The sequence below is a fragment of the Flavobacterium pedocola genome (genome assembly GCF_053764385.1).
This window is the reverse complement of sequence record NZ_JBSNCR010000001.1, coordinates 230686-346028: the sequence shown is the minus strand read 5'-3', so window position 1 is coordinate 346028 and position 115343 is coordinate 230686. Positions and strand designations below refer to the sequence as shown.

The following is a 115343-nucleotide window of genomic DNA, read 5'->3' as shown; positions in this document are numbered from 1 at the left end:
AAGAATTTTATCATTTTATGGAGCATGACTTTTTAAAACCGCAATAGGTCTCCACTTCTGTAGGAGACAATTTAGAACTCAGGTTATCATTTCATTTTAAACATGCACTCAAAAATGTAAATTCTGCGCAATGAAGTACATTAATTCTTACATTTGAAATCATCATCAACGGCAAAAGTTCTATGGATGGTTTGGATATAAACGATTTCCCAAGAACAGATAAACAATAAAAAATGGAAAACTACATTAATTTGATAATCGAAGTTTCATACGACAATTTACCGGTTGACGACAATTGGAAATCATTCAAAATAACAGCTAAAGCCATCTCAAAATTTCTTGAAATAGAAGCTTTCTATACCGATCAGGACAACCAAGTTTATTCTTTCGACCCAAAATATCCTTCTACGGAAAACAACAATGAGGATTTAACCTTTCTTTTTATGAATTTAAGAAAAGCTGTTTATGACAAAAACACTGATCGAGGTACATGGTACACTGCTGAATTTGAAGTAAATCCCGACGGTGAATTTTCAGTACATTTCGAATATGACCGCAAACCGGAATTTAGCTATGAACCAAGTGACGACAAATACATTGATGATCTTAATCGTTTTCCCAGGGAAAATCAGTATGTTCCGGATTGGTTTAAAGAAATTAAAAATAAAGTATCCTAAAAGTATAACTTCTTGAATTTCAAAGTAATAAAATCAAATGAAAACCATAACATCACAGACCAATATCAATCTTGCCAGAGCCATTGCTACTACCATAGGTTTAAACCCGAATATTTATACCTATTACGATGATAATCAATCAAACAGTATCGATATTTTAGAATGCACGGATCCGCTGGATAATGAAAACCGTTTTTTCTGCACTATCGGCCTTTCGGATTTACCCGTGAGGATTTATGAGGAAGCACAAGATTTTGGTGCTGAAATTTTCATCGTAGCCAAAGCAGAAAACGAATTTGCTTCCAGACTTCTTTCCACTTCCTCCTTTTTCATAGGAAAAGACCATTGGGAAGCAAGGCCCGGCGCAGTCTTTAATGATTTAATCGGCTTATATGACAAGACTCTGGAAATGAAACATCTTTATTTCACAGAACCTTTCCTCTGGCAAGACAAACTGGAGCAAATATCAGCAAAAATTGAAGAAAAAAATGTTTTGTTCTTACTGGCCGTTCCCATTTCGGAAAAGGAATTGTCCTATAAAGAAGAAAACGGAGATGAGGCTTTGGAAACGTTACTTTTCCGCACTAATAAAATAGATTTGCTTGATTTTAACAGAAATTCAGTTCTTTAAACTGAAATCTTTAATCAAACAAATATAGCTTCCCAACCATTTAACTGTTATTCATGAATAAATACAGACAAATAAGTGACTTTATTTGCGGAAGATTAATCTTAATCGATTATGATATTTCATTTGATACCATAATGAATGATTTCTTTAGAGAATCTGAAAAAGAACACCTTATACATTTCAAAGAAGAAGTACAAAAATTGCTTTTGGATATTGAATCTAATGCTGCGATTCCGTTTGAAGAAATGGTAGACCGATCGAATTTCAACTTCAATATAGACGGGTTAAAAGAATTATGTGAAGACATTTTAGCCGAATACAGTAAATATAATTTATAAAATTGTTGCAATATAACAGTACATTAATTCTTACATTTGAAACCATCATTAACTTCAAAAAAACATGTTCGAAAATTTTTTTCAGGTATATCCTGATTTTACAATAGTTGAAAAACCATCCGAAAACCTTATAAATGAATATGCCACCATGTTACCGAAAGAGATTATTCATTTTTGGAAAGACTATGGTTTTGGGACATTTATGAATGGCTATTTGCGAATCATTAACCCGGATGATTATATAGCAACTCTATTTGATACCTACGATTATGCCGATCGTGAAATCCCTATTGCGGTAACGGCTTTTGGCGATATACTGTGCTGGCAAGGTGAAGCTATCAATTTCATCAATTATCGTTTTAACTATTCTGAAATAATCGCAGCAGGAGAATTTGACTGGTTTCTGAATATGGATTTAACAGAAGAATCATTTCTTGCTGAAGATCTCAAAGGAGAATTATATGAAAAAGCGAAAAATATTTTAGGCGAATTAGCCTTCGATGAATGTTACGGCTTCGTTCCCCTACTTGCATTAGGAGGCCCTGAAAAAGCAGAAAACCTGCAGAAAGTAAATACAATGGTACATCTGGATCTGATTACACAATTGGTAGGAACCGTTGAATAAATTCTATAAATTATGAAAGTTGAAGAAATTTATCATGCAATAGGACAATCTATTGTAGATTCAATCGACGACAATTGGGATTATGCTGTTCTTAATATAAAATACACCGGTAAGTCTGGAGGATTTTTTTTAAATTATTATGCAGATGATAAAGAACAAAATTCTGAATATACAGCTGGAGATTACAACATTTACAAAGCCGTAAAAGAACTCCACCAAATAACCACAGAAGGAGGCCACAACAGATGGAACCGAATTGAATTCAAACTCACCGCGGATGGAGACATGGATTTAGAATTTATTTGGGACCAGGAATTGTTTGATGAATTAGAACGATTGTCAAAAGAATAAAAAAACACATCTAAAATCCTGACAATTAGACTAATTTTGTACTAATAATCGAGTAAAAACATGACTATTTACATCAAAAACATGGTCTGCCCTCGCTGCATCATGGCAGTGGAAACGATTTTGAAAACATTACAAATCGATTATAAAAACGTTTCTTTAGGTGAAATCGAGCTGAAGGACCAACTTAATACTTCTGCAATGATGAAATTATCCAATCAGTTGCAGGACATTGGTTTTGAAATCATTGATGATAAAAAACATCAGATCATTGAACGCATCAAAAATTATATAGTACAGTTCATTCATCACGACAAAGAAGTGCTGAAAGTAAATTTATCCGATTTCCTTGCGAAAGAACTGGGTTACGAATACAATTATTTAAGCAACTTATTCTCCGAAGTGGAAGGCACGACTATTGAGAAATACGTAATCCTTCAAAAGGTGGAAAAAGTAAAAGAACTCATCGTTTACGATGAACTTTCCTTAAAAGAAATTGCACACCAACTGGGATACAGCAGTGTAGCCTATTTAAGTAATCAATTTAAAAAAATCACCGGATTGACACCATCCCATTTTAAAACGATTGGCCAACAGAAAAGGGTTCCGCTCGATCATCTGTAAATTTTACAACACCGGGTAAGAATACTGTAATACTTACCATTGTTATCTGACGGAACTTTGTATCATCAAATAACAATAGTCATGGAAACAAATAACAAAACAATAGCCATTCCACTGGAAGGCGTTCACAGCGAACATTGTGCTTTGATTGTTGATGATACTTTAGATAAAACCAAAGGGATTCTCAGTCATAAAGTAGAACTAAACAACCATCAGGCGAAAATAGAAGTCGATGCGAAGCAATTCAAACTGACCGAACTTACCCAAAATATCCGCGATTTAGGATACGATGTAACAACCATCAAAAAAACATTTCCAATAACCGGAATGACCTGTGCTTCCTGTGCCATAAGCGTGGAAAGCATTTTATCCTTTGAAGACGGAGTCGTTTCATCAGCCGTAAATTATGCCAATTCGACCGCAACTGTAGAATATATTCCCGGAATTGCGAAACTTGAAAACTTCAAAAAAGCGATTCAGAGCATTGGCTACGATTTAATTATTGAAAACTCTGAAAATCAAGAGGAAGAATTAACCGAACGTCAATCACAACATTTTTCGGCACTAAAAAGAAAAACGATTGCTTCTGCCCTTTTCACCTTACCTGTTTTTGTAATCGGTATGTTTTTTATGAATATGCCATATGCGAATTGGATTATGTGGATATTCGCTACTCCGGTCTTGTTTTGGTTTGGAAGAAACTTCTTTATCAATGCCTGGAAACAAACCAAACACCGCACCGCCAACATGGACACTTTGGTCGCGCTTAGTACGGGAATTGCTTATCTGTTCAGCGTATTTAATACGATCAATCCAGAATTCTGGCACAACCGCGGACTGCATGCCCACGTATATTTTGAAGCTGCTACCGTTGTGATCACCTTTATTCTGCTTGGAAAAGTTTTGGAAGAACGTGCCAAAGGCAATACTGCGTCCGCCATCAAAAAACTTATCGGATTACAACCCAAAACCGTAACCCGTTTAACGGAAAACAATCAACAGGAAGAAATCAAAATCAGTGACGTTTTAATTGGAGATTTACTACTGGCAAAACCCGGTGAAAAAATCGCCGTAGACGGAAGTGTAACAAGCGGAACTTCTTTTGTAGACGAAAGCATGATTTCCGGAGAACCGATTCCGATGGCTAAAAACCAGAATGACAAGGTATTTGCCGGAACCCTTAACCAAAAAGGAAGTTTTCAGTACAAGGCCGAAAAAATAGGAAGCGATACTTTATTGTCGCAAATTATCACAATGGTTCAAAATGCGCAAGGTAGTAAAGCACCGGTTCAAAAACTGGTCGATAAAATTGCCGGAATCTTTGTGCCGATTGTTATTGTAATTTCCATACTGGCGTTAATGGCCTGGATTGCTTTTGGAGGCGAAAATGGTTTCACTCAAGGGCTTTTAGCAATGGTAACCGTATTGGTAATCGCTTGTCCGTGTGCTTTGGGATTAGCAACTCCAACAGCAATTATGGTTGGCGTCGGTAAAGGTGCCGAAAAAGGAATCCTCATTAAAGACGCCGAAAGTTTGGAATTAGCCAAAAAAATAGACGCTGTAATTTTCGATAAAACCGGAACACTTACCGAAGGAAAACCTTCAGTTGTAGCAACTTTATGGAAAGCAGAAAACCATCATTTGCACAGCATTTTACTTTCAATCGAAGAAAAATCGGAGCATCCGTTGGCGGAAGCCGTTACAAAACAGTATTCCGGAATGCACACTAAAGAAGTAACTGAATTTGAAAGCATTACAGGATTCGGAGTAAAAGCAAAAGTTGACAATCAAACCTATTTCGTCGGAAACAAACGCCTACTTGAAGAAAACAACATTGAAATCGAGGTTTTCTTTTCTGAGTTCATTGCCCGTCAAGCGGAATTGGGACACACTTTAATCTACTTTTCAGATGAACAAAAAATACTTGCCGTTTTAGCCATTGCCGATAAAATCAAGGAAACCTCCATCGAAGCCATTAAACAACTGAAAGCACTTGCTATTGAAGTAATAATGCTAACCGGTGACAACGAATCCACCGCAGCTGCTGTAGCCAAAACCGTCGGCCTAACGGAATACAAAGCAGCTGTTTTACCGGAAGACAAACTCACTTACGTAAAAGTTTTACAAACTGAAGGAAAAACTGTGGCAATGGTTGGCGATGGTATTAACGACAGTGCCGCTTTAGCCCAAGCTGATGTAAGTATCGCCATGGGAAAAGGTTCGGATATAGCGATGGATGTAGCACACATGACCATTATTTCGTCGGATTTACTGAAAGTTTCGCAGGCCATTTCGCTGTCGAAACAAACCGTAAAAACCATCAAACAAAACCTGTTCTGGGCGTTCATCTATAACTTAATAGGGATTCCAATTGCAGCAGGTCTACTTTACCCGATTAACGGATTTCTGTTAAACCCGATGATAGCAGGTGCTGCGATGGCTTTAAGTTCCGTAAGTGTGGTGAGCAATAGCTTATGGCTGAAATACCGAACTTCAAAACTGTAAATCTTACAAAGGACCGATAAAATAGTATAACATAAATAACCGATTACCAACCGAACTTTGTATCAGTAATAATCATTAATTTGTTAAAAATGAAAACGAAACAATTCAAAACCAATATTAACTGCTCCGGCTGTTTAGCAAAAGTAACACCTGTTTTAAATCCGCTTTTAGGTGAGCATCAATGGGAAGTAAATACCAATCATAAAGATAAAATCTTGACCGTTACCCTCGAAAATCTGGATGAAAAATCGCTGGTGGAACAAGTGAAAAGCGCCGGTTTCAAAATCGAATCATTAACTCAAAACTAAATAACATGAAAACATTATTTGCAATTGTACTAAGCTGCTTAGGCTTAATGACCGCTCAGGCACAAAGTAAAGAATGGAACGAAGTACTTAAAAATTATCTTTCCATGGAAGATGCTTTAGTTGCTTCTAATCCAGGTGATGCCAAAAATGCAATGGACAAAATGCACAAAGACGTTCTAAAGTTGCAATCCGAAGCAAAGGGCAAAAACTATGAGAAAGAAGCAAAGTTTTTAGCAGCCTATCTGGAAGCCTACAACAAAGCTAATTCATTGGACGAAATCCGGACCGGGTTTGAGAAAATCTCCAAATCGATGATTGCTTTGGCAGAACAGAAAGTCTTTGATACCGATGCACTTTACGTTGTGTATTGCCCGATGAAAAAGACAAACTGGCTCGACGATGCCAATACCGTTAAAAACCCTCATTACGGAAAAGCCATGCTAACCTGTGGCAGCGTAAAGAAAACCATTAACTAAACACCCGACCATGAAAAAGCTATTCCTGATACTGTTACTCCTGAGCTTATCATTTGCTGCTGATGCACAGCATGTGAAACGCTACGATTTACACATCAAAGACACTATTGTAAATTTTACCGGAAAGACAAAACCGGGAATAGCTATCAATGGCCAAATCCCTGCTCCTACACTGGAATTTACCGAAGGCGATATAGCCGAAATCCACGTGTACAACCACATGCACCATGAAACATCTCTGCATTGGCACGGGCTGATTCTTCCAAATGAAATGGATGGTGTTCCCTACCTGACAACGGCTCCTATCAAACCACACAGTGAAGCTGTTTATCGTTTTCCGATTGTGCAAAACGGAACCTATTGGTACCATTCCCACACGATGTTGCAGGAACAGGTTGGGATGTACGGCGCATTCATCATTCATAAAAAAGAACCTTCCAAAATCAAGGAAAAAGTTGTTTTGTTAAGTGATTGGAGTGACGAAGACCCAGATCAGATTGAACGTTCGTTACATCAGGCCACGGATTGGTATGCGATTAAAAAAGGGGCAACCCAAAACTATTATCAGGCTATTAAAGAAAAGCAATTCGGAACTAAATTAGAAAACGAATGGAAACGCATGATGGCAATGGACGTAAGCGATGTGTATTACGAGAAATTCCTCATCAACGGTAAACCTTCTGAAACATTGAACGATGTAAAACCTGGTGAAAAAATCCGTTTGCGTGTGATTAACGGAAGTGCCTCGACATATTTCTGGTTACAATTCTCCGGCGGAAAAATGAGCGTGGTGGCCAGTGACGGAAGCGACGTAAAACCCGTTGAAGCTGATAAAATAATTGTTGGTGTTTCCGAATCGTATGACATTGTGGTTATGGTTCCCGAAAACGGCAGCTATGAGTTTTTAGCCACTTCTGAAGACCGCACAGGTTCCACATCTTTATGGCTCGGAAACGGCGATAAAAAACCGATGCAGCCCATGGAACGCCTCAACTATTTTGAAGGCATGAAGATGATGAACGACATGATGACCGTGGGTGGGAAAATGAACGATATGGGCATGAACATGAGCCTGCAACAAATGGATATGAATACCGTGATGTATCCGGAAGTAACCGGAAGTAAACCTGAAAAAGCTCCAGAAAAAGAACATCAGCATCATGAAATGAACCATCAGCCTGAAGGAGAAAAAGTTACGCTGAATTACAACATGCTTGAAGCGGTAACCAAAACAACATTACCTGATAAACCGTTCCGTGAACTGACTTTCGAATTAACCGGAAACATGAACCGTTACGTTTGGACAATGGACAACAAAACGATTTCTGAAACCGATAAAATCCTGATCAAAAAAGGCGAAAATATCCGTATCATCCTGAAAAACAATTCCATGATGCGCCATCCGATGCACCTTCACGGGCATTTCTTCCGAATCGTAAATCAATATGGCGAGTATTCTCCGCTGAAAAACGTAATGGACATCATGCCGATGGAAACCAATGTCATCGAGTTCAATGCTTCTGAAAATTATGGCGACTGGTATTTTCACTGTCACATTTTATATCACATGATGTCTGGTATGGGGAAAATCTTCAGCTATGAAAATTCTCCTGTTAATCCGGAATTGGGTGATCCGAAAAAAGCTTTGAAAAAAGTATATGCCGATGACCGCCGATTTTTCTTAGGTGCAGAAATCGGTTTAGAAAGCAACAGCAGTGACGGGGAAATCCGATACAGCAACACGAGATGGATGTTACAGGGCGAATGGCATGCAGGATTCCGAAAAGAATACGGTTATGAAAGTTCGTTGCAGTTTGGTCGTTTTTTGGGAACTAATCAATTTTGGTATCCTTATGTGGGCGCTGATTTCCGTTACCGTCCGGGTGATGAAACCGAAACAAATCTTTTCAATCAAACCAACACCAAAAACAAACGAACTGCTGCCATTGCCGGTTTACAATACACCTTACCTTGGTTTATTGTAGCAGATGCCCGTATTGATCACGAAGGAAAAGTTCGTTTTGAAATCGCAAGAGAAGACATTCCGCTAACCGAACGCCTGAGATTAAGAGCCAAATGGAATACTGATAAAGAATGGACCGTTGGCGCGAAATACATCTTAACCAAATACTGGTCACTTTCCTCCCACTATGACAGTGATATGGATTGGGGAGCCGGATTGACGTTTGGGTATTAAACTGTTAGAGAATTTCTATCTGTAAAATTTAAATAGCGCTCCAATTCTGGATTCTCAACATCTTTATATGTAAAACGGTTCACAGAAAATCTATGAACCGTTTATAAATCTGGAAAACACGGGAAATCTTTAAAATAGAAAACCCCAATATTGAAAATAAACCACTATCAGAATAAAAGAAAATAGAATTGCTGCATAACTACTTTTGTTTGGGATTTGTCTTGTTTTAAGAACAAAATAAATCATTGATATAAGAGTGAAAACAATAAACAACCACTGAACAATAAACAAATAATTTAAATGATTTGGCAAGCCAAAGGCAAGTATGTAAAAATTATTCTGGGCAACACTATTTACAGCCAGAACAAGTCCTACGACAGCAAATAGTCCTAATAAAGAAGTTATTAAAATTAATAAAGTGAAAAATTTGCCCTGAACAGGATTGCTCTTGTATTTAAAAAGCGCATAACTGTAATAAAAGAGTAATTAACAAAATCAGAAGTGCAATAGATAATGATGAAAAAAATAATGGACTAAATTCACTCAGGCTATTTGCAAAATTCGATATGCCTCCATTTGTTTTGGCATCAGTGATAAAGTTTACTTTATTCTTCGATACTATTTCTTTAAAATCCGGTTTTTGGTTGGGATTAGATATAAATTCGGCAATAATATCCATTCCAGCTTTTGTAAAACTTGGAACATGACCGGAAACAGGAGCATTTAAATAGTAACTGTTTTTAAATATTTTGGAGACAACAAGTCCATTAGCCGCAGGTGTTATAGGGTCAAATTCTCCAGAGAACACTAATACCGGAATATTCAATTTTGACAGATTTGATAAACCATCCTTAATTTTATTCTGATTGCTATTTAAATTCCATTTGTCACACACTTTGAAGTCAGATTTAAAAAAGGACAACCCTCCTTTTAACCTACTGTATTTTAATGCATTTTCATTGAATTTTGCTTCTGAATTAAACGGAACAGCTTCGTTACAACTCATACAATAATACAAGCCGTAATCCAACCCTAATGCTCCTGAGAAGGCTTTCACAAATGAACTCAGCGTGTTCTTATTCCCTTTATTAAATTCCGTAATCAATAAAGGCAATACCTGAATCAGCTTTCTGTTATAAAGCGCCTGCTGAATCGCTATTTTAAAATCTTCCGCATTATACGTAAACGAACCATTTGGAATAATTTTCTTGTCTACCTCAACCGTTATCGGATTTTTGGATAGTTTATCAATAGTTTCATAATAAACATTTTCTAAATTCGGAAACTGCTTATTACAATTCGGATCATTTTCACACGCCTCAAAGACTTTTTCAAGGCTGTTCATATAGTTTCGTTTCTTTTTTATTTCTATCCGTTTACAAAAGCAAGCTTTTGACACTGCCGGAAATAAAAAAACCGAAACTTTCGTTTCGGTTTTTCTTTGCGGAGAAAGAGGGATTTGTATCGCTCTTTGTATGCCTTGATATATAAGGATTATATATTTTTTTCCTATTTTAGGGTCTCGCTTTTGCCCCTCATTTCTGAGACGCAAATTTTGAAATCTTACAGAACAAATATAATGAATTAAAAATTGATAGCAAAATAAGATTAAAAATTACATGTTTAATAATTGAACATGACTTTTTACATCCTTCATTTTACTTATAGTTTTTCAACCCATTTATTAATTTCAGCAAGTAGCTCATTAAAGTCAGGTTGGCCTTTATAATACAATTTTGCCGTTTTTTTATAGCGTTTTATAAAGCGCTCCCTAAGTTCTTGGTTACTAAGTAAAAAAGCTTCATTGTCAGCAATGGATATTTCATAGTCTTTGGGTGGAAAACGATTTGCTTTGTGTATTTGATATTCTTCAGTACCAATGAATGCCTTAACAGTATCATCTTTCAACAGACTATAGACATCATAGTACTGACGCATCAAATTTTGCCTTTCTACTTTGTCTTCCTGTTCCTGTCTAAATTTGGTTGCAATAGTCTGTAATTTTTCAACAAAAGTGTAACCAATGTGATAACAAACAATATCTACAGCCCGATTATCAATTATATCTACACCTTGTTGAACAGCTTTTTCATACGCCCAAGAAGAAATGGTTAGTGGATTGTTCGGCGTTACTGTGTCAAATCCAATCTCCAATAATATACCTTCCTTAACTCCATCAACGGCATCAGTCTTACTGTCATAATGTAATCTTATACCACCACTACGATATTGTCTTTGGTCATCAAATACCTCATCTCTTTTTACTGCTATGATTCCGCTTATTTTTATATCGTTTGCCAAACCATCATAAAAGTCTTTTCTCTTTTGGATATTCCGAGGCTTATTATTGTTTGGATTTTCATTGATTTCCATTTCAGCTGGTGGTTTGATGTGGATATCGATGTCTTCGGAAAAACGATGTATAATTCCATACCCTTTAGAAAGAGACGTTCCACCTTTGAGTTCAAATTGAAATCCTTGTTGTTTTAGCCCATAGAGTACATGCATAATCCAATAGTCTTTTTCGACAAGACCAGGTTCAATATTTAATTCTGCTCCCACAATACGCAAAAGGTCACGGAAGTTTTTATGGTTGTGCAAATAGTCAGACATATTGCGCCATTATAACAGGTTCCAATAGTTTTTTTGCTTTTATGCTACCATATTCCTGAAGTGATTTTTTTAGCTTACGTGCATCCATTGTTTTTGCTTTGGAACGCACTTTTGACACGACTTCTTTTGGGTCTTCAGCCAATTGTTCAAGGTTATTTAACAAATCCACCAATAAAAACTCAGGTGTTACTTTGCTAGGAAAATGAGGTTTTACCCTGAATGAAAAAGTTATACCTCCAAGATTAAAATCACCATGGCGTTTATGATTATAAACTGTTTTACCATTGTATAGTTGAGTAGTTCCTACGCCCAATGTATTATATGCATTTAAAGAAGTTACTAGAAAACGTTTGTCTTTGAGAAAAGAACGCACCAACACTTCTTCTTCGGGAGGTGTCTCTCCAAAGACAGTTACTTCGGGATAATAGTATAAGCCTTGTGACAGTTTTTGTAAAGTGCCTTCCTGTACCAACTCATCTAAATGACGATCAACAGATTTTGACCACTTAGACAAATCAGCCCTACGGTATACTTTTCCTCGTTTTAAATGCTTTTTTAGTTCTTGTAACTTATTCATGAGTACAAAGTTAGCAAATAATATTTAATTGCATATATTTTTATTGAAAATTCATGCAATATTGTTTTGTAAAGCTCTATTATAAAGCTGAAATATCTCAATGTTAAAGACACAATGTGTTATTAATCCAAAAAAAATGGTAAAAAAACAATCAAGAGTAAATTATTGAGAAAAACGCCCTCGTTATTTTAATGTGGGTAAATTTTGCCCTCGTTTATTTCTTCAAAATAAAACTTAGATTTTTAATTACATAATTATTATTTCACACACAAAATTTTGCTTAATTTTCTCATCAGATAAAGTATTAGGAACTCCTATACAAAGTAAACTTCGTGGTCTTGAAATGGCAACATAAATCAAACGCTGTTTTTCAGTCGGCATTGCTTCTTTTAAAACAAAGTCATTCAGAGAGATATTCTGTCCTTTACTATCACTACTAAGTATTAGAAAAACAGAGTCAAAAGTCATACCTTTTACTTGATGAATAGTAGTAACTGGAAAATTATTATCAGTAGTTGCTTTTTTAAAATGAGTACTTACTGAATTGTCCAAAGTTACTTTGTCGAAAGTAGGAGTATTTCTTTTCCTTATTTTAAAATCAGGTTCACTATCTAACTCTAATTCTGTTTTTAAATATTGCTGTGTTTGTATTGTCCATTCTTTGATAGATAAATCAAATAGTGGTAACCCCCTTATTAGATTAAATATTATGGAATTTGTATTTTTATCATTTTTTAATTCTTGCTCTTTTTCTTTCAAATCAGAGAATGAAATATTTGGGCATAAAAGTTCAATTAGTATTCGTCTTACTTTTCTAACTGCTTCTTTAATTTCATTTGATTGCAGGTGTATTCTGGACTCAATTAATAGATATGGCAAAGAGGTATTCCAAGGTGAAAAACTTTTCTGTTTACCTAGTAATGAGTTTTTTAATGAATTCCCTCTAACAAGAACATTGTTAGATTCAAGCTTATTATTTTGACAAAGCTCTTCATACTTACCAATTGCATCAGCATAATTAGTACTGTCATATTTTATGATGTGTAATGGTAAATCGCTTTCGGAGTTAATTACTGGTATTATCGCTTTATCAGTAGGGCGTCTTAAAACACTAAAAATGTCAATTATTTTTTTTGTTGAGCGTCTATTTTCTGTAAGATAAATTCCTTTCCAGTTTGCACTATCATCAAATTTTTGAAGAAACAATTCAGGACTTGCATCCCTCCACTGGTATAAACACTGATAAGGGTCTCCAACTAAATCAATATTCTTTAATCCTTCTTTGTATAGCATTTCCAAAATTGAATGTTGAATTTCAGAGGTATCTTGTGCCTCATCAATTATTAAGTATGGAAATTTTGATGCAAGATATTTTGCTACCCGTGGGTATTTTTTTAAAATATGATAGGCAAAAAAAGCAGAATCACTTGTTTTAAGCAATCCCATTCCTATTTGCATTGTTTTGATTGCAGTTGCATATTTTACAAATTCAGGATCATCGCTTTTGTCATGACCATCCCATGAGTAACCATTGTTTATTGTATAATCTATCCTACTAGGTGCAAATGCAAATAAGTAGTTTTTGTATGTTTTCATCAATTGCCAATTAGATTGAAAAATATTATCTAAATAACTTGTATCATCAATTATTCTATAACGCTTTTCAATATTTTTTAACTTGTGAGCAAATGGCAAAGTAATAAACGTATTTACAAAACTATCTATTGTTGAAATTAAATGAGGATAAGGTAAAGAAAATCCATTTATTTCTCTAAATTTTTCAGCAATTTCATTTTTGGCAACATTAGTAAATGAAAGACATATAATCCCACTATTTTTCGAAAATTGAATATCCCAATTTTGAATTAAAGAATGGATTTTGTGAGCAACAGTGGTTGTTTTTCCACTTCCAGGACAAGCATTAAGAATTACTTTCCCAAAGGATTGTACATATACAACTTGTTCTTCAGATAACGTTATACTCATTTCGTTTTATAATTGATTAAATGAGTAATAGCTTTTTGGATGTATTCAGGAACAATAAAATTTGTTTTTGCTTTTTCAATATTCGTTAATAAGTAAACAGAAAAATTTTGTGCAAACTCTGCTTTACTTGGCAAAGCTTTCCAAATAAGAATCTGTAATTGGTTCAACTCAGTTTCACTTATATCACTTCCTGAAAAAGATTCTAAATGTTCTTTAATTTTTTTAAACTTCTTTACAATGGATTTATCTTGTGATATATATTCCCAAAGTACATTTTCGGTTATTTGTTTTTTTGATTTTAAAATATTTGCTTGAACTATGGCAAATTCAAATGTTTTGTATGAAAAATTTAAACTTATTTTATCCGGGACATTTTTTATTACTTCAGAAATATTCTTAATTCTTGTTGTTTGAACTGCCGATTTTATATTTTCAGAAAGTTCTTGAGCCTTTGTTAAATTGTCTTTAATATTTATAAAACTATATTCAGTATTTTTCGATGCCGTAAACCTATCATCATCAGTTAAAATAGCCAATGGAATTGGCAAGGTTTTAAAACTATCTGTCGAATTGAATAAATATATAAAAGGATAAAAAGATGTGCCATCAGCATTAAGTAACTCGATTTTATAATCTTCCAAACTCTGATCGAGAATTTGTGCAAATACGGGTATTAAAAGTTCCTCCGATATACCCTCAACAAACAAAACACCTTTGGAAAAGAATAATTGTGATTTTGTAACATCAATATATCTCTCCAATTGCTCCTTTCTATATAATGCATCATCAGTATAGCTATCTTCGTCTTCATCTTCAATTTTAACCTGTTCTCTATCTTCAAAACATTTATTCAGATTTATAGCTTCAGAATCTTTAGATAGATGAATCAAATTATCAAGAGGTACTTTAGATGTAAGAGTTGGCGAATGCGTTGTAATAAAAAGTTGCGAGTTCCCCTCATTATTTGTTTGCTTTAAAAAATAATATAAATTCAATTGTAATTGAGGATGTAGGTGTGCTTCAGGTTCTTCAATCAATAAAGTATAATGAGAAGTTTTATCATCTTGTAATTGTTGATTTATATCACCTAAAACTGTTGCTATGTATATGAGATTATTAAACCCTAAACTGTTTTGCTTTAGACTAAATCCATTTCCTGATAAAGTGGCTGTATCATGTGGTAGATATGGCTTAATAATATTTACAATATGTTCAGCTTTAGCTTCTTCAATTCGTAACCCAATTTGATTTTCAACTGATTGTTTATAAATCTTGGTAAGGTTAGTATTGATTGATTGCCTTGAATCAGTAACCTCTTTTAGCTTTAATAAATTATCATTTGCTGTCTTTATCAATGTTTCATAACTCTCTTGGCTATTATTATTTTCTACTTGTCTGTTAATCAAATTACCTAAAATACTACTACGATTAGTCATTAAATCTCTCGTACTATCACGCAATGCTCCTAAATAATAATGTATGAAAAATTGAAATGTTATACTGTCAGCTTTTTGTCCTTCAACTTCACCTGTAAAATAACTGAATATCACTTTTTGGTTTTCTCTCTTGTAGGAAATTGTAATTCGAGCATAATCTTCTTCTTCAGTTTCTCCTAAAACAACATATTCATAGAATGCCCCTTTTTGGTCTGTTGTCAAATCTCTGAATTCGTATGAAATGGTAATAACTGATTCTCCTATATGGAAATCATCCGTTGTAACGTATAATTCTCTTTGTTGGTTGCCTAAATTATAAAGCAATCGTATTGCATCAATTAATGCCGTTTTACAGCTTCCATTTTCCCCTATAATTACATTGATGTCTTTTTGAAAACTTACATTAAGTTTTTTAATGCCTTTATAGTTTTCTATATAAATTGAAGCTAAATACATTTTCTATTATTATTTGATGTTGTTCTTACATTAATGTGACAAGGTAGGAAAAATTATACTAAATAAAAATTAGCGAGTTAATTGGATTGGTTTTTAGGAACTTCCTAAGCACAAATCAAATTCATTTTATCTATAGCCTTAATTCTCAAATTTTGCCCTTGAAAATTATCTTTATTATCTCTTAATCTTTGAATATAATCTTCAAATTCTAAAATTAGTTTATTATGAAATTGCTTCCTATCTATTATTAGTCCTTCATCAATATTAGTTGGATTCGCTAATACAACAAAATTTGTTTGATTAATTTTAATTCGAGATTTATGTTTTGTTTGTGCTTGGTGTAAAAGTCCGCAACGAAAGTGCTGGTAGAAAATTTTACACTTTTTAAGGGTTGAAAAGTCAGTATTAAAATGTTTGCTATTAATTAAAAAATCTTTAAACGATTTCCATTGCTCTCCTCTATAATTTATCTCTGTATTTTCAATTCCTAAATAGAATTGCATCAATGTCTCAATTAACAAACAATCGATTGACAATGTTAGAAATCCACTGAATTCGTCATTCTTTATTAAATTTATATGATTAAAAAATCGACTTTTAAATCTATCTTCAATTATTGAAATTCCAATTGACCAGTCTTTATTTACATCGTCAGTTAGATTTAAGTTTATCCAGTCAATATTTTTATATTTCTTTGAAATTGCAAATGGCATAATATTTTTGTTAATGGTTAATTCAATAAACTGACTCTAAACTGTTCTGCTATGGTAATTTTCCTTTTGTTCTTAAATTACTTAAGTTCGTTTTTGAGAATGTATATGTTCCAGTATAGAATAAATCATAAATTATATTTATACAATAACGTTTTTCTAATGATAACTTAATTCGGGTAGTTTGCTTATTTGGTTTACCTGAAATCATTAAGGAAGGAGCAATATGCTTTGGTTTGTGATTTATTGCATTATTTATCATAATATCCTTTTCTAATTCATTTACCACTCCCATAAAATTAAAAAGTAATTCAGGAAAAGGATTAAATTGTTTTACTTCACAAAAACTCATAACATCAGTATTATTAACAAATGAAAATCTCTTATTTGAATCATAATAAGTTGTAGAAGTTTTAACTTTTCCCGCCTTTATAATACTTATATCTGGTGTGGTAAATAATTCTTTATCGTGTGAAGATTGAACAGCAAGATTATGTTGAATTTCAAAATTATACTCTTTTTTCTCAAACTTGATTGTTGCTAGAAAATGTGAAAAATTTGATTGTATTCCTGATGTTGAACACTTATATCTGTATTGCTTACTTTGGAGATTCTGAACTTTAACATCATAACCGTGAAGTTGGTAAAATCGAACAATATAATTGAAACAACTCATCTCAAAATAATCGCTTATACGTTTCGATTGATTTACAACTGTAACCTTAAATTTATTAGCAAAATCAGCTATTTCTTTTTCTAATAGTGCTTTGTCCTTAAAAGGGGATTTCGTCTTCGTTATCGTTTCCTTTTTTTCTTTTTTTGACATTATTTTGTACAGATTTTAAATCAATTAATTTTCTCAAAAACTCACGAGTTTCGTAATACTCCATCACAATTGGTGGAATTGAATATTCTTCTAATAGTTTGTTATAACTCATTACGACAGCCAGAATCTTATTCTTTTCTTCATTCGTTAAATCATAGCTCCCAATTTTTATAATTTCAGCATCACTACTCTTTGTAACTGTTCCATAAAATTTAACTGCTCCATCAAGATTTGCAATTACTCTTTTGTGAAAAATAGAAAGAGCGAGTAAAAGTTCTACGGTCTTATTATCTACTTTTAAAGAACTATAAGTTTTATAATTCTCAATTAAGAAATTAGCTTCCTTAAATCGACTTTGAAATTCATTATATATTTGATTTGTCAACTCAAATGGCAGATGATAAGTTAATATATTTATTATGGGAGTTTCTTTAGCCATCTAATATTAAATTATTTAATAGTTACCTATAAATTGAAATTGTCATTAAATAAAGATTGTCCAATATCTGATTTCCAAAATGCTACTGGGTCTTTTAGAATTTCCTGTTCAATTTTCTTTTGCTGCTCTTCGTTGGGCATAGACATCTCATCAACAGTTCTAATTCTATTACCTAAGAATGATAAGATTGGAAAGTATTCTAGCCTTTGAGGAATAATAAATTTGCCTCCTTTTGGATTAATTTCAACATCATTTAAATCATCTTCGCCTCCAAAGTTTTTCAAAACTGCCCAAAACACAAATCGATTAAATTTTCCATAAAGTAAAAGACAAGTCTGTGGTTCATTATCTACAATCGTAGCATCTAATATTCTAGTTAAATAAAAGTCCACACCTTTTAGTCCTGAATTATTGCTTTTTACTCTATCTGTAAAAAGCAAACAAAATTGATTATGGGTTATTGGAGTATTACCTGATTTCAAATATTCTTTCCATTCTTTTTCTGCCTGAAGAATAATGTCGTAATACCATTTATCTTTTAAATTTTTGTCGGTTTTTAATTCTAAAACTAAAACCCTCCATAAAAATGAAACAGCAAAATAATAGAGATTTTCGTTATATTCAAGATTAAATTTTCCACCTAAATATGGAACAAAAATGTTTTCAGCAAACCATTTTTCTCTTAATGAAAATTCTTGTTCAGCTCTTTCTCCTAATAGATGTAATTTTATTCCGTCTTGTTTTCTAGCATTAGGTTCTACAAACTTTCTCAAATATTTTGAACCTGTTTTTTTTGTGTAGTTAATTACAAATTTAGGATAGATATGACTTTCCAGTAATTTGGTTTCATTGTCATATAATGCGCAAGTTTCTTTCATTTTTACTTTTTAAATTTGTTATATATTTCATTGAAATTTATCCCTATACCTGCAATATTTGGCTTCAATTCGAGATTATCCATCTCAAAAATTTTATCCCAAAAGTTTTCTTTTTCACCTAAATTCTGTGTACGCTCTTTTCTTAAACTTCGTTTTATTTTGTTAAGCTGTGATTTATATTCAGGCGTATAGTTTGGCTTTTTTAAAAAATTTTCTTCAAAATTCTTCATTTTATCTATAAAAGTTAATGGATTATCCTCCGCAAACTTCTTAACCATTTCAAAATGCAACCACATTGATAAATTATGTAGCCTTGATTGATACCCCGTTAGTTTTATATCTCCATCTTCAATAACTAAACTACCATTTTCTATTTCTAAATCATTTTCGTCTTTTTTATCTATATCATTTATTAAATAGAAGATGTCTTTGTATAAAGTTTCTATGAAATAATCATTCCTCTTCCTTAAAGGTACAAGCACCTTTTCTATATATTCATCAATAGATTTTTTCTCAGTATTACGAATTTCCTCAATCAGTTTTATATAATCATTCCTTTTTAACATATTCAGCATTTTAATTAGTTGATGATGTTTTCATTTGAGTAGTCAATTAATAATTTTATTTAAGATGAATATCGCCAGCATCATATTTTTTAAGCCAATTTTCTATTTCTACTATTAAATCATTGCACATTTCATTAAATGTTTCAAAGTTTTTAAAACATTTCTCTCTTGGATTACAGATTAGGCCAAGATCTGAATATCTCCTTACTGATGTATCGAACTCATCTAAATTTATGTAAATAACTTTTTTATAGAATTGAGGATTTGCTCTAGTAGGTAGCCAAATTTTAAAAGGTTCTATTTTTTTGCTAATACTTTTTGGTAAAAAAGGATTGTTGTCTAACCCAATTAATGGATTGTGTTCAAACCATTCTTGAGTAAATAAGATATTCTCTTCAAAAAATAATCCTTTAAAACTATCCATTTTATTTAAGTCCTTAAAATCAAAAAATTTTACTCTCCATCCTGTACTAAAATAATCTTCTTCTTTTTCAATTCCTTTAGCATGAATAGAAATTGTCCAGTTTTGCAATATATTAATCAAATCAGATACACTTTCAAATTGTTTTTCTAATACTCTATTTTTAAACGAAAAACGGTTAAAAATTTTAAAGGCAATTAGTAAAGTTAATAGACTTATTAAAAGATTTACAAAATCAACTATATACTCCCAATTTATCTTCAACCAGGATAAAAATTCTTCAAAAATTGATTGCATAGTGTTCTTATATTTGTTAAAAAAATGTATAATCCGCTAAGATAATAAAAACTTTAACAATGAAATACTCACCTGTTTTTTTGAAAACACTACAAAAAATAATCAATAAAAAAGCCCTGCTACATCTCTGCAACACGGCTTTCCCAATCAACCCAAATCAAAAACTATTTCTTTGCTTTTGCTTTCACAACCTTACCTCCTTTGACATAACGATAACCCTTTTTAAGAGTTCCATCTTTTTTAACGCCTTCACGCTGAATTACACCACTGCAAAGCTTTTTAGCTGAGATTCTTTTTTTGCCTTTTGATTTTACTTTTTTTGCTACCATGATTTCTGATTTTAGTTATTTGACTTTAAATGATAATTTCTTTTTTTTAGGTTCACTTACTACTTTCTTGTAGTACATCGAGTATTTTAAAGTGAGGTCATTACCTCTGTTTTTCTCCAATGTTGCAAACCTTTGTTTAGGGTCAGGATTTGATGAACAATGAATTACTGAAGTTGGATTATGCGCCATTTTGTTACCGCCATACATAGCACCATTCTCTTTTACTTGGGAGATAAAACACCAAATAATTTTTGGGTATTTGGTACGTAGGTAATTCAATTGGTCGGCTGTTATTTTCAAATCTGTAACTGAATCGGCAATAATTACTTTAACCACTTTACAAAATCCTTGTAGTTCTTCAAAAGGATTTTCCAAATAACCTTTTATAGCTATGTACTTTCTCCCAGCTTCAGTAGTATTTCTGTTGATGCTATCTACAGTGTCCTTGCTTTCAATCCCGCCTTGCTCATAATCGATGTAAGCTACTGGCGTTTGTTGCTCTCCAAAGGCATTAGCAATCTGCATGGCCAACTGTGATTTTGAACTGTGCTTGTTACCCTTTATCAGGATTAGAGCTTTGTGAGGTTGTTGTTTTTGTAAAAACTTACCAATTTCGCCACCTAGAACAAATATATCTTTAGCTTCCTGCGGAGCTGAATTAGCAGAAATAAAACCAAGTTTTTCAAGTTCATTAAGGCTTTTATCCTGATTGGAAACAACTGACTTTTCTCTTCTTTTTGCAACTGTAGGTACAATTCTTTTTCTGTTTGATTCAGTATTTTTTCTAACCACAGCCGAGGCTGAAAGTCCGGCTTTTTTAGCTTTGGTAACTTTCGGCTTTACTTTTTTCTTTCCTGGTCTTTTCGATGCTACTTTTTTAACCTCTTCTTTCACTATTTCGGATTCTTCACTTTCTGTATTTCTGCCTAATATGTAATTGACTGCTTTTTGAGATTGTGCTGAAGCTTTCAAGAAAAAGCGGTTGTCATTTTCTAATTCGCTCACCAAAACAGTATTCCAATTTTTAAGATACTTAGCCGAGTTTTCTTTGGTCTGAAATAATATTCCAGATTCAGAACACATGAAAACTGCTCCGAGTTCTGCAATGAGTTCCTCAAAGGCATAAGGCTTACTCCCAAAAGTTCCGGTCATATCTCTGTTCAATCTTTTTTTTGCTCCTGTAGAATGGGTCAACTCATGGAAATAAGTGCAGTAATAGGAAGCTTCCTTTTTAAAAGCCTTAATATTTGGCATATTGAGTTTATCGGTAGATGGCTGATAATAAGCTCTATCTCCAACAAAAGTGTAAGTAGGCGGGTCCTTATAACCATCTATAAGGTTTTGAGCCTGCTCAATAGGATTCACATTTTTATTGCCTGTTGCTTCAGGAAATTTCAATCCTGTACAATCATCTGCTCTGAAGACATTGTAATATTTAATTACTGGAATCTTGGTAAGTTGCTCTCTTAAATCTTCTTTAGTCAATCCATTCGCTTTTACAAACTCGGTAAACTTTTCCCTGTCCGTAGTTTTGAACTGCAAAACACCATTATCAAAGCTGAAAATCATGGTGTAATAAATCACACGCCTTGCTTTACTGTCTTTCTTTAAACTTGCACCAGATTCCTTTATTTGATTAAATGTCAAGTAATAAGGTTGAATGAATTTAATAGGCACTAAATAACCTTTACCTTCTTTATCAAACTTTATGTCAAAATTGAGTAGGAAGTTTGCACCAGTATATTCTTTCTTGCTAACATAATTTTTAGCAGCACCATCAGAACCTGAACCTACCCAATCTTTTTGCCAAGGCAAATGCCCAACTTTATCAATGGTATTTATAATCAAGTCTGTGATATAACTGTAAATGTCATCAGGAGAGACACCGTTTAGTCCACCTTCAGAATCTTCTTCGGAAATATATTCTAATGTTGGAAGTATGATTCTTTGTTCTGCTCCACTAAGTCCAGTAGGTTCTATTAATTGCGTTAGTTCAATAGTAAAAAGTGCATCATTATTTTGCTGTAAAACTTTACTAATCCGACTTGCAATAATCGAATGCCTCTGCTTTCTGGCTCTTGTTAAAAGAGATTTCAAAACGGAACGTTTTACAGTTTTACCGTTAAGATTATTGAATGATGATATTAAATCCATACTTACTTTATTATTGAATATTCTTTGCCTAAAACACCCAAAATCGTTTCGGTATGAATATCATTTACGCTTCTTATCTGTGAGAGACTTTGCCAATTGGAAATATTTTCCAGTATTGGAATTTCTACAATCAGATCCTTTAGTACATGTTTACCTTTGGCAGGAATGGATAAAAAGGATTTATTTACTGTAATAGTAGCAATTCGCTTGGCTGTTTTATCTTTGAGGATAATTCGCTTAACTGTTGCAACAACTCCATCAGGACTAAAATTATCTCCTGTAGGATTGTAGATGGTAACATCTAAATTAAAGCGCATTCGTTTGAAATTAATATCGAAGTTTCTAATCCCAGTAGGTAGTGCTTTTAATTTTTTCATTGTTTCTTTCCATTTATTCAGTTTACTGGTGTACCATAATGCTCCAATGCCTAATAATACCCCAGTGATTACGATATGTTTTGCTCTTACGCCCATACGGTAGTTTTTTTTCTGATTAGAGATACTATCTTAAACCCGATGTAGAGTAATGCCAAAAGACCAAATCCCATTAAAAATTTTTCCAGTTTTGAGAGTGGTTTTTTCACCACAACTGGAATCTTTTTAACCTGGATAATTGTCTTTATCTTTTCTTTCTTAACTGCCGTATTTTCGTTTTGAGTTTGGGCAATTCGCACATAAAACTCCAACTGTTTTTTAAGCTTGTCATAAATAAGTTTATAGCTGTTATCACCTGAATTTTTAGCAGTATTCAGCTTTGATAAGATTTCATCCACCTTAGCATTAACCAAACTATCAAAAATGGTATTTCCTGTTTGGCTCTGTATAACTGGAGTAATTAGGTTATCATCGACTGCTTGATTGATAACCGTATTTCTAATACTGTCCCGTTTCTGAATCTCGTTCTTAAGGAAAGTGTTTTCTTCTTTGATTTTTTTTGTAGAAGAGCAGCTTATTAGCAGAATGCAAAAAATGAGAATTAGTAATTGAATTGACTTTTTCATGATTTAGGTTTGTTAAGATGAATTTTAATTATGAAAAGAATTAACTGACTGGTTTCTATTAGCTGAAATAAATCGACTTCATAATACAAACTGGCGGCTAAAATGATTCTATTCAGAATTTGTCTTTTCATTATTCTTGTTGTTCAAACAGCTGGAACATCTTTTCTGGTATTCTTGTAATTGTTCTTTAAGGTTTTTAATTTCAATAGTATTTTCATCAATAATCCGCTGCATTTCTTCAAACTTCTTATCCGTTACAACTGACATTTTGGTATAAATTGAATCGATAGCTTCGAGTGCTGAAGCTTCCGTTTTCTTTAGCTCTGAATTTCTTGACTTCCAAGCGATATAAATCGAAATCAGGGTTGTTGAACCCAAGAAATAGTTTAGTATGGTTTCTATTGGTAACATATTTTATCCTTTATTTAGTTTTAGAACCAAAATCGAGCACCCTAGTAAAAGGGTTGTAGTAGCTATAAACAGGTTTACTCTTCGATTTGACCGGTCTCGGACTCGCTTTTTTTTTTAATATCCCAAGTGTATCAATGCCTGTATAATAATTAAGCTGTTTGACCCGCTCAGAAAAATTGGTAAGACCACCGTTAATTTTCTTAGTAATTGATGTGATATTGTTTGTATCTGCAATTGGATTAAGTTTGAATCTCACGCTCCAAAACCAACCTGCAATATCAATTGCAATGTCAGGACGTGAAGCCAAATCAGGATTGGTAATTACATCAACTCCTGAATAATCTTTATAGGCTTGATAGTTTGCTCTGCCTGTTAATTGAATTAACCCACGTCCTCTAAATCGCCAACCGTCACCAACTTGTGTATTACCTAAATTTACTTTTCCCCATTTTCCACCATAAACAATATTGGCAATGGCTTCCTGATTGGCTTTTCGTTTGGCGGTTCTTCCATAAAGGTTAGCTTGAGCAACTGAAATCTGATTCGTACCAAAAGTTTCAATAAGTCCAGCGGGAGTGTAATTCAAATTCTCTGATAGCTTTATAAATCCCCCAGTTTCCTCGTGAAGCTGTGCTAAGAAATGCGCAACACGCTTTGGAGTATTAATCGCATACTTTTTAAAAGCCTTCAAAAAAGGCGTACTATTTGATAATAAAAATTCCATTACAATTGTACTTTTTTGGGTTCGACATTGGTTTTTTTATTTGATTTTGATTCTATTTTAGGTTTAGATTCATCACTCATTGAAGCGATAATGATTGCGCCCAATACGCCTAAACCAATCCATACTCCTGTACTTTTATTCATTATCTCCAGTCTTTAAGTCTGATTTGTTTTACTCCTTTTTGAGTGAAAAGAGCATTCTCTGTATTTCTTCCAAAATCGCCGTCCACCTTAACTTTTAATAAAGTTTGTAGTGTTCTTACTTCCATACCTTTGCTGCCTTTTTTAAGAAGTATAGTCTTATCAATTCCTGATGTCTCAGTTACAGCTTGAATCGTTGGTAAAATCTTTCCTACTGGCTTTATGACGCTGTGGTCAGCAATCCAGTAGATGTCATTTAAAAAAGTACCATCCCTTTGAGCTACATAGCGATATGTTCCATCAGGTCTTTTGCCAACCCAAATAATTTTACCGATTTTATCGCCTTTTTTGAAAGTGGCTTTTCGAATTCCCTCACTGGTATAATTCCCGTCAGCCATTTTTCGTGCATCATAAGTCTTTGTTCCATTAAAGCCTGATGCCATCACTTCCTGACCTATGCTGTATCTAAAGGTATCAGCACTTCTTACTGGTGTCTCTGAAATCGTTTTAACAGGAACAATTGGAGCCGTTGCCAATGTTGGAGTTCGTATAGGCTTTGGTGTCGTAACAGGTAAAGTTTCATTGCTTAAATCCGCTTCAATTTCTTGATTGATTTCATTATCATTCTTATTTTTTTGAACGAAATAATAAATGCCACCACCAATAGCAAGAGCGATTCCGCCACCAATCCATATTTTATCTTCTGTGGTCATTCTTATAAGTATTTTGGATAATTTGATTTCAATAATTTATAATCGCTGTCACTTAATTCCTCTTTAAGCCAAACCTTCAAAGGATGTTTTACAGGAGTTTGCCATAATGCGAAATAGGTGTTTCCCGTAAGAGTGTTGTAATATTTGCTTCCAAATGCTTTAATAACCCATGAAAACTGTGCTTGACTTACTCCTGTGAGCGTTGTAAAAATGGTTTTGCGTTTCTCAGTATTAGTAAAATTGGCTTGTTTCATAGCATCGTAAAGCACGGTGGCTATTTCTTTAGCATTGAAGCTATTTTCTACAGTTCCTTGATTCAAATAAGCATTTCCGTTTTTATCTTTATTTGCTTGAGCTATGGCAAAAAGCAATATTCCCAATCCCGCTACACTAATCGAGATAGGCAGTAATTTTGAACTGTCCATGATTAAAAAAAGTTGGGAATTAAAAAGCGTAATTCCATTAGTTCATTTTGGCTGAACTGATCACTAAACCATTCTATCAGAGTCATTTTTTTGGATAAAGGATTAATTCCTTTTCTTAGTCCGAAAGCATTATGGATTCTCACAAATCCATTAGGATTAACGCCCATAAGATTTTGTTTTACCGATTTAAAACCATTTCCAACACCATACATTGCACTGTAAATCGCTTCAGCTTTATTTTTTGCCATACCTGTTGAAATATTGCTTGGTCTCTCTCTTTTGTTTTCTTTCAAAGGTGAAAAACCATTAAAAATTTTCTTGTAAGCAAAGTAACCCACACCTAAAAAAAGTCCCATTTTCATGACCCCTTTGACTATCGAGACCGTAGCATTAACTCCTGCACTTGTATTTTCAAGAGTTGTTGCAATTGCTTTTTGTCCCTGTGTAGAGGAAGCTACTGCGGTAAGTACTGCGGGATTATGTAAGCCTTGTCTTTTCATATTCATTTCTTGGCTGTAGTATTGCTCCCAATTTCATTTTTACTCCGAGGATTTCATTTTTAGCATTCTAAAGAGTTGTCCCAGTAGTTGGTTCATCTTACTCTCCTTGTTTCATCTTTACTTTCTTAAATTGGAGCAATGTCTACACCTGTGTTTTATCATTGTTTCGCCCGTTCCATAAATGGAGCATACAAAACGGGCTACTCCAACTTTCTACATTATGAACTCTTTGATTGTTTGCCAGCTTTGAGCATCGGTAACCATTGCAATGGCTTTTTTGGATTTCTTCAACTCCACCAATTTTTCTAAAACATCATTATCCAAATCCGATAATTCCTGTACTAGCTTAGTCTTCTTTTGCAATTTGAAAGGATTAGTCTCCTTTGTTTTTATACTTATTGTACTCATACTAACATTTGATGTTTTTGTAATAACCCGAATAATTCTTGTGAAAAGAGATTGTTTTCGGACTTTTCATTGATTTTTTGATAAATAACTGATAACAATGTTATGGTGTCATCGTCAAGTGTCCTGGTAACATCCAAGAAAGCCTTTTTAGTATCTGAATAATTTTCATCTTCCAAATCATCAGGTGAAGCCATTGCTAAACCGCCACTTTCAACCGGAACATTAAACCCTAATCCTTTTAAAATAATAGGAGCTTGTTTAACTACACCTAAAAGCATGTTGTTCAAACTATCGTTACTCTCTTTGGTATATTTTCTTTGTAATTTTTCCTCTGTGAGTTCTTCGTTTTTAGCTTTAAGTTCCCGATTATATTTTTCAGATTCTTCCAACTTTTTAGCCAGTTCATCCCGATCACGAGCTTGTAATTTCAAGTCGAAGATGTCAGCAATTCCCAAACCCATAAGACCAGTGCTTTTTTTCTTTTTCTTCTTCTTTTTGGAAACAGGCATTGGCTCTTCTTCTGTATCTCTCGATTTAGATTGAATCTCTCCAAAAGTTACATCGAAAGGGTCGCCTTCAATTTTGAAAGCATTTACTCCGTTTTTACGCTTTTCCTGAATGGTGAGTTTAGTAAACCCATCACTATAGAGTTTTTCAAAAAATTCTTCGCTTGTTCCATAATCATTTTTTATCTGCTCATGGGTTATGTTGCGGAAAATTGGCTTTGAAGTAGTCCTGTCGTAAACCGTTACAGCGCAAAATTTATCGCTTGCCAGTTTATCCATCAAATCATCTAATTGCTCCATTTTAAATTAGTTTTTTGTAGATAAGTAAAATCCTGTTTCGTTCTTTCACATCAATGATTCTCTTAACCAATATTGGGTTGAAAGTTGATTCACTTGTCACATAATTGACCTCTAACTTTACCTTAGAAAAAGTGCCATCGGGAGGAATTAAAATCTGCTTCTGTGTTGGGTAAATAGTAACACCATTGATAATTGCAATTGTAGTTCCTGTATTTACAACCGAAAGGCAGGTAACTCCCTCTAAAACGGGAATTTGTTCTTCCCTAAACTCTCTTGTTATAAAAGCAGATTCTACAAACATGCTATACTTTATTAATGTTATTGTTGTATAAAAACACTACATGAAATTTTAATGGAACATCACTTTTTAATGGTTCGTCCAAAGCGAAAATGAGTGAGTAATCTTTATTCCCTGTATCGAAATTCAAAGGCTTAAAACTCTTTTCGTATTCTCCTCCATTTGATTGTCGCCAGTTATCAATATGAACTGAAGGGATAATTGCAATACTGTTATCATCTTTCATCTCAATGGATGTCATTGCGCTGATACTTTTTTCGACTCCATTAGTGTATACTGCTACACCTGTGGTAAAACCAATTGGAAGTTTAAAATTCTCTGAAGTATTACTTTCTCCTGGTTTTATGATTGCCTTTACTACATGTTGAATTTGTCGCATATTTCTTTAAGATTTAAAAAGCCTTAGCTATTAGACTTCGGCTTTTATTTGTTCTCTTATTTTTTAGCCTCAGTTACTCTAAATTCCAATCGCAAAAACATGTGAATTCCTTCCTTTATCGGAACGGTAACACCTTTCGGAAATTCCAACTCCAATTTGAATTCTTCTTTAGCTCTCAAAAGCGGGGTGGTGGCAATGGGACGATAATCTTCAGTCTTGAAGTTTTGAACGTCAGTAAGAGGTAAATCGATGAGCATATCATTGGTTTGAATCAACCTTAAATCTGCATTTTGCAATTCAGCAGGTAGTGTATCTCTACTTTGCCAATCTGCGTTTTCAATTTTATCACCTTTGGTGGTAAACTGCACTCGAATAGCATCAATAACCACATCACGCCCTGAGTTGAGTAGGTTTCCATCAAAATTGGTAACCCCTACAATTTTCTTGGTGTTAGCATCAACGAGTTCATTGATACCACTCATTCCATCAACTTTTACGTTAAGGTAAAAAGTCTTATCAACCAATTTTGTGGCTTGTGGTCTTGCAACTTGAGTGTTTTGACGTTGTCTCGCTCCTAAAACTTTAATTGCTCTTTGTAATTGTGGATTTCTATTTTCCATTTTTTTATAAATTAAATTTTACTTTTTGTTTTGGGTTACAGTATGTAGTTTCCGTTTTCGTCGATGTATGCGCCTAATCCGTCATCTTCATAAGCTCCTAAACCGTCATCTTCATAACCGCTTAAGCCATCTTCAACATAGTTTCCATTTACATCGATATAACCTCCTAGACCATCTTCATGGTAGTTTCCAGCTTCATCAAAATATCCGTTTAAGCCTTCTTCATAACCGCCCAATCCATCACCACCATCAAAAGCATTTAAACCATTTTCTACATAGTTACCATTGATATCGATGTAACCGCCTAAACCGTCTTCGTGATAATTACCGTAAGCATCGATATAGCCACTTAGGCCATTAACTGCTCCTGAAAGACCTGCTGTTTTTTGCATAAATCTTCCGATTGTTGTTTCAGGATTTAGCTTAGAAGCAATTTTCTCAGATGAAAAGATATTCTTTACTAATTCCAGACCGTGAGCAATGGAAACACCTATTGCCGAACCTCTTAAAAGTGAACTTTTGGTATCACTTCCGTTTACTTTTACCGCTAAAAATCCAGCACCAATAGCAACCGCTCCATTAACAACACCTTTTACCGTGTTAGAGGATGTCTCGGTCATAGTGCCTGTAAGACCTCTTGAAAGAGCACCTACAACAACGGCAGAACTGATTGTTATTAATTCTTGTTTCATTTCTATGTTTATTAATTACTTTTTGAACTTGTTGCTAAAAGAATTGCACCTACTGCGCCAACACCTATGACAATTGGAATGGTATAGTTAGGTTTATCGCTTGTAGTTACTCCGTTTTCAATTTGCGCAGTTTCCCTTTGTGCTTGGGCTTCTTCTTTTAAATTTTGCACAGGAATATCCTTGACTTTGGAAATAGTTTCAAGCTGCACATCATTTGGAACTGCCTCACCAGTCTCTGTTGTGCTGGTAGTTAAGGATTCCGCCGGAACTCCTTTTACTTCTGCAATAGTTTCCAATTGTGCAGGTGTAGGAGTCGCATTTGGCATTACTTCAACTGGTTCAGAAGTTTCAACTTGTTGTAGTTCGTTGTAAACAGGCTGTGATTGATTACCTGCAAAAGCATTTTTTATAGTTGGTTTCACAACATTGTTTATCGCAAATTTGCCTACTTTGCTTTTGCCTAATTTTGTAGCTAATTTTATTGCTTTACTGCTTTTAACCTTGGTAAGTATTTTACCTACTTTGCTGTCAAGCAATTTGCTTGCTATACCTCCTCCAGGAATAATACTCATAGCCATAGAGGCAATTGGAACTAACTTTTTACCAACTTTCACAGCATTCTTAATCGATACGTTTTTCAATCGCACGTTCTTTTTAAGCATTTTGCCAATTTTGAGCCCTCGATTCAAGCCTGCATTTAATCCTGTTTGTTCTTCTAATATTATCATAATCAAATTATTTAAAATGGAAATCTTCTACGGGATTGAGTTGTCTTTTTTACGACACCCTTTAACCCTCTTTTACTGCCATAAATACTATTACTTTTGACATAGATATTATAAGCACCGCCTTCACTTGTTGATTTATGAGCAATTGCATCATTACCCAATGATTTTAGCATATTCTTTGCTTGTTCAGCACTTCTAGCAAAATCATATAACTCATATGCTTTTCTGCAAGGTTTCTGGGTTACATACCAACCTTTCTTTCTAGGAGCAGGACAATTCAATCCTATATGTGGTAATTTCTGATCCATAAAAACATCTTTTTTATCCGTATAACTTGGTTCTTTGTTACTCTGTATTGTTCCATCAATAATTGTATGACCTTTATCTAACTTTCCGCTAATCTGATTGAAAGGCACAACCACATAGACATGGGTGTACTGCTTTGGATTGAACTTAGGTTGCTTAATTTGCCTGATATAGTGTTTGATTCCTAAATTCATTAAGATCGAACTAGCGAAAATCGAATAGCTTTTACAATCAATTCCATCTCTGCGATTGAACCAACTATTGGCAGGACTTCTTAAATTCTGTGTTACCCCATCAGCCTGATACTGGATGTCGTAATACAGGAAGTAATGAATCTTATCACATGTCTCCTGAATCGTTTTTCCTTTTAGGATTTGTGATAATTTGGCAACCTGCTTGTAGAAAGTTTCTACCCAAACTTTCATCATCGAAACCGAATAAAACGTATCTCCCTTTTTGAGTTTTACCTTTTGCCCTTTAGGTTTTTCAATTAAGTGGTTGAACTCATCACCACTTTTTATCCTTCGCTTTAGAATTAAGTTGATTTCATCTTTGGTCATTTTCATTTGCTAACTTTCATAGGCAAATGTTTGAAATAAAAAAACCTCGCCTTGAAGTATGGTGAGGTATCGTGAAGTATTGCAAAGGTTTTTCAGGTATTCAAAAGTATTATCAGGTATCATTGCAATTCTATTGCAATGTTATAGTAACCCAATTGCTTTTAAACAAGTGAATAATTTAGAAAAGGAGTGAATAATTTGAATGAAATTATTATATTTGTCTCAGGTGTTTTTGGTATGCCTGCTCGTTCGTGCAAAGATTTTATCAACCAATAACTAGATAATATAAACCTTCAGGGCTTATTATCCGATAATAGTATACGAACGCAAACCTCAGGATAATAATCTTTGAAATAAAAGGATTTATATTATGAACACTATTGATTACTTCAAACTTCAAGCAAAAAATCTACACAAAGATTTTAAAACAAAAAGTCCTGTTTTGGACAAAACCACTACTGCTTTTCTATACGAATACACACCAAAGTATTTTGATATAGAAATGATTATTGCGGACTTTGGCATTGACGAAGACAATTTCAGTCTTATGAATGCTCAGCATGTCATTGCAAAAATTGCAAACTTTGATAAATGGGCCGATCTATTAAAAGTATCATCAGCAGAATTAGAGCTTGCAATGTTATTATTTGAGCATCAGAATAGAGTTGATTTGATTGGATGGCAATTTTATATCGCAGATGCGCAATCTATGAATGAAACTGAACTGGATGCAGAGATACAAGTGGATATATTTAAACAGATGGTTATCGAAGAAAACATTTTTGATGATGTGGAAATAGAAAGCTATTTATTGAGGCATAAATATTAATCATCAAGATAATACCCTTTTGGCAGTCCATAAGTCTCTACAAACTCCATAAACTCCAAATGAGGTATTATTTTGGTATCTTTAGAAATGTTTTTTTCTTTAAGGATTTCATTGATTTGGTTCCTAATTTTGGCTTCACTGAACTGATTGCAATACATTGCAATCAGTTCAGCTTTAGTTGCCGAATGCGGAAGCGGTTTTTTATTTTTTTTACTCATTTGTATCCTCGTTTCTGTTAAGTATTCTTTCTCAAATCATTTATTCGGAATAAGATCCTAAATACCTTATCCTCCAAATACTTTAGGATTCGGTTTTTGCCTTTGAAGATAAAATCAAAAAATTGCAATGGGGCTGTTATAATGATTGCTAAGCATATCACTAATGCCAATACATTCAGGCAAACTATTTTAAAGCGGTTTTTTACTTTCATAATTTTTGATTTAAATATTGACAAGTCTTTCGTGAATTATATCAGAGATAGTTTGCATTACAATTCCTTGTTCTTGAGTTCGTTCTTTTCTTTCCCACTGACAGCAATAAAGTAGAATGACTGATTGTGTTGGAGTTAAGCTAATATTTGAATCTACTTTTTTGCTTTCAATTTTTGTTCTAAAAATGTAGAACATACTTTGTAAGGTGTCTATAACAATTATATCATTGCAATACTTTTCATAATCCTTGCAATGATGAATATTATCAACTTTACTTCGGATGAATTTTAGCAATTCGGATTGTATGATTTCAATATCCGCTATTTTGATTTTCTTTAAGGTTATTTTCATATTGGTTTTTCTAGTTAGCGTTTGTCTGCTGTATTTTTATCGAAAGCAATGAGGTTCAGCATTCCTCTTAATCTTGATCTAATTCGGTTACCATATGCTGTTTCAATTTCTGAAGCAGAAAGATTTGTTGTTAAATGAGTTTGCACTTTTCTTGCAATGAAAAGATCATATCTCGAAAGAATGATTTCAGCCATTACATTGCATTCATTACCATAGTATTTCAAATTTTGTTCAACCCCCAAATCGTCAAAGCAGTAATTTTTATACTCGGTTTGGGAATAACTTCCACGACTGTATCGGTGTATTATTTCATAGCCTTCTTTGATGAATTCAAAACTTATGTCTCTGCAAGTTTTCAAATAAAATCTGTTGTTTTGTTTGGCAACATATTTCATCAAAGTCATCAAAGTTGTTTTACCACAACCTACAGGCCCTGATAATAAAATTCCTTTCGTTAAATCGATACCAAACTCATTTGTTTTTGTTTCATCCTTCAGAAAATAGGCTATAAGCTTAGTGATGTTAAGGATGTCCTGCTGAGCAAAATGAAACTTTTCTCCATAGTCTTGTTTGCCTCTCTGTTCCAACCAAGCTAGAATTTCTGGATAGTTGTATTGTAAATTCATAGTTGATTCTCTTACAATGGTTCTGCATAGTCTTTGTCTTCTTGGATGTGTAAATTATTGGCTTTTGACTGTTCTTTAATTTGCGGTGAATTGATTGAAAATTTAGAAGTCGTGAGCATCCAGTTTCTAGCTGCTGCATTCCAGTCCTTCATTTTGGTTTTTCCACCAATTAACCAACCGTTACTCGTGTAATAATTAAAAAATCGCTCTGCTTCAAGCTCAGGATAATCTTGATACTTGAAATAATCCTTCACCAAATCTAAACTTGGACTTTCTTTTTTTTTCGCGGAACTTTTTTTTTCTTTCTCGTCAGCTTCTAAATAATCTTCTTCAATTGAACTTTCTAAATTGCTTTCAATAGATATGTTTTTATTGTTTTTAAATGTTTGTTTATTATTATATATATGGGGTTCAATAACATGTTCAGTTACCTGACCATTAACTTGTTCAATTATTGGTTTTGTATTGTCAATTATTGAACTACTTCTTCGTTTATTCCCATCAGAAAGATTATACATTATTACCTCTGTACCGTGGTACGGATTATAGGATGGTAAATACTCTATGAATCCGAGTAATTGCAATTCTTTAATACACTTATGATAGGTTGCTTTTGAGGCAATCCTACTGGCTTTCATCATTTCTTCCCTAGAAATCGTAATCGGATTTTTAAACCGATTTACATTCCAACTTTGAAACAATGCCAAATACAAACTGATGTGAGTAGGGTAAATGATTTCTTCATTGCCGATGCAATTGAAAAAACCTGTCAGATGTTTAATGTAATTCATTCAATAGGATTACATTACTTGAAAAGAGTTGAACCTCTTTTTTGAGTATTACCATTCAAGACTTTTTCAATATCTGAATAGTTATAATACATGATTCCGCCAATTTTGGTAAAAGTGAGCGTTCCGTTAATACGGAGATTTTGTAAAGTTCCGGGGGAAATATTAAGCAATTTTCTGACTTCGTTGGATTTTAGCCATTGCTTAATTTGTTGAGATTGAGGTTGAATGAATTGCTTTAAATCATTCAATAATAGACTTCTAAATTCATTTAAGTCTTCACGGGTAATTACTTCAATTGCCATAACATAAGTTTTAGATTGTTATGACACAAAATTGATTTATTTGAAGTGTTTTATTTCACAACGGAGATTATGCTGTGAACGATTTTTAACTAAACTATATCATCTGCATTGTCCATTCTTTTTAGAAGAGTTTCGTTTAAAGATGTAATGAATTTTGTTCTTTCACTCTTTCTTGCTCTTATTTCAAGGAATGCACGACGATATTGTCCTAAGTCAATTTCAAAAATGTGTTCGAAATATTCGGCGATATCTTTTAAATCGACAGCTCCATTATTGAAAACACCTTCCGAGTGCAATGCATACAATAATTCAGTTAGTGCCACTTTTGATCCTGTCCACATCAATTTGATATTCGGTTTACGTTGTGATTTCTCACTATTATCTTTATTTTCAATCACAATCAACTGGTTTTCTAAATATAATTGAATTAGGTCATTTGCTAAGATTCTTGCTACTTTAAAATCATGTGAAGTTGAAAATGTAGTGTCTGCTTCGAAGTAATAGCTATCCAAAGCTAGTTTTATGTCAAATTTACCTCTTTGGAAGTACTTATAATCCAAATATGTACTTCCTGAGCGGTAATATTGATAAAATTCCAATTCATTATCAAAAAAAGCTTTTAGCTTTAAAAGCTCATTATGATAGTATTTTTTTAATATTCTATTCCCTCCATTAGGTTTTTTCATTTCAATTTTATAAACCATGTTATAAAAGATTAACTTAGAGGTGAATTGAGGCTTTATTTCTTTAAAGAAAATAATTTCCTCTGAATCAGTCTTGAAAGTACTTTTAGATATGATTTTTTTTATTGCTTCTATTGACTTTAATATAATGTCAATTGCATTTTCACATTTCTTTATTTGACTATCAATTTCTATTTCAATAAAGTTTAACTGCTCATTTAACTTAGTTAATTGTAGGATTGTTTTACTATTCAATTTGTATAATGTAAAAAATTAATTTAGGGATTAATAAATCATATGCTTAAAAAGGTATTATGAATTTATTGATAATACTAATTCTAAATATTGAGATATTGATTTTAATGCGTTTAAATGTAAAATATTAAGCTTTATTTAATAGTTATATAAAACTCAAATGCAGTGAAAAGAACTACAATAATTGTCAATATTACAATCCAATTTTCTTTTATTATTTTAATTATTCTATACATAATATTCAAGTTTAATTGTAATCCATAAGTTAAATACAAAATGTGTCTACATGTTTATCTTCATCTCACATCTTTCTGGATTTACTGTTGTGTTTGACGCTTTTCATCTGTTTAATTTTCAACAAATATTTGTTGATTTAAAAAATGAAGTATGGCTTTTTACCATACTTCATTTTTATTAAATTATTGATTAGTTTACTTGACCCAATTGTTAGGCTTTAAATAATAATTTAGGTAAATATCAATCAATTGTTCGCCTCCATATTTGGGATATTTTTTAATGATAGCAGCCTTAAATTCTTCTTTGTTTTTTGACTTCAAGATTGTTTCTTTTACGAAAGCTAAATAATTTAGGTTCTCTTTTAAAAGCTCAATTCCCCCTTCTTTTCCGTGTCCCGATAAAACTATTTTATAGTTTTTTTCCTTTATAATTTTTCGTAAGCCAGTCTCCCAACCTTTAGTATCGCCTTCTATGAATAAATGAATTTTGTTGTAAACTATATCTTGGGCGATATACAAACCAATTTCAGGTAGTTTGATTACAAGCGAAACAGCCGATTCATTATTTAAAGACTTTTCAAAAATAAATTTTACATTTCCGATTGTTTCCTCTCCCGGTTGTTGAATGACAGAAGGTTTATTCAATTTAGTAGCAATCATAGATCCAAATTGAGCTTGTCTTTGCTCCAAAACTCCTTGTCCAGTCTGCTCAATGGAGGCTTTTGTTTCAGCCAAAGCATATACTTTTACGTTTGGAAAAGCATTACCAAAACCTATAAAGTGGTCAGGATGGTCGTGACTTATGTAAAACCTTGTTACAGGTTTGCCTAATGAATCAGTAAATTTTTTCAATTCAAGTGCGTAGGGTGCAAAGAATTGTCCGTCAACGATTATGAGTTCTTTTTTTAGTTCTATAATATGACTCGTATTAGCAAACATAGCTGTCGGACTCATATAAGTGTGAACTTTCACATCTTTATTTTGGGTAACAGTCCACGAATTTCCAGTAGGAATATTTTGTGCATTTATTGCTGAAAAAGTACTCATGATAAATATGAATACAAAAGATTTAATAGATTTCATGTTTTTTATTTTTTAGGTGATGAATAAATTTGATTTAAGAATGTCTTTACAGAAGTTGGTTTGCGGCCCAAAATTTGTTCTAAGTCTGAGTCAACGATTTCCAATTCTCCGTTTGCTTGAGCAACTGCAAAGCTAGAGAAAAAGCCAATAAAGTCTTCAGGCATACCATGTTCCGATAAGGTGTGTGCATACTCATCTGCCGTTGGAGAAATGTAGCTGATGGTTTTACCAGTAGTTTCAGAAAGATGTTGAGCAACTTCTTGATACGAAAATGCTTCGTGGTTGGTAAAGCGGTAGGTTTTTCCAATATGATTAGAACCTGTAAGGATATTTGCAGTAGCCTCTGCCATTTCAGAACGTAAAACAGCTCCGACTTTACCATTACCAGCAGGAAAATAAATTACCCCTGTTTCTAACACTTTTTCACCAAGAAAAGCAGGAACAAAGTCCATATAGAGTGTATTCTTGAGAATCGTATAATTTATACCACTTTCTTTCAACAATGCTTCGGTTTGAAGATGTGATTGAGTAACTAGCCAGAGCGGTGAAGATTCCGTTTCGTTTTTCACTTGAAAACTGGTGTAAACAATGTGTTGTACTCCAGCTTCTTTGGCTGCTGTTACTACGTTCTGATGTTGTGTGCCACGCTTGAATATATCACTTCCAGATACGAGGAGTAGTTTTTCTACACCTTTAAAAGCATTTACAAGTGAATCATAATTGTCATAATCGCCAATTCGTAATACAACCTCTTTGTTTTTTAAATCATCTGCTTTTTCTTCGTCTCTTACCAATGCAACAATATTGGTTGAAGAAATTCTTTTTTTTAAAAGAAAGTCAATTGTTGACTTTCCAAAATGTCCTGTTGCCCCTGTTACTAAAATCATTTTTTTTTGTTTTTTAAAATTTAATAATTACATTTGTTACACAAAGTAACAAATAATAGTTTTAAAAAGTAACTTGTTACCTTTAGGTAACATATTAAATAGTAGTAACAAAATGGTAACTAAAGCAAATAAAAAAGGAGAAATTAAATGTCCGGTAACTGGTATGCTCCAACTAATCGGTGGTAAGTGGAAACCAGTTATCTTGTATTGTCTGAAGTCAGATAAAAGGCGCTTTGGAGAAATCTCTGCTCGTATTCCAAACATTTCTAGAAAAGTATTAACTGAACAATTAAAGGAACTTGAAGAAGATGGTTTATTAACAAGGAAGCAGTATAATGAAATTCCTCCACGAGTAGAATATGAATTAACTGAGCTTGGAAAAAGTCTTGATCCTGTGCTTACTGAAATGGAAAAATGGGGTATGGAAAATATTATAGATAAACAGTAAATCTTTATACTTTCAAATCCTAAATCATATACTATTTCAGAAATGGTTTTATTTTTGCCCAAGGTTTGGCAGAAACTTTTCATATTTTCTGCCAATCATTATTACGAAGACCCCAGCGAGACACAAAATTCTACTCTACATTGTAAGCTATTTAGTTCGTTTGCATCTTTTCGGCACAATCCCAGTGTTCCGCAATTTTCCCGTTTTCAATCCTAAAAAGGTCAAACCAGGTGGTCGTGTATTTTTTGGATTTGTCCACAGGGTCCGATATTTCTCTTGCAAAACTTATCATTACAAGGTCTCCCTCTGCAATGATTGCAACAACAGATGATTTAATTGAGTCAGCTATTGGTTGCGGTTTTGAGAATTTCGAAAAGAAATCAACAAGTGCTTTTCGTCCAGTTGCAGCATTTGGATTGTGTTGCATATAATTTTCGGCGAAGTATTTATTTGCAAGTTCAAGATGTCCACCTTCTATGAATTCCCTCCACATATCATAAACGAGTTTCTTATTGCGAGCGAGTGTTTCATTCTCACTTTCAAGTAGTTTACTTTGTGATGCAAGTGGCTTCACTGGAAGTTGGGCAAAGGTTTCAGTTGATGACAACAAAAATATAACCGCTGATATGGCTAAGAAGAAATATTTCATGCCTATTTAATTTTGTTAGTTAGTTTAAAAATTGATTTTTAAAGTCTGTTGGTAACATACCTGTTTCTTTTTTAAAAAGTCGGGAGAAGTAAGACATATTTTCAAATCCTAAATCGTAGGCTATTTCAGAAATAGTTTTATCTTTTTTTCTCAATCTATTCTTCGCTTCACCTATAAGAGCAATATGAATAAGTTCAATAGCAGTTTTACCTGTTTCTAATTTCAGTAAATCTGTAAGATATCTTGAGGAAATATTCAGCCCGTTTGCTAAATCTCCAACAGAAGGCAATCCCTTGTCATCAAGTGAACCATCCTTAATATACTTCTGTAAGATTTTATTAAACTCAGTTACCGTTTTCCCGGAAAGTTGCTTCCGGTTTATGAATTGTCTTTTATAAAACCGTTCAGCAAATTTGAGCATAGAATTGATGGCTGCAAGAATAATCTCTTTGCTGAATTCATCTTCATTGTTATTGTATTCCTGTTCTATTGTGTAAAAGATATTCCAGATAATTTTTTCCTCCTTTGGTGCAAGGTGAAGTGCTTCATTTGTTTCGTATTCAAAAAAAGAATAACGCTGAATCTCTTCATACAATGCATGTCCGGTCAAAAAATCTTCATGAAAAACTAAAATATATCCATCCTCTTCAAATTCTAAATTCCTCATTTCGATGACCTGGTGTGGCTTAGTAAATATCATAGAACCCGTCTCATGATCAAATTTGGTTCGTCCATACAACACATAACCAGCTTTTACTTTTTTTAATCCAATCATGTAAAAATCGCTGGTATATGCTTCATTATTTATTTTAATCTGCCGATTAATACGCAACAGACCCAACATAGGATGTTCCGGTAGTGGCAGATTGTTGGCAACTGCCATTTCACTTATTGATTTAAAATGTTTCATCTTAATACTCATAAAGTTAACGAATTAACGAAGAAAAAAGTTAATAAGCCTATCTGTATTTTCAGTAAAGGGAGCATGAAGAAGATCCATGCCATTCCAGGTTCCCTGTTCATAAATTCCTTTGGCATGACTGAGTGTTCGGAAACCCTCTATGCCATGATATGCACCCATACCGCTTTCGCCAACGCCACCAAAAGAAAGATCATCTTGTGCGATATGAGAAAATGTTCCATTAATCGTTACATTGCCAGAGGTAGTTCTGTTTAGAACTTTTCTTTTTTCGTTATCATCCTTAGTGAAAAAATAAAGTGCTAATGGTCTTGGCCTTGCATTTACAAAATTAATAGCATCAACAATAGTTTGATACCCAAAGACGGGTAATATAGGACCAAAAATTTCTTCTTTTGCAATACGCATTTCATCTGTTACACCCAACACTATAGTTGGAGCCATTGTATGAGGACGTTTTGACGCATCACCAGGACGAACCCCCACTTCGATTATCTTGGCTCCATGGCTTTGAGCATCATCAATTAGGCTCTTTAAGATTGCATACTGCTGGTCGTTCACAATTGAAGTATAGCCGTCTCCGGTTGGTCCTTCTGGATAAGCTAATTTTACATGGTGATCATATGCTTTGATAAAAGCATCCACTTCACTTTCATGGACCAATGCATAATCAGGTGCAATACATGTTTGGCCTGCACTTAAAAGTTTTCCATATACAATACGAGAGGCCGCTTTTTCGAGCGAATAACCTTTAGAAATAATGACAGGCGATTTACCACCCAATTCGAGGGTAACAGGTACGAGGTTTTCGCTTGCCGCTTTCATGACAGATCGCCCTACGGATGTACTGCCGGTAAAAATAAGATGATCAAAAGGTAATTTGCTGAATGCAGCGCCGTCACCATTTACAAGGGTTACCTGTTCTTTTGGAAAAATTTCACTGAACATCGCATCAATTACAGCATTGGTAGCAGGTGTAAACTTTGATGGTTTAAGCATCACCCGGTTGCCGGCTGCAATGGCAGTTACAACAGGCATTAACGATAAATTGACTGGGTAATTCCATGGTGCTATAACACCAACTACACCAAGCGGTTGGTATTCCACTCTTGCGCTACCAAATCGCATGTGCAATGCAACTTTTCGCTTACTCGGAGTCATAAACTTCTTTAGATTGCTGCTTAGGTATTTGATACCTTCTATAACGGCTACAATTTCTACGATTGCAGTTTCATGGCGAGAACGATGACCAAAATCAGTATTTATTGCATCTTCAATTTCTTTTCTCCTAGCAATCATTGCGGATTTAAATTTTTTCAAATCGGCTCGTCTTTGTTCTAGTGTGGGCGGGCCGTCATGTAAAAAGGCACTTCGCTGATTGGTAAGAATGGTATAAAGTTCGTCTGATGTTGGTGCTAAAATATTTGTTGTCATAATCTTTCAATATTATAGTGTGAAGAAAAAATGTGTTTACGATTGCAGTTGGTTGGCATTTCCCGCCGGATTCACTAATCTGTATGCTATTTTAGGAAACAGACGATTGGACAGATAAACCAATTTGGCGATGCCGACACGTATAGTAAAACGGTTGTTTTTTATGCCGGAAATCAATGCTTTTACCAATTTTTCCGGAGAAATTCCTTTTGTCTCAACATGTTCTGTCATACTTGTTGCCACCACAGGTGGTACTAGCTCAAACACTTTAACTTTACTGCCAAGGATTTTTAAATGATCTCTCAATGACACTGTATAAAAACGCATGGCAGCTTTGCTGGCAGAGTAGGTTGGACCAAGATTTAATGGTACATAACTTAAGAGCGAAGAGGTATTTATAATGGCGCCTTCTTTCCTTGATTTCAACATATCAATGAACAGGTTGTTCAGGCGGATCACACCAAGGTAGTTGATGTCCATTTCATTCTTAGCAAATTCAAAATGTTTATCATTGGATATTCCCAGGTTCTGCGGTCCGCTCATAACACCAGCATTATTGTAAAGTATATCAATTCCCCCAAGCTCCTTAATCTTATTAAAAAGTAACTGTGCATCATCTGCGTTGGCTACATCACTTTTTATAGCAGTTAATGCAGGATATAATTTTTGGGCTTCGTCCAATTTCTGCTGGTTCCTTCCGGTGATGATCACTTTTGCACCATTAGCTAAAAATTGTTTTGCAGCTTCCAGACCGATACCTCCAGTACCGCCTGTAATAAGTATTGTTTTTCCTTTTAATTCCATGATTTTATTTTTTGAATATTATAAGTTGTTTGATAATGCTTCATTTAAGTTTTGCTTTACGCTTCATCTTTAATTGCATATTGACAAAACAAAGTTAGCATGACCTGATGCCAACATTTTAATCCAAAAGGAGGAACGTCTGACACAAAATGACGTGTATTTATCTGATTTCTCCCCATCAATTCTTTTACATATATGGGGCTTTTTATGTTTTTGACATCTACATAAGCTACTTTATTTGATTATCAATCTCTACTTCAATAAAGTTTAACTGTTCATTTAACTTAGTTAATTGTAGGATTACTTTATCATTCAATTTGTATATGAAAAAGAAAACATATTAATAAATGATATGAATTTAGTGATAATACCAAATTTTAAATATTGAGATATTGATTTTAAAGCGATTAAGTGCAAAATCTCAAGTATTTCACAGCTTTATTTAATAGTTACATAAAACTGAAATGCAGTGAAAATAACTACAATAATTGTCAATATTACAATCCAATTTTCCTTTATAATTTTAATTATTCTATACATGACATTCAAGTTTAATGGTAATCAATAAGTTGTATACAAAATGTGTCTACATGTTTATCTTCATTTCACTTATCACTAGATTTGATGTAGCGGAAGCAATAATTCCTTTAGAACTAAACATATTTGCTTTTACATTGATTACAGATTTCCCTTTTTTAATAACATTTGTTTTCACTATTACAGTATCTCCTTCTTTCACTGCACTAAAAAATTCAACATTTAGGTTAATGGTTGGAAAGAAATTATCTGTGCCTAAAATCATAAAATTTACACCGATACAATCGTCAAACATTCCGCAAATAACACCACCGTGAAGCGTTCCTGCCGGATTAGTCATCTCTTTTCTTACCTCAAATTGAAATTCAACTGAATTTTCATCAACAGAAATCACCGTACCATTTAGCCATTTGGCGAATGGGGACGGGCTTCCTGAAAATGGTTTTCCAATGAAACTTTGAAGTAGCCGAAGTCTTTTATTTTCCATCTTATTTTGATTTATTGATTTAAAAATTCTTATACTGTTTTTTCAAAATCTTCGTGATTTTGAAATATTGAACCACTTGCTATTACTTAGACCAATTGACTTGATTTTTCTACTATGATTTCACTTCTTGTTATTCGATTATCTATTTCTAAATTTCCAAAAAGTTAATTGTTCATTTAGTATAGAAAATAGTTGATTGACTTTTTTTATTCATTACTAAACATTCTATCTACTAATTTTTGAATTATTGGACCAATAATTAAAATAACTGGTATCACCATCAAATAAGCTAGAAGCCATGATTTAAACCATATTTTTAAAAAAATGTCTGAGAAACCAATGTTTAGAGCAATAAGTGCGAAAGAAATAATACCAGTTGTGAAAATGCCCATTAAGAGAGCAAAAGCTATTTTCTGTTTCATTTAATTGTATTTTTTAATGAATTATATATTTGTGAAATTGATGTTGCTATCTTGCTAAAAAGTAGTAAAAAAATATTTTCAACTTTTTTAAATTCTTTTATTTTGCGGTTTTTACACTTTTATGTATTGCATTTTCAAACATAGAATAGGCATAATTATTAAGGAATAAAATCATCCCTGCCATTTTTCCAACAAGGTTGCGGAATTTTGGATTCTTTGTATTAATGATTTTTATAATTGCATTCACTATTATAGATGGATCATTTCCTTCTGCCAAACTATTTTTGATGTATTTATTTACTTGTTCCTTATACTGTTCATATTCTGCAATATTTCCACTTGCCGAAATCATATTAGAACCAATATTTGTTTTCGCCCACATAGGCTGAACCATACTTACTTTTACATTGAATTGACTTACCTCAAAACGCAATGATTTAAAGTATCCCTCCAAGGCGTGTTTTGATGCAGCGTAAACAGAATTATTAGGTAAACCAATCAATCCCATAATTGAGCTAACGGTAATAATTTGTCCACTTTTTTGTTTTCTAAAATGTGGCAATAAAGCGTTTGTTACATTTATTGTTCCCCAAAAATTTGTATCAAATTGTTTCTTTGCAATTTCTGTTGGTGTTTCTTCCGCAATTCCATTAAGCATATAACCTGCACAGTTTACTAAAACATCTAATGTGCTGGAAGTTTCAAAAAGCTTTTTGGTGAATTGGTTGATAGAAGTTTCATTTTCAATATCCAAAGTCAGCATTTTAAAAGGAGTTTGTATTTTTTCAGGGTTTCGACTTGTACCAATTACATTATATCCTTGTTCATGTAATTTGTTTGCCAACATCAAGCCAAAGCCTGATGATGCCCCTGTTATTAAAATTGTTTTTTTCATTATAAAGTTTTTTTACGATTATTCTTTTTCTAAACTGGGCGGAATCAATTTATACATTACTGGTGTTACAATTCTTGCCAAAATTGTTGAACTTATCAACCCACCAATTAATACAATCGCCAAGGGAGATATTTGAGGATTGGGATTTACTGCCAGCGGAATCAAACCACAGATGGCTGTCACTGATGTTAAAACTACTGGAAGAAAACGAGTTTCACCAGCAATAGCAATAGCTTCGTCAATAGATTTACCTTCTTGTCTTAACTGATTAGTAAAATCAACCAAAAGAAGGGAGTTTTTGACTTGAATTCCCGACAATCCAATGAAGCCGATAATAGAAACCAATGACATTGGATTTCCTGATGCAATTAAGAATACTACACCTCCAAGAACACCTAACGGAATGATGGACATTACAATGATGATTCCTTTAAATGTTTTGAATTGTAGTAATAAAACAGCGATGAATAAAAACGTACTCAATATAATTACAGCAAGAAAATTACCTCCTAATGAATCACCTTCCGATTCTTTTTCTCCAGATAGTTTGTAATAATATCCTTTTGGCATTTCAAGTTTATCCAGTTTTGGTATAATGGATACCAACAAATCATTGGCTAAATACCCCTCTTTTGTCATCGCACTGACTTTCGAAAAGCGTGATTTATTAAAGTGATTTATGGCTGTAGGCGCTGTTTCAAAAGATATTGTTGCAATTTGATTTAGAGCAATTGGTGTTCCCTGAACATTGTTTACATATAAATTTTTTAGTGCATCAAGATTTGAAAATTTATCCCTTGGTAACGTAATGGTCACGTTTCTAGCATCACCACGGTCATCTATATAATCTCCTACTGTTAAACCCGCAACAGCCAGACGAATTACTTTGTCAATTTCACTCGTTAGTACTCCTAATGTTCTTGCTTTTTCTTTATTTATTTTTACTTTAACATCCGTTTTATAGGTGTTTAACTCGTTGTTGATGTAAACGGTTCCTTTCTCATTTCGTAAAATAGTTTCTACTTGAGAAGACAGCTTGCGTAACACTTTCTGGTCTTCGCCAAATAATCGTACTACGATGTTGGCTTCCAATGGTGGTCCTTGTTCAAAGTCTTTTACTTCAACTTTAGCATAAGGCATTGTTGTAAATTTTTCGCGCAATTCAAGTATCAGTTTAGTTTTTTCTGAAGGTTTTGCTTCTTCTTCCAATTGCACGAAAATTTGAGCAAAATCAGATTTTCTGTCCTGAGGGTGTACGTTGTAGTAAATTTGAGGATTTCCGTGTCCAATGTTTGAGGTGAAATACACAATTTCTTTATGTTTTTTTAACTCGTCTTCTACAATTTTTGTTACCCTGTCACTTTCCGAAATACTGGCTTGAAGCGGCATTTTTATATTAATAAGAAACATTGGTTTTTCCGAAGTTGGGAATAACTTAAATCCGGCTACCGAAAACAGACCAAAAGCGATTACACTTAAAAATATTGAAATGGCTATCGTAGTTCTTGGAAATTTCAATGCTTTTGGCATAATATCTCTATATGCTCTGGTAAGAAATTTTTGCAAATACTGAAGGAAAATATTCCCTTCACCGTGTTCGTGTGTTTTTAAAAATCGGCTTCCCAAAAACGGAACCAATGTTAAAGCCACAAGCATAGAAGCCAATACACTGGTGATTACCGCCATAGGTAAACTTCTGATAAATTCACCTGCCATATCTGGTAGAAAAGCTAATGGTAAAAAAGCTATAACCAAAGTGGCTGTAGTACCGACAACAGCAATACCAATTTGCTTTGTACCTTTTAAAACGGCATCCATTTTAGAATGTCCTTCACGAAGCCAGCGTTCAATATTTTCTACTACGACAATACTGTCATCTACTAGTAATCCTAAGGCAACGACCAATCCCACAATACTTAGTTGGTTTAAAGAATAGCCTAAAGCATTCATTGCAATTAAACCCAAAGCCAATGATAAAGGAATAGAAATCATTACAATAAGTGAGGCTCTTCCGCCCAAAGGAACCAAAGTAATTACAACCAAAAGAATGGCCAAAGCAAAATCAAAACCTAAATGGCCTAAACGACTTGACACCATATCGGCTTGGTCAAAGTTTTTTATTAGTTTGATGTTAGCAGGTAAGTCTTTAGAAAACGCATCTACTATCGGTAAATATTCTTTCTGAACATTACTAATGTTTACATTGTCTTTCATTCCCGCAGTAACTAAAACGCAACGGTGTCCATTAATTCTTGTAATATGATTTACTACTTCTGATTTATAATTTACATCAGCTACATCTTTTAGATAGATGATTTTTCCATTAGCATTATAAACAACCGTATTGGCTACATCATCGGCATTTTTGAATTTACCGCTGGTTTTTACATTGAATACTTTAGAATCCAAATCAATACTTCCGCCGGGAATATCAGCAGCTTCACTTTGTAAACTACCCATTACTACATTTAATGGAATTCTTAATTGTGCCAATTTTTCTAAATTCAAATCCACTCGGATTTCCTGCTCTGGAATACCGCTGTATTTTACATCTTTAAGATTGGTTATTTTTTCAATTTTTGCTTTTAGTCTATCCGCTTCATCACGTAATTTCTTGTCAGATGCGTTTTCGGAAACCAAAGCTACCTGAAGAATTTTTACATCTGAAGACGAAATTTTTTCCGTTTTGATTTGATAAATATCTTTTGGTAATTCACTGCTTTTAAGAGCGTTCATTTCGGTAGAGATTTCCTGATATTTATTATCAACATCAACTCCGTATTTGAACTTTACCTGAAAAGCGGCTACACCATCTTCTACAGTTGTTAGTATTTTTTCGATGTTTTCTAAGCCGTAAATCTTATTCTCAATAGGTTTTACAACTTGTTCCTCCATATCCTTCGGACTTGTGCCGGGATAAATAACCGTAATCAAATATTGTGGTGGATGCGTTGATGGATCTTCTGCACGTGGCATCGTGAATAATGTAAGAACACCTACTACAGCGACTAACAGCGCTAGAATCAGTGTGAACTGATAATTCTTAACTGAAAAATTTGTTATCTTCATGACGTTGTTATTTAATTATTTTGATAGTAGATTGTTCGTTTAAATAAGCGCTGTTAGAAATAACTATTTGATCCGTTTTTTGAAGACCATCTTTTATGAATACTCTGTTATTTTCAAATTTATTTATCGTAACAGGTTGTCTTTTTACCTTGTTGTTTTCAACGATAAATACAAAGGCTTTGTTTCCGTCAGCTTCTATAAGTGAATTGTAAGGAATTACGATAAAATCTTGTGCTTTCTCAGTTTGTATATCTGCTTTCCCAAACATACCTACGGCTGGTTTGATATTTCCCATTTTGAGTTTCAATTCTATCTGAAAAGAGCCTAAGGCAGCATCAGCAGATTGAGATTTTCTAAATACAGTTGCTTCAAAATTCTTTTCTGGATAGCCATCAAGTTTTACGATAGCTTTCTGACCTGTTTTTACAGATGCCCATTCTTGGTCTGTTACTCCAATTTTTAGCAAATAATTATTGTTTTGGCTCGTTTCATTTATCGCTAGAACAGGAGAACCAGCACCAACAATTTCTCCTACATTGGCTATTTTTCTTGCTACAAAACCATCAGCAGTTGCAAATATTTTTGCGTAACGAGCATTGAAAGCCACAGCATCTTTCTGTTTTTTAGCAATGTCAAGACCTGTTTTCGTATTTTGTAATTGTTCTAAAGTATAAACACTGTCTTTATACAGATTTAAGGCACGTGTATAATCACGCTCGTATTTTTTTACATTTAAATCGGTTTGATTTAATCCTGCACCGATTTCTGTTTCATCTAAAGTTGCTAAGAGTTGCCCTTTTTTGAAAAACTGACCTTCTTCTACAAAAATATGGCTAACAACTCCACCTATTTTGAAAGCGTAATTGGCTTCGTTTTCAGTTGTCACTAAACCAGAGGCACTAATATCGCTTGTTAGTGCTAAAGATTCAACTGTCGCTGTTTTAATTGAAATAACATCTGTAGTCTCTAATGTGTTATGCTCTTTTTTTTCTTCTTTACAAGCATAAAAAATAGGGAAGACTAAAAGGCATATTGCTATTGATTTTTTCATTTTTTTCATTTTTTCGTTAATTAAAATTAAAAGTTGCGTTTGCTCTCTCTAATTCCGCATAGGCTATCCACGAATTATAAAGAGATATATTAGTATTTAATTGAGCATTTACCCACTGATTTTGTGCGTCTAAAAGTTCGATGTAAATGGCTTGACCTTCTTTATATAACTTGGTTATGTCCTCATTATATTTTTTAGCTGAAGCTTTTTGGTTTTTATCAGCATTGAACTGTTCCAGTGCAGATTTCAGGTTGTTTTGTGAAACCTGAAATTGAAGCAATAATTGTTGTTTCACATTATCTATTTGGGAACTTATTTTTTTATTATCTTCTTCAACTTGTCTAAGTCTATATTTGTTTTTGTTCCCTGAAAAAATGTTCCATTCCAGACCAAGACCGGCAAAGTAGTATCTTGATTGTTTATTAACTTCAAAATCAAAATCCTGAAAACCTAAATCTGCAAAACCACTTAATTTAGGAAACCAATAAGATTGTGTTAACTTACTCACATTACCATTTAGCTCTTTAGCTATACCTAGTTGCGAAAGTTCTTCTCTGTTTTGAGTATTCTCATTGACCATTACATTAGGTAGCAACTCATTTTGAGAGTCAACTTCTATTTCAGTATCGAGTTTTTGATTGAGTAAGAAATTGAAATATGATTTTGCATTATTACTTAGTTGCTTAGCAGTTTCGAGGTTTGCTTCTATACGAATTACTTCATTATCACCTCGTAAAACTGCTGTACGGTTTATTTTGTCGTTTTTAAACAGCGATTGGTTAACTCTTTGATTTTCCTTCACCAATTTTAAAGCATCCTCATAAATTTTGACACCTTCAATTGATTGCAGGTATTTGTAGTATGCAATTTTTATTTCCTTTACTAGCTCTCTTTTGTAAATTTCGAGTTCAATCTTTTGCAAGGAATTTTGTTGCGTCTTAATTCTTTTGTTATAAATGATTTCAAAATTCAGCAATGGCATTGTTGTGTGAATTTTGGCATCATAAAAATTATCAGGGTTAATTAGAACTGACTGATTTTGTAAAGTTGGAAAAGAATTTGAATTTGTTATTTGATTTAATGTATTGTAAACTGGGTTTAATAAATCCCCAATTGGAATATCTATAGTTCTTCCTCCTTCAGCTTTTGTATAATTCGCATTCAAAGAAACTGTTGGATAAAATAGGGAACGAGCTTCTTTTAAAGCATATACACTCTTGTTAATGTCAAAGTTATGTTGCTTGATAACTTCGTTAGTGGTTAATCCTATTTGGATATAATTGTCAAGTTTGCTTTGTGAATATCCTAAATATCCAAGGCAAATCATTAGCAGTGTTATTACATTTTTTTTCATATATACATTGTTTACTTATTGAACATTGTTCAAAATATTGAACAAAAAAAATTACATTTTATCTATTATTTTTAAATACTCATTGTATCCGTCAAACAGAATAGTGTCAGGATTAGTGAATTTTACGCCTGTGATTCTCTGACGAATTTGGAGACAGCACATACCGTGAACTAAACTCCAAACCATGAAAGAAAGGGGTTCTACATTGTGTCCTACAAAATGCCCTTTATCGATGCAGTCCTTAATTGTTTTCTTAACGTGACCGAATGTTACTGCTCCTTCGTCCCAATCGTCATTATTAGAGTTTTCCAAAAATTCCATAGGTGCTTTAACATTAAACATCAAATCGTACATTTCTTGATTTTCTAAGGCAAATTTAATATATATAAAGCCCATTTTTCTCAATCTTTCCATTGGATCTTCGATTGAAAACAATTCCTGAAAATGCCCTCCCAATTCTTGAAAACCAATGGAATGTAAATCATGTAAAATTGCATTTTTATCCTTGAAATAAACATAAACAGTTCCTACACTATAATCAATTTCATCAGCTATATTTCTTATGGTTGTTTGTTCAATCCCTTTTTCCAAAAAAAGTTTTTTTGCTCCTTTTAGAATAAGCGTTCTCAATGCTTCTTTTTCTCTTGCTTTTCTATCTGCTACACTCATAACTGTTATTTTCTTTTGCAAATGTATGTATTTTTTTTGAACAACGTTCATTTTTTTTAATTATTTTGCTTTTCTATCTAAAAAAGTTGAATTTAAAGAGTTTGAATAGAGTAATTTATCTCTTAAAACCTGCATGTCTTCACTCACTTTTCTATCTAAAACTTTTGCATAATGCTGTGTGGTTCTCAAATTTTTATGTCCTAACATTTTGCTTACGCTTTCAATTGGAACACCATTTGTTAAAGTTACAGTTGTTGCAAAAGTATGTCTGGCAATATGAAAGGTCAATTCTTTATCTATTTTACAAATTCCCGCAATTTCTTTTAAATAAGCATTCATTTTTTGATTTGACAGAATTGGAAGTAGTTTGTCTTCACCAACACATTGAGGATGATTTTCATATTTGTCAATTATTATTTGGGTAACTGGTAGAATTGGAATTTTTGAAGCGCTCTCCGTTTTTTGACGATGTGTGAAAATCCATTTATCACCATCAATTCCAATGCTTATATGGGATTTTGTCAAGTTTTTGACATCGATGTATGCTAGACCTGTAAAACAGCTAAAAAGAAATATATCACGAACAAGCGAAAGTCTATCGTTTTTTAAATCCTTTTCGATAATATTCTGAACTTCTTCTTCAGTCAAATAAACACGTTCAACTTCTTTAACTTTTGCCTTATAGTTTGCAAATGGGTTTTTCACTAACCAATCATTGGCCAAACAGATTTTAATTATTTTACTAAAGTTCTTAATGTATTTTACAGCGGTATTATTAGAGCAATTTCTAACGCTTCTCAAATAGAATTCGTAATCAGATATGAAGGCATGATTAATTTTCGTAATTTCTATATCAGATACATTGTATTTCCATTGCAAAAATTCAATTGTATGCTTTAAAGAGGTAGTATAACGCTCTAACGTTCCAGGAGCGTATTCTTTACCAACCAGTTCTTTTATTTTGTTGTTATGATCTTGAAAGATTGGGACAAGCATTCGTTGTTTTTCTTCCGAACCAAAAAGTAATTCTTTAAAATTCTCAATACTCAGCTGTTGATTTTTATGTATAAGTTCCATTTGAATATCCAGCACTTTGGATTTTATTAAATCAAGGTAACTATTTATTGAACGGGCTTCTTCTGTAGTACCCTTCATTTTACACGCTTCCGATAACCATCGGGTAGGGTCAATAAATTTTTTGGTACTAAATTCTGTTCTTATTCCATTTACTGTTAAACGGACATAAATTGGAAATTGCCCTTTGGCATTAACCTTTGTGGATTTTGCATAGAAATGCAGGTTTACTTTCGCTTTCATTTTACTGACTGATTAATTATTTATCAATTTAAATTCCTAATCCAAGCCAAACAAGATGTTTACTGAGTGAACAAGCTATAACTTTACAATCGTAAACCCCCTGTTTGCAAGGGTTAAGGGATTTTAGCGAGACCCTAGATTTCTAGATTTTTCTAGGGTCTCGATTTAGTCCCTTTAGCGATAAGATTCGATGAATAATTTGGTATATGAGCAAAAGCAAAAAACCCCGTAAATCATAAGATTTACGGGGTTTTGACACCATTTAGGATTTTTTTCAGCGGAGAAAGAGGGATTCGAACCCCCGGACCTGTTACAGTCAACAGTTTTCAAGACTGCCGCAATCGACCACTCTGCCATTTCTCCAATAAATCGCCTTACTTCCGTAATGCGAGTGCAAATATAGAAAGCTTTTTCATATCTGCAAACCTTTTTTTTACAAAAAACAGAAATAAAATTCAATCTGTTTTTAACTGTTTCATTTCGTTTGAATTAGAAAGAAATATTTTTTCTAATAATTTACGTATTCTACTATTTCCAACCCGTAACCAATCATTCCAACACGTTTTCCCTGATCGGTATTACTTACCAGTTTTATTTTGGAAATATCCAAATCGTGTAAAATCTGGGCTCCAATACCGAAATCTTTACTGTCGATAACAATTTTAGGGGCTTTCATGACACCTTGCGCCTGCAATGCGCGTAATTCCGAAACCCTGTTCAGCAAACTTACCGACTGCATATCCTGATTAACAAAAATCACGGCACCTTTCCCCTGCTCATTGATTACCTTAAACATGTCGTCAAGCTGTTTGTCAACATTATTGGTTAACGTACCCAACAAATCATTGTTTACCTGTGAAGAATTGATTCTGGTTAAAACAGCATCACCCAAATTCCAGGTTCCTTTGGTTAAAGCAATATGAACTTGTTTGTTCGTAGTTTGTTCGTAGGCTCTTAAACGGAAGGTTCCGAAACGGGTTTCAATATCAAAATCTTCTTTTTTAACGATCAGACTGTCGTGCTGCATTCTGTAGGCTACCAAATCTTCAATGGAAACCAATTTCAGATCAAATTTCTTAGCCACTTCCACCAACTGCGGTAATCGCGCCATGGAACCGTCTTCATTCATGATTTCCACAATTACACCAGCCGGTTTAAACCCTGCCAGTCTAGCAAAATCTATTGCTGCTTCAGTATGCCCTGTTCTTCTTAAAACACCACCTTGCTTGGCAATCAAAGGGAAAATATGCCCCGGACGCGCCAAATCATGAGGTTTCGTATCCGGATCTATTAAGGCCTGAACTGTTTTTGCTCTGTCCGATGCAGAAATCCCCGTGGTTACGCCATGTCCTCTCAAATCGACGGAAACCGTAAAAGCTGTTTCCATATGATCAGTATTGTTGGCAACCATTGCTTTTAAATCAAGTTCCTTGCAACGGCTTTCGGTAAGCGGTGTACATATAAGCCCGCGTCCGTGTGTAGCCATGAAATTAATCATTTCCGGAGTGATTTTCTCAGCCGCAGCTAAAAAGTCACCTTCATTCTCTCTGTCTTCGTCATCCACCACAATAATCACTTTCCCCTGGCGAATGTCTTCAATCGCCTCCTCAATTGTGTTTAACTGGATTTTTTCTGTAGTTAGCATTTTAGTTGGTATTATTCGTTGTCGTTGTTGTCTTCTTCGTTTCCGTTAAAAAACCTTTTGTATAATTTTTGAAAAGGATCGGTTATCCAATCAAAGTTAATCATCACTCCGATATCATTTGTAGCCCTATACGTCAGCATCACGGCTAACGGTGTCAGTATCATAGAGGAAAGCCAGGTTCCCAAATAGGGCGGTATACCGTTTTCCTGAGCCACTTTTTTACCGAAAGTATTAATGAAGTGGAAGGATATGAAAATCAGTACTGCAAATACAATCGGCAAACCTAAGCCACCTTTTCGGATAATGGCTCCAAGTGGCGCTCCGATGAAAAACATAAGCAGGCAGGAAAAAGCAATCATAAATTTATCATGGAATGCGATTAAATGCTTGTTGATATTTTTTTGCTTGTTGAATAAATCGTCTTTGTTGGTCTGAATGGAAAAATCCGTACTGGAAATATTGTTTCTGGCCATTTCCAGAATTTTACCTTTATCATCCAGTGAAAAATTGTCCAAAACTTCGCCTTTATCTGCTTTTACCTCTGAATTCCGGTCAAAATCAGATTCTTTTTTAGGCTTCAGCGTAAATTCAATTCCCTGTGAAATATTATCGGAGAACGACATTACGTCTTTTTTGTAATTCTGACGAAGCGAATCAATGGTAAAATTCAGCTCATTGATATTAAGCATCGTATTAGTATTGGCAATTTCACCTTCTTCTTCTCCCTGATTCAGGTTTGAAAGATCGATATTTATGGTATATTTTTTAAAAAAAGCTTTTGTAAAAGGCAATCTTTCACGCTCATTATAAGCTTTTGGCATGATGTCTTCGTAATAATATCCATCCAAAAGATCCAGTTTCAGGATACTTGAACTGTTATCGCTTTTCAGGACTCCTTTTTTTGCTTTTATGACGGTTTTATTACCGTAACCCTGATTCGATTTAACGTGCATGGTTACACCGTCCAGAAACTCACCGTTATCCCCTGATTTTTTATCTACTTTGATATTGGAATTCCCGATGGTATTGAACTGCCCTTCAGCAATGGCCATGGCGGGCTTTGTCTGCAAAATATCTTTCCTCAAATTGATAAACTTGTATTCTGCTCTGGGAATCACATTATTAGCAAAGAAAAAAGCAATAAAACTCAAAGAAACAATAAAAATCGTAAGCACTTTCATAGCTCTTTGCAAAGAAATACCGGCAGATTTCATCGCTGCGAATTCATAGTTTTCGGCAAAACTTCCGAAAGTCATGATGGACGCCAGCAAAACCGAAAGCGGTAATACCAGAGGAACCAGCCTTGGCATTGAAAACGTAAGAAACTTCAGGATGGTTATAAAGTCCAGGTTCTTACCGGCCAGCTCGGAGATAAAAAGCCATACCGTTTGCAATATGAATATAAAAAAAAGGATTACGAATACCGAGGTAAACGTAATCAAAAAGGATTTTAAAATATAACGGTCTAAAATTTTCACCCGAAATCTAGTCTAAATTATTGATGTAATAATTGGGATATTTACTTTGGGTAAAGGTAAAATGATTTTTTGAAATAGGCTGATTCGTTTTAAAAGAATTAACAGTGATGGTTGTTTTCGAGCCATTCTTGCCCACTTCTATCAAATTATAGATATTTTTCGTCTGAGCATCAATGCCTAACAGAATTTCTTTTCTGTTATCTTTGACACTTAAAGGCGTAAGTTTCACATATTGGATCTGTCTTCCTTTTACGTTTTGAAGGATGTCCCAGGAATATTTAAACCCGGAATTGAAAAAAGTAAGCATTTTTGCCGGTGTAATAGCATCCGCATCGTTATCATCGTGTTTGGAAACGGTGATTTCCTCATCTTCCGGAACGATGGTGTAATTTTTCTTACCGTCAAAGATTTTGGTCACGCCCATCAGGTTCAAAACATACTGATTGCCTTTCATGGTAACATTCCCTTTACTTTCCTGATTGGTATTCTGACGCAGGTTTTGCATCGAATAACTGAAATTGATCTGGATATTATCGTAACTTTTCACTTTAGCGGTTACCTGATCCAACAATTCTTTAGCTTTCTGCGCGTTTTGGGCATTGGACGTAAATCCGAATAAAAGTGCCGAAAAAACCAGTATTATTTTTATATATCCCGTGATAATCGATTTCATTTTACATGTTGTTTTGTTCGTTAGCGAAAAAATGTTCCAGAGCTACCAAGTCAGGAATATTCACGCTTCTCGCCTTACTGCCTTCAAACGGGCCTACTATTCCCGCCGCTTCCAACTGATCAATCAATCTTCCGGCGCGGTTGTAACCCAATTTCAACTTACGTTGCAGTAATGAAGCCGATCCTTGTTGTGCCGTAACGATGATTTCGGCAGCTTCCCTGAACATGGAATCTCTTTCTGAGATATCTATATCAAGACTTATGCCACTTTCTTCACCCACGTATTCCGGCAACATATAGGCATTCGGATAGGCTTTTTGCGAACCAATATAATCCGTAATTTTTTCCACTTCAGGCGTATCCACAAAGGCACATTGCACACGGACCAAATCGTTTCCTTGTGTGTACAGCAAATCTCCGCGGCCAATCAGCTGATCGGCACCTCCGGTATCCAAAATGGTTCTTGAATCGATTTTTGACGTTACGCGGAAAGCAATTCTCGCAGGGAAATTCGCCTTAATCATACCCGTAATTACGTTAACCGACGGACGCTGTGTAGCAATGATCAAATGGATTCCGATGGCACGCGCTAACTGGGCCAAACGTGCGATTGGTGTTTCCACTTCTTTACCGGCAGTCATGATTAAATCGGCAAATTCGTCCACTACCAAAACGATGTACGGTAAAAATCGGTGGCCGTTTTCCGGATTTAATTTACGCTGTTTGAACTTCTCGTTATATTCCTTAATGTTACGCACCATCGCGTCTTTCAGCAAAGAATAACGATCGTCCATTTCAATACAAAGTGAATTCAGCGTATTGATTACTTTGGTATTATCCGTAATGATTGCATCACCATTATCCGGAAGTTTTGCTAAATAATGTCTTTCTATTTTATTGAAAAGTGTCAATTCCACTTTCTTCGGATCCACCAATACGAATTTAACCTCAGCAGGATGCTTTTTATACAATAACGAGGTTAACACCGCATTCAAACCTACCGATTTACCTTGTCCGGTTGCCCCTGCCATCAGTAAGTGCGGCATTTTAGCCAAATCCACCACAAAAGTTTCGTTGGAAATGGTTTTTCCTAAAGCAATCGGAAGCTCCATTTCAGCCGTCTGGAATTTCGGAGAAGCAATAACGCTCTTCATCGAAACCATAGTCGGATTATTGTTCGGCACCTCGATACCAATGGTTCCTTTCCCCGGAATCGGCGCAATGATACGGATTCCCAATGCCGCTAACGAAAGTGCGATATCGTCTTCAAGGTTTTTAATTTTTGAAATACGGATACCGGCTTCCGGCACGATTTCATATAAAGTTACCGTTGGTCCTACTGTCGCTTTAATCTGAGAAATACCGATGTTGTAATTCTTTAAGGTATCGACGATTCGGTTTTTATTTTCCTCTAATTCCGCCTGATTGATAGTAATGCCGCCTGAAGAATATTCTTTAAGCAATTCAATCGACGGAAACTGATAATTTGAAAGTTCCAGAGTTGGGTCGAATTCACCGAAATCCTGAACCAGTCTTGCCGCCAGGTTTTCTTCAACAGTAGCTTCTTCTTCTATCTTTTCAATGGTGAAACTGTCATCATCGGTATGGATAATTTCAGATTTTGGTGCTTCGTTAACCGGGGAAATCATGTTTTCCGTTGGAATGGTAACCGGAGGCGTAACCACCGGAGGAACCGGAACTGTTTTAAGTGTGATTTCAGACGGATTGCTGATAGTCGGCTTTAAAGCTTCTTTGTTTACTTCAAAAGTAGACGGATTCGTGGTTTTCAGTTCGATGTTGGACAGAATCTCATCGTCTTCGGCATCATTAAAATCCAGAGACGGGTTGGAATTGATGATTTCTTCCTCTTCCACTTCAATTTCATCCACAGCAGGAATAGGCTGCATCACTGTATTTTCAACGATTTCATCGCCTGTATTTAACTCTTCGGTAAAAGCTTTGCTTCGGTTTTCAAAAAAGTTTTTAATGCCTTCTGTGGAAACTTTAATCTTCAGGATCAGGTAAACGATCAATCCGAAAAGCAACACTAAAAAGGTCCCCACTTTCCCGATATAGTCCTGCACAAAAAGATTCATTTCATAGCCGATAACACCGCCCAACTGCGGAATATAATCCCAGAAGAACCCTAAAAGCACTGAAATCAGGGTCATGGCAAACAAATCCCAGAAGAAAGTATTTTTAAGTTTAGCCAGCGATATGTCTACAAGCATATAAGCTCCTGCTAAAAAGAAAAGGCGTACAAAAAGAAAAGAAGCAGCTCCGAAACCTTTGTACAAAAAGAAATCAGACAACAAGGCGCCGAGTTTCCCAAGCCAGTTATAGGTTTTCTCGCTTCTGTCTGTAAATGACGTTAACGAACTCTGATCGTAGTCACCATATATGTAATAAGAAACAAAGGAAAGCAACAACGCTACGGAAAACAAAACCAGTAAAGCTCCGAAAAGAACTTTATGACGTCTTGAAAAAAGCGGTTTCTTTTCTCCGGGAACTTTATTTTCCCTTGAATCTGCAGTATCTTTTTTAGTTGCCTTTGCCATTAACGAATCTCTTTTATACAAAAATAACAATCTGATTGGAATTAGATAATTCTAGGCAGATAAATTATCGCCCCGATTGCAATAGCAGACAACGCTGCAAAAAATACAGCTCCGGCCGCAATATCTTTAATAAATCCTATACGTTCGTGGTAATCCGGATGGATAAAATCGGCGATTTTTTCTACGGCAGTGTTCAAACCTTCAATACTAAGCACCAAACCGAACACCAATATCTGAAACATCCATTCCGTAGCGGTAATGTTAAAATAAAAACCTGCAACGGTCATCAGTACTGCCAAAGACGACTGGACCATTACGCTGTGTTCCGTAGTGATCAGTTTTACAGCACCACGCACTGCAAAACCAATACTTTTAAGTCTTCCGGTAAAAAATGTGTTATCTTTATTCAATTCCATTTAAAGTACAGCTAAAGCGTTTTCGTAATTTGGTTCATCAGCAATTTCCTCCACCTGTTCTGCATGTGTAACCATGCCGTTTTCATCCAATACGATTACTGCTCTGGAATGCAGGCCTTTCAAAGCTCCGTCTGTTATAGTCAAACCATAATCGTTTCCGAAAGAAGCATCTCTGAAATCCGAAAGATTAATTACGTTTTCCAATCCTTCTGCACCACAAAAACGATTCATAGCAAACGGTAAATCACGGGAAATACAAAGCACTTTCGTATTAGCCAAAGCGCTTGCTTTTTCATTGAATTTTCGAACAGAAGTCGCACAGGTACTAGTGTCAATACTTGGAAAAATATTCAATACAAGCTTGCTTCCTTTAAAATCTTCTAAGGATACAGTAGACAAATCTGTTTTTACCAATGAAAAGTCTTTAGCTTTTGAACCAATCTGTGGAATTGAACCTATAGTGTTTACGGGATTTCCCTTTAATGTAATCTTTGCCATTTCTTTAAATTTTTGAAAGCATCAAAAGTAAGGAATTTAAATGAATATAATTTTTTTGTCAAAAAGCTTTTTCAGTAAATTGTTTTATCGTAATATTGCAATATATAAATATAAAATCATGGGAGCTTCAAAAGCAGATTTTTTTTCTGAAGAACAAAACGAAATCGCTTCATTGTTTAAAGCTATTTCGCATCCGGCACGCATCGCTATCATTGAATACTTACTAAAAGTAGACAGTTGCATTTGCGGTGATATCGTTAATGAATTACCGCTGGCCCAGCCTACGGTTTCCCAGCATCTTACAGCACTAAAAAACGCAAACATTATCAAAGGAAACATAGAAGGAACCTCCATTTGCTACTGCCTTAATAACGAAACCATAAAAAAAATGGAAAAGTATTTTTCAGGTATTTCAAGTGATTTGACTACCAAATGTTGCTAACAATTTAAAACATACTATTATGAACCTATCAACCATCAAGGAAGTATTAGAAACTGCTGAGACAGTTAGCTTCCAGTTGCCTGACGGAACTTTTGTACCGGAGCACTTCCATGTGACAGAAGTGGGCGAAATCACAAAAAACTTTATTGATTGTGGCGGAACCGTCCGAAAAGAAACTACGGTGAGCTTTCAATTATGGGATGCCAATGATTTCGACCATCGTTTAAAACCGCAAAAACTGAAACATATCATTGAGTTATCTGAGAAGATCTTGAGCATCGGAAATCATGAAATCGAAGTGGAATACCAATCCGACACCATTGGAAAATACGATTTGGATTTTAACGGACAAAACTTTGTACTGGTTTCCAAAAATACAGCCTGTTTAGCCAGCGATAATTGCGGCAATCCAAAGGAAAAGAAAAATTTAAGTGATTTACAAACCACCGCTTGTTGCGCGCCAAATTCCTCATGTTGCTAATATGAAAGATTTTATCATTAAATACAAAAAGCCAATTATCATTACAGCATCAGTTATCCTACTGCAAGCTATTTTCGGGTTCGATCCTAAATTCTGCATTATTAACATGATCTGGTTACTTGTTTAATTTATGAAGAAAAACGTATTAGTACTTTGCACCGGCAACAGTTGCAGAAGCCAGATTGCCGAAGGATATCTGCGTCATTTTGCTGATGAAAAAGCCGTTATTTACAGCGCTGGTGTAGAAACCCACGGTGTAAATCCAAAGGCAATCGCCATCATGAAAGAAGACGGGATCGACATCTCAAATCATACTTCAAACAACATTGATGAATACCATGGAATTCCGTTTGACTACGTGATAACGGTTTGTGACAATGCCAAAGAGCGATGTCCATTCTTTCCAAGTAAAGCCATAAAGTTTCACTACAATTTTCCTGATCCGGCCAAAGCCACGGGAACAGAAGAAGAAATCCTGCAGGAGTTCAGAGCTGTCCGTGAAGAAATCAAAGCATATTGCAAAAAGTTTGTTGCCGAAAATTTATAAAAAAAGCTCTCGATTAGGAGAGCTTTTCTATTTTGTTGCTATTCTTATTCTTTAATCACTTTTATCGTCTGTTGCTGTCCTTGATTATCAAGCGTAATCAAATAAACACCATTCGAAAATCCAGACATATCAATACGGTTGGAAGAAGATACACTGTCAAACTTCACTTCCTGCAACAACTGTCCTAACATCGAGTAAACCGAGGCCTTTGACAAACTGATGTTCTCAAGGTACAGCACATCTTTCACAGGATTCGGGTAAAAACGGAACGCTGAAACAGGAGTTTCCGAAGTACTCAAAGTCGTAGCCAAAGAGAACTGGTAAGGTGTCTGATAATTGGTATTCGTCGGACTCGTGCTCGTTACTTTCAGAAAATAATTTCCAGGCGTTAAGGTTCTGGTAAAAGCAAGTGTGGTACCTGTATTGTTTTGAGCCGTACCTACTGCCGCTCCTGAACCGTCAAGCAAAGTCGCATTCATAGCACTGGTAACAATACCGCTCATCATAACATTTAAATTCACATTATCCGTAACGGTGAACTTGTAATAATCATTATCAGGATTGGAGGAATTGGCCTGAACCGTAGTATATCCGAAGTAATTTTTATTGGTATTGATTTCATAGGCCAGTTCTTTAAAATTCGGTTCGTCAAGCCCTTGCATGATCTGATAATAATAGCCCGGCAATTCCGTATGGTTCTCAATTAAATCCCAGCCGGAATTGAAATAAAATATTTTAGCGGGATACGTTAAAGCAGGGAAATAAGTATTCATGTTTGAAGACGGCTCTTCCACTACCCCATCTGTAGTAATATTGGTGCCGAAAGTATTGGTTATCCTTCCGATTACATTGGAAAAATCAATTAGATTATCAATTGGTTTCTGATTTAAACCCTGAACCACATCGCCGGCAACTCCATTACAGTTAACATCCAGATTGTAAAAATCCGGAGATAATGAATTATCGTTCATACTTACAGCATTCAGCACTTCATTTCCGCCGAAGAGGAATTTTCCGCCATCACCACTGTAATAGTAGGTTGTTTTCAAATCCCTTACCGCTTCCGACTGCCTGTCCACACTTGTAAAAACAGCAATTGGGTTATCGCTGGCATTACTGCCTCCATGCGGTGTTCCAACGGTTAATAGTTTTGCCACATGATGACGGTTATCCGCCTGCCAGTTTGTTGTATTTTGAATGTATTCTCTTGAACACAATCCGCCCATACTGTGCCCTACTAGGATCACTTTGTCTTTTCCGGTAAGCTGCAATACGCGTTCTACGGCTTTTTTTAAAGCAGCTCCCTGTTTAGCTATTGCCGATTGATTACTCAAAACGTTAGTTCCGAAGGAGCCGTCCACTTTCACATCAAAATTTACAAGATAATAGTCTCCGTTAATTACAGATGATTCAAAAGCAGCAATGTCGGCACCCGGTGCTGGATAGAAGTTTTTATTGGCTGTGGTATTGTTTCCGTTTGCATTCAGACAGAAATCGAATCTTCCGCCAAAGGTAAACCCGTATTGGCTGTCAAAATAGTTTAAACTGCTGTTCCAGGTTTCGGAATTGGAATTCAGCCCGTGAATAAAAATTATAGGATAAGGCAGTTTACTTTCAAAAACTCGGGAAGTGTTTTCCTGAATGGCCCGTAACGGAATTACTGAATCGTTTTTGTAAGCATACAATTCAAATTCTCTCGGTCGCGGTTTGTATTGAAAGGTTACGTCGTCCTGCGCGGATGCAGTAGTATAGATTAGGAACGACAAAAGAAATGCACTAATTGTAATTTTACACATAAGCATACTTTTTAAGATTGGGTATTGCTAATGTATAAAGAATTTGTTAAATTATTATGAATGCATAGTAAATTTTTTAAAAATATTGCACGAAAAAGAATAAAAAAAGCCTTCATATCCGAAATACAAAGGCTTGAGTACTGGTAAGAAGGTTATTTTATTTGTCTATCGAACCTAAAACACGCTGCATAAACGCATTAAGTGCTTCTTTTTTATCGGTTCCTTCTTTTACCATCTTATGAACTTCCAAAGCACCATACATATTGGAGATCAATTCACCAATAATATCCAGCTCTTCGTCTTTCAGGGACGGAACTTCGGTTAAAGCTTCAAGGACTTCAATAGTTTCCACGATATAATCCTGATCGTTTTCTTCAATGAATTGCGTCAGGTGTTTGATTACCGGTAATTTCATATTAAGCGATTTCGTTTACCAAATCCGTTAAAACTTCCGCTTTATTGGTTTGGGTTTCGTTTACCAGTTCTCCGTTCACAAAAGTGGCGAAAGTCGGTAAGTTGGAAACGTTAGCCAGTTTTCTTGATTCCGGAGAAAGTTCCGCATCCACCAAAACAAAGGTCAGGTTTTCCATTTCGGAAGCCAACTTCTTGAATTTCGGTTTCATAATTCGGCAGTTTCCGCACCATGACGCTGAAAACTGTACCACTACTTTTTCATTGGTTGCAACCAATTCCTGCAATTTATCTTCGTTTAACTCTATTAACATGAGGCTAATGATTTTGAGATTAAAAAGAAATTCCAAACTTCAGGCTCATTACTAAAACGAATCCTGTCATTTGGAATTTATAGGTGTTTTATAAATTAGTTTTTGCTCAAATATGCAGCAGTACTCAATCTGTCAGCGTTCATTGCTTCTTTTCCGTTTTCCCAGTTCGCAGGACAAACTTCTCCTTTAGTCTGAACGTGTGTGTAAGCATCGATCAAACGAAGGTACTCGTTTACGTTTCTTCCTAATGGCATGTCGTTTACGCTTTCGTGGAAGATTTTACCGGTTTCGTCAATTAAGTAAGTAGCTCTGTAAGGAACGTTTGATCCTTCGATCATATAATCACCCATTTCTTCGTTGAATACTTCTTCAGCATCTAAAATCCCTAAAGTTGAAGCAAGATTTCTTGTAGTATCAGCCAATAAAGGATAAGTAACACCTTCGATTCCACCGTTGTTTTTAGGAGTGTTCAACCAAGCGAAGTGTACTTCGTTAGTATCACAAGAAGCACCGATTACCACTGTATTTCTGTTGTTGAAATCCGGTAAAGCTGCCTGGAATGCATGTAATTCCGTAGGACAAACGAAAGTAAAATCTTTCGGGTACCAGAATAATAATACTTTTTTATTGTTTTTTACCGCTTCTTCCAAAACGTTGATTCTTAAGTTATCACCCATTTCAGAGATAGCATCTACTGTGATGTTCGGGAATTTTTTTCCTACTAATGACATAATTTATATGATTTAAAGATTATTAATTTTTAACGAGGCAAAAATAGAAATTAGAAAACATCCTTTCTATTAAGTCTGATTATAATTTTTTATTTCATGATAAGATTTTCCTATCCATCTAAAAAAACACCTCAATAAGATTACAAATACTATTTTTCTTATCTTTAAAGCACTGAAAATTAAGCTATGAGCAAAAGTAAACTACGAGAAGACAAAACCTGTTTAAATTGTGGTACAACCGTTGAAGAACGTTTTTGCCCGCAGTGTGGCCAGGAAAACACCGAAACGCGAAAATCCTTCCATTATCTTTTTACTCACTTTCTGGAAGATCTTATTCATTACGACAGTGGTTTCTGGAAAACCATGAAATACCTCCTCTTCAGACCGGCAAGACTTACCCGGGAATATTTGTCCGGGAAAAGAATGGCTTATGTTGCTCCGGTAAAACTCTATATTTTCATCAGTTTTATTACCTTTTTCCTGAGCGGTTTTTTCATGGGCAACCCGATGGATTTAAAAGCTACAAATAAAAATAACGAAGCAATTACCAATACGGATACCCTTTCCGCTTTTTTCAATAAACGCCAATCGGGGCTTTTTACGGAATACAAAACGGTTCATGAACTGGACTCGGTTCAGGCAACCCTTCCTGCCGATAAAAAATTAAACCCGGTGAACTATTGGTTTGCGAAAAAAATCACCAAAGTCAACGAACACAACACCCCAAACCAGATCCTCAGTAAGTTTTTCGTTTCCTTTAAACAAAATTTACCGAAGGTATTGTTTCTGTTCATGCCGGTGTTTGCTTTCTGGCTTTGGATATTTCACGGCAAAAAAAGATGGTACTATTTCGACCACGGGATTTTCACTTTACACTATTTCTCTTTCTTACTTCTGAGCACCGGTCTTTTAATGATTATTGATGCGTCAATGGATTATTTAGGCTCAAAGTTTTTCTTAGTCATCAAAGGAATAACCATAGCTGTTTATTTCCTTTGGAGCATCTTCTATTTCTATAAAGCCCATAAACGCATGTATGGTGAATCCAAATTTGTTTCCTTTGTTAAGGGTTCGCTTTTGATTTTCATCAATTGGCTGTTCATACTCTTTTTTATTGTATTACTCGCACTCTATTCAATAATAAGTATTGAATAAATCATAAAAATCACTACTTTGCTGAAACAAATATTTTCTTTTTGATACTAATTAAGATAAACACGATTTACACGATATGAGAACCAGTTTTATTTTCGCTTCGGCTTTAAGCCTTACGCTATTGAGCTGTACCGCCCAAAAACCAAAAGATGCGGCTCCGGCTGCAAAAGGTGCGGACTTTTCACTTTTTATCAATAACATCGAAGAATCCAATTTAAAAGCGAATCTTTATGTAATTGCTTCCGATGAAATGCAGGGAAGAAATACAGGAGAACCTGGTCAGAAAAAAGCCGGTGAATACATCATCAGCCAATATAAAAAATTAGGCATTTCTTTCCCTAAAGGCGCCGACAGTTACTACCAGAAAGTACCTTCAGAATTCATGAAGAAAGGTTTCAGCCCAAAACTAAACGATTCGGAAAACATCTGGGCATACATTGAAGGTTCTGAAAAACCGAATGAAGTTTTAGTGATTTCGGCACATTACGATCACGTGGGAATGAAAAACGGCGAAATCTACAACGGTGCAGACGATGACGGCTCCGGAACGGTTGGTGTAATGGAAATTGCCAAAGCGTTCATGAAAGCTAAGAAAGAAGGTCACGGACCAAAACGTTCTATTCTGTTTTTACATGTTACCGGTGAAGAACACGGTTTGCATGGTTCGAGATTTTATTCGGAAAATCCGTTGTTCCCGATGCAGAATACGATTGCCGATATCAACATCGATATGATCGGACGCCGTGACAACATCAATCCGAATGACAATAATTACATCTATGTGATTGGTTCCGATAGATTAAGTTCTGAATTACACACCATTAACGAAGACGTAAACAATAAATACACCAAGCTTCGTTTGGACTACAAATACAATGACCGAAACGATCCGGAGCAAATTTACTACCGTTCCGACCATTACAATTTTGCTAAAAAAGGCGTTCCGGCCATTTTCTTCTTCAACGGAATCCATGACGATTACCACAAACCGACAGACGAAGTGGAAAAAATCGAATTCCCATTATTGGCAAAAAGAGCTAAACTAGCCTTTGCATTGGCCTGGGAATTAGCCAACAGAGACAAACGCATCGTGGTAGACCGCGACGGAAAATAAAGCATAAAAAAAGGCTCTCGTAATTGAGAGCCTTTTTTTATGCTTTATAACTTGATTTTAAATCCGAAATTAAAAACGAAACCATCCAGTGGTGCCCATACTTCCGTAAACTGCGGTGTATTATTTGGGCCCGAAACAAGGCTTTCTTTTCTTGTCTGACGGTAATCAAATATGTTTTCCACATTTCCAAAGAATGTAAATTGCTTCCAGTAACGTTCCACAACCGCACCATAAGTCCAATATGACGGCGTTTTCCCTAAACTACTGAGTGTTTGACTGCTTTTGAATTCATAATCGACTCCTATTCGCCATTTCCCTGGCAAAGAATACAATAAATCGCCTTTAATACTGTGCTTTGGCGTTAATGTAACATTCGATTTGTTACCATAGAAATGATTCGTGGCTTCCGTAAAAGTATAGCCCATAAAGAAAACAAAATCACTGAAACCAAATTTAAAAAAAGTCTCTGCTCCTTTACTTTGCGTGTAACCGTCAGCATTTACAAATTCATAATCCGAGCCATTGTTTTGCAATAACAATGGATTATCCAGATAGGTATAAAAGAACATCTGATTAAAATTAATGAACATGTTCTCTCCAAAATTTATTTTGTAACCGATATCCGCATTTCCGCCATACGATTGCTCTGCTTGAGTTGCGTCACGGTTTATCGCCAAAACATTTTTATATCCTAACAATTCAGCTTCCTGGTTGAAAATACTCGCGTTTCTGTATCCCAAACCACCTCCTATCCGGGTAGTTAATTTATCCGTCCATTTAAACAAAGCTGAAGCACGGGGCAAAACATAAAGTTTTTCATCTGTCACATAATCTGTTCGCAATCCGCTTTCAATGGCTACTTTTTGACTTAAATCAAAGGTGTAATTCACAAAAGCACCAACGGTTTTGTACTTCTCATTTCTAAGATTTGCGGTTTCCAAAGGTGTTTCCTTAAAATCATCGGAGTAGAAATTCAGTCCTGTTATTAATGTGTTCTTTTCCTTCTTATACAAATACGATACTTCTGAAAACGAAGAGAGTTGTTTCCCGGAAAACTTATATTCACCTTCTGCAAAAGTCGGTACAATTAAAAGGTTTCTGTCAAATATATTGAAGGAATTCCTAAAGGTAATTGTTTTGTTTTCTGCAAGTTTATGATCCAACTTTACCTGCGTTGTGATTCTATTGATTTCGTTTTTCTCCTTATAAAAATGTGAACTGCTGATTGCTTCTTCATCCAACAACCCTACATCGCCTCCCTGACGCTTTTCAGTTGTAAAAGTACCGGCTACACTTAAATTGGTCTGATCATTAAAATAGAAAACAATTTTAGGATTGAAGTTGTATTTTACCAATTCCGGTAAGTCTGTAAAACCGTCATCATCTGCATCAAAAGCCCTGTGAGAATTTCGTTGTGCCAATAACGTATATCCTATTTTTTCATATTTGCGGCTTGTGAACATATTAACATCAAAAGCACCAATTTGTGAACCGTTAAGATGTAAAATAGTTTCATCGCTTTTAGGTTCTTTCGATATCAGATTGATTAAACCTGAAATGGCACCGCCCCCGTAAAGCGTTGATGCAGAACCTTTCACATATTCAATCTGACGAAGATCCAGCGGCGGAATCTGCATAATGCTCAAACTTCCTGAAAACCCTCCGTACAAAGGGAAACCGTCTTTAAGCATTTGGGTATAGCGCCCATCCAACCCTTGAATACGCACGTTTGCAGTATTACTTGTTGCTGAAGTTTGCTGCACCTGAATTCCGGTACTGTGCGTTAACAAATGGGCCACTTTACTCGGATCCATAGTAGCGGCTTCATCTATTTCTTCGGTAAGTACTTCCACACGAGTTGGTATGTTGGAAAGTGTACGGGCCGATCGGGTTCCTTCCACAATAATTTCATCCAATTCGGAAGAATGGCTTTCCGACATAAAAATTGTAACCGTTTCGGCCAAAGGCATTTCAATTTCGGTCTCTATAGTAGTATACCCTATATGAGAAAACACAAAGATGTGTTTTCCGTCAGGCAGGTTTAAAAGCTTGACTTCGCCCTTTTCATTAGAGCTTGTCCCGGTTTGGGTATCTTTTAGCACAACGCTTACACCTGCTAAATTTTCGTTAGTGATACTGTCTTTTACCACTGCAGTAAAAGTATTCTGGCTGAATGCAACGGAAATCGTGCAGAACAGCATAAGTAGTGAAAAATAATATTTCATCTGAATAAAATTGATTAATAAAAATTCCTCCTGAGATGCTGTACATCAGAGGTTAAGTATAAAATTCAATTAAGCAATTTTAGGAGGTTTCCAAATGTAGAGCAGCACATTCGGCTGGAAATCATCTTTATAGAAAATAATTTTACCCGGCTTCTGATAATAAACCCTTTGTACCTGTTTGAAGTATTTCTGTTCGGAACTTATAGCCAAAACCTGGAAGATTGAAAGATCTCCATGGTGATGAAAGGGAAGTTTTTCATGTTCCTCATGTTCCTCTTCATGATGACTACCGAAATAGTGGTCTTTCAGAAAAACAATAAAATCATTTTCGTTGTACTCCTGGGTATGGTGTGAGTAATGAGAAAATAAAGTTGGGAATCGCACGGCGTTTTCTGCTGCAAAAGGAAACACAATCTGCAAACAAATAAGAAACATTAAAAAACTCCCGAACAATCTCATACGGCAAAAATAAGTATTTTATCATTCCAGCTTCTAAAATTTCATTGTGGTAAAATAAAAAAGGCTCTCAATTATGAGAGCCTTTTTTAGTATTTCGGTTGACTATAAATCTTCTTTTACATCCGCATCCGGAGCATTTTTCATAACAGATTCGATTCCGTTATCACGAGAAGCAACAGATTCGTACATTTCACTGCTACCGATGATTTGCCCGTTAGTGGCTTTCAGGTTGAAGTATGGTTTTCCGTTTTTAGATTCCAAACGATCAAAACGAGCGTCGTCCTGTGAATTTTTCTTAACAGATTCGATTCCGTTTTCGCAAGCTGCTTTTGTAGTATAACCTTCGCTTGCTAAAATTACCTGTCCGTTACCTGCTTTTAAAACAAACTGAAACTCACCGTTTGCTCTTTTTGTAATTAAGAATGATCCCATGAATTTAATTTTTTATTGATTAATACTTATTTTTTAATGGTACAGACTAAAAATAGTAAGAATATGTTTATCAATCAAGAAAAAAACCAAAAAATGCAGAAAACAAAAAAAGCTCCGAGTAAAACTCGAAGCTTTTTGGGTGAATGAGGGGTCTCGAACCCCCGACCTTCGGAACCACAATCCGACGCTCTAACCAACTGAGCTACAATCACCATTTGTTGTACAACCCAAGTCTATGACTCAGTTTGCGAGTGCAAATATAGCGCAATTCTCAGCTTTCGCAAATATTTTTTTAAAAAAATTATATCAAATCCCCTAAACTGTTGACTGCCACATATCTTTCAACGGTAAATCCTTCGCCATAATCCTTTCCGATGAGCCTTCCAAGGTCCTGAGAGCGGTAATGCAAGCTATCCAAAAAGTTTTTTGTAGCAATCGGCGTGATCGGTTCGTTGGAATTTGAATCGTAAAACTGTGAAGTGTAGGCCATAATCGCTTCCACTTTTTTGTCCACAAATCCGGTAACATCCATCACAAAATCCGGTTCGATGTTTTTCCACTGAATATAATGGTACACTAATTTTGGTCGCCAAGCTTCCTGATTCTCACCATCAAGCTGCGTTTCAATTCGGCGCAGACCGGAAAGAAAACACGCATCGGAAACCAATTTACTGCCTTTTCCATGATCGATATGACGATCGTCAACAGCGTTACACAAAACAATTTCCGGCTTGTACTTTCGAATCATTTTAATGATTTCCAGCTGGTGCTTTTCATCATTTACAAAAAAACCGTCACGAAAACGCAAATTCGCCCGCAGCTCAACACCTAATATTTTTGCCGCAGCTTCTGCTTCTTTGTCTCTTATTTCCGCTGTCCCTCTGGTTCCTAATTCCCCTCTGGTCAAATCAATAATCCCAACTTTTTTGCCAAGTGAGATTTCTTTCGCCAGCGTAGCGCCACAGCCTAATTCAACATCATCGGGATGTGCCCCGAAAGCCAATATGTCTAATTTCATCTTAATTCAGTATTTTTTTCAAGGTAAGCGATTTGTTCACGGTTTCCAGAAATTCTTTTTCCGGATCGCTGTCTTTGGTAATGCCGCAACCTATATACAAATGTGCCGTTTTATCTTTTATTTTCATGCAACGCAAGTTTACGAACAAATCCGAGCTTTCACTTCTGCCCGATGAAAAATTACGATTGAATTCCCCTAAAAATCCGGCGTAATACTCGCGGTCGTAGCCTTCGTTTTCCAGAATGAAATCTTTGGCAATCAATTTCGGATACCCGCAAACCGCCGGTGTTGGGTGTAAAATCTTCAAAACGTCTTTCAGGCTGCTTGATTCGTTTAATTTGGCAGAAATATCGGTTTTAATATGAAGCAGGTTCCCCGCAGCTGCCGTGTAAGGACTTGAAACGACTTCTTCCGAAACATGTTTTTTGAGGTTTTCCAAAATGAAATCGGTAACGAATTGCTGTTCATCTTTTTCTTTCTGTTTCCAGTTTACTTCCTCTTTTCCTTTATTTACCTTGGTTCCGGCTAAAGCAACCGTATGGATTTCAAAATCTTTTACTTTCATCAATTGCTCCGGAGTCGCTCCCATCCACAACCCAATTTTCGGATGGAAAAAGCAATATTTAAACGCCAAAGGATAATTTTCTATCAACCTCTTAAACAATTTTTCTATGTCGAAATATTCAAGATCGATTTTCTCTTTCCGCGACAAAACCACTTTTTTAAAATGGCCGGAATTGATTTGAGTAATTGCTTTTTCTACTAAATTTTCAAAATTCGCTTTTGCTTTTTCATCCAATTCATAGAAAACCGGTGCTTCGGATTGGTGAACGGAAGAATCAACTTTATCGATAAGCACGTCCAGATATTCTTCAGGGAGCAAGACATAATCCTCTCCATTGAAAGGCGCAAAAACAAAACCTTTCTCATTGAAATTTTCAACAAAATACAAATGATCGTTTTGCTGAAACAAACCAATGATTTCTTCCGAATTCGGTTTGCAATACAATACAAACGGGAGATTTTGCTCCTGTTGGGTTTTAACTTTTAGAAACAATTCTGTCATATTATTTTCTTCTTGGCAAAACCATATTGGTGAGTTTGCAGAGTGATATCAGATTACCTTCTTCATCCGTAATTTTAATTTCCCAAAGATGTATCGATTTTCCTTTATGAATAATTCGGGCGGTTCCTGTCACGATACCTTCACGTTTGCTTTTTAAATGATTGGCCGATATTTCAATGCCTCTCACCTCTTCTTCCGCAGGATTCACGAACATTAACGAAGCGGCACTTCCAACACTTTCCGCCAAAGCAACGGATGCGCCGCCATGCAACAAACCCATTGGCTGATGAACCCTTGGATTTACAGGCATAGTCGCTTGCAGAAAGTCTTCGCCGGCATCTGTATATTCAATCTGAAGGGTTTCCATTAAAGTATTTTGAGAGAATTGTTTACAGAGCTGTAAAACTTTTTCCTTATCGAATTGCATAATTATTTCTTTAGAAATGTAAATTTAGCAAATGTCCGGACAATTCACCTAATGCCGACAACACTAATTTCCCTAAAAAAACGTTAATTAAGTAAGTGTATACTTTAAAATATTTCAATACTTTTACAAAAAACTAAACATAATGCGTCACTTTTTTAGCATCCTTTTTTTGGGAATACTAATTTCGCTTACTTCCTGCCGTCAGGATTTTGAATTCGAAGACAGCACGGGTGGGCTGGAATTCTCAAAAGAGACTGTTTATCTAGACACGGTTTTTACCAATATCGGTTCCAGTACTTATACGTTAAAGGTTTATAACCGAAGCGACAAGGATATTAAAATCCCGAAAATCCAATTAGCACAGGGCAATAGCTCAAAATACCGCATTACCGTTGACGGAATGATGGGAAATGATGCTGACGGAAACGGTATAGGTGACGGGAAAATTTTCGACAATGTAGAATTGCTGGCCAAAGACAGTATGTACATTTTCATTGAAACCACTATTGATTACAATGATTATGCTAATCCTGATTCGGAATATCTGTATACTGATGAAATTGAATTCCACAACATTAGTGGTGCTCCGCAAACCGTTGACTTAGTTACTCTAGTAAGAGACGCGTATTTCTTATTCCCAAAACGATTCTCTGACGGAACTTATGAAACTTTACCTATCGGTGATGATGAAATTTACGGTTTTTACTTAGACCATGCAGATCCGAACAACGGCGACGAATACCATTGGGGCAACGACAAACCTTATGTAATTTACGGTTACGCAGCTGTTCCGACCGGTGAAACGCTCACTATTGATCCAGGAGCCAAAATCCATTTCCATGCCGATTCGGGTTTGATTATTGGTAATGGTGCCACTATCACAGCTATTGGTGATTATTCGCAATACGATTCGGAAGGCCATGTAATTGTTGACAACGAAATAACTTTCGAAAGCGATCGTCTTGAACCAAGTTTTTCAGACACTCCGGGACAATGGGGCACAATTTGGATGACCGAAGGCAGCACAGGAGCTTTTGACCATGCCACCATAAAAAATGCAACGGTTGGCTTATTGATTGAACACAATGCCGGAACCATCACTATCGATAATACCCAGATTTACAATTGTTCCAATTATGGTATTTTAGCCAAAACAGGAACAATCAACGGTAGAAATATGGTCATTAACAATTGCGGACAAGTTGGATTAGCCTGCTCATTAGGAGGAACTTACAACTTTACACACTGTACCTTTGCCAATTATTGGCCGAGACCGAACCAGACGCCTGTATATATCGACAACGGTAGAACTGATTTTCCGGTAAATCTTACCGCTGCCAATTTCACCAATTGTATTATTTACGGCAGCAGCAGTTACGGAATTTCCTTAAAGAAACTCAATGACCCTGGTGTTACCTTTAATTATAATTTCAGAAATTGTCTGATCAAATTTTTCGATTTCGGACAGTTCCAGAACGATCCTTTGTACCCGATTGCCAACACCACTAACTATCCGGGTTGCATCATTGCGCGAAATTCAACAACAAACAAACCTGACTTTAAAAACCCACAAAGCAATAAATTGATTATCGGTGAAGATTCTGCCGCCAAAGGAACCGCTGATGCCGCTATAGCGACAGGTACATATGATATTTTAGGAAATCAGAGAACTGCTACTTCCTGGGATATGGGCGCTTATAATTTTGTTATATTTGAGTAAACCAAAAACCAATATAATTATGAACAAAGCAATTCTTACCTTGGCAATCGCTTCTTTAAGTTTAGTTGCCTGCAAAAAAGACGAGAAAAAGGCAGATTCTCAGTCTAACATTGATTCAACTGCTACAAAAACAGAAGAAGCTGTGGCGGCAATGCCGGATTCTGCAGCCATGACCAAAGCCTGGATGGAGTATGCTACACCAGGTGAAGCTCACAAAATGATGGCCGCCGAAAACGGTATGTGGGAAGAAGAACTTACAAGCTGGATGGCTGAAGGTGCAGAACCGATGAAAGCCAAGATGACAGCGGAATACAAAACAATTTTAGGCGGACGTTACCAGGAATCGGTTCACAAAGGAGATTTCATGGGATCCCCTTTCGAAGGAAAAAGCACTTTAGCCTATGACAATGCAATGGGAGAATATACTTCCACCTGGATTGACAACATGGGAACAGGACTTATGGTTATGAAAGGAAATTATGATGCCGCTACCAAAACTTTCAATATGGAAGGTCAAGGTGTTGATCCGATTACCAAAAAAACAAAAAAAATGCGTGAAGTAATCACGGTTGTAGACGACAACACCCGTAAAATGGAAATGTTCGATACCGGTTACGACGGAAAAGAGTTCAAATGCATGGAACTTATGATGAAGAAAAAGAAATAATCATACGATATTTTCAAAATGAAAAGCACAGGTTAAATCTTGTGCTTTTTTTATGATGACAAACTTTGTCAACTGACTTTTTTGGAATAAATTTGCACTTTCAAAACAACAACACACCCGATACATTTGATATTAAGAAAATTAATTAATTTGAACGTAGCGGAATAAAACAACCACACAATGATTCATTTCTTCGGAAACCAAACGAACACTGTTTTTGCTGTTCAAGCGCAAAACGAATTATCGACTGAAGACATCAACAAATTAAACTGGCTTTTTGGCAACGCACATAAAATAGAGAAATCCGCACTGTCGGATTTTTTTGTTGGACCACGTGCCGCCATGGTAACCCCTTGGAGTACAAACGCTGTTGAAATCACTCAGAATATGGGTATTTCAGGAATCATCCGAATGGAGGAATTTGAAAAATCAACTTCAGATTTCACGGCTTTCGACCCGATGATTTCCCAAAAATATGCAGAATTAAACCAAGATATTTTTACCATCAACATTCAGCCGGAAGCCATTCTGGAGATTGATGACATCGCTACTTATAACAAACAGGAAGGTTTGGCTTTAAGTGATGAAGAAGTAGAGTATCTGAATAATTTAGCCGTTAAAATCGGAAGAAAATTAACGGACTCTGAGGTTTTTGCATTCTCTCAGGCGAATTCGGAACACTGCCGTCACAAAATCTTCAACGGAACTTTCGTGGTGGATGGTGAAGAAAAACCGACTTCCCTGTTCAAATTAATCAAGAAAACATCGGAGACAAATCCTAACGATATTGTTTCTGCTTATAAAGACAACGTTGCTTTTGTTAAAGGACCAAAAGTGACACAATTCGCACCAAAAAGTGCTGACAAGCCTGATTTTTATCAGGAAAAAGAATTTGATTCCGTACTTTCCCTAAAAGCGGAAACGCACAACTTCCCTACTACGGTTGAGCCTTTCAGTGGTGCCGCAACAGGTTCCGGAGGAGAAATCCGAGACCGTTTAGCCGGAGGACAAGGTTCGTTGCCATTGGCGGGAACTGCGGTGTACATGACTTCCTATTCTCGTTTAGAAAACGGAAGATCCTGGGAAGAAGCTATGAACGAAAGACCGTGGTTGTACCAAACGCCAATGGATATCTTAATCAAAGCCTCAAACGGAGCTTCGGATTTCGGTAACAAATTCGGTCAGCCGTTAATTACAGGTTCGATTTTAACTTTCGAACACGAAGAAAACAACCGCAAAATAGGTTACGACAAAGTAATCATGCAAGCTGGTGGAATCGGATACGGAAAATTAGACCAAGCCATTAAAAAGAAACCACAGGAAGGTGATAAAATCGTAATTCTTGGTGGTGAAAATTATAGAATCGGAATGGGTGGTGCTGCGGTTTCCTCTGCAGATACAGGAGCTTTCGGTTCAGGAATCGAGTTAAATGCTATTCAGCGTTCCAACCCGGAAATGCAAAAACGTGCTGCCAACGCCATTCGTGGTTTGGTAGAAAGCGACAACAACCCAATCGTATCAATTCACGATCATGGTGCGGGAGGACATTTGAACTGTCTTTCTGAGTTAGTGGAAGATACCGGAGGTTTAATCGATTTAGATAAATTACCGGTGGGTGACCCTACGCTTTCGGCTAAGGAAATCATCGGAAATGAATCTCAGGAAAGAATGGGATTGGTTATCGGGGAAGAAAATATTGATATCCTTCAGAAAATTGCCGATCGTGAGCGTTCGCCTATGTATCAGGTGGGTGACGTAACTGCGGATCACCGTTTTACGTTTGAAAGCAAAACTTCAGGCGCTAAACCAATGGATTATGCTCTGGAAGATTTCTTCGGAAGTTCGCCAAAAACCATTATGACGGATAAATCGGTTGCCGCTAATTATGCAGATTTAAATTATACAACAGAAAATATCCCAACGTATTTAAACCAAGTACTTCAATTAGAAGCTGTTGCCTGTAAAGACTGGTTAACTAACAAAGTAGACCGTTGTGTGGGCGGACGTGTTGCGAAACAACAATGTGCGGGTCCATTACAACTTCCGTTGAACAATGTTGGAGTTATGGCGTTGGATTTCAAAGGGAAAGAAGGAATTGCCACTACTATCGGTCACTCCCCTGTTTCCGCTTTGGTGAATCCGGTAGCGGGTTCAAGAACAGCAATTGCTGAAGCTTTGTCCAACATTGTTTGGGCTCCTTTAAAAGACGGTTTAAAATCGGTTTCCTTATCGGCTAACTGGATGTGGGCTTGTAAAAACGAAGGGGAAGATGCAAGATTATACGAAGCGGTAAAAGGCTGTTCCGATTTCGCTATCGAATTGGGCATCAACATTCCAACTGGAAAAGACTCGCTTTCCATGAAACAAAAATATCCGAATGACGAAGTGATCGCACCGGGAACGGTTATCATTTCAGCAGCCGGAAACTGTTCTAACATTACTAAAGTTGTGGAACCTGTTTTGAAACGAAACGGTGGAAACATCTACTATATCAATTTGTCTCAGGATACCTTTAAATTAGGAGGTTCGTCTTTTGCACAAATCAACAACAAAATCGGTTCTGAGGTTCCTACCATTACTAATGCTGAATTTTTCAAAAAAGCTTTCAATGTTTTACAGGATTTAATTAAAGACCGTAAAATCAAGGCCGGACACGATATCGGAAGCGGTGGTTTGATCACAACTTTATTGGAAATGTGTTTCGCTGATGTGAATTTAGGTGCTTCTTTTGACTTGTCTGCTTTAGGCGAAAACGATACGGTAAAAGCATTATTCAACGAGAATATCGGTGTGGTTTTCCAGGCGGATGCTGAAGTGGAAGCGGTTTTTGCTCAAAACAATATCGAAATTTTCAATATCGGAACTGCTGCGGAAGGAAATACGGTTACTGTTAAAAACAATGCAGATTCGTTCACCTTCAATGTTTCTGAAGTAAGAGACACCTGGTACAAAACGTCATTCCTTTTAGATTCAAAACAATCGAAAAACGGAACGGCAAAAGAACGTTACGATAATTTCAAAAACCAGCCGTTAACCTATACTTTCCCTTCTCATTTTGACGGAAAAGCACCGGTTATCGACAATTCAAAACCAAGACCAAAAGCAGCCATCATCCGTGAAAAAGGAAGTAACTCCGAGCGTGAAATGGCAAATTCCATGTACTTGGCAGGATTCGACGTAAAAGACGTTCACATGACCGATTTGATTTCAGGTCGTGAAACTTTGGAAGATATCCAATTCATCGGCGCTGTGGGTGGATTCTCGAATTCAGACGTTTTAGGTTCCGCTAAAGGTTGGGCCGGAGCGTTCTTATACAATGAAAAAGCAAATACAGCATTGAAAAACTTCTTCAAAAGAGAAGACACTCTTTCTGTTGGAATCTGTAACGGTTGTCAGTTGTTCATGGAATTGGAATTGATCAACCCTGAGCACGAAGTTCACGGAAAAATGCTTCATAACAACTCCCACAAACACGAAAGCGGCTTTACGTCTGTAACGGTACAGAAAAACAATTCCGTAATGCTTTCTTCTTTGGAAGGCACTACTTTAGGCGTTTGGATTTCGCACGGAGAAGGTAAATTCAACTTACCGTACAATGAAGAGCAGTACGATATCGTTGGAAAATACGGTTATGAAAGTTATCCTGCAAACCCGAACGGCTCGGCATTCAATACGGCTATGTTGTGTGACAAAACAGGTCGCCACCTGGTAACCATGCCGCACATTGAGCGTTCAACTTTCCCTTGGAACTGGGCGCATTACCCAGACAACGGTCAGAAAGATGAAGTAACACCTTGGCATGAAGCTTTCGTAAATGCCCGTAAATGGATTGAAGCGAAAAATAAATAGAAAATAAACACTAAAAAAGAGTCTTTTGAAAAGGCTCTTTTTTTTATGCTATTCACAATAAAAACTAATGGTTTTATAAAGTTCTTCCACATCTACCGGTTTACTGAGTACTTTCTTTATTTTGGCCGCAGCAAAAAGCTCTTTGTTGACATCTTCCGAAATAGCCGTTAAGGCAACAATAGGAATATCCGGTTTGAATTTGGAGATGTATTCCGAGGCTTCAAAACCATCCATTATCGGCATCATGATGTCCATAAGAATCAGGGAATAATCCTCTTCCCCGACCATTTTACAGGCTTCCAGACCGTGATCAGCGATATCACAGATGTAGCCTTTTTTAAGTATCAGCTTTCTGGTTATCAATTGATTGATTTTATTATCTTCCACCAACAAAATTCTGATTTGGGACGGATCTTTTGTTTCTTTTACTTCAGCTTTGACCTGTGGTTCAGGAGTTACTTTATAATTCTCAAAATCCAAACTGAATTCAATTGTTGTTCCTTTATTCGGTTCAGAATCAATGGAAATGGCGCTTTTGAACAAATCAAGTGTTTTTTTAACCACGGTTAATCCAAGCCCGCTTCCGCCGTATTCATAATTGATCTTATCGGATCCCTGAAAAAAAAGTTCATAAATTTTATCCTTGATTTCCGGCGCAATCCCAATACCGTTGTCTTTAATTATAAATTGTACTTCGGTGTGATTCTCATTATAACTCAGCATTTTGGCTTGCACTTCCACAAGGCCATCTTTGGAAAACTTGAAGGCATTGTCAATCAGACTGAATAAAACCTGTTGCAGTTTAGCCTCATCAAAAATTAATTGCTGAGGAATCGAATCGTCAAAAAGCAACGAACTTGTGTTGTTATTATCCCGGTTCTTTTTAACAGAAGCCAATATTTTAGTCAACATTTCTTTTAAGGAAATCAAATCTTTTTTAGGGACATAATCGTTGTCAAAACTATCCAAAACATTGATCTCTATAATATTGCCCGACAAGTTATACAGGTTCTGCACCGAGGATTCCAACTGATCGATGTTCTTTTCATAATTCGTAATATCTTCCCGCATCAGGTGAAGCAACCCGTTTAACGTATAAATCGGGGTTCGCAGTTCGTGTGAAATCGTATCGAGCAATTTCTTTTTAACTTTTAAAGCGCTTTCCAGTTCTGAATTTGTCTTAAACAACAAGGTATTTTTTTCGCTTAGCAGATGATTGATCGAATTTTTAAATTTAGCAGTTCGGTATTGGATATAAATGAATATCAAAAGTGTGATAATGGTTATCAGAGATGCTATCAAAAGATAGTTTTTGTATTTTAAGTTTTCGCTTTTTAATTCATTCTGCTTTATAACGGACTGAAATTCAATATTTTTAACTTCCAGTTCGCGTTTCTGGTTCAGAAAGAGATTCATTTTTACTACCCGATAGACCAGACGCTGTTTAAAATAATCGTTAGCAATCCGCAAATTGGCGGCTGCTTCTTTAAATTTTTTCTGTTTTTCATATGATTTCCCCAAAATCAGGTAATAACGGGACCGCAACAGAAAGTCATCGTCATGTTTCTGATAAAAAGGTGACGCTTTTACCATTTCCAGATACTGAAAAGCTTCAGGCAATTGATCCAGACTGTAGTAACTTTCCGCGACGAATAAAAAAATCTCCGGCTGATCGGCATCTCCTCCGGTTTCCTTGTTGATATTCAAAAACTTAAAGCAATTCAACAAGGTATTTTTCCAGTCTTCTTTTTTCAGATACAGAAGAATGAGATTATAATACAAATCGACCTGCTTTTCTTTAGGTGCGTATTTGGTCAGGAATTTTTCGGATAACAGGGTGTATTTTTCATCTAAAGCTTCTTTGCCTTGTGAATTGTAAAAAACCGCCAGATGCTCATAATATTCTCCGCGGATGCAGTTGTTATTGTGTTGCTGCAGGACACGATCGACTTTATCAAGAGTTTTCTTCGCAGTGTTGTAATCGAATTGCGTTATCTGGAAGTACGAAATCTCAAGATAAAGGTACATTAACTGATCGTAATTTTTCTCCCGGAGCAGTTTCTTCTCTAATTTGGTAAGGATTTCATTGCCCTGTTGGTACAACTCATAATCGTTTTTTTCAAGGAGTACTTTGGCTTTTTCAAATTCATTTAAAACAGCCGTATCAATAGCGGTCTGATTTTGAAATGCAAAAGATGAAATAGAAAACAAAAGAAAAACACATAGTAAATTCAGTTTTAGCAACAAAAACCTTTTACCTGTAACAAAATGTTTTCCAAGTGTATAGCTGCGTTTCACGATCCAAAAAATTAGCTTGAATCAAGTTACGACAATAATCACTTTTAACCTAATAATTCCGACCAAGTCGAATATAATCAAGTTAAATTCAAACTGTTATAAAAGAAAAAGCCTCATCTTGAAATTTCAGATAAGGCTTTTCTTATGATTGACTGTAAAGCTTATTTAGCAGTTTTTTCTTTTCTGGATTCGTAAGCATGCAGAAAGTCACCTTTGGGTTTTCCTAAATCGAAAGAACTCCATTTTGTCAGTATACGGGTGCTGGTTCTGGCTTTGTCCCTATCCATTCCTTCATATTCGATTCTGTAGATAGCCGAGTACATTTCCGCACGTCCGACACCGTGATAACAATGGATTAAAACCGGATAATTAGCCGGATCGTCCATGATTTGAAAAAACCTGTCAAGGTTTTTCTGTTTTGGCACCTGATCGGAACCGTTGTTGTAATAGTTAACGCCCGGAATTTTGGCTACCGCTTCTTTTTCAGCAGTAAGTTCTTCAGGGATTTCAGGATTGTTTACTGAATCACCGGTTCCGGGAAAACGCAAATCCACAATACTTTTGATATGGTGCTTTTTAACGTAATCTTCTATTTCATCGGGCGGAATCACACCGCTTTTATACACTTTCCCTTCGGTAATGGTCTCGAAATTATGATTGATATGCATGTCGTACACGTATTTCCCAACGCCGACAGCAACAACCAAAAGGATCAATAAACCTATTTTTTTCTTCATAACTTAATTTTTATAATAAAGTTTCTGGTCAATAATTCTTTTCATATAATCCTGAACAAAAGCTTTACAGGCCTCTCCCGCCTGAATCATTTCCTTGTTCTTCTTACCTATCAGATTATTTTCCAGCCCTTTATCGTCTTTATGGTAATAGCCCGTAATTTGTTTCCCGTCAAATGTACAAATATAATTTCCCCTCTGAAACTGGTACTGGTTGGAATTATAATTCATCACATACGGAAGCGTTTGGGTATCGCCTATCAAACTTCTTCCCCAACTTCTGAAAGGTTTATTATACCCCACCATATCTAAAACGGTCGGGTAAATATCAATCTGTTGCGCAAGGTTTTTATTGACACCTTTCATACTGCCGTCCGGTTTGTAAATCAATATCGGAACAGCCTGACGGTTAATCATTTTATCATACTCCGGATAAGCCGTAAGATTACAATGGTCTGCCGTTATGATAAAAATCGTGTTTTTGAACCAAGGCTGTTTCTTAGCTGCTTCAAAGAATTTCTTAAACGCATAATCCGTATAACCAACGCACTGGTGCATTTTAATGGTTCCTTTTGGAAATTTACCTTCAAACTCTTTTGGCACCACATAAGGTTCGTGTGAGGAAACCGTAAAAATAGTTCCGAAAAACGGGCCTTTCTTCTTGTCAAGTTCCTTCTTCATGTACTGCATGAACGGTTCATCCCAAATTCCCCAGGATCCGTCATGATCTGCATCATTATTGTATTCGGTTTTTCCGTAATAATGATCGAATCCTAAAATGTTTCCAAACCCTAAAAATCCCATCGAACCGTTTGGCGCTCCATGGAAAAAGGAAGTATCATACCCCATTTCTTTAAGTGTGGAAACCAAAGACTGTATTTTTTGCTTAGGATATGGCGATGATGTAAAAGCGTCTTTAAACGAAGGAATTCCGGCCAAAACAGACGACATTCCGTGAATGGATTTGCTCCCGTTGGCATAAGCGTTCGGGAAAATCAAACTCTCCTGCGCCAAAGAATCCAGGAAGGGTGTATAACTCACATAATCCTTAATCTTCCCTTTCATATCTTCGTTGAAAGCGCCCCAATATTCACGCCCGTAACTTTCGGTTATGAAAAGAACAATGTTTGGTGTGGATTTTGGGTTATTCTCATACTTTTTGATCGGATGGAAATTGTTTTCAATAACACTCTGATCCACAAGATTGATTTTCTTAAAACTGGTTTTACCAAATGTCCTGATGATGGAAAAAGGCGTATTCAAAACAATGTCAGCATGTTGGGATTTTGTAACATGACGATTCGCATCAATCATATTCAACGGTCTTGTACTCTTTTTAAAATCACCTCGGATACCTCCAACAGCCATGGTCGCAACAACCACAAGCCCTACAACGGAAGATGAAAAATAGGCCAAATGTTTTTTAGGTGCTTCGTGTTCGATTCTTACTCTTTTGTACAGATAAATCCACAAAGCCGCCATCAAAATAAACAAAACATACACATGCCAATAGCTCACCATGAAACGGAAAAACATATTTCCTTTATTGCTCTCGTGTTCCACAATATCCAAAACCGCTACCGTAGTACGGGAATAGATATATTTGTAGTAGATAAAATCAATAAAATTCGTAGCGTATCCTATAAGGTTGCAAATGAAATAAACATAAAACAGGAATTTCTGATACCCTTTTCTCGTATTGTGCCAAAAAGGTAAAACCGAAAAGACAATAAACAACGCATTCAAGTATAAAATTGCCGTGGTATCGAATGCCATTCCGTGGTACTGAAGGGCAAGAAAATCGGTAACGGAATCTACCTTAAGAAGTTTATAATTGTAGGCAAAGAACAAAACTCTTGCTAAAAAGTAAAAGAAATAAGCCAAAAAGAGCCTATAAAACAAGACTTTATATTCTGATGTACGAAAAAATTTATTCATCTTAATTAAATGAAAATCAGTAAAATTAGGTCGCCAAAAATACAAAATATGCTCGCTTTTCTTCTAGTATTATTAAAACTTTAAGCAAATTTTATTATTTTTTTCATAATTTGCAGTTACTAAAAACCAATTTAATTATGACTAACGTTACCCGCCTATTTGATTTCCCTTATTATCAGCTGGAAAAATACAATCTACCGGATGCTCTCGTAACCAAGCAAAACGGTGAATGGGTTAAAACATCCACTAAAGAATATTTAGAAAAAGCAAACGCCATTTCAAGAGGATTGTTACGGATGGGTGTGCAGAAAAACGACAAAATTGCCATAATTTCCTCCAATAACAGAACCGAGTGGAACATAACCGATATTGGTGTGTTACAAACCGGGGCACAAACCGTTCCGATTTACCCTACCATTTCGGCTGAAGATTATGAATACATCCTGAACCACTCCGAATCAAAATACTGTTTTGTATCCGATCAGGAGGTTTTTGATAAAATCAATTCCATCAAAAACAATGTTTCTTCACTATTGGAAGTCTACTCCTATAATGATATTCCGGGTTGCAAAAGCTGGAAAGAAGTATTGGAGACCGGAAAAGACGAAAGCAATCAGAACGAGGTGGAAGAACGAAAAAACAGTATCACCACCACTGATTTAGCGACAATCATTTATACTTCAGGAACAACCGGAAGACCTAAAGGCGTTATGTTAACCCACCAGAATATTGTTTCCAACGTATTACTGAGTGCCCCAAGGGTTCCTTTACGTGAAGGCGACACCAGAGGATTAAGCTTCTTGCCTATTTGCCACATCTTTGAAAGAATGATCCTGTACCTATACCAATATTACGGCATCTCCATCTACTTTGCGGAAAGCATCGAAAAAATGAGCGACAACTTAAAAGAAGTAAAACCTCATGTAATGACAGCGGTTCCGCGTTTGTTGGAAAAAGTATACGATAAAATCTATGCTAAAGGAAGCGACTTAACCGGAATCAAAAAGAAACTGTTTTTCTGGGCAATCGACTTGGGCTTAAAATACGAACCGTATGGAGCCAATGGCTGGTGGTATGAATTCCAGCTGAAAATTGCCCGCAAACTGATTTTCTCCAAATGGCAGGAAGGACTTGGCGGACAGCTGGAACTTATGGTGTCCGGAAGTGCCGCGTTACAACCTCGTCTGACAAGAGTTTTTGCAGCAGCAGGAATACCTATTATGGAAGGTTATGGTTTAACTGAAACTTCACCGGTAATTTCCGTAAACGAAGTAAAGAACAAAGGTTTCAAAGTAGGAACTGTTGGTAGAGTATTAGACGGTGTTGAAGTAAAAATCGCTGAAGATGGCGAAATCCTTTGCAAAGGACCTAACGTTATGATCGGTTACTATAAAGATCAGGAAAAAACCGATGAAGCATTACAAAACGGCTATTTCCATACCGGAGACATCGGAAATATCGACAGCGAAGGCTTTTTAAAAATCACAGACCGTAAAAAAGAAATGTTCAAAACATCCGGCGGTAAATATGTAGCGCCTCAGGTGTTGGAAAATACTTTTAAACAATCCCGCTTTATCGAGCAGATCATGGTTATCGGTGACGGAGAGAAAATGCCGGCAGCTTTTGTTCAGCCAAGTTTTGACTTCGTAAAAGAATGGGCTAAAATTAAAGGAATCAGTATCGGGACAACCGATGCGGAAATTTCTACCAATCCCGAAGTAAAACAACGCATTGAGGAAGAAGTGGAAGAACTGAACAAGAAATTCGGAAACTGGGAGCAGGTTAAGAAAATTGAATTAACCCCGGATATTTGGTCTATTGATGCAGGCCACCTTACTCCTACCATGAAGTTAAAGCGCAAAATCATAAAAGAGAAATATCAATATCTTTATGATAAAATCTACAATAACGCTTAAAAATCAATCAACTCCTCACAAATGAGGAGTTTTTTATTAATTAACCTAAAAATAATTTAAATTTATTATGCATGCATAATAAATATTTTGTATATTTGAATCTATCAAATTTTTATGAAAGACAAAACTATAGACTACGCATTGAGAGCCACCTGGCAAGCAGTTGCCAGAATGTATAACGAAGAGGCTACCAAATATGGCGCAACGATGGCGACAGGATTTGCTTTGTTAAGTATCGATAGAGAAAACGGAACACCTTCCACCGCTATCAGTACGCGAATGGGCATGGAAGCCACCAGTCTGACAAGGACTTTGAAATCCATGGAAGAAAAAGGACTGATCATCAGAAAGAAAAATCCTGTCGACGGACGTGGTGTTTTAATTCATCTGACTAAGTTCGGACAGGAAAAAAGAGAACTATCCAAAGCTACCGTACTGAAATTCAATGAAACGGTAAGGCAGCATATTACGGATGAACAATTAAACCATTTTATGGAAGTTGCCGAAATCATTAACGAACTGATTTTGGAGAAAAACATTTTCGGAAACGAAAATCTTGACAAATAACTGAAACAAACTAAAAAATAGAAAATTTCTTATTACAGAAAAAAATGAAACGACTAATTAAAAAAGTAGCAGTCATCGGTTCTGGAATTATGGGTTCAGGGATTGCCTGCCATTTCGCGAATATCGGTGTTGAAGTTTTACTTCTCGATATTGTACCGCGTGAGCTGACCGAAGCTGAACAGAAAAAAGGTCTTACTCTGGAAAGTAAAGCCGTTCGCAACCGATTGGTAAACGACCATTTAGCCAACGCTTTAAAATCGAAGCCTTCTCCTATTTACGATCAGAAATTCGCCGGCCGCATCACAACGGGAAACACTACCGACGATTTAGAGAAAATCAAAGACTGCGACTGGATTATTGAAGTTGTTGTAGAACGATTAGACATCAAAAAAACTGTTTTCGAACAGATTGAAAAATACAGAAAACCGGGAACACTGATCACTTCCAACACATCCGGTATTCCGATTCACTTTATGAGCGAAGGAAGAAGCGAAGATTTCCAGAAACATTTCTGCGGAACACACTTCTTTAACCCTGCCCGTTACTTAAAATTATTCGAAATCATCCCTGGTCCTCAAACTTCAACAGAAGTCTTGGATTTTTTAAATGAATACGGTGAAAAATTCTTAGGAAAAACTTCGGTTGTTGCCAAAGACACTCCAGCCTTCATCGGAAACCGTATCGGGATTTTCGGGATCATGAGTTTGTTCCATTTGGTAAAAGATATGGGATTGACCATTGAAGAAGTGGACAAATTAACCGGACCTGTAATCGGAAGACCGAAATCGGCTACTTTCCGTACGGTAGACGTGGTTGGTTTGGATACTTTGGTGCATGTGGCCAACGGTTTATACGAAAACTGTCCGGACGACGAAGCCCACGAATTGTACAAACTACCGGATTTTATTAAAAAGATGATGGAAAACAACTGGTTGGGAAGCAAAACCGGTCAGGGTTTCTACAAAAAAGTTGACAAAGACATTTTATCCTTAGATTTAGACACTTTAGAATACAGAGCCGCTAAAAAAGCTTCTTTTGCAACGCTGGAAATGACCAAAACGATTGACAAACCAATCGACCGTTTCAAAGTATTGGTAAAAGGAACCGACAAAGCCGGGGAATTTTACAGAAAGAATTTCTCTGCCATGTTTGCCTTTGTTTCCAATCGTGTTCCTGAAATCACAGACGATTTCTACAAAATTGACGACGCGATGAAAGCCGGTTTCGGTTGGGAAAATGGTCCTTACGAAATCTGGGATGCCATCGGGGTGGAAAAAGGAATCGAGTTAATGAAAGAGGAAGGCCTTGCTCCTGCTGCTTGGGTTAACGATATGATCGCATCTGGTAACACTTCGTTCTATACGGTAAAAGAAGGCGCAACCTATTATTACAACATCAGTTCTAAAACACAGGTTAAAGTACCCGGACAAGATGCGTTCATCATTTTGAACAACATCCGCGAAAGCAAAAAAGTATGGAGTAACAGTGAAGCCATTGTTCAGGATTTAGGTGACGGAATCTTAAACCTAGAATTCCAGTCAAAAATGAATTCCATCGGAGGCGGTGTAATTCAAGGAATCAACAAAGCTATCGAATTAGCCGAAAAAGACTTCCGCGGCTTAGTAATCGGAAATCAGGCCGCGAATTTCTCTGTTGGAGCAAATATAGCCATGATTTTCATGATGGCCGTAGAACAGGAATACGACGAATTGAACCTTGCCATCAAAATGTTCCAGGACACCATGATGAGAGTTCGTTACTCCGGAATCCCCGTAATTGCAGCTCCCCACGGCATGACCTTGGGTGGTGGTTGTGAATTAACGATGCATGCCGACAAAGCCGTTGCCGCAGCTGAAACCTATATCGGTTTAGTGGAATTCGGTGTAGGTGTTATTCCAGGTGGTGGTGGATCTAAAGAAATGGCTTTAAGAGCTTCCGATACTTTCCGTAAAAACGACGTGGAATTAAATGTGCTACAGGAATACTTCTTAACGGTAGGTATGGCGAAAGTAGCGACTTCTGCTTACGAAGCTTACGATATCGGAGTACTTCAGAAAGGAAAAGACATTGTCGTGGTAAACAAAGACCGTCAGATTGCCGAAGCTAAAAAACACGCAATTTTAATGGCCGAAGCCGGTTACACGCAGCCAATTAAACGCAAAGACATCAAAGTTTTAGGAAAACAGGCGTTAGGTATGTTTTTAGTAGGTACCGATCAGATGGTGGCCGGACAATACATTTCAGAACACGATCAGAAAATTGCAAACAAATTAGCCTATGTAATGGCGGGCGGTGATTTATCCGAACCAACATTAGTAAGCGAGCAATACTTATTGGATCTGGAAAGAGAAGCCTTCTTATCCCTTTGTACGGAAAGAAAAACTTTGGAAAGAATTCAGTTCATGTTAACCAAAGGGAAACCGCTTCGCAATTAATATTTTGAATTATAAATGTTGAATTTCAAATGAAGTAAACATCTGAAAAACAACACAAATAATTTAAAATTCAAAATTTAAAAATTTATAACAATGAACAAGACAGCATATATAGTTAAAGCATACAGAACCGCCGTTGGTAAAGCACCAAAGGGAGTGTTCCGTTTTAAAAGACCCGATGAATTGGCCGCCGAAACCATCGAATACATGATGAACGAACTGCCGGACTTCGACAAAACCCGTATCGACGACGTAATGGTAGGAAACGCCATGCCGGAAGCCGAACAAGGTCTAAACGTGGGTCGTTTGATTTCCTTAATGGGATTAAAAATTAACGATGTCCCAGGGGTTACCGTAAACCGTTATTGTGCCTCAGGTATAGAAACCATTGGTATGGCGACGGCTAAAATCCAGTCGGGAATGGCGCATTGTATCATCGCTGGTGGTGCGGAAAGCATGAGTTATATTCCGATGGGTGGTTACAAACCGACTCCGGATTATAAAGCAGCCGCAGCAGGTCATGAAGATTATTATTGGGGAATGGGATTAACTGCGGAAGCCGTAGCCAAACAATTCAACGTTTCCCGTGAGGATCAAGATGAGTTTGCTTTCAATTCCCACATGAAAGCCTTGAAAGCTTTATCAGAAGGAAAATTCGACAAACAAATCGTTCCGATTACTGTGGAACAGACATTCATCAACGAAAATGGTAAAAAAGAAACAAAATCCTATACCGTAACCAAAGACGAAGGACCAAGAGCCGATACCAACAAAGAAGCCTTAGGAAAACTGAAACCGGTTTTCGCAGCAGATGGTTCGGTAACAGCCGGTAACTCTTCCCAAATGAGTGATGGTGCAGCTTTCGTATTGGTAATGTCTGAAGAAATGGTAAAAGAATTAAACCTTGAGCCAATCGCACGTTTAGTAAACTTTGCTTCTTCAGGTGTTGAGCCGAGAATCATGGGAATCGGACCCGTAAAAGCTATTCCAAAAGCAGTACAACAGGCTGGTCTGCAAATCAAAGACATCGAATTGATCGAATTGAATGAAGCCTTCGCCGCACAATCGTTAGCCGTAATCCGTGAATTAGATCTTAACCCGGAGATCATCAACGTAAACGGTGGAGCAATCGCTTTAGGCCACCCACTGGGATGTACAGGAGCGAAACTATCCGTTCAGCTGTTCGACGAAATGAAACGCCGCGGTAACAAATACGGAATGGTAACCATGTGTGTTGGAACCGGACAAGGTACTGCTGGAATATATGAATTATTATAAATGATGAATTTTAAATTTTAAATGGATTGATGAAGAACGATAATCTTATTGCAAATAAAACATTTGAATTTGCATTAACCATTATTCATTTATCTGTTCAGCTAAAAAAGGAAAATGAATTCATTATTTCAAAACAGTTAATGAGATGTGGGACAAGTATTGGGGCAAATGTCGAAGAAGCAATTGCTGCTCAATCAAAAAAGGATTTCATCAGTAAAATGTCCATTGCTTCAAAAGAAGCAAGAGAATCGAAGTATTGGTTAAGATTGTTGGACAAATCTGAAATCACAAAAATTTCAGTTGAAAAGCACCTTATTGAAATTGAGCATATCATAAATATTATTACCAAGATCATTAAAACATCTCAGGAAAGCATTTCAAAATAATTTAAAATTTATAATTCAAAATTTAAAATAATACGACAATGAACGATATCACAAGAGGAGGTCAATTCCTTGTAAAAGAAACAAAATGTGAGAACATCTTCACACCGGAAGATTTCAACGAAGAGCAAATCATGATGCGTGATTCTGTTAAAGAATTCGTAGACAAAGAATTATGGGCTAATAAAGACAAATTCGAGAAAAAAGATTATGCTTACACCGAAGAATGTATGCGTAAAGCCGGAGAACTTGGTTTCTTAGGTGTTGCCGTACCGGAAGAATACGGCGGTTTAGGAATGGGCTTCATCAATACAATGCTTACCTGTGATTACATTTCAGGAGCAACCGGTTCATTCTCAACAGCTTTCGGAGCACATACCGGAATTGGTACCATGCCGATTACGCTATACGGAACGGAAGAGCAAAAGAAAAAATACGTTCCTTTATTAGCATCAGGGGAATGGTTCGGTTCGTACTGTTTGACTGAGCCGGGTGCCGGTTCCGATGCCAATTCAGGAAAAACCAAAGCAGAACTTTCCGCTGACGGTAAATCATACAAAATCAACGGACAGAAAATGTGGATTTCCAATGCAGGTTTCTGTCACTTAATGATTGTTTTCGCCAGAATAGAAGACGATAAAAACATCACCGGTTTCATAGTAGAATATGATGCCGCGAATCCAAACGGAATCACACTTGGTGAAGAAGAACATAAATTAGGTATCCGCGCCTCTTCTACCCGTCAGGTTTTCTTCAATGACACGATTGTCCCGGCAGAAAACATGCTGGCCGGACGTGGCGAAGGTTTCAAAATCGCGATGAATGCCTTAAACGTTGGTCGTATCAAATTAGCAGCCGCTTGTTTGGACGCCCAAAGAAGAACGATTTCTGCTTCTGTTAAATATGCAAACGAAAGAATGCAGTTCAACACCCCGATTGCCAACTTCGGCGCTATCCGTTCCAAATTAGCGGAAATGGCGGCTTCAGCTTATGCAGGTGAAAGTGCGACTTACCGTGCCGGTGGAAGTGTTGAGGAAAGAATCAATTCGCGTGTTGCGGAAGGAAACTCACATCAGGAAGCCGAACTGAAAGGCGTTGAAGAATTCGCTATCGAATGTTCCATCTTAAAAGTAGCGGTTTCAGAAGACATCCAAAACTGTACTGACGAAGGTATCCAAATCTTCGGAGGTATGGGATTCTCTGAAGACACTCCGATGGAATCTGCATGGAGAGATGCCCGTATCGCCCGTATTTACGAAGGTACGAACGAAATCAACCGTATGCTTTCCGTAGGGATGCTGATCAAAAAAGCGATGAAAGGCCACGTGGATTTATTAGGCCCTGCCATGAAAGTAGGAGAAGAATTAATGGGAATCCCGTCATTCGATGTGCCTGATTATTCAGAATTATTCGCAGAAGAGAAAGAGTTAATCGGAAAACTGAAAAAAGCTTTCTTAATGGTAGCCGGTTCTGCTGTACAGAAATATGGTCCGGATTTAGAGCAACACCAGCAAATGCTAATGGCCGCTGCCGATATGTTAATCGAAATTTACATGGCGGAATCTGCCATTTTAAGAACGGAAAAATTAGCCAAAGCTAAAGGTGAAGCTAATGTAAAAGAACAAATCGCAATGGCGCAATTGTACTTATATCACGCTGTAGACACCATCACTCAAAAAGGAAAAGAAGGAATCGCTTCTTTCGCTGAAGGTGATGAACAACGCATGATGTTAATGGGATTACGTCGTTTTACAAAATACACAAATATGCCTAATGTAGTGGCTTTGCGTGAAACCATCGCTGCCAAATTAGTTGCTGAAAACGCTTATTGCTTTTAACCGATTGCAATAAATTTTGGTTTAGTTTGTTTAAAAACCGCTCAGGTAGTCAATACCGAGCGGTTTTTTAATGCATTTTTAACAATCCAATCGTCTAAATTTTCTGTAAATTTGAAAGAAAAAGTAATCATGAAAAAAACCATCATAGCAACATTGGCTGTAATTGCACTTACTGGCTGTAAAACCAAAACAGAAAGCAATCCGAACGAATTGAAAATCGCTCTTGAAGCCAAGAGTGGCACCAAAACGGCCGGAACCGTTGTCTTTTCTGAAAAAGGCGGAAAAGTTACTTTTACAGCGAATATCTCGGGTTTAACCCCGGGAGTACATGCCATCCACATTCATGAGAAAGCAGATTGTTCGGCTGCGGATGCCTCTTCTGCAGGCGGTCACTGGAACCCGACCTTCAAAAAACACGGCAAATGGGGACAAGGGGAATACCATAAAGGCGATATCGGCAATTTTACTGCAGATGCTAACGGAAACGGAAAAATATCGTTAACTACAGACGAATGGTGTGTCGGTTGTGGCGATCAGACAAAAGACGTTTTAGGCAAAGCAATCATTGTTCATCAAGGTCAGGACGATTTCACTACCCAACCTACCGGAAATGCAGGTGGCCGTGTGGCTTGTACTGCTATCATCAAATAAATTAATGAAAGAAAAAGAGCTTCATTATTTCAAAAATGCTGAAGAATGGCGCGCTTGGCTGCATGAAAACCACAATGTTTCCAAAGGCGTCGATCTTATTTTTTACAAAGTCGGGAGCACCATGGAAAGCATGCGTTGGGAAGATGCCGTTCAGGTAGCACTTTGCTATGGCTGGATCGATTCTACTGTAAAAAGGCTAGATGACGAACGCCGGAAACAAATGTTCACCCCAAGAAAAGACAAAAGCGTTTGGAGCAAACTCAACAAATCGTATATCGAAAAACTCATTGCCGGCAACCTGATGCACGAAAGCGGTCTGAAAAAAATCGAAATCGCCAAACAGAACGGTTCGTGGACTTCCCTAGATCATGTGGAGGACCTTGTAATTCCTGATGATTTGCAACAGGTTTTTAACCAAAATAAAAAGGCAATGGAGAATTACACCAATTTCAGTTTCAGCTATCGCAAGAGTTATTTATATTGGTTGAATCAGGCCAAACGAGAAGAAACCCGAAAAGCGAGAATCGAAGAAATTGTAAAACTTTGTGAAGCCAATAAGAAATCAAGGCAATAATTACCGAAAACTTAATGCTAAACTTGTTTTGGATACCTAAAATACAATAGCTTTGCCGAATATTTCAGCGTAATGATTAACCCTTCAACAAACGGATGGATTGACAAGTTTTTTGCAGAGCAACAACCTCTGCCCTTGCCTGTTGTAATCTATTCGAAGGAATTTTACCTGAACGTACGAAACACCGGTTTCATCTACGGGCATACCGTCGATTTTGATACTGAAAAACCAATCCTCACCAAAGGCTGGACCACTCAGGAAATAACCAAGGTCGCTTTACTTAATACCCTTTATGGTGTTTTTGGGTTGATCACCCACGACGGGACGCCAAAAGATTTCATCGAAAAAGCCAACGGTTTTTACAAACAGATGAACCCGGAAGGCTTTACACTGTTAAAGAAAATGTTGCCGGAAGCCTCTGCCAGTCATCGTTTGGAAGAAATGATTGACGAACGTGTACAGACCAATGATAACATCATCAGCAAGAACTTTTCGCATATTCTTACCAATGCGTTGTTGTTCATGGATGTACTGGCTTTCAGACAATACCTTTTGCACAAGGATATTCCCGTGAATTATCTGAAAAAACTAGAGGAAAACATCATCAGTATCGTTTCGCTGGCTTTAAAAACGAAAAACATTAAATCCCATTACGACGATTTGCTTATCAAACTTTTCGAATCGTCAGTCCGGTACACTAAGTTTTCTAAAATCAATGTTGAAAACCTTGAAATGCTGGAACTTGAATATTTTGCTTCCAACTTAGAGAAAAACTATCTGCTGGATATGGCTGGAATGGCGATTTGGAGTGACAATGTTCTGGAACAAAAAGAAAGTGATTTTCTGTACAAACTGTCTGATTTACTTGAAATTGACCGAGGTTATGCCATACAGAGCATTGAATCGATAGACGATTTCATCCACAAATACAAAAAGGAAATTCCGTATTTCAAATATTCGAACCCGGTAAAACATTTTTACGATCAAACTACGCAGAATGTCCACATTTTGCTTTCCAGAAACAAAAATCGTCTGGTAAAAGAAATAACGGAAAGTGGTGAACTGATGAGACTTCTCGCCTATTCCACCAAAAGGGATTTGACAGACAAAGAGAAGAAACGAATGAAAAAACAAATATTGGACATCTGTAAAACAATACCGTCTTTGACAATATTCCTGTTGCCTGGCGGCGGATTGCTTTTACCGATTCTGATAAAATTCATCCCGCAGCTTTTGCCTTCTGCGTTTAATGAAAATTTAGATCTTGATAACGAATAAAAAAATCCGTCTCGTTGCTAAAACGGGACGGTTTTTCTATTTAAAACTTCAATTGATAAACTTCGTCTAACTGATCGTTGGAATCTATGTTTACGTTCAGATCGGTTACATAACCGGAATTTAATCCGTAAACCCAACCGTGAAGGCATAGTTCCTGCCCGTTTCTCCAGGCGTTCTGTACGATGGAGGTTTTGGCTAAATCATAAACCTGCTCTTTCACGTTCAATTCCACAAACTTGTTGAATCTTTCGTTTTCATCCATAATCGAATCTAAATATTGTTTATGGAATCTGTAGACATCCTTAATGTGACGGATCCAATTGTCGATAATTCCGATAGAATCATTTCCCATGGCCGCTTTTACACCACCACAACCATAATGACCGCACACAATGATGTGCTTGATTTTCAAAGCATTAACAGCATAATCCAATACACTCAACATATTCATGTCGCTGTGCACCACCATGTTGGCAATGTTTCGGTGTACGAATACTTCTCCCGGTGATGCCCCGATAATTTCGTTCGCAGGCACGCGGCTGTCCGAACATCCGATCCATAAAAGCGGCGGCTGTTGGCCTTTTGCCAGGTCTTTGAAATAATCCTTATCAATGGTTAGCTTCTCTTCTACCCATTTCTTATTGTTGTCTAAAATCTTTTTATAAAAATCGCTCATCATATCGTATTAAGATTACAAAAGTAATTAAAACTATTTTACCAGTTCTTTTAAACTTAACTGAGGATTTTGCTCGTCTCTGATAAATTCAGTTTCGTGATAAAATTCCACGGTTCCGGTTTCGATGTTGTACATAGCGCCAATGATTCCTATTTCGCCGTTTTCAATCATTTGCTCCAAGATGTAACTTCTCTGGATAATTGATTTTACGGTGCGTTTCACATTGATTTCGGCTACATTTTCTACAAATTGACCGTTTTTTGAACTTCTGTCGCCTGTGGTTTGCTGCTCTTCGTAAACGGCAGGCTGTAATTTTGACAACAATTCCGTCAGATTGCCCATTTCTACATGGTCGCAGGCACCTTTAACCGCACCACATTTTGAATGCCCTAATACCACAATCAGCTTGGAACCAGCTACTTTACAGGCAAACTCCATACTTCCTAAAATATCGGTATTGGCTACATTTCCGGCAATACGAATGGAAAAGACATCGCCCAATCCCTGATCAAAAATCAATTCGGCAGATGTGCGACTGTCAATACAACTCAAAATGGTTGCGAAAGGCCATTGCCCGTCGCGGGTATCATTCACCTGTTCTAACAAATCGCGGTGCAATTTCAGATTGTTAACAAAGCGGTTATTCCCTTCCTTTAAAAGTTCTAAGGCTTTTCTTGGACTAATTTGTGATTGTAATTCTTTATTTAAAGTTCTCATGATAGTTGTATTTTATTCGTTCTAAAACGTTTATTATTTCTTCTTTTTAAATTCTTAGTTGGTCGTCAATTCATCGATTGCTTCCTTATGCGAGGATATTGAACTTTTCCGGTATTTAATTAAAGCATCATGCTCCATAAACACGTGACTGCTCTCATACACATTATTATCAAGCTCATACGCATCTTTAAAACCTATTAAAGTCAGATCGATATTCTTCTCCGGGGCGTTTATCTGCTTGAATTCCTTGATTAAATCGATAACATCGTGTGCAATATAAACCGTATCGGAAGCATTGATAACCACTTTCGAATTTTCAGGCAAATTACTCAATGTCAACTTAATAGCCGCTTTGTTTAAAAATGAAACCTCCTGTGCTAAATCGATGTGGATAATGTCGCCGTCTTCATATTCCTCTTTGCGAAAATAGTAAGCTCTTTTCAAATTACCTCTCAACACAAAGAAAATACTGATGATCATCCCCAAAATAACGCCTCTCAGCAAATCAAGGAAAACCACCGCTAAAAGCGTAGCCATAAACGGAACAAACTGATATTTCCCTTTATGCCAGAAATGCATAATCGTTACGGGTTTTGCCAGTTTATACCCAACCAGCAACAAAACTGCCGCAAGTGTTGCCAAAGGAATTTTATTAAGCACGACAGGAATAGTAAGCACGCACAGCAATAAAAAAGCACCATGAATCATCGTAGACAGCTTGCTTTGCGCCCCGGCATTCACATTGGCAGAAGTCCTTACCACCACAGAAGTCATCGGTAAACCGCCTAATAGCGAACTAATAATGTTTCCGATTCCCTGGGCGCGTAATTCGTTATTGGTGTCTGAAAATCGTTTGTGCGGATCCAGGCGGTCAGCTGCTTCAATACACAGCAAGGTTTCGATGGATGCCACTACAGCAATAATTGCCGCAACACCCCATACTTTTGAATTCATAATAGCTGTAAAATCCGGTAAGACTATAATGTTTTTAAAATCTTCCACAGATGAAGGAACCGGTAAAGAAACCAAATGTTCCTTGGCAACAGCCAATGAGCTTCCGTTAGCGGTGAAAATTTCGTTCAGAATCACACCGGTTATAACCACAACCAATGCCCCCGGAACTAATTTCAATTTCTTTAAAAACGGAATTTTATCCCAAGCAATTAGAATGGCTAACGATACCGCCGCCACAAATAATGAACCTATCTGCATTTCTGCCGGTATCTCCATAATTTCAGTTATGGTATTTCTGCCGTCTTTTTGAATGAAGGTAAAATCTCCAAAATGGTCTTTATCCAAACCAAAAATATGAGGGATTTGCTTTAAGATGATAATAACTCCGATACCGGCCAACATCCCTTCGATCACATTCGTTGGGAAATAATTTGAGATACTTCCGGCTTTAAGAAACCCAAGTATCAACTGAATCAATCCTGCCAATAATACGGCTGTTAAAAAAATATCGAAGGCTCCGAAATCCGTAATTGCCGTTATCACTATGGCAGTCAAACCAGCTGCCGGCCCGGAAACACTTACATGGGACTTACTTAAATAACCCACAACCAAACCTCCTACTACACCTGCAATAATTCCGGAAAACAAAGGTGCTCCGGATGCCATGGCAATACCCAAACAAAGCGGTAAAGCCACAAGAAAAACCACCAAACCTGAAGCAAAATCAGATTTAAGGTGACCAAAAATATTTGTCTTTTTTGTCATAATTCCGATAAAATATAATACAATAAATGCGCTGGAAATCAAGGATGTCCAACTCAAAAAAATCATTCTAATGTATTATACAAACTCGGGCGGAGGGGAAAAAATCTCTTCAGAAACATTATCGTGCTTCTGCTCGTTTTCAGTAGTGATTTGGGATCTTTTTTCGGTAAAACATACACTTGGAAGCTGTAGTATATCGCCAATACTCACAGGGATTTCCTTTACTTCTTTGTGTATTTCTTCTTCCGAAAAAGTGTAAACAACAGATGTATCAGCATCACTCTCCAAAATACCCACCACGGTAGGTGTTGCCAGGAAAGCAAAAAACAGGAACAATACTATGTTTACCAAAATTTTCATGTGGCGAATTTATAAAAAATAGCCGAAGCTAAAACCTAATTATGATTATTTTAATATTCCGGAAGGATTAAATTTTCTCATCAAGCCATGCCTTCATCATCCAGATCGTCTTTTCCTGTTCGGATATAAAATCACTCATCATCGAATTGGTTCCTTCATCTTCAATATCTCCTGACTGCTTTAAAATTACTCTTTCGATTTTTAATAATTCGGTCAGTGAAGTGGTTACCAACTGAATCGCTTCTTCATCATTGGAAATATCCTTCCCTACCTTGATCTTCTTATTTTTGATGTAATCTTCAAAGGTATGCAAAGGTGTTCCTCCTAGAGTAAGGATTCGTTCGGCGACCAAATCGATTTTTAACTGGCTGTCGTTATAAAGTTCTTCAAATTTCAAATGCAGATCAAAGAAACGTTTTCCGCGGATATTCCAATGTAAGCCTCTGAGGTTCTGATAATAAACCTGAAAATTAGCTAGTAAAATATTCAGTTCCGCAACTAATATTTTTGTTTCTTTAACGGGTAATCCTAAACTGTTCGTTTTCATTCTGATAGTGTTTAATAGTTAATCTTTTACAAAATTATTCAATTTTTAAAGCCTGAAGTATAAATATAATCGATTGATTTTATATTTTTATCAAAAAATTCTATCCGATGACCATTACACAATTATATTACGTTTTAGCCGTAGCGGAACATAAGAACTTTACTTTGGCAGCCGAAAAATGTTTCGTAACTCAGCCAACGTTGAGTATGCAGATTCAAAAACTGGAAGAAGAGCTTGATGTCCTGATATTTGACAGAAGTAAAAAACCGATTCAACTGACGGAAATCGGTCAGAAGATTGTTTCCCAGGCGCGTAACATCGTTAACGAATCCGATCGGATTAAGGATATAGTCGATCAGCAAAAAGGTTATTTTGGAGGTGATTTCAAAATTGGTATTATCCCGACGATCATGCCAACATTATTGCCGATGTTTCTGAATAATTTCATCAAGAAATACCCGAAAATCAATCTGATTATTGAGGAAATGACAACGGAAGAAATCATCAAACGCCTGAAAAACGGTCAGTTGGATGCCGCAATCGCCGCTACTCCGCTTGAGGAAGAATCCATTAAAGAAATTGTTTTGTATTACGAACCATTTGTGGGTTATTTCCCTGAAAATCATTCTAATTACAATAAAGCTGAAATTGAAGTCGAAGATTTGGATTTAGAAAATGTATTGCTTTTGCAAGACGGCCATTGTTTTAGAGACGGTATTTTAAATTTGTGTAAGAATGCTAATCAGCACAAAGGAAATCATTTTCAGATTGAAAGCGGAAGTTTCGAAACCCTGGTTAAATTAGCCGATGAAGGCTTAGGATTCACACTGCTGCCTTATCTGCACACACTTGATTTAAGCGAAAAAGACAAATTAAAACTAAGACACTTCAAAGAGCCAAGACCTGCAAGGGAAGTAAGTTTGATTTTCCCGAAAAACGAATTGAAAATGCACATCACCGACGCTTTGAGATCAACTATTTCAGGTGTGGTTAAAGGCGCTATTGCTTTTCACAACGTGGAAATTATCAGTCCTTTACCAAAAAAATAAAGGAACCTTTTGGGAGGCTCCTTCTTCAATTAAGTTAAGTTTTAGATAGGGTAAAGTTCAGTTCATTCGCTGATAAGTTTTAAGCAAGGTTTAAGTTCGGGTTTTTCGTTGGTATAAAATAACAGCCAATTTCTAAGTTGCTCGATTTCGTAGGGCAATAAACTTTTTATTGCTTTCTTTAATTCTTTCATAAAAAGTACTGGGTCAAAACTCACACTCTCTAATACCGATTTGGTATAATCATAAATCATTCGAGGCATAACCGTTAAGTTTTAGTTAATAATTCAAGAACGTTTGTTAAAATTATAGAAAAAAATATCTCCTTCCAAAAAAAAAGACAAAAAAATATCGTTTAAACGCAAAAAATATCGTTAAAAGGTAAAAATCTTACATAATTTAACTTAAAAGCTTACATTTTAAATAATTGTACAGAATAACAAAAAAAGGAGCCTAAGGCTCCTTTTTTTGTTATTTTTTTAAGTTAGTCGTTATGTACAAGTAGTAAACAATTTTGCAATTCCGGTTTTTCGGAAGTATAGAACTTTAACCAGTTGATTAATCTTTCAAGTTCGTAAGGCAGTAGACTTTTTAGGGCCTTCTTCAATTCTTTAGCAAAAAGGAAAGGATCGAAACTCACTTTTTCAAGTACAGATTTGGTGTAATCATAAATCATTCGCGGCATAAGTCATTGATTATTAGTATTTTATCACTGTAAGAACATGATGTAAAATTATGCAAAATGATTTTTACCACCAAGAAAAAAAGCAAAAAATTGCCGTTTAAATGCAAAAAATATCGTCAAAGTACACAAATAATTTAAAATTGATGTTAATTTCTTACAGATAAAGCACTTGCCTATTCAGTTTGGCGCAAAAAAAAGGAGTTAAAAACTCCTTTTATTGATTTACGTAAACTAAACATTGTCTTAGTTCCGGTTTTTCCTTGGTAAAATTTATAAGCCACTCGGTAAGTTGCTCTAATTCATACGGTAACAATATTTTTACTGCTTTTTCCAATTCTTTACAAAACAAAATCGGATCGAAACTTACTCTCTCTAAAATAGATTTTGTGTAAGTATACATTGCTCTTGGCATAATTGTTTAAAATTTGGTTTAATTAGGGTAAGAACGCTTAGTAAATATATAAAATAATTTTACATTTTACTTATTATCAATTGAAAAATTATTAACATTAAAAAAATATCACATAATTTTAACATTTATAGTTTATTTCTGTTTTTTTGCCCGAAGCATTTCTCTTTTACCCGGAGGTCCAGGTAATTTTTCAACGGAAAAGCCAGCCTCGATCATCGCTTTTTTGATGGAACTCCTGCAGGCATAGGTAACCAGCACCCCTCCGTCTTTTAACGCTTCAAACATTTTTCTGAAAATCGCAACCGACCAAAGCTCTGGCTGGTACTGAAATCCGAACGCATCAAAGTAAATCAAATTAAAGCAGCTTTTATCTTCAATTTCGTTAAAGTATTGTTGCCTTTTTGTTAAACTGAAATGCTCCGAAACAGCAGTCTTTACGCCCCATTCCGAAGTATGCATTCTTTTAAAATCGCTATCGTACTGAGTAGCATTCAGTTGCGGAACATAATTGAGTTTTTCCACTTCTTCCGGAAGAATCGGATAGGCTTCAACCCCAACATAATCGATATGCTGTTTCAACTGATTGGCTTCAAGAAAAGTGATAAAGGCATTCAAACCCGTACCGAATCCGATTTCCAAAACAGCAACGGACTGCTCCTGAAAAAGTGACAGTCCGTTTTGTATGAATACGTGCTTGGCTTCCTGAATGGCTCCGTGCCTGGAATGGTAGGTTTCCCCCCACTCTTCCATCAGCAACGAAGACGATCCGTCTGCCGTTTCAATGATTTTTCTTTTCAATCTTATTCGATATAAAGTTTTTTAATCCTAGGGATTGGCCCGCCACATTTCACTTCGTGGCATTTGATACAGGCATCCACTCCATTATTAAAATGTTCTTTGGCATTCTTAGGATCACTATAAATCAACTCCTGCGCTTTGATGAATTTGGCAGCCTGCTCTTTGAAGAAAGCATCGTTTTCCTGCTTATCGGTCATTACAGCGCTGTGGATTTTCATAAAATGCGAGGGAAGCTTCCCAATAGTGTCTCCTGCCTTGATACGGTCTTTCAAACGTTGATTGTCTACATACATCTGTTCCATCAAAACTGCCATTTCAGACATCTCATACATTTCAAACTGCTTTTCTTCTTTAGCAGTATCCTTGCTTTCAGAAACGGCTTCTTCCTTTTTCACACAGGAAAAAACAAGTAGCGACGCAACAACTAATAGTAAGATTCTTTTCATTATTTACTGATTAAAACACCGTCTGCCATGAACGAATAGGTTACTTTAGGCTGGGTGATACTGTCAATAGCTGCCTGTGATTTTCCGGCATCTTTCGCATAATGCTTTTGCTCGTCAACTGTTTCAACACTAACAAATGCTTTTCCGCTAACAACCGCTTCCTGATTGCCGGCATTCATCGGAACGAAGAAAGCATAATCCTTAAATTTAACAAAAGCTTCCTGCTCTTCACCCAAATCCATTGTCATCCAGCAGCCTTTTTTCTGGCATACGCCGTTGATTTTAGACTTGAATTTTACCTGAAGCGTATCTTCTTCTTTCAATCCTTTGAACTTTGCCATCATTTGAGCGTTGGTAAGGGCTTCGGCATCCGTAATACTGTCTCCGAAAACGGCATAGTCCATTTTTTGTGCTACTGCCTCAGCTTTAGGCTCTTCCTGTTTTTTAGTGCAACTGAAAAGGGCAACTGCAAACCCTATTGATAGTACAATTCTTTTCATAGTAATCCTGTTTAACTTTTTTAATTGGTTTTCAAAGAAACAAATTTAATTTAAATGAAAAATCTACTTTAAGCTTTTTTTAATTCGTATAAGAAAATCTAACAAAATGGCAGCTTTTATTGAGAATTCAAAAACAAATTAATAGTTCCGTAAGCAATTATGTTATTTTTTTAGCCCCTTTAAAATAGGTAGGATTTTTTATTAGATTTGCATCGACACAACTGGTTCGTTATCCTGCTTTAAAACATTGTTTTAAATTGATAATCAACATGTTATTGTTGCAGTACTTTAATTTTAATTAAATGGAATTAACAACAATGAGTAACATTAAAATTGTTACGGCTAAAGAAAGTAAAATCAATACTGTTGATTTTGAAAACGTAACTTTCGGAAACATCTTTACAGACCACATGTTGGTGTGTGATTACAACGACGGCGTTTGGGAACAACCCATAATCATGCCTTACGAACCTTTTACCATGGACCCATCTTCAAGAGTCTTCCACTACGGACAGGCAATTTTTGAAGGAATGAAAGCCTACAAAGACACCAACGACGATGTTTGGTTGTTCCGTCCGGATCAGAATTTTGACCGTTTTAACAAATCGGCAGTTCGTTTAGCCATGCCGGAAGTTCCGGAAGAGGTTTTCTTAGGAGGTCTTCACAAATTACTTGAAATCGAAAAAGACTGGGTGAAAAAAGGAAAAGGTAACACCTTATATATACGTCCTTTTATGATTGCTACCGGACACGGAGTAATCGCATCACCATCAAATCAATATCGTTTCTGTGTTATTCTTTCTCCTGCTAGAGCTTATTACTCAGGTGAAGTGAAAGTGGTAATCGCAGATCATTACAGCCGTGCCGCTAATGGTGGTATCGGGGCAGCTAAAGCGGCAGGAAATTATTCAGCACAATTCTATCCTACGAAATTGGCTAACGAAAAAGGGTTCCAGCAAATCATCTGGACCGACGATGCTACGCATACTAAATTAGAAGAAGCGGGCACCATGAACGTTTTCTTCAGAATTAACGATACGCTTTATACTGCACCAACCAGCGAAAGAATTTTGGACGGTGTAACCCGTAAGAGTATTATCGAATTAGCGAAACACATCGGAATTAATGTGGATGTACGTCCTGTTTTAGTTTCCGAAATTGTGGAAGCCGCTAAAAATGGTAGCTTAAAAGAGATTTTCGGAGCCGGAACCGCAGCAGTGGTTAACCCAATCGCAGGATTCTCGTATCAGGATGAATATTATGAATTACCGAAAGTCGAGAATTCATTTGCAGCCGATATCAAAGAAAAACTAACGAATATCCAATACAAACTGGCGGACGACACGTTCGGTTGGACGGTGAAGGTTTAGTTTTCAGTCGCAGTCACAGTTTTCAGACTTAAATAATTAAAAAACTCCTAAATTTCTTTAGGAGTTTTTTGTATCTGTCAACTGAGACTGTAAACTGCGACTGTCAACTGCGACTGTAAACTGAGACTATCCTAAAATTGTTTCAAAATTCGGTTTAAAGTAATTCGGCCCTTTCATCACTTTTCCGTCTTCACGGTAAATCGGTTTTCCATCTTCTCCTAATTTGCTCATATTGCTGCGTTGGATTTCATCGAAAACTTCTTCGATTTTATGTTGCAAACCGTGTTCTAAGATCGTTCCGCATAAAATATACAGCATATCGCCTAATGCATCGGCAATTTCAACGATATCATTATTCTGAACGGCTTCCAGATATTCTTCATTTTCTTCCTTCATCAGGTTAAAACGCAAGGTGTTTTTCTGTTCTCCCAAGTCTCCTTTTGGAGAAAAATTAACGCCTAAACCAAACGCCTGGTGGAATTCTTTTACTGAGTTGATTTGTTTCTGCATAATCCAAAATTTTGTGAGGAAATTAAATAAAAAGACTTTTCAATAAACTATTTTTGCAGAAACTTTCAAACTATGTTTTCAACAGGTCAGCTTGCCTTTGCGCTTTTTTTTGTAATCGCCTTTGTTTCCGTCATGATTTACGTCTACCGAAAAGATCTGGCGCTTCATAAAATACACTATAAAGGAAGCCTTTGGATTCTCTTCTTTTTCCTGCTTTTTATAGGAATTTTATTTATAATTAAGTTAGTTCTGAAAGAATAAATATTGTTATCTTTGAAACAATCATAATTAGACGAAAATTATGCGCATTGTAAAATATATTTTCCTCCTTATACTACTTGCCGCCATCGCAGTATCAGTCTACGTTGCAACCCAACCGGGAGACTTTGACATTCAGCGAAGTAAGGTTATCAATATTTCTCAGCCTGTTTTATACGATTACATCAATGATTATAAAAACTGGGAAGACTGGGGCCCTTGGGCAGAAGAAGACAAAACCATCCAATATACCTATTCCGAAAAAACAAAAGGCTTAGATGCCGCTTTTTCCTGGACCGGAAAAGAAGGTAACGGTAAAATGAAAACGGTAAAAGTGATTGAAAATGACAGTCTTTTCCAGAAGATTTATTTTGAAGACGGAGCACCTTCAGACATCATCTGGGGTTTTCAGAAAGTGAACGGCGGAACCAAAATTACCTGGCGAATGAAAGGTAAAATGGATTTTGGCATGAAAGCTTTTTCAATATTCAGCGGTGGTGTGGAAAACATGATGGCGCCGATGTTCGAAAAAGGGCTTAACAATATCGATAATTTACTGGTAAAAGAACTGAAAGCCTATTCTGTAAAGATTGATGGGTTAGTCCGAAAACCGGGTTGCAATTACATCAAACAATCCTTAACCTGTAAAATAAGTTCCTTGTCGCGTAACATGGGCATCCTGATGCGTACCATCGATAAATTTGCCGAAGATAACAAAATCACGGTTAACGGAGCGCCTTTCACCATCTACGACAAATACGATGAAGCCAGCGGAATTGTTTCTTTCTCGGTATGCCTTCCGGTGGAACAGGAAATCTTTACCTCTGAAGGAAGTGATATTTCAACCGGAAAATTCTATTCTTATCTTGCCTTAAAAACAACCTTGAAAGGCGATTACTCACACAGTAAGGAAGCGTGGAATAAAGCTTACGCCGAAATCGAGAAAAAACACTGGCAGGAAAATCATTCCGGAAAATATATTGAAGTTTACAAAGTGGGTAACAAACAAAGCCACAAACCATCCGAATGGGTTACTGAGATTTATATCCCTATTGTGGAAAAAATAAAACCGATAGCCCTCCCACCTGTTTTAAAAGATACTACTAAAGTGCAATAAAAAAAGTCCCTTTCGGGACTTTTTTGTTTATAGCATTATTTGTTTACTCGTTTTTAAGCAATTGTTTGATTACGGTTTCGGCTGCGTGCAATCCGAATAAGGCCGGCATCCAGCTGTTGGTTCCGAAGAACGATTTCTTGAAGTTGCTTCCGTCGGTCATTTTTAAACTGCTCTGATCCGGTTTTTCCACTGAGAATACAGCTTTTACACCACTTGTAATCCCTTCTTTTTTCAAACGCTTACGGATTACTTTAGCCAAAGGACAAACATCTGTTTTACTGATATCCTTTACAACAACTTTACTGGCAAGCATCTTTCCTCCAGCTCCCATATTGCTGATTACTTTTACCTTTTTGCGTTTAGCAGCAAGAATCAGATTTAATTTTGGTGTGATACTGTCAATACAATCCAAAACATAGTCGTATTCCGGAGTTACCAATTCGAAAGCTCTTTCCGGTGACAAAAATTCCTGTACACGGGTTAACTCCAATTCCGGGTTGATGTCCATCAAACGATCGCCAACGATTTTAACTTTTGGCTGCCCAACCGTTGAATGCAAAGCCGGCAACTGACGGTTCACATTGGTAATATCAACCGTGTCACCGTCTACAATAGTCATTTTCCCAACACCTGCTCTTGCGATAAATTCAGCGGCAAAGGAACCTACTCCCCCCATCCCCACTACCAATACATTGGAGTTCTTTAATTTCTCTAATCCTTCTTTTTTAAATAATAATTCGGCTCTTTCTGTCCATTCTGCCATTGCAAATCATTTTGTGTAATGCGATTCCGGTCGAAAAACCGGTCAGGCCACTACGGGTTAAAAACTAACTTAAAATTATCTTCGATAATCTGTTCCACATCAATGTTTTTTATTGATGCAGCTTTTATGTAAACATCGTGGATGCTTTCTTCAATTGTATCGGTTTCCAGAAAAAAACGATCATTCGGAACCTGTTCAAATACAGACGCCAGTTCCGGGTTTCGAAGCAGGTATTTCCCAAAAGACAAATAAAAACCGTTATCCAACAGCGATTTGGCTACTTGCCAGTTTTTGGAAAATCCGTGAATAACCATCGGAACTTCGATTTTTAAACGCTTTTTGATTTCAATTACTTCCTGATAGGCGGAAACGCAGTGCAAAATTACAGCTTTTTGGTATTGTACCGCCAACTGTAACTGTTTTTCAAAAACTTCTGTCTGAATATCCAAAGGCATTTCAATTCGTTTGTCCAGTCCGCATTCGCCTAAAGCCAGGCAGTTTCTCTGTTGCAGCTTGTTTTCAATACTATGCAGATGCTCATCCACTTTATCCAAATCAATGTACCACGGATGAATCCCAATTGAAAAGTACTTCACGGAAGCATCGAATTCATTCGGATACTGGTTGACAATTTCCAGTACATCTTCCTGATTACTGTATTTATGAGTGTGGATGTTGAATTTCATTGCTGTTAACTGAAAACTGTGACTGTGACTGCTACTGAGACTGAGACTGCTACTGAAAACTAATCATGAAACTTCTTCACTCCTGCCTTCACTTCGACTTTTAAATCGTTTTCTTTTGGCGGAATCGGACAGGAATACCCTTCATTATAAGCACAATAAGGATTATACGCCTGATTGAAATCTATGATCATTACATCCTTGCCGGTAGCTTCTAAATCGATGTAACGTCCGCCGCCGTAACTTTCCACACCGCTGGTCAAATCCGTGAAAGGCAGAAACAGGTGATTTTTGTATTTCTCCTGTTTTGAAAGCTCTATGTTTCTGTAAATGTTCAGTTTGCATGGTTTGCCCTGCAATTCAAAATGAACTTCACCGTATTTCACATATAAAGGCTTTCTGACTCCCGAAGTTGGCATCACAAAAGGCTTCTCTTTAGGTGTAAGTACCAATTTGGCTTCCACACAGAAATCTTTGTTCATCTCGTAAAAATCAAGGCCTTTGAAATGTGCAAGATCTTCTTCCTTTAAAGGGCTTTCTTTTTCATCAGCAAACTCCTTATTCATTTGTAGCTGAAAGGTTTTTGCATTTTCTTCATTGCATTGTGCCAGAGCCATTACCGGAAACAAAAACGCGAAAACTATTTTTTTCATAACAGATTACTTTCTGCAAAAATAGTTAAAATTCAATGTAAAAAAATTCACAACAATTTAACAGCTGTAGCCGGGAAATCATTACCTTTAAAAGGTGCTTAGTTTGTACCTTTGCGCTAAAATTATTCCTCCCCAATGCTTTCAACCGCTTTTAACCGATATATTAGTAATTTCACAGGATTTTCAAGGGAAATCTGGATACTTACCATTATAACTTTCATTAACAGAGCCGGTACGATGGTGCTTCCGTTTTTATCAAAATACCTTAAGGAAGACCTGGATTTTTCATACGATCAGGTGAAATGGGTTTTGATTTGTTTCGGAGCTGGCTCCATGGTTGGCTCTTGGCTTGGCGGAAAGCTTTCGGATAAAATAGGTTTTTATAAAATCATGATTTTCAGTCTTTTTACAAGCGGAATTGCTTTTATAGGGCTGCAATTCATCACCAGTTATATAGGACTTTGCATTGCCATGTTTTCCATTATGGTAATTGCCGATATGTTTCGGCCGGCCATGTTTGTTTCCTTAAGCGTTTATGCAAAACCGGAAAACAGAACCAGAGCACTAACCCTGGTAAGGCTTGCCATTAATTTAGGATTTGCCGCAGGCCCGGCTATTGGTGGATTGATTATTGTAACCGGAGGTTATTCAGGGCTATTTTGGGTGGATGGTGCAACGTGTATGCTCGCGATTACCATTTTCGGGCTGTTAGTAAAAGAAAAGAAAAAAGAGGCTGTTCACAAAGAATCAGAACATACTGAAGTCAAGAAATCCGTTTTTACGGATGCTCCTTTCTGGATATTCCTTTTTATCTGTACGGTTAGCGGAATTTTGTTCTTCCAGTTGTTTACCACACTGCCTTTGTATCATAAAAAGCAATTTAATTTAAATGAGTTTCAGAGTGGATTACTTTTGATGCTTAACGGGCTGATCATTTTCTTTTCCGAAATGGCTATCGTAGGTTATGTGGAACGCAAAAAAATTGATAAGGTAAAAATAGTTGGCTACGGATTGCTTGCCATGACCATCAGCATGTACTTACTACTTATTAATATGTGGGCCGGAATGCTTGTGATTATGATGATTTTCATGAGTTTCGGGGAAATGTTCGCTTTCCCTTTTTCTAACTCTTTTGCCATGAGCCGGGCTCCTAAAGGGCACGAAGGCCGTTACATGGCAATTTTTACCATGGCTTACAGCCTTGCACATATTCTGAGCTCCAATATAGGCTTTGAAATTGTTGACCACAAGGGCTATCAGGCCAACTGGCTCTTTATGGGGTCGCTTGGAGTCCTGGCACTTCTATTCACAGTATATCTGAAAAAATTACTGGCTGAGGAAAATGCCGGATGACAAAATTCAGAATCTTTGTGGTATTACAGGATTTGTTTCACTTTTTGTCAGGGAAAGCAGTAAATTAGTGGTAAATTAAATTCGTTATGCGGAACGTTTTACTTTTACTACTCTTTTGGAGTACTGTGACTTTCTCCCAAAATGATGTCAGTAAATTAATTGACAGCCTCACTTATAATTTACCCGATAAGGAAAAAGCGCGGATTTCCCTAAAAATAGCCGATGAACTTAAAAGCTTGGATTGGAAAAGATCGTTACATTATATCGAATACTCCGAAAAACTTGTAAACAACCTTGACTCCGATGAAATTACTGCGGAAAACAATGAAAAAATAGCAGACATCTATAACGAGAAAGATGCTTTTGACATTGCCTTAACGTATTACCTGAAAGCTTATGGATATTATCAGGAAAACAATGTTGGCGAAAAAAAATACCATCTGGAAAATTCACTGGCGATCATTTACGCTCGTTTGAACAACAAGCAAAAAGCCCTACTCTATTTCAATAATGTGCTTAAGCATCACCGGGAGAAAAAAAACACGATTTTTATAGCCAAAGCGCTTAACAACATTGGCACTTTATACATGAGCAGCGGTACTCTGGACAGTGCCATGGTCAATTTTAAAGAATCCCTACGCCTTACGGAAAAACTAAACGACGATAAACTAAAAGCCATCTTATTCAACAATCTGGGGATTTGTTATACCCGCTTGAATATTTTCAAAGAAGCTAAAAGTTACTTCGACAGGTCTTTGGAAGCTGCCGGAAAAACCGATGACAAAAACAAAGCCTGGATTTACAATTCCATTTCCAAGTTATACCTGCTAAAAAAAGAACCGGACTCTGCACTCTCTTATGCACAGAAAGCGGCTGTATTACTCAAGGATGAAAAATTTAGTTTTGAAAATAAAAATGCGTTAATCAATATTTACAAATCGTACCTTTTAAAAGGGGATTATAAAAATGCGGCCAGCTATTTTGAAACGTACGATGAGATAAGGGACAGCCTGAACATTGAAGGCAAAGCCATGAACGTAGAAAAAATAAAACTGGAGCAGGAATACAAAGAAAATGAAGAAGTGAGGCTTTTAAAGGAAAGCAAAGAAAATTTCAAATATTACATTATTGGGTTAAGTCTTGTAACTGTAATGTTATTTCTCTCGATTTTACTGATCAAATACCGGAACAAGCTCTCCAAAGCACAGTTGGAAAAAGATTTATCCGAAGCCAAACAAAAAGAACTGGATGCGAATCTTGAACTCAAGAACAAGGAGCTGATCACCCATTCCATGATGGAAATACAACGCACAGAGATTGTGGAGCAGATCATAGACGATTTGAAAGAACTGAAAACACAAGCCCCAAAAAAAGACTCGCAGCAAACCATCGATTTAATTATCAAGCAACTGGACAAAAAAGATAACAATGGTCTTTGGGAAGAATTTGAACTCCATTACGGCCATGTGAACGAATCATTCTATAACATACTCAATGAAAGACATCCTGAACTGACGTATCGGGACAAAAGGCTTTGCGCCTTATTAAAACTCAATTTGACCACAAAAGAGATTGCCCAGATTACAGGTCAATCCATAAAATCGCTCGAAAACGCAAGAACACGACTCCGAAAAAAATTAAATCTGACCAACACTAACCACGATTTAGTGACCTACCTTGTTAATTTAAGTTAAAATCACAAACGGCTTACCACTCGTTTTTGAAGAAAATTTAACAAACGGTCATAAAAAACCCCCTTTAAAATCAATGCTTTATAAAACAAAGAGTGGTAAACGAGTGGTTAAAAAAACAAGAGGAGTGGTTTATAGAGGGTACTAAAATAGCTTCCGGATTTTGGATTAAATAATTTTGACTTAACAAATAATTCACGACACGTTTTTGAATTATGCTTTTAAAAAATCAGTCAGAAGAATTTTCAAATCTAAAACTATCAGTACAATGAAAAAAATTACTTTATTATTATTCGTTTTACTTACTTCCTTATCCGGAAAGGCGCAATGGACTACCGATACTGCTGTAAACACCCTGGTTGCCGATGTAATTAACCTTGACCAAAAAGTTGTTAAATGTCCTAACGGCAGTACCTACGTAGTTTTTTGGAAACAAGTGGCGGCACCTGCCAATTTTGAATTGAGAGTACAATTGTTAAACGCAAACGGTGTGGCTCAATTTGGAACCGAAGGGATGTTAATCAGCAATACTATTCCCATGGGAAGTTTTACATCGATTATGAAAGCAACCGGCGATTCAAAAGACAACCTTTATATAGGTGTTACAGGCACAGGAACCGGAACACCTGCTTATGCCTTTAAAATAAACCAAACCGGAACCATGCTTTGGGGTGCTAACGGAATAAGTTTAGGAAGTGGTTATGTAGTAACAATACTCCCGATGGAAAATGACAGCGAGAATGCAGTAATTCATCATATGGCACTTTCCGGACCGTCAAAATTACAAAAATACTCCCCGACAGGTACTCCAATTTGGGCTGCACCGGTAGATGTACTTTCGGATACTCCAACTACCCAAACAACGCCGGCAAGCCTTTTTGAATTGTCTAACCAGCAAATCATGGTGGTATTTCATAAAAGAGTATCGGCAGGTACCACAAGTAACCTTTTTGCTCAAAAATATAACAGCAGCGGTGTAGCACAATGGGCAGCACCTGCACAGTTAGCAAACAAAGGAACGGCCTATAACAATATGAATTATGGAGGTGCTCAGGATGGCGATGTGGTTTACTATGGGTATTCCGGAAACACAGGAACACGTTCAGATTCCTATGTTCAACGAATCAATCCGGATGGTACGCTGCCTTGGAACATTAACGGTGTTGATTTTGACACAAACGCAACGCTATATGAAACAGATACCAAAATCGCGTTCTCTCCAGGTTCTGATTTTATTTGGGCTATATCGAATTACACGCCTTCCACCCAGGATTTACGAGGGGAATATGTTCAAAAATTTAATAAAGTAACCGGGGCCCGACTATTTACCGATAATGCCAAACAGGTTTTCCCTGTAGAAGCAGCCAGAAAGACCCATTCCGGAGATTTACAGCTAATCAATGATGCGCCACTTTTCTTAATTACGGAAGGTGTCAATAATGGCGTATTACCTGTACCGATCAAAGCAGTTCTTTTAGATGCCAACGGTGATTTTGCATGGACCGAGCAATCGCTTCCTGTTGCTACTTTTAGTGCCGCTAAGTCAAATATAACTTCCACAAAGCCGGTTAACAACACTGAAATGGTTGTGGTTTTTACTGAACCTAAAGTTGCAGGTCAAAATAGAATTTACGCTCAGAAATTTATCTTACCGACCCTTGGCACAAACGATTTCGGAACCTCTGAAAATACTGCAATGGTATACCCGAACCCGGCAACCAGTTTCTTCAATATCAAAACCGCTTCTGCGCTTAAAACTGTTTCGGTTTATAACACCTTAGGACAAAAGGTTTACAGCAATGACTCATACGATTCCTCTGAATTAAATATTCCAACATATAATTGGGCAAAAGGCTTATATACGATTAGTATAGAAACTACGGATGGCAGAAAAACAACTAAAAAACTTATCAAAGACTAACTATCACAACTGGCTATTCACTTAAAGTTCAATAAATTTTTATTACTTTAGATCAAATCTCGATTCGTCGGGATTTTTTTATTATATTCACTATCAACATTTTATAAATTCCACACCTATTTCTTCAGCGTAAAAAATGTTAATAAAACTATAAAATTCGTTATTCAACTAAAAATATAGTTGCGTAACTAGAATTATAGTTGTAAGTTTGTTCTGTGCTTGAATGAAAGCATATTTGCGTTAGGGATAGAGGCGATATCCTGTCATTGAGAGATTGCCACGCAAGCTCGCAATGACAGATAAAGCCGAAAGCCCGATTCGCCTTTTTCGGCGAAAACGCCCATATAAATACATATAACAGAAAATAGAAAATAGAGTAAAGATATCATGCAAAAGTTAACCAACAAAGAAGAAGAAGTAATGCACATTTTATGGAAGCTGCAAAAGGCTTTCGTGAAAGAGGTTTTGGCAGAAATAACCGAAGACCAGCCGCATTACAACACGCTTTCGACCATCATCCGTAATCTGGAAGAAAAAGGGTATGTGGCACACAATGCCTTCGGGAACACGCACCAGTACTACCCTATCGTTTCCAAAGAAGATTATCGTAAAGGTTTTATGAATACCGCTATTGAAAATTATTTCAATAACTCCTATAAAAGCATGGTTTCCTTTTTTGCCAAAGAAGAGAAAATCAGCGCTAAAGAATTACGCGAAATTTTAGAAATGATCGAACAGAAAAAATAAAGCCTATGGAAGCTTTTGGAATTTATCTGCTTAAAGTTAGTGCCTTGATGGGAGTTTTCTATCTCGCTTACTTTTTATTCCTTCGAAAAGAAACGTTTTTTAATTCAAACCGCTGGTTTTTACTGGCCGGGTTGATTACTTCGATGGTCATGCCGTTGATAACCTATACAAAAGTGATTTGGGTAGATCCGGCGCCGGTTTATGAGTATTCGGAAATTCAGAACTCTTTTGTGCCTGTTGAAGAATCTTTTCAGATTAACTGGTTTTTGATTCTGGCCATAGTTTACGGAATAGGAATCGCAGTTTTTCTGGTAAAATTTATAGTGGATTGTTTCGCCATAAAACAATTACTTGAAAAACCAAAAGCCATCAAACGCAGTAATTTTTATCTGATTGACACCGAAAAAGTGCAATCGCCGTTTTCTTTCTTTAATTATATCGTTTACAATTCTTCGGTTTTTAAAGAAGACGAACTGGAAAATATTTTACAGCACGAACAGGTTCACAGCGCGCAGAAGCACTCGTGGGACATGATGATCGCCCAGATTTTCTGTATCGCGTTCTGGTGCAATCCGATAGTGTGGCTGTACAAAAAAGCCATCGCTCAAAACCTTGAATTCATTGCCGATGCCGAAGCAACGAAAAATATAGAGGATAAAAAAAGTTATCAGAAAACCTTATTAAAAGTAACAATGCAGTCGCAGTGCATTGCAATCACCAATCCATTTTATCAATCATTAATCAAAAAACGAATCGTTATGTTAAATGCAAATCAATCAAACAAAAAGAACTCCTGGAAGTATTTCGTGGTACTGCCGTTATTAGTGGTTTTCATGTTCCAGTTCCAAATGAAGGTTCTGGCGCAGGAGAAAAATTTCCCAAGGGTAGCCGAACAGGAAATAAACCGAAAAAGAGTTGCTGTGGTAATTGATAAGAATTCTTCAGAAAGCGACATCAAAAAAGATGCTGTAATGCTGAAGAACGAATTTGATGTTACCTTAAAAGTTTCCAAAGTAAAACGCAACACCAAAGGAGAAATCACCACCATTAAAGTAGAATACAAAGACAAAGACGGCAAAAAAGGGACTACGCACGTAGAAAGCGACGAGCCGATCCAACCGATTCATTTCTTTAAAGAAGTGGATGAAAACGGTAAATCTGCTATTGGTTTTGGTGCTCCAAGAGAAAGAGGTCCGAGAGAAGGCTTGGCAAAAATCCACAAAATCAAACGTCTTGATAATGATGGAGAAGCAGTACAGGTAATCATCGACGGTGACGAAGACGGTTTAACATGGGCTGAAAATTTGGATTTCGATTTTGATATCGAAGCTCCTGAACTTCCGGAAGCTCCAGAATTAGAGGACAAAACAGATGCTCCTAAAGCACCTAAACCTCCTAAAGCACCGAAAATGATCAAGAAAAACATTGTTATCAAACAAAACGGTGACAAAAAAGAAGTTTGGATCAATGGTGAAAAAGTATCCGAAGACATGATTGGTGCCATGGATTTAGACGAAATGGGAAAAGCCTACACCTTCAACTTTAAAGGACCAAAAGGAAGCAAAGGCGAGAAAGGCCATAAAGGAATGATCATCTCTGATGAAGACGGACAAATGATCATCAGCAGAACCGAAATCGACAAAATAAGGCAAGAAGCCATGGAAGGCGCTAAAGTACATATCGAGAAAGCAAGAAAACATATGGCGGAAATGCGCCCGGAAATGGACAAAGCAAGAATCCGTATGCGAGAAGCACAACCGGAAATGGACAAGGCCAGAGAAGAGATGCTAAAAGCGAAAGAAGAAATGCTAAAAGCAAAAGAAGAAATGAGAAAGGCTAAAGCAGAATTGGAAAAAGCAAAAGCTGACCTGAAAAACAAAAAATAACAATCAAAAGACCGCTGTTAACAGCGGTCTTTTTTTATTCCTATCTTTGCCCAAAATAAAAGGTTTATGTACAAAGTATTAGCCAAAATAAACAAACTGATTTTACCGAGTTTCACCAAACAACGCCTGGATTTAGCCAAAGCCAAAAAATGGCAGAAAGCAATTATCGCCTATCGTTATTATGTTACGACAAGAGCACTTGGGTAATTATAAGTTATGAGTTATGAGTTAAAGAAACGACTGACAACTGAGACTGTAAACTGAGACTGAGACTGCGACTATAAACTAATAAGTCATCGCTGCAAAAATCTCCTTATCACCAAGTTTTTCCCTTCCGTTAAGGAAAGTCAGTTCCATCAGAAAATTGCACTGTACGATCTCACCACCCAATTTTTCCACCAATTCACAAACCGCTTTTGCCGTACCCCCTGTAGCCAGAACATCGTCGTGAATTAGAACCTTTTCCCCTTTTTGAATGGCGTCTGTGTGGATTTCTAAGGTATCCGTGCCATATTCCAATGCATAAGACGCAGATAAAGTACTGAACGGCAACTTATTAGGTTTTCGTACCGGGACAAAACCGGCTTCCAGTTCCTGCGCCAATAAAGAGGCGAAGAAAAAACCACGGCTTTCAACCCCCACGACCTTATCTATTTTTTTATTCCCTAAACTATTAACAAGCAATGACAAACACTCTCTTGTTGCTTCAGGGCTTGCCAGCAATGGAGTAATATCTTTAAACACAATTCCTTTTTTTGGAAAATCCTGAATATCACGTATGTACTGCTCTAATGACATTTTTTTATAATTTTTATTTG

At 36.3% G+C, this 115343-nt stretch carries 122 protein-coding genes and 2 tRNA genes; 38 read left to right on the top strand and 86 right to left on the bottom strand.

Annotation, left to right across the window (positions count from 1 at the left end; translation table 11 throughout):
* Positions 1-233: 233 nt before the first annotated feature.
* From ACWPKD_RS01670 to ACWPKD_RS01625, 10 genes are all read left to right on the top strand, one after another.
* Positions 234-677: a hypothetical protein gene (locus tag ACWPKD_RS01670; RefSeq protein ID WP_455410940.1), complete on the top strand. Its 444-nt coding sequence runs from the start codon at positions 234-236 to the stop codon at positions 675-677.
* 37 nt (positions 678-714) lie between these two features.
* On the top strand, positions 715-1308 hold the full coding sequence (locus tag ACWPKD_RS01665) for a suppressor of fused domain protein (RefSeq protein ID WP_455410939.1): 594 nt from the start codon (positions 715-717) through the stop codon (positions 1306-1308).
* Between the two features lie 53 nt (positions 1309-1361).
* Positions 1362-1646: a hypothetical protein gene (locus ACWPKD_RS01660; RefSeq protein ID WP_455410938.1), complete on the top strand. Its 285-nt coding sequence runs from the start codon at positions 1362-1364 to the stop codon at positions 1644-1646.
* A 64-nt stretch (positions 1647-1710) separates the two neighbouring features.
* Complete coding sequence (locus ACWPKD_RS01655) at positions 1711-2271, top strand: T6SS immunity protein Tdi1 domain-containing protein (RefSeq protein ID WP_455410937.1); 561 nt, start codon at positions 1711-1713, stop codon at positions 2269-2271.
* A gap of 12 nt (positions 2272-2283) precedes the next feature.
* Positions 2284-2622, top strand: a complete 339-nt coding sequence (locus ACWPKD_RS01650; RefSeq protein WP_455410936.1) for a hypothetical protein — start codon at positions 2284-2286, stop codon at positions 2620-2622.
* Between the two features lie 60 nt (positions 2623-2682).
* Positions 2683-3243, top strand: coding sequence for a helix-turn-helix domain-containing protein (locus ACWPKD_RS01645; protein WP_455410935.1), 561 nt, complete (start codon positions 2683-2685; stop codon positions 3241-3243).
* Positions 3244-3324: 81 nt separating this feature from the next.
* Positions 3325-5748 (top strand): heavy metal translocating P-type ATPase, encoded by a 2424-nt coding sequence (locus tag ACWPKD_RS01640; RefSeq protein ID WP_455410934.1) that lies wholly within the window; start codon positions 3325-3327, stop codon positions 5746-5748.
* Positions 5749-5837: 89 nt separating this feature from the next.
* Positions 5838-6056, top strand: a complete 219-nt coding sequence (locus tag ACWPKD_RS01635; RefSeq protein WP_455410933.1) for a heavy-metal-associated domain-containing protein — start codon at positions 5838-5840, stop codon at positions 6054-6056.
* 5 nt (positions 6057-6061) lie between these two features.
* A complete protein-coding gene (locus ACWPKD_RS01630) occupies positions 6062-6532 on the top strand; it encodes a DUF3347 domain-containing protein (protein WP_455410932.1) in 471 nt (156 codons plus the stop codon).
* A gap of 10 nt (positions 6533-6542) precedes the next feature.
* Positions 6543-8729, top strand: coding sequence for a multicopper oxidase domain-containing protein (locus ACWPKD_RS01625; protein WP_455410931.1), 2187 nt, complete (start codon positions 6543-6545; stop codon positions 8727-8729).
* A 454-nt stretch (positions 8730-9183) separates the two neighbouring features.
* On the opposite strand, the gene ACWPKD_RS01620 is transcribed toward ACWPKD_RS01625, so the two are convergent.
* The 29 genes from ACWPKD_RS01620 to ACWPKD_RS01480 form a co-directional block, all read right to left on the bottom strand.
* Positions 9184-10281 (bottom strand): alpha/beta fold hydrolase, encoded by a 1098-nt coding sequence (locus ACWPKD_RS01620; RefSeq protein WP_455410930.1) that lies wholly within the window; start codon positions 10279-10281, stop codon positions 9184-9186.
* A 110-nt stretch (positions 10282-10391) separates the two neighbouring features.
* Entirely contained in the window at positions 10392-11342 is a 951-nt protein-coding gene (locus ACWPKD_RS01615; RefSeq protein ID WP_455410929.1) for a nucleotidyl transferase AbiEii/AbiGii toxin family protein, read from the bottom strand.
* Entirely contained in the window at positions 11335-11919 is a 585-nt protein-coding gene (locus tag ACWPKD_RS01610; protein WP_455410928.1) for a DUF6088 family protein, read from the bottom strand. The genes ACWPKD_RS01615 and ACWPKD_RS01610 overlap by 8 nt, the downstream gene beginning before the upstream one ends.
* A 246-nt stretch (positions 11920-12165) precedes the next feature.
* Positions 12166-13905 carry a UvrD-helicase domain-containing protein gene (locus ACWPKD_RS01605; RefSeq protein ID WP_455410927.1) on the bottom strand — a complete coding sequence of 580 codons (1740 nt, stop codon included), beginning with the start codon at positions 13903-13905 and terminating at the stop codon, positions 12166-12168.
* A complete protein-coding gene (locus ACWPKD_RS01600) occupies positions 13902-15797 on the bottom strand; it encodes an ATP-dependent nuclease (protein WP_455410926.1) in 1896 nt (631 codons plus the stop codon). Before ACWPKD_RS01600 ends, ACWPKD_RS01605 begins: the two co-directional genes overlap by 4 nt.
* 104 nt (positions 15798-15901) lie before the next feature.
* Positions 15902-16510, bottom strand: coding sequence for a hypothetical protein (locus ACWPKD_RS01595; RefSeq protein ID WP_455410925.1), 609 nt, complete (start codon positions 16508-16510; stop codon positions 15902-15904).
* Positions 16511-16559: 49 nt separating this feature from the next.
* Entirely contained in the window at positions 16560-17333 is a 774-nt protein-coding gene (locus tag ACWPKD_RS01590) for a hypothetical protein (protein ID WP_455410924.1), read from the bottom strand.
* The gene (locus ACWPKD_RS01585; RefSeq protein WP_455410923.1) at positions 17281-17772 is read right to left on the bottom strand and encodes a hypothetical protein; all 492 of its coding nucleotides are present in this window, start codon (positions 17770-17772) and stop codon (positions 17281-17283) included. The genes ACWPKD_RS01590 and ACWPKD_RS01585 overlap by 53 nt, the downstream gene beginning before the upstream one ends.
* Positions 17773-17798: 26 nt before the next feature.
* Positions 17799-18650, bottom strand: a complete 852-nt coding sequence (locus ACWPKD_RS01580; protein WP_455410922.1) for a hypothetical protein — start codon at positions 18648-18650, stop codon at positions 17799-17801.
* A gap of 2 nt (positions 18651-18652) precedes the next feature.
* Positions 18653-19216, bottom strand: coding sequence for a hypothetical protein (locus tag ACWPKD_RS01575; RefSeq protein ID WP_455410921.1), 564 nt, complete (start codon positions 19214-19216; stop codon positions 18653-18655).
* 55 nt (positions 19217-19271) lie between these two features.
* Complete coding sequence (locus ACWPKD_RS01570) at positions 19272-19934, bottom strand: hypothetical protein (protein ID WP_455410920.1); 663 nt, start codon at positions 19932-19934, stop codon at positions 19272-19274.
* A gap of 164 nt (positions 19935-20098) precedes the next feature.
* On the bottom strand, positions 20099-20263 hold the full coding sequence (locus tag ACWPKD_RS01565; RefSeq protein ID WP_163409605.1) for a hypothetical protein: 165 nt from the start codon (positions 20261-20263) through the stop codon (positions 20099-20101).
* 15 nt (positions 20264-20278) lie between these two features.
* Positions 20279-22417, bottom strand: a complete 2139-nt coding sequence (locus tag ACWPKD_RS01560; protein WP_455410919.1) for an ArdC family protein — start codon at positions 22415-22417, stop codon at positions 20279-20281.
* A gap of 2 nt (positions 22418-22419) precedes the next feature.
* Positions 22420-22890: a hypothetical protein gene (locus ACWPKD_RS01555; protein ID WP_455410918.1), complete on the bottom strand. Its 471-nt coding sequence runs from the start codon at positions 22888-22890 to the stop codon at positions 22420-22422.
* On the bottom strand, positions 22881-23417 hold the full coding sequence (locus tag ACWPKD_RS01550; protein ID WP_455410917.1) for a hypothetical protein: 537 nt from the start codon (positions 23415-23417) through the stop codon (positions 22881-22883). Before ACWPKD_RS01550 ends, ACWPKD_RS01555 begins: the two co-directional genes overlap by 10 nt.
* A gap of 108 nt (positions 23418-23525) precedes the next feature.
* A complete protein-coding gene (locus tag ACWPKD_RS01545; protein ID WP_455410916.1) occupies positions 23526-23828 on the bottom strand; it encodes a hypothetical protein in 303 nt (100 codons plus the stop codon).
* A 10-nt stretch (positions 23829-23838) separates the two neighbouring features.
* Entirely contained in the window at positions 23839-24552 is a 714-nt protein-coding gene (locus tag ACWPKD_RS01540) for a glycoside hydrolase family 19 protein (protein WP_455410915.1), read from the bottom strand.
* Positions 24552-24695 carry a hypothetical protein gene (locus ACWPKD_RS01535; RefSeq protein WP_455410914.1) on the bottom strand — a complete coding sequence of 48 codons (144 nt, stop codon included), beginning with the start codon at positions 24693-24695 and terminating at the stop codon, positions 24552-24554. Before ACWPKD_RS01535 ends, ACWPKD_RS01540 begins: the two co-directional genes overlap by 1 nt.
* On the bottom strand, positions 24695-25405 hold the full coding sequence (locus tag ACWPKD_RS01530) for a peptidoglycan-binding domain-containing protein (RefSeq protein WP_455410913.1): 711 nt from the start codon (positions 25403-25405) through the stop codon (positions 24695-24697). Before ACWPKD_RS01530 ends, ACWPKD_RS01535 begins: the two co-directional genes overlap by 1 nt.
* Before the next feature lie 2 nt (positions 25406-25407).
* The gene (locus ACWPKD_RS01525; protein WP_455410912.1) at positions 25408-25830 is read right to left on the bottom strand and encodes a hypothetical protein; all 423 of its coding nucleotides are present in this window, start codon (positions 25828-25830) and stop codon (positions 25408-25410) included.
* A gap of 2 nt (positions 25831-25832) precedes the next feature.
* Positions 25833-26330: a hypothetical protein gene (locus tag ACWPKD_RS01520; RefSeq protein WP_455410911.1), complete on the bottom strand. Its 498-nt coding sequence runs from the start codon at positions 26328-26330 to the stop codon at positions 25833-25835.
* A gap of 213 nt (positions 26331-26543) precedes the next feature.
* Positions 26544-26738, bottom strand: coding sequence for a hypothetical protein (locus tag ACWPKD_RS01515; protein WP_455410910.1), 195 nt, complete (start codon positions 26736-26738; stop codon positions 26544-26546).
* Positions 26735-27544 (bottom strand): hypothetical protein, encoded by an 810-nt coding sequence (locus ACWPKD_RS01510; protein WP_455410909.1) that lies wholly within the window; start codon positions 27542-27544, stop codon positions 26735-26737. The genes ACWPKD_RS01515 and ACWPKD_RS01510 overlap by 4 nt, the downstream gene beginning before the upstream one ends.
* 1 nt (position 27545) lies before the next feature.
* Entirely contained in the window at positions 27546-27845 is a 300-nt protein-coding gene (locus ACWPKD_RS01505; protein WP_455410908.1) for a hypothetical protein, read from the bottom strand.
* 1 nt (position 27846) lies between these two features.
* Complete coding sequence (locus ACWPKD_RS01500; protein ID WP_455410907.1) at positions 27847-28221, bottom strand: hypothetical protein; 375 nt, start codon at positions 28219-28221, stop codon at positions 27847-27849.
* A 56-nt stretch (positions 28222-28277) separates the two neighbouring features.
* Positions 28278-28841, bottom strand: coding sequence for a hypothetical protein (locus ACWPKD_RS01495; RefSeq protein WP_342692687.1), 564 nt, complete (start codon positions 28839-28841; stop codon positions 28278-28280).
* A 35-nt stretch (positions 28842-28876) separates the two neighbouring features.
* On the bottom strand, positions 28877-29533 hold the full coding sequence (locus tag ACWPKD_RS01490; protein WP_455410906.1) for a hypothetical protein: 657 nt from the start codon (positions 29531-29533) through the stop codon (positions 28877-28879).
* An 11-nt stretch (positions 29534-29544) separates the two neighbouring features.
* A complete protein-coding gene (locus ACWPKD_RS01485; RefSeq protein ID WP_455410905.1) occupies positions 29545-30261 on the bottom strand; it encodes a hypothetical protein in 717 nt (238 codons plus the stop codon).
* An 11-nt stretch (positions 30262-30272) separates the two neighbouring features.
* Positions 30273-31133 (bottom strand): transglutaminase-like domain-containing protein, encoded by an 861-nt coding sequence (locus ACWPKD_RS01480; RefSeq protein ID WP_455410904.1) that lies wholly within the window; start codon positions 31131-31133, stop codon positions 30273-30275.
* Between the two features lie 364 nt (positions 31134-31497).
* Between ACWPKD_RS01480 and ACWPKD_RS01475 the strand changes: the two genes are divergently transcribed.
* On the top strand, positions 31498-31956 hold the full coding sequence (locus tag ACWPKD_RS01475; RefSeq protein WP_455410903.1) for a hypothetical protein: 459 nt from the start codon (positions 31498-31500) through the stop codon (positions 31954-31956).
* Here ACWPKD_RS01475 and ACWPKD_RS01470 read toward each other — a convergent pair.
* The 8 genes from ACWPKD_RS01470 to ACWPKD_RS01435 all read right to left on the bottom strand — a co-directional run bounded on the left by ACWPKD_RS01470 (position 31953) and on the right by ACWPKD_RS01435 (position 37601).
* A complete protein-coding gene (locus ACWPKD_RS01470) occupies positions 31953-32174 on the bottom strand; it encodes a hypothetical protein (protein WP_455410902.1) in 222 nt (73 codons plus the stop codon). The genes ACWPKD_RS01475 and ACWPKD_RS01470 overlap by 4 nt on opposite strands.
* 222 nt (positions 32175-32396) lie before the next feature.
* Positions 32397-32738, bottom strand: coding sequence for a hypothetical protein (locus tag ACWPKD_RS01465; RefSeq protein ID WP_455410901.1), 342 nt, complete (start codon positions 32736-32738; stop codon positions 32397-32399).
* Between the two features lie 14 nt (positions 32739-32752).
* On the bottom strand, positions 32753-33364 hold the full coding sequence (locus ACWPKD_RS01460; protein WP_455410900.1) for an ATPase: 612 nt from the start codon (positions 33362-33364) through the stop codon (positions 32753-32755).
* Between the two features lie 11 nt (positions 33365-33375).
* Positions 33376-34155, bottom strand: coding sequence for a transcriptional regulator (locus tag ACWPKD_RS01455; protein ID WP_455410899.1), 780 nt, complete (start codon positions 34153-34155; stop codon positions 33376-33378).
* A gap of 14 nt (positions 34156-34169) precedes the next feature.
* Entirely contained in the window at positions 34170-34457 is a 288-nt protein-coding gene (locus ACWPKD_RS01450) for a helix-turn-helix domain-containing protein (RefSeq protein WP_455410898.1), read from the bottom strand.
* An 89-nt stretch (positions 34458-34546) separates the two neighbouring features.
* Positions 34547-35395 carry an RteC domain-containing protein gene (locus tag ACWPKD_RS01445; RefSeq protein ID WP_455410897.1) on the bottom strand — a complete coding sequence of 283 codons (849 nt, stop codon included), beginning with the start codon at positions 35393-35395 and terminating at the stop codon, positions 34547-34549.
* Between the two features lie 431 nt (positions 35396-35826).
* Positions 35827-36714 carry a hypothetical protein gene (locus ACWPKD_RS01440; protein WP_455410896.1) on the bottom strand — a complete coding sequence of 296 codons (888 nt, stop codon included), beginning with the start codon at positions 36712-36714 and terminating at the stop codon, positions 35827-35829.
* A gap of 5 nt (positions 36715-36719) precedes the next feature.
* Complete coding sequence (locus ACWPKD_RS01435) at positions 36720-37601, bottom strand: SDR family oxidoreductase (protein ID WP_455410895.1); 882 nt, start codon at positions 37599-37601, stop codon at positions 36720-36722.
* A gap of 112 nt (positions 37602-37713) precedes the next feature.
* On the opposite strand from ACWPKD_RS01435, the gene ACWPKD_RS01430 reads away from it, so the two are divergent.
* The gene (locus tag ACWPKD_RS01430) at positions 37714-38049 is read left to right on the top strand and encodes a winged helix-turn-helix transcriptional regulator (RefSeq protein WP_455410894.1); all 336 of its coding nucleotides are present in this window, start codon (positions 37714-37716) and stop codon (positions 38047-38049) included.
* Positions 38050-38200: 151 nt separating this feature from the next.
* On the opposite strand, the gene ACWPKD_RS01425 is transcribed toward ACWPKD_RS01430, so the two are convergent.
* The 19 genes from ACWPKD_RS01425 to tpx all read right to left on the bottom strand — a co-directional run bounded on the left by ACWPKD_RS01425 (position 38201) and on the right by tpx (position 58923).
* Positions 38201-38698, bottom strand: coding sequence for a nuclear transport factor 2 family protein (locus ACWPKD_RS01425; RefSeq protein WP_455410893.1), 498 nt, complete (start codon positions 38696-38698; stop codon positions 38201-38203).
* A gap of 19 nt (positions 38699-38717) precedes the next feature.
* Entirely contained in the window at positions 38718-39608 is an 891-nt protein-coding gene (locus ACWPKD_RS01420; protein ID WP_455410892.1) for a helix-turn-helix domain-containing protein, read from the bottom strand.
* 24 nt (positions 39609-39632) lie between these two features.
* Complete coding sequence (locus tag ACWPKD_RS01415; RefSeq protein WP_455410891.1) at positions 39633-41051, bottom strand: coniferyl aldehyde dehydrogenase; 1419 nt, start codon at positions 41049-41051, stop codon at positions 39633-39635.
* A 36-nt stretch (positions 41052-41087) separates the two neighbouring features.
* On the bottom strand, positions 41088-41855 hold the full coding sequence (locus tag ACWPKD_RS01410; protein WP_455410890.1) for an SDR family oxidoreductase: 768 nt from the start codon (positions 41853-41855) through the stop codon (positions 41088-41090).
* Positions 41856-42441: 586 nt separating this feature from the next.
* Positions 42442-42879, bottom strand: coding sequence for a PaaI family thioesterase (locus ACWPKD_RS01405; RefSeq protein ID WP_455410889.1), 438 nt, complete (start codon positions 42877-42879; stop codon positions 42442-42444).
* Positions 42880-43085: 206 nt separating this feature from the next.
* Positions 43086-43301, bottom strand: coding sequence for a DUF2798 domain-containing protein (locus ACWPKD_RS01400; protein WP_455410888.1), 216 nt, complete (start codon positions 43299-43301; stop codon positions 43086-43088).
* A 97-nt stretch (positions 43302-43398) separates the two neighbouring features.
* The gene (locus ACWPKD_RS01395; protein WP_455410887.1) at positions 43399-44196 is read right to left on the bottom strand and encodes an SDR family oxidoreductase; all 798 of its coding nucleotides are present in this window, start codon (positions 44194-44196) and stop codon (positions 43399-43401) included.
* An 18-nt stretch (positions 44197-44214) separates the two neighbouring features.
* A complete protein-coding gene (locus tag ACWPKD_RS01390) occupies positions 44215-47265 on the bottom strand; it encodes an efflux RND transporter permease subunit (RefSeq protein WP_455410886.1) in 3051 nt (1016 codons plus the stop codon).
* Between the two features lie 7 nt (positions 47266-47272).
* Positions 47273-48316 (bottom strand): efflux RND transporter periplasmic adaptor subunit, encoded by a 1044-nt coding sequence (locus ACWPKD_RS01385; protein WP_455410885.1) that lies wholly within the window; start codon positions 48314-48316, stop codon positions 47273-47275.
* 16 nt (positions 48317-48332) lie between these two features.
* Positions 48333-49670 carry a TolC family protein gene (locus ACWPKD_RS01380; RefSeq protein WP_455410884.1) on the bottom strand — a complete coding sequence of 446 codons (1338 nt, stop codon included), beginning with the start codon at positions 49668-49670 and terminating at the stop codon, positions 48333-48335.
* Between the two features lie 51 nt (positions 49671-49721).
* Complete coding sequence (locus ACWPKD_RS01375; protein ID WP_455410883.1) at positions 49722-50390, bottom strand: TetR/AcrR family transcriptional regulator; 669 nt, start codon at positions 50388-50390, stop codon at positions 49722-49724.
* A 9-nt stretch (positions 50391-50399) separates the two neighbouring features.
* A complete protein-coding gene (locus tag ACWPKD_RS01370) occupies positions 50400-51656 on the bottom strand; it encodes a site-specific integrase (protein WP_455410882.1) in 1257 nt (418 codons plus the stop codon).
* A gap of 278 nt (positions 51657-51934) precedes the next feature.
* Positions 51935-52019 (bottom strand) — tRNA-Ser (locus tag ACWPKD_RS01365).
* Positions 52020-52164: 145 nt separating this feature from the next.
* A complete protein-coding gene (gene ribB / locus ACWPKD_RS01360; RefSeq protein WP_455410881.1) occupies positions 52165-53301 on the bottom strand; it encodes a 3,4-dihydroxy-2-butanone-4-phosphate synthase in 1137 nt (378 codons plus the stop codon).
* An 11-nt stretch (positions 53302-53312) separates the two neighbouring features.
* Entirely contained in the window at positions 53313-54779 is a 1467-nt protein-coding gene (locus ACWPKD_RS01355; protein WP_455410880.1) for an LptF/LptG family permease, read from the bottom strand.
* A gap of 7 nt (positions 54780-54786) precedes the next feature.
* Positions 54787-55452, bottom strand: a complete 666-nt coding sequence (locus ACWPKD_RS01350; RefSeq protein WP_455410879.1) for a LolA family protein — start codon at positions 55450-55452, stop codon at positions 54787-54789.
* Between the two features lies 1 nt (position 55453).
* Positions 55454-58009 (bottom strand): DNA translocase FtsK, encoded by a 2556-nt coding sequence (locus ACWPKD_RS01345; protein ID WP_455410878.1) that lies wholly within the window; start codon positions 58007-58009, stop codon positions 55454-55456.
* Positions 58010-58050: 41 nt separating this feature from the next.
* Positions 58051-58425 (bottom strand): diacylglycerol kinase, encoded by a 375-nt coding sequence (locus ACWPKD_RS01340; RefSeq protein WP_455410877.1) that lies wholly within the window; start codon positions 58423-58425, stop codon positions 58051-58053.
* Positions 58426-58923, bottom strand: coding sequence for a thiol peroxidase (gene tpx, locus ACWPKD_RS01335; protein WP_455410876.1), 498 nt, complete (start codon positions 58921-58923; stop codon positions 58426-58428).
* 118 nt (positions 58924-59041) lie between these two features.
* Here tpx and ACWPKD_RS01330 point away from each other — a divergent pair, with 118 nt between their 5' ends.
* From ACWPKD_RS01330 to ACWPKD_RS01320, 3 genes are all read left to right on the top strand, one after another.
* Positions 59042-59365 (top strand): ArsR/SmtB family transcription factor, encoded by a 324-nt coding sequence (locus ACWPKD_RS01330; RefSeq protein ID WP_455410875.1) that lies wholly within the window; start codon positions 59042-59044, stop codon positions 59363-59365.
* A gap of 19 nt (positions 59366-59384) precedes the next feature.
* Positions 59385-59846 (top strand): DUF6428 family protein, encoded by a 462-nt coding sequence (locus ACWPKD_RS01325; RefSeq protein WP_455410874.1) that lies wholly within the window; start codon positions 59385-59387, stop codon positions 59844-59846.
* A 130-nt stretch (positions 59847-59976) separates the two neighbouring features.
* Positions 59977-60393, top strand: coding sequence for an arsenate reductase ArsC (locus tag ACWPKD_RS01320; protein ID WP_455410873.1), 417 nt, complete (start codon positions 59977-59979; stop codon positions 60391-60393).
* A 44-nt stretch (positions 60394-60437) separates the two neighbouring features.
* Here ACWPKD_RS01320 and ACWPKD_RS01315 read toward each other — a convergent pair whose 3' ends face one another.
* From ACWPKD_RS01315 to ACWPKD_RS01300, 4 genes are all read right to left on the bottom strand, one after another.
* On the bottom strand, positions 60438-62189 hold the full coding sequence (locus ACWPKD_RS01315) for an alpha/beta fold hydrolase (protein ID WP_455410872.1): 1752 nt from the start codon (positions 62187-62189) through the stop codon (positions 60438-60440).
* A gap of 157 nt (positions 62190-62346) precedes the next feature.
* Positions 62347-62604 (bottom strand): DUF6952 family protein, encoded by a 258-nt coding sequence (locus ACWPKD_RS01310; RefSeq protein WP_455410871.1) that lies wholly within the window; start codon positions 62602-62604, stop codon positions 62347-62349.
* A gap of 1 nt (position 62605) precedes the next feature.
* Positions 62606-62914: a thioredoxin family protein gene (locus tag ACWPKD_RS01305; RefSeq protein ID WP_455410870.1), complete on the bottom strand. Its 309-nt coding sequence runs from the start codon at positions 62912-62914 to the stop codon at positions 62606-62608.
* Positions 62915-63009: 95 nt separating this feature from the next.
* Complete coding sequence (locus tag ACWPKD_RS01300) at positions 63010-63645, bottom strand: redoxin domain-containing protein (RefSeq protein ID WP_455410869.1); 636 nt, start codon at positions 63643-63645, stop codon at positions 63010-63012.
* Between the two features lie 186 nt (positions 63646-63831).
* Between ACWPKD_RS01300 and ACWPKD_RS01295 the strand changes: the two genes are divergently transcribed.
* Together ACWPKD_RS01295 and ACWPKD_RS01290 are read left to right on the top strand one after the other, a co-directional pair.
* Entirely contained in the window at positions 63832-64800 is a 969-nt protein-coding gene (locus ACWPKD_RS01295) for a DUF3667 domain-containing protein (protein WP_455410868.1), read from the top strand.
* A gap of 76 nt (positions 64801-64876) precedes the next feature.
* Positions 64877-65914: a M28 family metallopeptidase gene (locus ACWPKD_RS01290; RefSeq protein ID WP_455410867.1), complete on the top strand. Its 1038-nt coding sequence runs from the start codon at positions 64877-64879 to the stop codon at positions 65912-65914.
* A 44-nt stretch (positions 65915-65958) separates the two neighbouring features.
* Here the strand turns inward: ACWPKD_RS01290 and ACWPKD_RS01285 are convergent, their stop codons facing one another.
* From ACWPKD_RS01285 to ACWPKD_RS01255, 7 genes are all read right to left on the bottom strand, one after another.
* Entirely contained in the window at positions 65959-68139 is a 2181-nt protein-coding gene (locus tag ACWPKD_RS01285) for a TonB-dependent receptor (protein WP_455410866.1), read from the bottom strand.
* A 69-nt stretch (positions 68140-68208) separates the two neighbouring features.
* The gene (locus ACWPKD_RS01280; RefSeq protein WP_455410865.1) at positions 68209-68550 is read right to left on the bottom strand and encodes a hypothetical protein; all 342 of its coding nucleotides are present in this window, start codon (positions 68548-68550) and stop codon (positions 68209-68211) included.
* 150 nt (positions 68551-68700) lie between these two features.
* On the bottom strand, positions 68701-69030 hold the full coding sequence (locus tag ACWPKD_RS01275; protein ID WP_455410864.1) for a YegP family protein: 330 nt from the start codon (positions 69028-69030) through the stop codon (positions 68701-68703).
* Positions 69031-69167: 137 nt separating this feature from the next.
* Positions 69168-69243, bottom strand: a tRNA-His gene (locus ACWPKD_RS01270).
* Positions 69244-69331: 88 nt separating this feature from the next.
* Positions 69332-70048, bottom strand: a complete 717-nt coding sequence (gene bshB1 / locus ACWPKD_RS01265; protein WP_455410863.1) for a bacillithiol biosynthesis deacetylase BshB1 — start codon at positions 70046-70048, stop codon at positions 69332-69334.
* Position 70049: 1 nt separating this feature from the next.
* On the bottom strand, positions 70050-71114 hold the full coding sequence (locus tag ACWPKD_RS01260; protein WP_455410862.1) for a chorismate-binding protein: 1065 nt from the start codon (positions 71112-71114) through the stop codon (positions 70050-70052).
* A 1-nt stretch (position 71115) separates the two neighbouring features.
* Positions 71116-71541 carry a PaaI family thioesterase gene (locus tag ACWPKD_RS01255; RefSeq protein ID WP_455410861.1) on the bottom strand — a complete coding sequence of 142 codons (426 nt, stop codon included), beginning with the start codon at positions 71539-71541 and terminating at the stop codon, positions 71116-71118.
* Positions 71542-71683: 142 nt separating this feature from the next.
* Here ACWPKD_RS01255 and ACWPKD_RS01250 point away from each other — a divergent pair, with 142 nt between their 5' ends.
* The 3 genes from ACWPKD_RS01250 to purL all read left to right on the top strand — a co-directional run bounded on the left by ACWPKD_RS01250 (position 71684) and on the right by purL (position 77777).
* Entirely contained in the window at positions 71684-73261 is a 1578-nt protein-coding gene (locus tag ACWPKD_RS01250) for a right-handed parallel beta-helix repeat-containing protein (protein WP_455410860.1), read from the top strand.
* A 19-nt stretch (positions 73262-73280) separates the two neighbouring features.
* Positions 73281-73928, top strand: a complete 648-nt coding sequence (locus ACWPKD_RS01245) for a DUF1579 family protein (RefSeq protein ID WP_455410859.1) — start codon at positions 73281-73283, stop codon at positions 73926-73928.
* Positions 73929-74108: 180 nt separating this feature from the next.
* Entirely contained in the window at positions 74109-77777 is a 3669-nt protein-coding gene (purL, locus tag ACWPKD_RS01240; protein WP_455410858.1) for a phosphoribosylformylglycinamidine synthase, read from the top strand.
* 48 nt (positions 77778-77825) lie between these two features.
* Here the strand turns inward: purL and ACWPKD_RS01235 are convergent, their stop codons facing one another.
* The 3 genes from ACWPKD_RS01235 to ACWPKD_RS01225 all read right to left on the bottom strand — a co-directional run bounded on the left by ACWPKD_RS01235 (position 77826) and on the right by ACWPKD_RS01225 (position 82747).
* On the bottom strand, positions 77826-80075 hold the full coding sequence (locus ACWPKD_RS01235) for an ATP-binding protein (RefSeq protein ID WP_455410857.1): 2250 nt from the start codon (positions 80073-80075) through the stop codon (positions 77826-77828).
* 161 nt (positions 80076-80236) lie between these two features.
* On the bottom strand, positions 80237-80812 hold the full coding sequence (locus ACWPKD_RS01230; RefSeq protein WP_455410856.1) for a dual specificity protein phosphatase family protein: 576 nt from the start codon (positions 80810-80812) through the stop codon (positions 80237-80239).
* A 3-nt stretch (positions 80813-80815) separates the two neighbouring features.
* On the bottom strand, positions 80816-82747 hold the full coding sequence (locus ACWPKD_RS01225) for an LTA synthase family protein (protein ID WP_455410855.1): 1932 nt from the start codon (positions 82745-82747) through the stop codon (positions 80816-80818).
* A 137-nt stretch (positions 82748-82884) separates the two neighbouring features.
* Here ACWPKD_RS01225 and ACWPKD_RS01220 point away from each other — a divergent pair, with 137 nt between their 5' ends.
* The 9 genes from ACWPKD_RS01220 (at position 82885) to ACWPKD_RS01180 (ending at position 93667) form a co-directional block, all read left to right on the top strand.
* Positions 82885-84663, top strand: a complete 1779-nt coding sequence (locus tag ACWPKD_RS01220) for an AMP-dependent synthetase/ligase (RefSeq protein WP_455410854.1) — start codon at positions 82885-82887, stop codon at positions 84661-84663.
* A gap of 114 nt (positions 84664-84777) precedes the next feature.
* Positions 84778-85230, top strand: a complete 453-nt coding sequence (locus tag ACWPKD_RS01215) for a MarR family winged helix-turn-helix transcriptional regulator (RefSeq protein WP_455410853.1) — start codon at positions 84778-84780, stop codon at positions 85228-85230.
* Positions 85231-85274: 44 nt separating this feature from the next.
* Positions 85275-87665, top strand: coding sequence for a 3-hydroxyacyl-CoA dehydrogenase NAD-binding domain-containing protein (locus ACWPKD_RS01210; protein WP_455410852.1), 2391 nt, complete (start codon positions 85275-85277; stop codon positions 87663-87665).
* A gap of 93 nt (positions 87666-87758) precedes the next feature.
* Positions 87759-88943, top strand: a complete 1185-nt coding sequence (locus ACWPKD_RS01205; protein ID WP_455410851.1) for an acetyl-CoA C-acyltransferase — start codon at positions 87759-87761, stop codon at positions 88941-88943.
* Positions 88944-88972: 29 nt separating this feature from the next.
* Entirely contained in the window at positions 88973-89329 is a 357-nt protein-coding gene (locus ACWPKD_RS01200) for a four helix bundle protein (RefSeq protein ID WP_455410850.1), read from the top strand.
* 38 nt (positions 89330-89367) lie between these two features.
* Complete coding sequence (locus ACWPKD_RS01195) at positions 89368-91164, top strand: acyl-CoA dehydrogenase family protein (protein WP_455410849.1); 1797 nt, start codon at positions 89368-89370, stop codon at positions 91162-91164.
* Positions 91165-91293: 129 nt separating this feature from the next.
* Positions 91294-91815 carry a superoxide dismutase family protein gene (locus ACWPKD_RS01190; RefSeq protein WP_455410848.1) on the top strand — a complete coding sequence of 174 codons (522 nt, stop codon included), beginning with the start codon at positions 91294-91296 and terminating at the stop codon, positions 91813-91815.
* A 4-nt stretch (positions 91816-91819) separates the two neighbouring features.
* A complete protein-coding gene (locus ACWPKD_RS01185; RefSeq protein WP_455410847.1) occupies positions 91820-92389 on the top strand; it encodes a YdeI/OmpD-associated family protein in 570 nt (189 codons plus the stop codon).
* Between the two features lie 72 nt (positions 92390-92461).
* Positions 92462-93667 carry an LETM1-related biofilm-associated protein gene (locus ACWPKD_RS01180; RefSeq protein WP_455410846.1) on the top strand — a complete coding sequence of 402 codons (1206 nt, stop codon included), beginning with the start codon at positions 92462-92464 and terminating at the stop codon, positions 93665-93667.
* A gap of 40 nt (positions 93668-93707) precedes the next feature.
* Here the strand turns inward: ACWPKD_RS01180 and can are convergent, their stop codons facing one another.
* The 5 genes from can to ACWPKD_RS01155 all read right to left on the bottom strand — a co-directional run bounded on the left by can (position 93708) and on the right by ACWPKD_RS01155 (position 97686).
* Positions 93708-94343, bottom strand: a complete 636-nt coding sequence (gene can / locus ACWPKD_RS01175; protein WP_455411397.1) for a carbonate dehydratase — start codon at positions 94341-94343, stop codon at positions 93708-93710.
* Between the two features lie 33 nt (positions 94344-94376).
* Positions 94377-95060 (bottom strand): carbonic anhydrase family protein, encoded by a 684-nt coding sequence (locus tag ACWPKD_RS01170; protein WP_455410845.1) that lies wholly within the window; start codon positions 95058-95060, stop codon positions 94377-94379.
* Positions 95061-95114: 54 nt separating this feature from the next.
* Positions 95115-96779 carry a SulP family inorganic anion transporter gene (locus ACWPKD_RS01165; RefSeq protein ID WP_455410844.1) on the bottom strand — a complete coding sequence of 555 codons (1665 nt, stop codon included), beginning with the start codon at positions 96777-96779 and terminating at the stop codon, positions 95115-95117.
* Between the two features lie 75 nt (positions 96780-96854).
* Positions 96855-97139: a hypothetical protein gene (locus ACWPKD_RS01160; protein ID WP_455410843.1), complete on the bottom strand. Its 285-nt coding sequence runs from the start codon at positions 97137-97139 to the stop codon at positions 96855-96857.
* A gap of 67 nt (positions 97140-97206) precedes the next feature.
* Positions 97207-97686: a Dps family protein gene (locus tag ACWPKD_RS01155; protein ID WP_455410842.1), complete on the bottom strand. Its 480-nt coding sequence runs from the start codon at positions 97684-97686 to the stop codon at positions 97207-97209.
* Positions 97687-97793: 107 nt separating this feature from the next.
* On the opposite strand from ACWPKD_RS01155, the gene ACWPKD_RS01150 reads away from it, so the two are divergent.
* Positions 97794-98735, top strand: a complete 942-nt coding sequence (locus tag ACWPKD_RS01150) for a hydrogen peroxide-inducible genes activator (protein ID WP_455410841.1) — start codon at positions 97794-97796, stop codon at positions 98733-98735.
* A gap of 62 nt (positions 98736-98797) precedes the next feature.
* Here the strand turns inward: ACWPKD_RS01150 and ACWPKD_RS01145 are convergent, their stop codons facing one another.
* The 6 genes from ACWPKD_RS01145 to ACWPKD_RS01120 form a co-directional block, all read right to left on the bottom strand.
* Positions 98798-98995 (bottom strand): hypothetical protein, encoded by a 198-nt coding sequence (locus tag ACWPKD_RS01145; RefSeq protein ID WP_455410840.1) that lies wholly within the window; start codon positions 98993-98995, stop codon positions 98798-98800.
* A gap of 221 nt (positions 98996-99216) precedes the next feature.
* Complete coding sequence (locus ACWPKD_RS01140; protein WP_455410839.1) at positions 99217-99417, bottom strand: hypothetical protein; 201 nt, start codon at positions 99415-99417, stop codon at positions 99217-99219.
* A gap of 214 nt (positions 99418-99631) precedes the next feature.
* The gene (locus tag ACWPKD_RS01135; RefSeq protein WP_455410838.1) at positions 99632-99829 is read right to left on the bottom strand and encodes a hypothetical protein; all 198 of its coding nucleotides are present in this window, start codon (positions 99827-99829) and stop codon (positions 99632-99634) included.
* A 132-nt stretch (positions 99830-99961) separates the two neighbouring features.
* Entirely contained in the window at positions 99962-100627 is a 666-nt protein-coding gene (gene mnmD / locus ACWPKD_RS01130) for a tRNA (5-methylaminomethyl-2-thiouridine)(34)-methyltransferase MnmD (protein ID WP_455410837.1), read from the bottom strand.
* Positions 100628-100629: 2 nt separating this feature from the next.
* The gene (locus tag ACWPKD_RS01125) at positions 100630-101073 is read right to left on the bottom strand and encodes a hypothetical protein (protein WP_455410836.1); all 444 of its coding nucleotides are present in this window, start codon (positions 101071-101073) and stop codon (positions 100630-100632) included.
* Positions 101073-101573, bottom strand: a complete 501-nt coding sequence (locus tag ACWPKD_RS01120; protein ID WP_455410835.1) for a DUF4920 domain-containing protein — start codon at positions 101571-101573, stop codon at positions 101073-101075. The genes ACWPKD_RS01125 and ACWPKD_RS01120 overlap by 1 nt, the downstream gene beginning before the upstream one ends.
* A 302-nt stretch (positions 101574-101875) precedes the next feature.
* Between ACWPKD_RS01120 and ACWPKD_RS01115 the strand changes: the two genes are divergently transcribed.
* Entirely contained in the window at positions 101876-102943 is a 1068-nt protein-coding gene (locus ACWPKD_RS01115) for a branched-chain amino acid aminotransferase (protein ID WP_455410834.1), read from the top strand.
* 126 nt (positions 102944-103069) lie between these two features.
* On the opposite strand, the gene ACWPKD_RS01110 is transcribed toward ACWPKD_RS01115, so the two are convergent.
* Positions 103070-103453, bottom strand: coding sequence for a pyrophosphohydrolase domain-containing protein (locus tag ACWPKD_RS01110; protein ID WP_455410833.1), 384 nt, complete (start codon positions 103451-103453; stop codon positions 103070-103072).
* A gap of 301 nt (positions 103454-103754) precedes the next feature.
* Here ACWPKD_RS01110 and ACWPKD_RS01105 point away from each other — a divergent pair, with 301 nt between their 5' ends.
* On the top strand, positions 103755-104828 hold the full coding sequence (locus tag ACWPKD_RS01105) for an SRPBCC family protein (RefSeq protein WP_455410832.1): 1074 nt from the start codon (positions 103755-103757) through the stop codon (positions 104826-104828).
* Positions 104829-104871: 43 nt separating this feature from the next.
* On the opposite strand, the gene ACWPKD_RS01100 is transcribed toward ACWPKD_RS01105, so the two are convergent.
* The 3 genes from ACWPKD_RS01100 to ACWPKD_RS01090 are packed head-to-tail and all read right to left on the bottom strand — an operon-like array spanning position 104872 to position 106927.
* The gene (locus tag ACWPKD_RS01100; RefSeq protein ID WP_455410831.1) at positions 104872-105591 is read right to left on the bottom strand and encodes a tRNA threonylcarbamoyladenosine dehydratase; all 720 of its coding nucleotides are present in this window, start codon (positions 105589-105591) and stop codon (positions 104872-104874) included.
* Between the two features lie 50 nt (positions 105592-105641).
* On the bottom strand, positions 105642-106277 hold the full coding sequence (locus tag ACWPKD_RS01095) for a TatD family hydrolase (RefSeq protein WP_455410830.1): 636 nt from the start codon (positions 106275-106277) through the stop codon (positions 105642-105644).
* A gap of 59 nt (positions 106278-106336) precedes the next feature.
* The gene (locus tag ACWPKD_RS01090; protein WP_455410829.1) at positions 106337-106927 is read right to left on the bottom strand and encodes a DUF1684 domain-containing protein; all 591 of its coding nucleotides are present in this window, start codon (positions 106925-106927) and stop codon (positions 106337-106339) included.
* A gap of 135 nt (positions 106928-107062) precedes the next feature.
* Here ACWPKD_RS01090 and ACWPKD_RS01085 point away from each other — a divergent pair, with 135 nt between their 5' ends.
* The 6 genes from ACWPKD_RS01085 (at position 107063) to ACWPKD_RS01060 (ending at position 114732) form a co-directional block, all read left to right on the top strand.
* Positions 107063-108280 carry an MDR family MFS transporter gene (locus ACWPKD_RS01085; RefSeq protein ID WP_455410828.1) on the top strand — a complete coding sequence of 406 codons (1218 nt, stop codon included), beginning with the start codon at positions 107063-107065 and terminating at the stop codon, positions 108278-108280.
* An 86-nt stretch (positions 108281-108366) separates the two neighbouring features.
* A complete protein-coding gene (locus ACWPKD_RS01080) occupies positions 108367-109974 on the top strand; it encodes a tetratricopeptide repeat protein (protein ID WP_455410827.1) in 1608 nt (535 codons plus the stop codon).
* A gap of 265 nt (positions 109975-110239) precedes the next feature.
* Complete coding sequence (locus ACWPKD_RS01075; RefSeq protein ID WP_455410826.1) at positions 110240-111892, top strand: T9SS type A sorting domain-containing protein; 1653 nt, start codon at positions 110240-110242, stop codon at positions 111890-111892.
* A 387-nt stretch (positions 111893-112279) separates the two neighbouring features.
* Complete coding sequence (locus ACWPKD_RS01070; protein WP_455410825.1) at positions 112280-112639, top strand: BlaI/MecI/CopY family transcriptional regulator; 360 nt, start codon at positions 112280-112282, stop codon at positions 112637-112639.
* 5 nt (positions 112640-112644) lie between these two features.
* On the top strand, positions 112645-114525 hold the full coding sequence (locus ACWPKD_RS01065) for a M56 family metallopeptidase (protein WP_455410824.1): 1881 nt from the start codon (positions 112645-112647) through the stop codon (positions 114523-114525).
* 66 nt (positions 114526-114591) lie between these two features.
* Positions 114592-114732, top strand: coding sequence for an SsrA-binding protein (locus ACWPKD_RS01060; RefSeq protein WP_455410823.1), 141 nt, complete (start codon positions 114592-114594; stop codon positions 114730-114732).
* Positions 114733-114810: 78 nt separating this feature from the next.
* Here ACWPKD_RS01060 and ACWPKD_RS01055 read toward each other — a convergent pair whose 3' ends face one another.
* Positions 114811-115323, bottom strand: a complete 513-nt coding sequence (locus tag ACWPKD_RS01055; protein ID WP_455410822.1) for an adenine phosphoribosyltransferase — start codon at positions 115321-115323, stop codon at positions 114811-114813.
* Positions 115324-115343 lie beyond the last annotated feature (20 nt).

Excerpts from the sequence above, each read along its gene's own strand:
- ACWPKD_RS01670 (WP_455410940.1), top strand. The coding sequence starts at position 234 with ATGGAAAACTACATTAATTTGATAATCGAAGTTTCATACGACAATTTA.
- ACWPKD_RS01665 (WP_455410939.1), top strand. The coding sequence starts at position 715 with ATGAAAACCATAACATCACAGACCAATATCAATCTTGCCAGAGCCATT.
- ACWPKD_RS01660 (WP_455410938.1), top strand. The coding sequence starts at position 1,362 with ATGAATAAATACAGACAAATAAGTGACTTTATTTGCGGAAGATTAATC.
- ACWPKD_RS01655 (WP_455410937.1), top strand. The coding sequence starts at position 1,711 with ATGTTCGAAAATTTTTTTCAGGTATATCCTGATTTTACAATAGTTGAA.
- ACWPKD_RS01650 (WP_455410936.1), top strand. The coding sequence starts at position 2,284 with ATGAAAGTTGAAGAAATTTATCATGCAATAGGACAATCTATTGTAGAT.
- ACWPKD_RS01645 (WP_455410935.1), top strand. The coding sequence starts at position 2,683 with ATGACTATTTACATCAAAAACATGGTCTGCCCTCGCTGCATCATGGCA.
- ACWPKD_RS01640 (WP_455410934.1), top strand. The coding sequence starts at position 3,325 with ATGGAAACAAATAACAAAACAATAGCCATTCCACTGGAAGGCGTTCAC.
- ACWPKD_RS01635 (WP_455410933.1), top strand. The coding sequence starts at position 5,838 with ATGAAAACGAAACAATTCAAAACCAATATTAACTGCTCCGGCTGTTTA.
- ACWPKD_RS01630 (WP_455410932.1), top strand. The coding sequence starts at position 6,062 with ATGAAAACATTATTTGCAATTGTACTAAGCTGCTTAGGCTTAATGACC.
- ACWPKD_RS01625 (WP_455410931.1), top strand. The coding sequence starts at position 6,543 with ATGAAAAAGCTATTCCTGATACTGTTACTCCTGAGCTTATCATTTGCT.
- ACWPKD_RS01615 (WP_455410929.1), bottom strand. The coding sequence starts at position 11,342 with ATGTCTGACTATTTGCACAACCATAAAAACTTCCGTGACCTTTTGCGT.
- ACWPKD_RS01610 (WP_455410928.1), bottom strand. The coding sequence starts at position 11,919 with ATGAATAAGTTACAAGAACTAAAAAAGCATTTAAAACGAGGAAAAGTA.
- ACWPKD_RS01605 (WP_455410927.1), bottom strand. The coding sequence starts at position 13,905 with ATGAGTATAACGTTATCTGAAGAACAAGTTGTATATGTACAATCCTTT.
- ACWPKD_RS01600 (WP_455410926.1), bottom strand. The coding sequence starts at position 15,797 with ATGTATTTAGCTTCAATTTATATAGAAAACTATAAAGGCATTAAAAAA.
- ACWPKD_RS01595 (WP_455410925.1), bottom strand. The coding sequence starts at position 16,510 with ATGCCATTTGCAATTTCAAAGAAATATAAAAATATTGACTGGATAAAC.
- ACWPKD_RS01590 (WP_455410924.1), bottom strand. The coding sequence starts at position 17,333 with ATGTCAAAAAAAGAAAAAAAGGAAACGATAACGAAGACGAAATCCCCT.
- ACWPKD_RS01585 (WP_455410923.1), bottom strand. The coding sequence starts at position 17,772 with ATGGCTAAAGAAACTCCCATAATAAATATATTAACTTATCATCTGCCA.
- ACWPKD_RS01580 (WP_455410922.1), bottom strand. The coding sequence starts at position 18,650 with ATGAAAGAAACTTGCGCATTATATGACAATGAAACCAAATTACTGGAA.
- ACWPKD_RS01575 (WP_455410921.1), bottom strand. The coding sequence starts at position 19,216 with ATGTTAAAAAGGAATGATTATATAAAACTGATTGAGGAAATTCGTAAT.
- ACWPKD_RS01570 (WP_455410920.1), bottom strand. The coding sequence starts at position 19,934 with ATGCAATCAATTTTTGAAGAATTTTTATCCTGGTTGAAGATAAATTGG.
- ACWPKD_RS01565 (WP_163409605.1), bottom strand. The coding sequence starts at position 20,263 with ATGGTAGCAAAAAAAGTAAAATCAAAAGGCAAAAAAAGAATCTCAGCT.
- ACWPKD_RS01560 (WP_455410919.1), bottom strand. The coding sequence starts at position 22,417 with ATGGATTTAATATCATCATTCAATAATCTTAACGGTAAAACTGTAAAA.
- ACWPKD_RS01555 (WP_455410918.1), bottom strand. The coding sequence starts at position 22,890 with ATGGGCGTAAGAGCAAAACATATCGTAATCACTGGGGTATTATTAGGC.
- ACWPKD_RS01550 (WP_455410917.1), bottom strand. The coding sequence starts at position 23,417 with ATGAAAAAGTCAATTCAATTACTAATTCTCATTTTTTGCATTCTGCTA.
- ACWPKD_RS01545 (WP_455410916.1), bottom strand. The coding sequence starts at position 23,828 with ATGTTACCAATAGAAACCATACTAAACTATTTCTTGGGTTCAACAACC.
- ACWPKD_RS01540 (WP_455410915.1), bottom strand. The coding sequence starts at position 24,552 with ATGGAATTTTTATTATCAAATAGTACGCCTTTTTTGAAGGCTTTTAAA.
- ACWPKD_RS01535 (WP_455410914.1), bottom strand. The coding sequence starts at position 24,695 with ATGAATAAAAGTACAGGAGTATGGATTGGTTTAGGCGTATTGGGCGCA.
- ACWPKD_RS01530 (WP_455410913.1), bottom strand. The coding sequence starts at position 25,405 with ATGACCACAGAAGATAAAATATGGATTGGTGGCGGAATCGCTCTTGCT.
- ACWPKD_RS01525 (WP_455410912.1), bottom strand. The coding sequence starts at position 25,830 with ATGGACAGTTCAAAATTACTGCCTATCTCGATTAGTGTAGCGGGATTG.
- ACWPKD_RS01520 (WP_455410911.1), bottom strand. The coding sequence starts at position 26,330 with ATGAAAAGACAAGGCTTACATAATCCCGCAGTACTTACCGCAGTAGCT.
- ACWPKD_RS01515 (WP_455410910.1), bottom strand. The coding sequence starts at position 26,738 with ATGAGTACAATAAGTATAAAAACAAAGGAGACTAATCCTTTCAAATTG.
- ACWPKD_RS01510 (WP_455410909.1), bottom strand. The coding sequence starts at position 27,544 with ATGGAGCAATTAGATGATTTGATGGATAAACTGGCAAGCGATAAATTT.
- ACWPKD_RS01505 (WP_455410908.1), bottom strand. The coding sequence starts at position 27,845 with ATGTTTGTAGAATCTGCTTTTATAACAAGAGAGTTTAGGGAAGAACAA.
- ACWPKD_RS01500 (WP_455410907.1), bottom strand. The coding sequence starts at position 28,221 with ATGCGACAAATTCAACATGTAGTAAAGGCAATCATAAAACCAGGAGAA.
- ACWPKD_RS01495 (WP_342692687.1), bottom strand. The coding sequence starts at position 28,841 with ATGGAAAATAGAAATCCACAATTACAAAGAGCAATTAAAGTTTTAGGA.
- ACWPKD_RS01490 (WP_455410906.1), bottom strand. The coding sequence starts at position 29,533 with ATGAAACAAGAATTAATAACAATCAGTTCTGCCGTTGTTGTAGGTGCT.
- ACWPKD_RS01485 (WP_455410905.1), bottom strand. The coding sequence starts at position 30,261 with ATGATAATATTAGAAGAACAAACAGGATTAAATGCAGGCTTGAATCGA.
- ACWPKD_RS01480 (WP_455410904.1), bottom strand. The coding sequence starts at position 31,133 with ATGAAAATGACCAAAGATGAAATCAACTTAATTCTAAAGCGAAGGATA.
- ACWPKD_RS01475 (WP_455410903.1), top strand. The coding sequence starts at position 31,498 with ATGAACACTATTGATTACTTCAAACTTCAAGCAAAAAATCTACACAAA.
- ACWPKD_RS01470 (WP_455410902.1), bottom strand. The coding sequence starts at position 32,174 with ATGAGTAAAAAAAATAAAAAACCGCTTCCGCATTCGGCAACTAAAGCT.
- ACWPKD_RS01465 (WP_455410901.1), bottom strand. The coding sequence starts at position 32,738 with ATGAAAATAACCTTAAAGAAAATCAAAATAGCGGATATTGAAATCATA.
- ACWPKD_RS01460 (WP_455410900.1), bottom strand. The coding sequence starts at position 33,364 with ATGAATTTACAATACAACTATCCAGAAATTCTAGCTTGGTTGGAACAG.
- ACWPKD_RS01455 (WP_455410899.1), bottom strand. The coding sequence starts at position 34,155 with ATGAATTACATTAAACATCTGACAGGTTTTTTCAATTGCATCGGCAAT.
- ACWPKD_RS01450 (WP_455410898.1), bottom strand. The coding sequence starts at position 34,457 with ATGGCAATTGAAGTAATTACCCGTGAAGACTTAAATGAATTTAGAAGT.
- ACWPKD_RS01440 (WP_455410896.1), bottom strand. The coding sequence starts at position 36,714 with ATGAAATCTATTAAATCTTTTGTATTCATATTTATCATGAGTACTTTT.
- ACWPKD_RS01435 (WP_455410895.1), bottom strand. The coding sequence starts at position 37,601 with ATGATTTTAGTAACAGGGGCAACAGGACATTTTGGAAAGTCAACAATT.
- ACWPKD_RS01430 (WP_455410894.1), top strand. The coding sequence starts at position 37,714 with ATGGTAACTAAAGCAAATAAAAAAGGAGAAATTAAATGTCCGGTAACT.
- ACWPKD_RS01425 (WP_455410893.1), bottom strand. The coding sequence starts at position 38,698 with ATGAAATATTTCTTCTTAGCCATATCAGCGGTTATATTTTTGTTGTCA.
- ACWPKD_RS01420 (WP_455410892.1), bottom strand. The coding sequence starts at position 39,608 with ATGAAACATTTTAAATCAATAAGTGAAATGGCAGTTGCCAACAATCTG.
- ACWPKD_RS01415 (WP_455410891.1), bottom strand. The coding sequence starts at position 41,051 with ATGACAACAAATATTTTAGCACCAACATCAGACGAACTTTATACCATT.
- ACWPKD_RS01410 (WP_455410890.1), bottom strand. The coding sequence starts at position 41,855 with ATGGAATTAAAAGGAAAAACAATACTTATTACAGGCGGTACTGGAGGT.
- ACWPKD_RS01405 (WP_455410889.1), bottom strand. The coding sequence starts at position 42,879 with ATGGAAAATAAAAGACTTCGGCTACTTCAAAGTTTCATTGGAAAACCA.
- ACWPKD_RS01400 (WP_455410888.1), bottom strand. The coding sequence starts at position 43,301 with ATGAAACAGAAAATAGCTTTTGCTCTCTTAATGGGCATTTTCACAACT.
- ACWPKD_RS01395 (WP_455410887.1), bottom strand. The coding sequence starts at position 44,196 with ATGAAAAAAACAATTTTAATAACAGGGGCATCATCAGGCTTTGGCTTG.
- ACWPKD_RS01390 (WP_455410886.1), bottom strand. The coding sequence starts at position 47,265 with ATGAAGATAACAAATTTTTCAGTTAAGAATTATCAGTTCACACTGATT.
- ACWPKD_RS01385 (WP_455410885.1), bottom strand. The coding sequence starts at position 48,316 with ATGAAAAAATCAATAGCAATATGCCTTTTAGTCTTCCCTATTTTTTAT.
- ACWPKD_RS01380 (WP_455410884.1), bottom strand. The coding sequence starts at position 49,670 with ATGAAAAAAAATGTAATAACACTGCTAATGATTTGCCTTGGATATTTA.
- ACWPKD_RS01375 (WP_455410883.1), bottom strand. The coding sequence starts at position 50,390 with ATGAACGTTGTTCAAAAAAAATACATACATTTGCAAAAGAAAATAACA.
- ACWPKD_RS01370 (WP_455410882.1), bottom strand. The coding sequence starts at position 51,656 with ATGAAAGCGAAAGTAAACCTGCATTTCTATGCAAAATCCACAAAGGTT.
- ribB (WP_455410881.1), bottom strand. The coding sequence starts at position 53,301 with ATGCTAACTACAGAAAAAATCCAGTTAAACACAATTGAGGAGGCGATT.
- ACWPKD_RS01350 (WP_455410879.1), bottom strand. The coding sequence starts at position 55,452 with ATGAAATCGATTATCACGGGATATATAAAAATAATACTGGTTTTTTCG.
- ACWPKD_RS01345 (WP_455410878.1), bottom strand. The coding sequence starts at position 58,009 with ATGGCAAAGGCAACTAAAAAAGATACTGCAGATTCAAGGGAAAATAAA.
- ACWPKD_RS01340 (WP_455410877.1), bottom strand. The coding sequence starts at position 58,425 with ATGGAATTGAATAAAGATAACACATTTTTTACCGGAAGACTTAAAAGT.
- tpx (WP_455410876.1), bottom strand. The coding sequence starts at position 58,923 with ATGGCAAAGATTACATTAAAGGGAAATCCCGTAAACACTATAGGTTCA.
- ACWPKD_RS01330 (WP_455410875.1), top strand. The coding sequence starts at position 59,042 with ATGGGAGCTTCAAAAGCAGATTTTTTTTCTGAAGAACAAAACGAAATC.
- ACWPKD_RS01325 (WP_455410874.1), top strand. The coding sequence starts at position 59,385 with ATGAACCTATCAACCATCAAGGAAGTATTAGAAACTGCTGAGACAGTT.
- ACWPKD_RS01320 (WP_455410873.1), top strand. The coding sequence starts at position 59,977 with ATGAAGAAAAACGTATTAGTACTTTGCACCGGCAACAGTTGCAGAAGC.
- ACWPKD_RS01315 (WP_455410872.1), bottom strand. The coding sequence starts at position 62,189 with ATGTGTAAAATTACAATTAGTGCATTTCTTTTGTCGTTCCTAATCTAT.
- ACWPKD_RS01310 (WP_455410871.1), bottom strand. The coding sequence starts at position 62,604 with ATGAAATTACCGGTAATCAAACACCTGACGCAATTCATTGAAGAAAAC.
- ACWPKD_RS01305 (WP_455410870.1), bottom strand. The coding sequence starts at position 62,914 with ATGTTAATAGAGTTAAACGAAGATAAATTGCAGGAATTGGTTGCAACC.
- ACWPKD_RS01300 (WP_455410869.1), bottom strand. The coding sequence starts at position 63,645 with ATGTCATTAGTAGGAAAAAAATTCCCGAACATCACAGTAGATGCTATC.
- ACWPKD_RS01295 (WP_455410868.1), top strand. The coding sequence starts at position 63,832 with ATGAGCAAAAGTAAACTACGAGAAGACAAAACCTGTTTAAATTGTGGT.
- ACWPKD_RS01290 (WP_455410867.1), top strand. The coding sequence starts at position 64,877 with ATGAGAACCAGTTTTATTTTCGCTTCGGCTTTAAGCCTTACGCTATTG.
- ACWPKD_RS01285 (WP_455410866.1), bottom strand. The coding sequence starts at position 68,139 with ATGAAATATTATTTTTCACTACTTATGCTGTTCTGCACGATTTCCGTT.
- ACWPKD_RS01275 (WP_455410864.1), bottom strand. The coding sequence starts at position 69,030 with ATGGGATCATTCTTAATTACAAAAAGAGCAAACGGTGAGTTTCAGTTT.
- bshB1 (WP_455410863.1), bottom strand. The coding sequence starts at position 70,048 with ATGAAATTAGACATATTGGCTTTCGGGGCACATCCCGATGATGTTGAA.
- ACWPKD_RS01260 (WP_455410862.1), bottom strand. The coding sequence starts at position 71,114 with ATGACAGAATTGTTTCTAAAAGTTAAAACCCAACAGGAGCAAAATCTC.
- ACWPKD_RS01255 (WP_455410861.1), bottom strand. The coding sequence starts at position 71,541 with ATGCAATTCGATAAGGAAAAAGTTTTACAGCTCTGTAAACAATTCTCT.
- ACWPKD_RS01250 (WP_455410860.1), top strand. The coding sequence starts at position 71,684 with ATGCGTCACTTTTTTAGCATCCTTTTTTTGGGAATACTAATTTCGCTT.
- ACWPKD_RS01245 (WP_455410859.1), top strand. The coding sequence starts at position 73,281 with ATGAACAAAGCAATTCTTACCTTGGCAATCGCTTCTTTAAGTTTAGTT.
- purL (WP_455410858.1), top strand. The coding sequence starts at position 74,109 with ATGATTCATTTCTTCGGAAACCAAACGAACACTGTTTTTGCTGTTCAA.
- ACWPKD_RS01230 (WP_455410856.1), bottom strand. The coding sequence starts at position 80,812 with ATGAAGAAAAAAATAGGTTTATTGATCCTTTTGGTTGTTGCTGTCGGC.
- ACWPKD_RS01225 (WP_455410855.1), bottom strand. The coding sequence starts at position 82,747 with ATGAATAAATTTTTTCGTACATCAGAATATAAAGTCTTGTTTTATAGG.
- ACWPKD_RS01220 (WP_455410854.1), top strand. The coding sequence starts at position 82,885 with ATGACTAACGTTACCCGCCTATTTGATTTCCCTTATTATCAGCTGGAA.
- ACWPKD_RS01215 (WP_455410853.1), top strand. The coding sequence starts at position 84,778 with ATGAAAGACAAAACTATAGACTACGCATTGAGAGCCACCTGGCAAGCA.
- ACWPKD_RS01210 (WP_455410852.1), top strand. The coding sequence starts at position 85,275 with ATGAAACGACTAATTAAAAAAGTAGCAGTCATCGGTTCTGGAATTATG.
- ACWPKD_RS01205 (WP_455410851.1), top strand. The coding sequence starts at position 87,759 with ATGAACAAGACAGCATATATAGTTAAAGCATACAGAACCGCCGTTGGT.
- ACWPKD_RS01200 (WP_455410850.1), top strand. The coding sequence starts at position 88,973 with ATGAAGAACGATAATCTTATTGCAAATAAAACATTTGAATTTGCATTA.
- ACWPKD_RS01195 (WP_455410849.1), top strand. The coding sequence starts at position 89,368 with ATGAACGATATCACAAGAGGAGGTCAATTCCTTGTAAAAGAAACAAAA.
- ACWPKD_RS01190 (WP_455410848.1), top strand. The coding sequence starts at position 91,294 with ATGAAAAAAACCATCATAGCAACATTGGCTGTAATTGCACTTACTGGC.
- ACWPKD_RS01185 (WP_455410847.1), top strand. The coding sequence starts at position 91,820 with ATGAAAGAAAAAGAGCTTCATTATTTCAAAAATGCTGAAGAATGGCGC.
- ACWPKD_RS01180 (WP_455410846.1), top strand. The coding sequence starts at position 92,462 with ATGATTAACCCTTCAACAAACGGATGGATTGACAAGTTTTTTGCAGAG.
- can (WP_455411397.1), bottom strand. The coding sequence starts at position 94,343 with ATGAGCGATTTTTATAAAAAGATTTTAGACAACAATAAGAAATGGGTA.
- ACWPKD_RS01170 (WP_455410845.1), bottom strand. The coding sequence starts at position 95,060 with ATGAGAACTTTAAATAAAGAATTACAATCACAAATTAGTCCAAGAAAA.
- ACWPKD_RS01165 (WP_455410844.1), bottom strand. The coding sequence starts at position 96,779 with ATGACAAAAAAGACAAATATTTTTGGTCACCTTAAATCTGATTTTGCT.
- ACWPKD_RS01160 (WP_455410843.1), bottom strand. The coding sequence starts at position 97,139 with ATGAAAATTTTGGTAAACATAGTATTGTTCCTGTTTTTTGCTTTCCTG.
- ACWPKD_RS01155 (WP_455410842.1), bottom strand. The coding sequence starts at position 97,686 with ATGAAAACGAACAGTTTAGGATTACCCGTTAAAGAAACAAAAATATTA.
- ACWPKD_RS01150 (WP_455410841.1), top strand. The coding sequence starts at position 97,794 with ATGACCATTACACAATTATATTACGTTTTAGCCGTAGCGGAACATAAG.
- ACWPKD_RS01145 (WP_455410840.1), bottom strand. The coding sequence starts at position 98,995 with ATGCCTCGAATGATTTATGATTATACCAAATCGGTATTAGAGAGTGTG.
- ACWPKD_RS01140 (WP_455410839.1), bottom strand. The coding sequence starts at position 99,417 with ATGCCGCGAATGATTTATGATTACACCAAATCTGTACTTGAAAAAGTG.
- ACWPKD_RS01135 (WP_455410838.1), bottom strand. The coding sequence starts at position 99,829 with ATGCCAAGAGCAATGTATACTTACACAAAATCTATTTTAGAGAGAGTA.
- ACWPKD_RS01125 (WP_455410836.1), bottom strand. The coding sequence starts at position 101,073 with ATGAAAAGAATCTTACTATTAGTTGTTGCGTCGCTACTTGTTTTTTCC.
- ACWPKD_RS01120 (WP_455410835.1), bottom strand. The coding sequence starts at position 101,573 with ATGAAAAGAATTGTACTATCAATAGGGTTTGCAGTTGCCCTTTTCAGT.
- ACWPKD_RS01115 (WP_455410834.1), top strand. The coding sequence starts at position 101,876 with ATGGAATTAACAACAATGAGTAACATTAAAATTGTTACGGCTAAAGAA.
- ACWPKD_RS01110 (WP_455410833.1), bottom strand. The coding sequence starts at position 103,453 with ATGCAGAAACAAATCAACTCAGTAAAAGAATTCCACCAGGCGTTTGGT.
- ACWPKD_RS01105 (WP_455410832.1), top strand. The coding sequence starts at position 103,755 with ATGCGCATTGTAAAATATATTTTCCTCCTTATACTACTTGCCGCCATC.
- ACWPKD_RS01100 (WP_455410831.1), bottom strand. The coding sequence starts at position 105,591 with ATGGCAGAATGGACAGAAAGAGCCGAATTATTATTTAAAAAAGAAGGA.
- ACWPKD_RS01095 (WP_455410830.1), bottom strand. The coding sequence starts at position 106,277 with ATGAAATTCAACATCCACACTCATAAATACAGTAATCAGGAAGATGTA.
- ACWPKD_RS01090 (WP_455410829.1), bottom strand. The coding sequence starts at position 106,927 with ATGAAAAAAATAGTTTTCGCGTTTTTGTTTCCGGTAATGGCTCTGGCA.
- ACWPKD_RS01085 (WP_455410828.1), top strand. The coding sequence starts at position 107,063 with ATGCTTTCAACCGCTTTTAACCGATATATTAGTAATTTCACAGGATTT.
- ACWPKD_RS01080 (WP_455410827.1), top strand. The coding sequence starts at position 108,367 with ATGCGGAACGTTTTACTTTTACTACTCTTTTGGAGTACTGTGACTTTC.
- ACWPKD_RS01075 (WP_455410826.1), top strand. The coding sequence starts at position 110,240 with ATGAAAAAAATTACTTTATTATTATTCGTTTTACTTACTTCCTTATCC.
- ACWPKD_RS01070 (WP_455410825.1), top strand. The coding sequence starts at position 112,280 with ATGCAAAAGTTAACCAACAAAGAAGAAGAAGTAATGCACATTTTATGG.
- ACWPKD_RS01065 (WP_455410824.1), top strand. The coding sequence starts at position 112,645 with ATGGAAGCTTTTGGAATTTATCTGCTTAAAGTTAGTGCCTTGATGGGA.
- ACWPKD_RS01060 (WP_455410823.1), top strand. The coding sequence starts at position 114,592 with ATGTACAAAGTATTAGCCAAAATAAACAAACTGATTTTACCGAGTTTC.
- ACWPKD_RS01055 (WP_455410822.1), bottom strand. The coding sequence starts at position 115,323 with ATGTCATTAGAGCAGTACATACGTGATATTCAGGATTTTCCAAAAAAA.